The sequence below is a fragment of the Candidatus Limimorpha sp. genome, from assembly GCF_056203535.1.
The window spans coordinates 1-110455 of record NZ_JBADWU010000081.1 but is presented as its reverse complement, the minus strand read 5'-3'; the positions used below and the strand labels follow the sequence as shown (position 1 = coordinate 110455).

General features: G+C 47.2%; 56 protein-coding genes. 41 read left to right on the top strand and 15 right to left on the bottom strand.

All coding sequences use genetic code 11. The features are described 5' to 3' along the window. A partial coding sequence (locus AC06MN_RS09650; protein WP_475672162.1) for a PD-(D/E)XK nuclease family transposase occupies positions 1-375 on the bottom strand: 375 nt, incomplete at its 3' end. Between the two features lie 356 nt (positions 376-731). Between AC06MN_RS09650 and AC06MN_RS09645 the strand changes: the two genes are divergently transcribed. From AC06MN_RS09645 to AC06MN_RS09585, 13 genes are all read left to right on the top strand, one after another. Then, complete coding sequence (locus tag AC06MN_RS09645) at positions 732-1010, top strand: XRE family transcriptional regulator (protein WP_475672161.1); 279 nt, start codon at positions 732-734, stop codon at positions 1008-1010. Between the two features lie 54 nt (positions 1011-1064). Next, complete coding sequence (locus tag AC06MN_RS09640) at positions 1065-3920, top strand: hypothetical protein (RefSeq protein WP_475672160.1); 2856 nt, start codon at positions 1065-1067, stop codon at positions 3918-3920. A 140-nt stretch (positions 3921-4060) separates the two neighbouring features. Beyond that, a complete protein-coding gene (locus AC06MN_RS09635) occupies positions 4061-7132 on the top strand; it encodes a T9SS type A sorting domain-containing protein (protein WP_475672159.1) in 3072 nt (1023 codons plus the stop codon). Between the two features lie 74 nt (positions 7133-7206). Next, positions 7207-10725 carry a T9SS type A sorting domain-containing protein gene (locus tag AC06MN_RS09630; RefSeq protein ID WP_475672158.1) on the top strand — a complete coding sequence of 1173 codons (3519 nt, stop codon included), beginning with the start codon at positions 7207-7209 and terminating at the stop codon, positions 10723-10725. A gap of 35 nt (positions 10726-10760) precedes the next feature. Continuing rightward, on the top strand, positions 10761-11423 hold the full coding sequence (locus tag AC06MN_RS09625; RefSeq protein ID WP_475672157.1) for a hypothetical protein: 663 nt from the start codon (positions 10761-10763) through the stop codon (positions 11421-11423). Then, on the top strand, positions 11420-12232 hold the full coding sequence (locus AC06MN_RS09620; RefSeq protein ID WP_475672156.1) for a porin family protein: 813 nt from the start codon (positions 11420-11422) through the stop codon (positions 12230-12232). Before AC06MN_RS09625 ends, AC06MN_RS09620 begins: the two co-directional genes overlap by 4 nt. Positions 12233-12733: 501 nt before the next feature. Further along, entirely contained in the window at positions 12734-12901 is a 168-nt protein-coding gene (locus AC06MN_RS09615) for a hypothetical protein (protein ID WP_475672155.1), read from the top strand. Positions 12902-12993: 92 nt separating this feature from the next. After that, positions 12994-22947, top strand: coding sequence for a M6 family metalloprotease domain-containing protein (locus tag AC06MN_RS09610; RefSeq protein WP_475672154.1), 9954 nt, complete (start codon positions 12994-12996; stop codon positions 22945-22947). A gap of 55 nt (positions 22948-23002) precedes the next feature. Further along, positions 23003-28645 carry a CARDB domain-containing protein gene (locus AC06MN_RS09605; protein ID WP_475672153.1) on the top strand — a complete coding sequence of 1881 codons (5643 nt, stop codon included), beginning with the start codon at positions 23003-23005 and terminating at the stop codon, positions 28643-28645. A gap of 23 nt (positions 28646-28668) precedes the next feature. Further along, on the top strand, positions 28669-32724 hold the full coding sequence (locus AC06MN_RS09600; RefSeq protein ID WP_475672152.1) for an RHS repeat-associated core domain-containing protein: 4056 nt from the start codon (positions 28669-28671) through the stop codon (positions 32722-32724). Between the two features lie 2 nt (positions 32725-32726). After that, on the top strand, positions 32727-35129 hold the full coding sequence (locus tag AC06MN_RS09595) for an InlB B-repeat-containing protein (protein ID WP_475672151.1): 2403 nt from the start codon (positions 32727-32729) through the stop codon (positions 35127-35129). 16 nt (positions 35130-35145) lie between these two features. Beyond that, complete coding sequence (locus AC06MN_RS09590; RefSeq protein WP_475672150.1) at positions 35146-37029, top strand: T9SS type A sorting domain-containing protein; 1884 nt, start codon at positions 35146-35148, stop codon at positions 37027-37029. A gap of 82 nt (positions 37030-37111) precedes the next feature. After that, positions 37112-37582: a hypothetical protein gene (locus AC06MN_RS09585; RefSeq protein ID WP_475672149.1), complete on the top strand. Its 471-nt coding sequence runs from the start codon at positions 37112-37114 to the stop codon at positions 37580-37582. A gap of 1235 nt (positions 37583-38817) precedes the next feature. On the opposite strand, the gene AC06MN_RS09580 is transcribed toward AC06MN_RS09585, so the two are convergent. Both AC06MN_RS09580 and AC06MN_RS09575 read right to left on the bottom strand, forming a co-directional pair. After that, on the bottom strand, positions 38818-40350 hold the full coding sequence (locus tag AC06MN_RS09580; protein ID WP_475672148.1) for a lipopolysaccharide biosynthesis protein: 1533 nt from the start codon (positions 40348-40350) through the stop codon (positions 38818-38820). Positions 40351-40374: 24 nt separating this feature from the next. Then, a complete protein-coding gene (locus tag AC06MN_RS09575) occupies positions 40375-41682 on the bottom strand; it encodes a YihY/virulence factor BrkB family protein (RefSeq protein WP_475672147.1) in 1308 nt (435 codons plus the stop codon). A gap of 64 nt (positions 41683-41746) precedes the next feature. On the opposite strand from AC06MN_RS09575, the gene AC06MN_RS09570 reads away from it, so the two are divergent. The 21 genes from AC06MN_RS09570 (at position 41747) to AC06MN_RS09470 (ending at position 76557) form a co-directional block, all read left to right on the top strand. Then, positions 41747-42154 (top strand): SoxR reducing system RseC family protein, encoded by a 408-nt coding sequence (locus AC06MN_RS09570; RefSeq protein WP_475672146.1) that lies wholly within the window; start codon positions 41747-41749, stop codon positions 42152-42154. Positions 42155-42187: 33 nt separating this feature from the next. Then, on the top strand, positions 42188-43768 hold the full coding sequence (locus AC06MN_RS09565) for an AAA family ATPase (RefSeq protein WP_475672145.1): 1581 nt from the start codon (positions 42188-42190) through the stop codon (positions 43766-43768). Positions 43769-43984: 216 nt separating this feature from the next. Beyond that, entirely contained in the window at positions 43985-44872 is an 888-nt protein-coding gene (locus tag AC06MN_RS09560) for an RnfABCDGE type electron transport complex subunit B (protein WP_475672144.1), read from the top strand. Continuing rightward, positions 44869-46224 carry an electron transport complex subunit RsxC gene (rsxC, locus tag AC06MN_RS09555; RefSeq protein WP_475672143.1) on the top strand — a complete coding sequence of 452 codons (1356 nt, stop codon included), beginning with the start codon at positions 44869-44871 and terminating at the stop codon, positions 46222-46224. Before AC06MN_RS09560 ends, rsxC begins: the two co-directional genes overlap by 4 nt. A 78-nt stretch (positions 46225-46302) precedes the next feature. After that, the gene (locus AC06MN_RS09550) at positions 46303-46707 is read left to right on the top strand and encodes a four helix bundle protein (RefSeq protein ID WP_475672142.1); all 405 of its coding nucleotides are present in this window, start codon (positions 46303-46305) and stop codon (positions 46705-46707) included. A gap of 55 nt (positions 46708-46762) precedes the next feature. Next, entirely contained in the window at positions 46763-47746 is a 984-nt protein-coding gene (locus tag AC06MN_RS09545; protein WP_475672141.1) for an RnfABCDGE type electron transport complex subunit D, read from the top strand. Positions 47747-47749: 3 nt separating this feature from the next. Next, positions 47750-48421 carry an RnfABCDGE type electron transport complex subunit G gene (locus AC06MN_RS09540; protein WP_475672140.1) on the top strand — a complete coding sequence of 224 codons (672 nt, stop codon included), beginning with the start codon at positions 47750-47752 and terminating at the stop codon, positions 48419-48421. Beyond that, positions 48414-49004: an electron transport complex subunit RsxE gene (gene rsxE, locus AC06MN_RS09535; RefSeq protein WP_475672139.1), complete on the top strand. Its 591-nt coding sequence runs from the start codon at positions 48414-48416 to the stop codon at positions 49002-49004. Before AC06MN_RS09540 ends, rsxE begins: the two co-directional genes overlap by 8 nt. An 8-nt stretch (positions 49005-49012) precedes the next feature. After that, positions 49013-49612 (top strand): electron transport complex protein RnfA, encoded by a 600-nt coding sequence (locus AC06MN_RS09530; protein ID WP_475672138.1) that lies wholly within the window; start codon positions 49013-49015, stop codon positions 49610-49612. 156 nt (positions 49613-49768) lie between these two features. Then, on the top strand, positions 49769-52357 hold the full coding sequence (locus tag AC06MN_RS09525; RefSeq protein WP_475672137.1) for a T9SS type A sorting domain-containing protein: 2589 nt from the start codon (positions 49769-49771) through the stop codon (positions 52355-52357). Between the two features lie 240 nt (positions 52358-52597). Next, positions 52598-56098 (top strand): PKD domain-containing protein, encoded by a 3501-nt coding sequence (locus AC06MN_RS09520; protein ID WP_475672136.1) that lies wholly within the window; start codon positions 52598-52600, stop codon positions 56096-56098. A gap of 183 nt (positions 56099-56281) precedes the next feature. Continuing rightward, positions 56282-59356 carry a PKD domain-containing protein gene (locus AC06MN_RS09515; RefSeq protein WP_475672135.1) on the top strand — a complete coding sequence of 1025 codons (3075 nt, stop codon included), beginning with the start codon at positions 56282-56284 and terminating at the stop codon, positions 59354-59356. Positions 59357-59518: 162 nt separating this feature from the next. Further along, positions 59519-60454, top strand: a complete 936-nt coding sequence (locus AC06MN_RS09510; protein ID WP_475672134.1) for a hypothetical protein — start codon at positions 59519-59521, stop codon at positions 60452-60454. A gap of 11 nt (positions 60455-60465) precedes the next feature. After that, the gene (locus tag AC06MN_RS09505) at positions 60466-61368 is read left to right on the top strand and encodes an outer membrane beta-barrel protein (protein WP_475672133.1); all 903 of its coding nucleotides are present in this window, start codon (positions 60466-60468) and stop codon (positions 61366-61368) included. A gap of 159 nt (positions 61369-61527) precedes the next feature. Continuing rightward, positions 61528-66384 (top strand): C25 family cysteine peptidase, encoded by a 4857-nt coding sequence (locus tag AC06MN_RS09500; protein WP_475672132.1) that lies wholly within the window; start codon positions 61528-61530, stop codon positions 66382-66384. 156 nt (positions 66385-66540) lie between these two features. Continuing rightward, positions 66541-66735, top strand: coding sequence for a helix-turn-helix domain-containing protein (locus AC06MN_RS09495; RefSeq protein WP_475672131.1), 195 nt, complete (start codon positions 66541-66543; stop codon positions 66733-66735). After that, positions 66732-67052, top strand: coding sequence for a HipA N-terminal domain-containing protein (locus AC06MN_RS09490; protein WP_475672130.1), 321 nt, complete (start codon positions 66732-66734; stop codon positions 67050-67052). The genes AC06MN_RS09495 and AC06MN_RS09490 overlap by 4 nt, the downstream gene beginning before the upstream one ends. Further along, complete coding sequence (locus tag AC06MN_RS09485; RefSeq protein WP_475672129.1) at positions 67049-68026, top strand: type II toxin-antitoxin system HipA family toxin; 978 nt, start codon at positions 67049-67051, stop codon at positions 68024-68026. The genes AC06MN_RS09490 and AC06MN_RS09485 overlap by 4 nt, the downstream gene beginning before the upstream one ends. A gap of 95 nt (positions 68027-68121) precedes the next feature. Beyond that, positions 68122-71667, top strand: a complete 3546-nt coding sequence (locus AC06MN_RS09480; RefSeq protein ID WP_475672128.1) for a C25 family cysteine peptidase — start codon at positions 68122-68124, stop codon at positions 71665-71667. 192 nt (positions 71668-71859) lie between these two features. Then, positions 71860-75957 carry a T9SS type A sorting domain-containing protein gene (locus AC06MN_RS09475; protein ID WP_475672127.1) on the top strand — a complete coding sequence of 1366 codons (4098 nt, stop codon included), beginning with the start codon at positions 71860-71862 and terminating at the stop codon, positions 75955-75957. A gap of 357 nt (positions 75958-76314) precedes the next feature. Then, positions 76315-76557, top strand: a complete 243-nt coding sequence (locus AC06MN_RS09470; RefSeq protein WP_475672126.1) for a hypothetical protein — start codon at positions 76315-76317, stop codon at positions 76555-76557. Between the two features lie 281 nt (positions 76558-76838). On the opposite strand, the gene AC06MN_RS09465 is transcribed toward AC06MN_RS09470, so the two are convergent. The 9 genes from AC06MN_RS09465 to AC06MN_RS09425 all read right to left on the bottom strand — a co-directional run bounded on the left by AC06MN_RS09465 (position 76839) and on the right by AC06MN_RS09425 (position 87827). After that, the gene (locus AC06MN_RS09465) at positions 76839-78254 is read right to left on the bottom strand and encodes an HD domain-containing protein (protein ID WP_475672125.1); all 1416 of its coding nucleotides are present in this window, start codon (positions 78252-78254) and stop codon (positions 76839-76841) included. A 247-nt stretch (positions 78255-78501) separates the two neighbouring features. After that, positions 78502-79599, bottom strand: a complete 1098-nt coding sequence (locus AC06MN_RS09460) for a GTP pyrophosphokinase (RefSeq protein ID WP_475672124.1) — start codon at positions 79597-79599, stop codon at positions 78502-78504. After that, positions 79596-80429: a tyrosine-protein phosphatase gene (locus AC06MN_RS09455; protein WP_475672123.1), complete on the bottom strand. Its 834-nt coding sequence runs from the start codon at positions 80427-80429 to the stop codon at positions 79596-79598. Before AC06MN_RS09455 ends, AC06MN_RS09460 begins: the two co-directional genes overlap by 4 nt. After that, a complete protein-coding gene (locus AC06MN_RS09450; RefSeq protein WP_475672122.1) occupies positions 80417-82651 on the bottom strand; it encodes a cation:proton antiporter in 2235 nt (744 codons plus the stop codon). Before AC06MN_RS09450 ends, AC06MN_RS09455 begins: the two co-directional genes overlap by 13 nt. 29 nt (positions 82652-82680) lie before the next feature. Next, a complete protein-coding gene (locus AC06MN_RS09445; RefSeq protein WP_475672121.1) occupies positions 82681-84285 on the bottom strand; it encodes a potassium/proton antiporter in 1605 nt (534 codons plus the stop codon). A gap of 4 nt (positions 84286-84289) precedes the next feature. Next, positions 84290-86188 (bottom strand): SpoIIE family protein phosphatase, encoded by a 1899-nt coding sequence (locus tag AC06MN_RS09440; protein ID WP_475672120.1) that lies wholly within the window; start codon positions 86186-86188, stop codon positions 84290-84292. Between the two features lie 13 nt (positions 86189-86201). After that, the gene (locus AC06MN_RS09435; protein WP_475672119.1) at positions 86202-87110 is read right to left on the bottom strand and encodes a diacylglycerol/lipid kinase family protein; all 909 of its coding nucleotides are present in this window, start codon (positions 87108-87110) and stop codon (positions 86202-86204) included. 6 nt (positions 87111-87116) lie between these two features. Beyond that, positions 87117-87419 (bottom strand): STAS domain-containing protein, encoded by a 303-nt coding sequence (locus AC06MN_RS09430; RefSeq protein WP_475672118.1) that lies wholly within the window; start codon positions 87417-87419, stop codon positions 87117-87119. A gap of 9 nt (positions 87420-87428) precedes the next feature. Beyond that, entirely contained in the window at positions 87429-87827 is a 399-nt protein-coding gene (locus AC06MN_RS09425) for an ATP-binding protein (RefSeq protein ID WP_475672117.1), read from the bottom strand. A 995-nt stretch (positions 87828-88822) separates the two neighbouring features. Here AC06MN_RS09425 and AC06MN_RS09420 point away from each other — a divergent pair. Further along, positions 88823-90373, top strand: a complete 1551-nt coding sequence (locus AC06MN_RS09420; protein ID WP_475672116.1) for an ATP-binding protein — start codon at positions 88823-88825, stop codon at positions 90371-90373. 350 nt (positions 90374-90723) lie between these two features. Here AC06MN_RS09420 and AC06MN_RS09415 read toward each other — a convergent pair whose 3' ends face one another. Further along, complete coding sequence (locus tag AC06MN_RS09415; protein WP_475672115.1) at positions 90724-91089, bottom strand: hypothetical protein; 366 nt, start codon at positions 91087-91089, stop codon at positions 90724-90726. 10 nt (positions 91090-91099) lie between these two features. On the opposite strand from AC06MN_RS09415, the gene AC06MN_RS09410 reads away from it, so the two are divergent. Both AC06MN_RS09410 and AC06MN_RS09405 read left to right on the top strand, forming a co-directional pair. Next, positions 91100-92911, top strand: a complete 1812-nt coding sequence (locus AC06MN_RS09410; RefSeq protein WP_475672114.1) for an amidohydrolase — start codon at positions 91100-91102, stop codon at positions 92909-92911. A 69-nt stretch (positions 92912-92980) separates the two neighbouring features. Continuing rightward, on the top strand, positions 92981-97429 hold the full coding sequence (locus AC06MN_RS09405; RefSeq protein WP_475672113.1) for a leucine-rich repeat domain-containing protein: 4449 nt from the start codon (positions 92981-92983) through the stop codon (positions 97427-97429). A 106-nt stretch (positions 97430-97535) separates the two neighbouring features. Here AC06MN_RS09405 and AC06MN_RS09400 read toward each other — a convergent pair whose 3' ends face one another. Further along, positions 97536-98825 (bottom strand): ATP-binding protein, encoded by a 1290-nt coding sequence (locus tag AC06MN_RS09400; protein WP_475672112.1) that lies wholly within the window; start codon positions 98823-98825, stop codon positions 97536-97538. Between the two features lie 829 nt (positions 98826-99654). On the opposite strand from AC06MN_RS09400, the gene AC06MN_RS09395 reads away from it, so the two are divergent. The 4 genes from AC06MN_RS09395 to secA all read left to right on the top strand — a co-directional run bounded on the left by AC06MN_RS09395 (position 99655) and on the right by secA (position 109843). Next, positions 99655-104055: a leucine-rich repeat domain-containing protein gene (locus AC06MN_RS09395; protein ID WP_475672111.1), complete on the top strand. Its 4401-nt coding sequence runs from the start codon at positions 99655-99657 to the stop codon at positions 104053-104055. Positions 104056-104181: 126 nt separating this feature from the next. Then, positions 104182-105846, top strand: coding sequence for a T9SS type A sorting domain-containing protein (locus AC06MN_RS09390; RefSeq protein WP_475672110.1), 1665 nt, complete (start codon positions 104182-104184; stop codon positions 105844-105846). 180 nt (positions 105847-106026) lie between these two features. Further along, entirely contained in the window at positions 106027-106299 is a 273-nt protein-coding gene (locus AC06MN_RS09385; protein WP_475672109.1) for a hypothetical protein, read from the top strand. 241 nt (positions 106300-106540) lie between these two features. Next, positions 106541-109843, top strand: coding sequence for a preprotein translocase subunit SecA (gene secA, locus AC06MN_RS09380; RefSeq protein WP_475672108.1), 3303 nt, complete (start codon positions 106541-106543; stop codon positions 109841-109843). Here secA and AC06MN_RS09375 read toward each other — a convergent pair. Then, positions 109790-110176, bottom strand: a complete 387-nt coding sequence (locus AC06MN_RS09375) for a hypothetical protein (protein ID WP_475672107.1) — start codon at positions 110174-110176, stop codon at positions 109790-109792. The genes secA and AC06MN_RS09375 overlap by 54 nt on opposite strands. Positions 110177-110455: the final 279 nt, after the last annotated feature.

Sequence of the window (110455 nt, the reverse complement as noted above, 5' to 3'; positions counted from 1 at the left end):
GCCCTTGCCAAGGTCGAAATACAGGATGCTGATGGAGTACACTTTCTTCACTTGGTCGTACTTGTTTCCCTTGTGGATGTGCTCGGTGATGGCATTGGCGACTCCATAAAGGATACGCTCCAGATAATACACCTCGCGCGTTTGCTGTATCTCGACGAGGATGATTTCGCCCTTGCTGTTCCGTGCCTTGATGTCGACGCGGTTATACTTGTCGTCAGGATCGGACTGGTTGCTTTCGCTTTCCAATATCTCCACGATTTTCGTTTCGTCGTTGAGCAAAACCGTAATCAGCCCTTCAAGGATGCTGAAGTTTGCCTTGTCGCGGAGGATTTTCTTTGCCGCCCAATCGAAGCGGATGTACTTGTCGTATGCCATAGTTCTTGAATTTGGCTGCAAATATAACAATAATTGTGAAAATGGCAATAGACCGCATTTTCACCTAAGTAACAATAAAATAATAAGTTGAGACAATTCTAACACATATCAATATCGTTTTTATAAACACGAATTTCCAAGAATTATACATGAATCTCCATAAATTAAACTGATATATAGGCGATTGTAATTAGCGTTTAGCGAAGCAAAAAAAAGCTATTACCGTTACAGGTTGTTTTTTAATTCTCACTAAAAAACAAATAGGGTAAATTTTGCCACAAAAAAATTTCACCACAAGTGACTAATGTAAGCGGAAAAAAAGTCTAACCATAATAGAAAGACCTAATAATTGGCTTATGAAAGACATTAACATTGGAGAAGACATCCGTAAGGAACTGAAACGGCAGGGATGCAGCGTCGTCTGGTTTGCCGATGCCATTCACAGTGATCGCAGCAACACTTACAAAATGCTAAAAAAGCGAAGCATCGACTTAGCATTGCTCATGCAGATTTCCGAACTGCTACAGCACGATTTCCTGAAGGATTGTTCGGAAAAGTTGGAGATTTACAATCCTGACGTGGTAAATAATGCCACAAAAAAACAAGTGAAATATGCCATCTCAGATAATCGTTGATTTGATTGTAAAGTCTAATTTTGCAGTTTCTTTTTCATTCGAAATAATAATAAGATGAATAGACATAGGATACTACACCGTTTTTCCCTGCTATGGGCCTTGTGGCTTTGCACGGCTTCGGGCTGGACACAGTCGCCCTCAACGCTGGGCAGGGATTTTTGGGTCTCGTTTATGAACAGCTATGATGAAGGTTATGGGATAGAGACGAAACTGATTATAACCGGGTCAGATAATTGTTCGGGAACGGTGACAAACCCGAGGACAGGCTGGAGCACGAACTTCACGGTGACGGCCGGCAGCATCACAAGGGTGAACATACCTTTGGCCCAGGCCTACACGACAAGGTCGGGGGAGGCGGTGAACACAGGACTTCATGTGACCGCTACCGACACCATCTCGCTGTATGCTTCCAACTTCACCACCTGTTCGTTCGATGTCACCAACGTGTTGCCAACGACTGCCTTGCGCGACGAGTATGTCTTGCAGACCTACGAAGGTGCCCTCATCAACTGTGAGGCACTGATTGTGGCGACCCAGAATGGCACCACCGTTGACATTACTCCAAAATGCGCCACTGCTCACGGGCAACAGGCCAACCAGCAGTTCAGCGTGACTTTGGATGCGGGACAATGCTATCAGATTGCCTCGGTGAGAGGTGGCGACCTCTCCGGCTCGCAAGTGAAGGCCCGCAACGGACGCAAGATTGCTGTTTTCAGCGGCAATGTCTGCGAATACATTCCCGAAGGTTATTTGGCTTGCGACCACCTCGTGGAACAGGACTGGCCGGTGGCCTATTGGGGCAAGCAGTTCATCGTGACCACATCCAGTATGCGCAGCAAGGATATCGTAAGAGTAACGGCTTCGGCCAACAACTGCCAAGTGAAGAAAAACGGGACCACCTTGGCTACCATCAACGCTGGACAGACCTACCAGTTCGAGCTGAACTCCACGGAAGACGCCGTCTTCATAGAGACCACACAGCCGGCCTGCACCTATATTTATTTCACGGGGGCGGGTTATGGCGGTTCCAACGGCGACCCATCAATGGTGATAGTCAGTCCTGTCGAGCAGCAGATACACGAAACCACTTTCGGCACCTTCTCGTCAGGCACTTCGCGCTACCATTTCGTGAATGTGGTGACGCAGACCCAGCATGTGATTGGAATGCGTCTGGACGGTGCAGACATCTCCGACCAGTTTCAAGTGCTGACGGCCAAGCCCGAATACGCCTACGCCAAGATTCAGGTTTCGGACAATGCGCACCAGCTGAGTAACCGCAAGGGCGGTTTCGTGGCACATGTGTATGGCTTGGGTTTCTGTGAGAGTTATGCCTACTCGGTAGGCTCCAACGTGGCCGACCTCAATGCTGCTATCGAGGTGAACGACATACCCAACTACATGCTTCCAAATGGAACCTATGTCTGCAAGGACGACAACATAAAATTCAGCGTGACGGCCAACTACAACTATTCTTCCGTGAACTGGCATTTCGGCGACGGTGCCACGGCCAACGGCACCCCTGTCTATCACACCTACGGCGTTGCAGGCGACTGGTTAGCCTACGCCGTGCTCACTCGTTCGGGTAATGTCAAAGATACTTTACGCACCATGGTACATACTACCAGGTTTGATGAAATAGAGCTGAGAGACGACGTATGCGAGGGCAATGCCTACACTGGCAATGGCTTCTCAATAAGTGCACAACGCATTGCCGATAGTCTTGCCGCCTACCCTGGCCTGAACACTTTCCGCTTTGATACCATTATTGCAGGTTCTGGCAACTGCGAACAACGCAAGGTGCTTGACCTGACCGTACACGAGGCCTTGCAGCTCGATGCCATCAACGGCGACCTTACGCCCTGCACCCTTGAGCCTATTACCTATAGCCTTGCCCATGTGCAACAGGGAACGCAATACCATTGGGACGTGCCAAGCGGCGTGACGGTGATAGGAGGCGAGCAAAGTGCTTCGCTGGCAGTGAGCTTCACCACCACCACGCCAGTCACCTTGACCCTGCATGGCACCAACGACTGCGGCACCGGCACGCTGCCCATAACCGTGACACCCCAACCCACCTACCATTTCCTTTTCAGCGACAGCCTTTGCAGCGGCAACACCTACGATGCCTATGGCTTCCATTTGCCAAGACAGGACAGCTTGGGTCTGTTCACTTTCACCAACAGCTACACCACGGCTTCGGGCTGCGACAGCATTAGAGTGCTGCAGCTGCTTGTGACGGGCACGCCCACCCTCACCACGCAGGCCGAACCCACCGTGATTTGCGATGGCGGCTCCACCACCATACATGCCTTGGGTGATAATGCCTCTTTTACACAAGTTGGAGTGGCCATTGGCGACATTGTTTGCACCGACGGCAGCATTGTGAAGCGTACGGATTGGCCTTGTGGCAAGACCGCCAAAGGCGTCGTGTTCTATGTTGACGATACGGGACAGCATGGCTGGATGATACACCTAGAGATCCAAGCTACTGGTTCAAGATGGAGTACTGAATGTGTTGACATCCCTATGCTCCCTAATTTCAGTACTGACCGTGAGGCCATTAAGGACTTTGATGGGTTCGGTAACACTCAGGCGATACGCAATTTTGGCAATTCATCTACATATCCGGTAGCTTACGCTGTCGATTTTGTCAACGGATGGTATTTGCCGGCAATCGGGCAACTAAACGTCCTTTATGGAAATTTGGTTGAAGTAAATGCAGGGCTTGCTGCTGTAGGAGGCACACTTTTTGACATGAATACCATGTGGGTATATTATTCTTCATCGGAATGTAATGCTAATACTTATTGGGATTTTTTTGATAGTGGTATGGTAAATAATGGATATTATAAGACTAATAATCATACTAATCTTTCTCATTTTAAAGTTCGAAGTGTGTCCGATTTTTAAATTTAACAATTAGTTTGAAGTTATAAATGAGTAATTTCGAGCATATAGTTTATCAATGGAATGATGGTGATGAAAAAAGTTATAAAGAGGAGAGATGCAGTCGGTGCTTCCAAGAAGGGGATGAAAATAATAGTAAAACTATGAAAATAAAATATTTACTCATATTGTTTTTGATGGGATTTGTGGCAGATTCTGTTTTGGCACAGAACTATAAGATAGGCGATGTCATTACCAACGATGATGGTAGCCGTGGCGTAGTGTTTTATGTCAAACCCGATGGCAGTGGAGGATGGATGGTGGCGCTTACCGATGCTTCCACAAGCTGTCGTTGGGGAACTTCCGGCGATATTCCGACCCTTTCAAATTGGTATCCTTCTGGTCATGAAGACCCGATGATGCTAAACCAAATTGATGGTTATGGCAATACCCAAAAAATAAGGGCTTACCAGAATAACAATCCATCGTATGCCGCCGGCAAAGTGGATTTTGCACATGGATGGTATCTGCCTGCGATTGGGCAATTGCGTATACTTTATGCTAATCTTGGCTTGATTGAAGATGTCATAGAATCTGCTGGAGGCACTACTTTGGAAGGCGTAAATGGCTTTTATTGGAGCAGTACTGAAAATGATGCATCTCGCGCAAGTAACATTCGTTTTTGGGAAGGATTGAGTTATGAAATTACAAAGACAAGTAATTATATGGTTCGCGCCATTCACGATTTCGAAAATAGTCCACCCGTAGTGTACGACACCACGCTCTACTATTACTGGAACACGGGGGCAACCACACCATATATTAATGTGTCGCCTACGCAAACCACCACTTACACCGTAACCGCCGTCACGGAGTTCGGCTGTTCGGCCACGGCGGAACAAACCGTGTATGTCAACCCTTCGGGCACCGAGCATGTCTATGATACCGTGTGTGCCGGCTATGCCTACGAAGGCTATGGCTTTGCCCTTACGCCGCAACAGACCCAAACCCAAGGCGAAGCCACTTTCACGCGAGAGATAGGTAATGGCGAATGTGAGGCTACGCTCACCCTGCACCTTTATAAGAGAGGGTCTGTCACGGGACCAAGCATCAATGGCTCAACCTGCGAGAATGATGCGTTTTATTACAACGGCTATGCCTATTCCGTGGCGGGTACTTACCATCAGTACTACACTGCCGCTTCGGGCTGCGACAGCATCGTCACCATCAACTTGAGTGTGCTGCCGGTGAGTAGCCGAACCATTGAACGAGAGACCTGCAACAGCCTCATCTGGAATGGCGAAACCTACACCGAAAGCGGCACATACGAACAGACCTTGCAGAACCAGCACGGCTGCGACAGCGTGGTTACGATGTATCTTATCGTCAACCACGACATTACGCATATTATCAATGACACCACCTGTGGCACCTACACTTGGAACGGTCACGTCTATACCGAGTCGGGGCAATACACCGAGACTTTCGAGGCCTCAACCGGTTGCGACAGTATCGTCACGCTGAACCTTACCGTCAATGGCGTGTTGGAAAGCGAATGGGAACATCAAGCGTGCGAGGCGTTCACATGGAACGGCACGGAATACACCGCCACGGGCGACTACACCCAGACCTTCGAGAGCGTCCACGGCTGCGACAGCATCGTGACGCTACACCTGACCGTCAACGACATCTTCACCGACGAATGGGCGCAGGAGTCGTGCGGTTCCTACGTGTGGAACGGCACGGAATACACCGCCACGGGCGACTATGAGCAGACCTTCGAGAGCGTCCACGGCTGCGACAGCATCGTCACCCTGCACCTGACCGTCAACGACATCTTCACCGACGAATGGACGCAGGAGTCGTGCGGTTCCTACGTGTGGAACGGCACGGAATACACCGCCACGGGCGACTACACCCAGACCTTCGAGAGCGTCCACGGCTGCGACAGCATCGTCACCCTGCATCTGACCATCAACGACGTGCTGACGAGCGAATGGGAGCACCAGGCCTGCGACAGCTTCGAGTGGAACGGCACGGAATACACCGCCACAGGCGACTACGAGCAGACCTTCGAGAGCGTCCAGGGCTGCGACAGCATCGTCACCCTCCACCTGACCGTCAACGACGTGCTGACGAGCGAATGGGAGCACCAGGCCTGCGACAGCTTCGTGTGGAACGGCACGGAATACACCGCCACGGGCGACTATGAGCAGACCTTCGAGAGCGTCCAGGGCTGCGACAGCATAGTAACGCTGCACCTGACCATCAACGACGTGCTGACGAGCGAATGGGAGCACCAGGCCTGCGACAGCTTCGTTTGGAACGGCACGGAATACACCGCCACAGGCGACTACGAGCAGACCTTCGAGAGCGTCCACGGCTGCGACAGCATCGTCACCCTGCATCTGACCGTCAACGACGTGCTGACGAGCGAATGGGAGCACCAGGCCTGCGACAGCTTCGAGTGGAACGGCACGGAATACACCGCCACGGGCGACTATGAGCAGACCTTCGAGAGCGTCCAGGGCTGCGACAGCATCGTCACCCTACATTTTGAACTCGTCGATGCCTACGAGGTTTATATAGATACCGTGCATTGTGGTGCCTACTGGTTCGATGGGCATGAAATAGAGACATCGGGGTATTATGAAGGACAGTTTGTCTCGTCCGATGGTTGCGACAGTACGGTTTATCTTCAGCTTACGGTGGAGCGTTTCCCCGATACACCTATCATGGAAGGTCAGGAGAATGTGTTTGTGGCGACGGACTTGATGACGGGCATCTATCACTATGAAGCCGCCTCGGTGCCTGATGCCACGCATTACGAATGGTTGTTGACCGGCGCCGACTGGCTGATGGACACCATAGGCACAAGCTGTACATTGATGGTGATTTATCCTGGAACAGCTATCTTAACCCTTCGGGCATGGAACGAATGTGGCTATTCAGAGGTGCAGAAGACCATCAACGCAGGCTATTTCGATGTCAGCGAACAGGAAGCCATTCATGTGAATGTGTATCCGAATCCTACAAGATACAAGACGGTCGTTGAGTCGGAGGGCATCATGCGCATCAGGATGTACTCCATGAAAGGACAACTGTTGCAGGAAATCAACGGGAACGGTGACGATAGAGTGGAGGTGAACCTGCGAGATTTCGCACCGGCTCCCTATCTGCTTGAAGTGATGACACGCAATGGCGTGGCCAATGTGAAGGTGAATGTGGTGAGGTAAATTGAGAATTAAAACGGCGTTTAGGCAATACAATTTTTAACTATACACAATATGTATAAAAAAACAGATTTTTCATGGACAAGAGATTAATGATGACTACCTTGCTGTTTTTCATCGCAGCATTTGGATTCGCTCAAGGCAATGGCTACCGCAGCGTGGTAATCACGCCGCCAAATGCTGTCATCCAGCCGGGCGAGACAGTTACTTTGATGGCTTCTGGAGCAACTTTTTACGAATGGTCGCCGGCTGCTGGATTGAGTAATACGACGGGGCCTGTTACAGTAGCTTCGCCAAGTGTTACGACCACATACACATGTACGGGTTATGGCCAAGGTCCGGAACTCGTTGTGAATGGCGACTTTGAGCAAGGAAATACGGGTTTTTCTTCGTCATACCAATATAACACCAGTCTTAATAGAGAGGGAACCTACTATGTCGATTCGGATGCGCATAGCCATCATTTAAACTTCACAGGTCATGGACATGGCGATTCCGGCAATTTCATGATTATTAATGGTGCGACCGTACCAGGTACAAATGTGTGGACGGAAACGGTTTCTGTACAGCCAAATACAAATTATGCTTTTTCTACATACGTTTGCACGGTTTGTGCTCACGATGAAGCCATTCTGCAATTCAGCATCAATGACCAGCAGATTGGCGATGTCTTTACCGCCCCAAACAGTTTGAATACCTGGATACAGTTTTATCAAATATGGAATAGCGGTAACTCGACATCTGCAACCATTACCATCTTGAATCAGAATACGATAGGTGGCGGAAATGACTTCGGACTTGATGACATTTCTTTCTGTGAACTGAATAGTGAGAGCGAAGCATATTGTACAGTTTCGTTAGGAGGAATGGCCGCGAGTAACGACAATGTTTCAACATGTAGCGAAAATGCAGTCGTCGTCGATTTCCTTGATAATGACTATGTTTTGGAAAACTGCAACAATTTGTCGTGTAGCATCATACAGCAGCCTTCACATGGTTCGGCAACCTACGCAAACAGCGTCATGCTTTATACACCTGACAATGGTTATGCCGGTTCGGATTCGTTCCGATACCGCATTACTTGCAACGGTCAATCAGCTGAAGCTACGGTAAATGTCACTGTTACGCCTCGGCCTCAACGGACTATCAACCAACATGCCTGCGAATCGTTTACATGGGCAGGCTATACGGGGCAGACCTATACAAATGATGGTACTTGGCAATATGTAAAGCCGAATCCGTCTGGCTGCGACAGTTTGATTGTCTTGAATCTGACGGTTCATCATTCAACAGAAGAAACATTGCCGCCAGTCGCTGAGTGCGATGAGTTCACCTGGCATGATGTAACCTATACCACTTCAGGACTGTATGATTATTCTACCACTAATGAGTGGGGCTGTACACTGCTTCAGCATTTGCCGCTGACGATTCATCATAGCGATACGGTTGAAACGTCCGTATCTGCCTGTGAAGAATATACTTGGCATGGCGTGACATACAATACGAGTGGTGACAGAACCTATATGACGACCAATGAGCATGGCTGCAATCGCCTTGAAATCCTGCACCTGACCATAAGCGATGCGTTCCGGCAAGTGCAATACGTTACGGAGTGTGACCTGTATTATTGGCCTCGCACGGGACAGACCTATACTCAAAACACGATTGACTCCATCACGGTTCCTGGTGGAACGGGAATGTGCGATAGTGTTTTTGTCTTGAATCTGACCCTCCATTTTGCCGATGACTTATATCTTGATCCAGTGTCAGCTTGTGAGAGTTATGAGTGGTATGGGAATACTTTCCTTGAGTCAGGCACTTATTCGCATGAAACGCTTAATGAATGGGGATGTGTGCGTACAGAGTATCTGCCACTTACAATCCACGGAAGCGAAGACATCACTTTGCCCGCAGTTACGGAATGCGATGAATACGTTTGGCATGGTCAGGTATATAGCCAAAGTGGAACATACTATTTCGATACGATAAACCAGTTCGGTTGCAATCTCCGCTACATACTCCCTTTGACCATAAATCACAGCTCGCAGAACGAGTTCAATGTAACAGCTTGCGAATCGTATGAATGGTATGGCAATGTTTATATTGAGCCAGGCATCTATTATCATGTCTTGGAAAACACGCAAGGTTGCGACAGCTTGTTAATCATGAATCTTGAAATAGGCGATGCTTTCACAATGGAAGAAACCCAAGTCAGTTGTGGAGAATATGAATGGCACGGCCAGACCTACAATGCCGATGGCGATTATTCCTATGTGGTGGAAAATCCTGATGGCTGTGACAGTACTTTTGTACTGCATCTTACGGTAGCTCCGACTTATTTCAAAGAGATTGAACATGAGGACTGTCATCCTTTTTCCTGGGGGTATGATACTTATACGGAGAGCGGCGACTATGAGCAATCGTTTCAAAGCCAGATGGGCTGTGACAGTACGGTGCTGCTCCATCTGACCATTATGGAGGCTGTTCATTATGAATTTGACCAGCAGACTTGCTCTCCGTTTGTTTGGAATGGAATGACCTATTCTGAAGATGGAGATTATGAACAGACTTTTGTAGCATATAACGGTTGCGACAGCATCGTGACGATGCATTTGCATTTCAACGAAGCCATGACAAGCGAATTCGAATATCAATCCTGTCAGGCGTATGACTGGTATGAGAACCATTGCGATCAGAATGGCGACTATTCCCATGTCTTTGAATCGGTTCAAGGTTGCGACAGCATCGTCACCATGCATTTTCGGCTTGCAGAGCAATTTGAACATGAGTTTGATTCCATAGCTTGCGATCCTTTTGAGTGGCATCAACATACTTGCCTCGATGGCATGACTTATTCGGTGACTTTGGGCAGTTCACAAGGTTGCGATAGTGTTGTGACAATGCATACCCATATTTTAGAAACCATAACCGAAAATGCTTTCCGTACGGTTTGCGATTCTGTGGAATGGAATGGGGTAGTCTATTATGACGATTTCATTGGCTATGGCGACACGTTGTTTTCGCAGCAGGGTTGTGACAGCATTATCTACAAATATCATTATACGGTGAATAATGCGCAGAATGCATATCTGATAAAAGGTGAAAGCCAAGTATATGCGGCATCGGATTTAATTTCCGGATTATATCGTTACCATATCGATTCTTACGACATTTTGAGCTTCCATTCGTGGGAACTCTCGAACCCTGACTGGCATATTGTCGAAACATACGAAAACGGATGTCTCCTGTTTGTCGGTGCTCCGGGAACAGCCGAACTGACCGTATCATTCAATTCCTTGTCGTGTGGCGAGACAACCCGGACTCTGCGTATAAATGCAGGTTATTTCGGCGTAAATGAAAACCGCGTGGAAGTGAAAGTTTTTCCGAATCCTACAAATGGCCATCTGACCGTTGAGGCGGAAGGAATCGAGGAAATTAAGGTAGTGGGAATTTTAGGACAAATTCTTATGACCGAAAACTATGGCAAGGAAAACAGTGTGTCGCTTAACCTGTCGGAATTAAAGCCAGCTTTATATCTAATCGAAATCAGGACGGGAAAAGGAAAGGCCGTGAAACTGGTGTCAGTGGATAGATAAAGTGATTATTATTGCAAGAACAACCTTATAATTGTATGAAAAACAAGATAGTAAGTTTTATTTTGTCGGCAGTGTCCATTGCTTTCGTTTCGTGTACGAAGAATGATGCCACGACAATCGTTCCCATTGGAACGGAGTCTTATATCAATGACATTTTCAGTGTAATCCCCGACTCTACCCTACATGCTTTTGAGTCGGGTTTTGGAAGTGTGCCACAGGGCTATATTCCTGCCAATATCGATGGCAATTACACGATGGCACCGAAGCAACGAGTCGCTTCAAACGTGGCGGGATGGCCTCTGAATCCCATCGATCCTGAACCGAATGTGAGTCTTCGCTTTTCTGAACAGCATAACGGTGTGGTGCGTGTAGATTTGGCTGAGGCATCTGAGCAAACAACAGATACGGCATTTGTCATGGGAACTGATAATGCGTTTACGGTGTATTTTGTTGAAAACAAGAACTACGAAGTGCCATTCGCGGGGACTACTTTTCATGTCAGCATGAAGCGAGGTGTCATCCTTAAAGGGAATGTAGAAGCCGAAGGCATCCGCAACCTGTATTTTGCGGTTGTCATTATGGAGGTCAATGACGACTCAGACGGACTTATTCCGCAGTTTGAGCCAGGCTCGTATTTCATTTATAAGGACGGTGACGGCATGGCTTCGCGCCTTGACTCGGAAGGAGGTGGAAGATGAAAAGTTTTTTTGCAATCATAGTGATGGCTTTCGTACTGCCAGGCTATTGCTTTTCGCAGATTGGCAACCGAAATACGGAGAGCGTTGCGATAGGCGTAAAGGGAGGCGTAGCTCTGCCTGGCATGTCCTATTTCGATAAATACTTGTCAGAACTGGAACAGGATGCTTTCTTTGCTCCAGTTGGCGGCCTTTTCGTCAGTGTTCCGTTAGGTGATATTGTTTCCATTGCTCCGGAAATGATGTATGCGAACAGGGGGGTCAAGATGCACTACACGCATCTCTCAAATGCAACGGTTCACTATTCCATCGCATCGAAATATGTCGATTTACGCATTCCCGTACAAGCGCGGCTGCAGGTGTCCGAATTGTTCCAGCCATACGCCTTTGCAGGTGCAGAGGCTGGCTATCTGCTTGGCGGACAAATCCACATCAGCCGTTCCATCCCCATCGTTATGGATGAGACCATCGACATTGGCAAGGCAAACATGGCACCATATCATGCTGGTGCGTATGCGGGTTTAGGCATCAGAAGCGACATCAACTTTGGTTCACTTACCTTGAGTGTTCGGCTTGAAGCCAGCTACCATCATGGTTTTGTTGATTCGTATTCCGAAATGGAACATGCCGAGACCGCAGCACCAGTCAATATAAATGCCTACAATAGTACGGGAAAGCGAATGCCAAAAGGCTGGGAAATATGTCTTGGCTTAGGCATACCGCTTCACTTTGACAATTCGGATGATGCTTGTTCCACCTTTCCCGACAGATACCGTCCAAAGCATCGCAAAGGTGTACATTACGGGTTCTAAATGCTTCGACATCGTCACACCCTTGAAGAAGGGTATCAGCAGACTGATTTACAGCTCGTTGAGATTGTCGAAATGAGTGAATTAAAATGTAGTTTATTTCTGACTGCTTACTTAGTGAGATTTAAAAAACAACCAGTAACGATGACAGCTGCTTTTTTGCTTTGCCAAACACAAAATCGAAGATTACCTCACTGCGTATCGGTGAAATGCTTTGCATTCGACGTAGTCAATTATCGTAAATGAATCATAGATTATGAAAAAGTATAATTAGATGTATATCAATTGATTCACATTTATTTATGGATAATCTGGTGGCATGTAGAGATGCACGTCCGTGCGTCTCTACGTTCCATAAAATCCGGCCAAGACACCAATATGGCCAATTCATATTGCCTGAAAACCCTGCTGTGGTAAAAATTGCCACAAAAAAAATTTGCCTCAAGTGACTAATGTAAGCGGGAAAAAAGTCTAACCATAATAGAAAGACCTAATAATTGGCTTATGAAAGACATTAACATTGGAGAAGACATCCGTAAGGAACTGAAACGGCAGGGACTAATACAGTATAAAATGGGTGAATTAAGGGTGAAAAATGAAAAAATGGATTTTTTTTATTTTATTTCATTTTTTTTTCTTTCTTTGCACCGTTATATAATAACTTTTGATTGAAAGATTAAAATTTGCATGGAGTTTCTGCCTGAAAATGATGAAAATGAATAGATTATAAAGTCAAACAATATCAACATAATAATTAAAATGTCATGAAAAGATTTTTACTGTTAATCATTGCATGTTGCTGTTTTTTCAGTGTCCATGCAGCCTATCTGAAAGATGTCCCAAAGACATTGACCCAACCGGACGGCACAATATTGCATTGTTTCGCCTCTGGTGATGAATTCTTCAACTACCTGCATGATGCAGATGGTTACACCATCATGCAACATCCCCTGACAGGTTTTTACGTTTATGCCGACAAGCAAAACGGTCAATTGGTCGCCACTGATTTCGTGGCTGGCAGCGTTAATCCTGCAAGCAAGAACCTGCGGCCTCACAACCTCATTTCTCCACAGGAATGGCAGGCAAGAAGAAATGCCTGGCATGAGAACGACAGGCATGTTTCAAACCGTAGCAATCCCAATCACGGAACGCTGAACAATATTTCCATCTTTATCCGGTTCTCCGACGATGGAGAATTTGTCAACTCTTATTCTTCCATCGACAACATGTTCAATGACGTATCTGAGAATGGCATTTCTATGAGAAACTATTTCAGGTCGGCTTCGTATGGTTCCATAGAGATTCCCACCTATTTCTATCCCGGACATTCGGGCGAAACCATCATCTCTTACCAAGACAATCATCCGCGTAGTTATTTCCAGCCTTACAATGCCGTTACAAACACCAATGGCTATCAAACGGAAGACCAGAGGGCGGAGCGTGAATTCAGCCTGCTTGAGCGTGCGGTGAATTACATTAACGCCAACTATCCCATCCCTTCGAACCTGAATATTGACTACGACAACGACGGTTACGTCGACAATGTATGCTTCATCGTGCGTGGCGATGTCGGCGAGTGGAGCTCGCTGCTGTGGCCTCATAAATGGGCACTTCAAGACAGATATGTTTACATTAATGGAAAAAGAGTCTGGACTTTCAATTTCCAGCTTGCTGACGCATCGGGCTATTTCAACACCTCAACGATGTGTCACGAGATGAACCACTCCTTAAGTGCTCCCGACCTGTACCATTATAATTATGGCACCAATCTCTCTCCCGCTGGAATTTGGGATTTGATGGAAAACGACACCTGGCCTCCCCAGCATTGCGGTGCCTACATGAAGATGAAGTATGGCCACTGGATTGACGAAATCCCTGAAATCACAGAAGGCGGAGTCTATACCTTGAATCCCATCAGTTCGCCTACGCCAGACAATGTGGCCTACAAAATTGCGACAGAAGACCCATACCAGTTCTATGTGGTGGAATACAGAGACAACACTTCGCTGTTTGAGTCGGGGCTTCCGGGGTCAGGACTTCTCGTTTACCGCATCGATACCCGTTTTGAGGGGAATGCCGGTTATGATCCGAGCAGCGGCATATATGATGAAGTCTATATATTCAGGCCTGGAGGATCGACCACCCAGAATGGGAATCTTTCGACGGCATTCTTCAGTGCCAATGTGGGCAGAACGGAATTCAACGCAACCACAAGCGCTTATCCGTTTTTCACCAACGGAACGGTTGACAACAACTTTGGTATCTACAATATCACTCAAGCGGGAAACACCATTTCCTTCTCATACGGCAGTGTTGCCGATTGTGATCCTCCAACCAATCTGATGGCCTCTGTCGAAAACAATGATGTGGTTTTGTCGTGGACTGCGGCCGTTGGCGCCGTGTCGTATAATGTTTACAGAAACGGCAGTCTTATTGGCAACACGACTGAGACATCCTATTTAGATGGCAGCCCCGTGTTTGGGACACAGAATTATTATGTGAAAAGTATGGACAGCAATGGCTTCTTGTCATCCGCCTCAGAATCGGTCGAAGTAAACTACGAACCAGAAGGTACTGTCTTCATTGGTGATGGAGGCACTGCCACCAATGTATATCTGCCGAGTTATTCATACTATTGCTACACGCTTTCCCAGCAAATCTACACAGCGGAAGAAATAGGCACGCAAGGGAATATCCGAAGCATCTCTTTCTATAATGAAGGAGCCGAGAAGACCCGCATTTATGACATTTATCTCGTTGCGACCGACAAAACGGCCTTCCAAAATAATACAGACTGGATTCCCGTGACAGCATCGGATTTGGTGTTCAGCGGTGATGTGCTGATGGCCCAAGGGTGGAATACCATTACACTTGATGTCCCGTTTGGTTACATGGGAGATTCCAATTTGGCCCTTATCGTGGATGACAACACGGGAAGTTATACAGGTGCCCCCCACATGGCCTGCCGCGTTTTTGAAACCGATGAAGTGCAAGCCATGCGTGTTTACGATGACGACCCCAATTTCGACCCTTATAACCCTTCCGGCTACTCAGGAACTCTGTATTCGCAGAAGAATCAAATAGTGCTGATTGTTGACCGGGTTTCTTCAACTCCAGTTGTCATTCCCGAAACATTCCAACTGGGCTACCGCCCTAACGAGGCATGGGTGCGTCCTTTTACATTCCAAATCTACAATCCGGGTGGTTACTGCGTCATTAACAGCATAGCAACGGACAACGACTATTTCCAGCTTGAGGAAGTGGATTTTCCAATCGTTCTTGGCTATCATGCGAGCCGTGAACTCAATTTGACGACTGGCAACAGTGATGGCGAAACGGATGGACACCTTATTATTAATTATGGAGACAACGAGGTAATTCAAGTTGACCTGTCAGCCTTTGCTTACGACCCTGTTGAACCTGACGTTTGGGAAATGGCTCGTGTTGTCGATGATCCGACTGATTACAGAGACACTCCGACAACCGCCATGCTGAACAACGACTATTTTCTGCCTCCAACCGGTGTTTCGGAAGGTAACGATGCAGTCTACAAAGTCACATTCGACCATGATGTCCTGCTCAATGGTACTGTCACCAAGCCTAACACCGACGAACCAGCTGAAAACGGCAAGTTGGTTGTCTACAGAGATGGCTTTGAAGGCGTTGGTGGCCCAGACTTTGAAAACTACTATGGCTCGGCTATTATTGGCGAATCCTTGGAACTGACTGCCTATCCTGATGGCTCCAATACCACAGGTTATCTTCCGATGTACGGTTTCTATGCCGATGCCTACACCCGTTCACAGTATGTGATTCCGGCTGCCGAAATTACCGCTATGGCAGGACGCACAATTAACAGTTTGACTTACTATACCGCTTCGACACCTAATCAGTGGCAGTCGAATTTCCAAGTCTATCTGACAGAGGTGAATTTCACCACCATGAGCAGTTTCGTCGACCCTGCTGCGGCCACTACTGTCTACATCGGCCAGCTCACTGTCGCTGACGGCATGATGACTGTTACATTCACCACGCCTTACCAATACAATGGTGGCAATCTGCTCATTGGCATGGACTGTATCGAAAGTGGCAACAACTACTCAAGCTGCAACTTCCAGGCTGTTCCGATGACTGGCGCAGGCATGTACGCTTACACCTACGACGCTCCTACATTTACTTCAGGAAATACCGTGAGCTACATTCCAACAACCACATTCTATTGTGCCCCAAGCTATGATCCGGAACACCTTATCAGCGACATGACCATAGCTTCCGGAACTTACTATATTGCCGCTTCATCAACGGAAACCGAATGGGATGTAGTGCTCAATACCAGCGAATTGTCATGTCCGGAAGTTGCTTTCTTCCCAACCCCATCCGATTATGATACGGATGTGACACCTACAGCCGTTCAACTGAAGTGGAGATTGGGAGAAAGGACAACTGAATACCAACTCCTGTTAGGTACGGATTATGAGAATCTGAATGTTATTGTTGACTGGACCAGAGACCTCGCTGAAACCTATACCCTTACAGGCCTGCCAAATAACGCGAACTGTTTCTGGCAAATTGTTGAACGCAACGATGGCTGCTTCGAAGGTGTTGAAGGTCCTGTTTGGGGATTCACCACCCTGCTCAATGGCCCGCAGGATTTGTATGCTTGGGAATCTTATTTGTACGAAGGCGACGACCTGACATTGGAATGGACGCCGCTTGCCGATACCAACATCCTTTCCTATAACATCTATCAGGACAATGTGCCGGTTGGCAACACGACGGATTCTTATTATACGGTTAGCGGCCTTGCCTATAACATGGACGGCTACAATTTTCAGGTCGCTGCCGTTTATGCAGGAGGCGAATCCAATCCTTCCAACGGAGTTGGCGTGTGGGTTTCCGGTAACGGTGCCGTTGAAGGCCATGTGTATGAAGTTGACGGAATCACTGGAATAGCAAATGCCACAGTCACTTTCTCCGGTAGAGATGAGTTTGGCTATTCCAGAAGCATTTCTTTCACTACTGATGCCAATGGCTATTATGCAGGCACCCTTCTGGCTGGAAACTATTCTGCCAAAGCTACTTGTGGAGGGTACCAAGAATCGCGTTACAACAACGTTGTCAATATTGCATATAACGAGATAACAGCAGGCGTCGACATTGTAATGGATGAGGTTTTCTACCCTGTTTCTGAAGTCGTGGCAGAATACTATCCCGATGCCGCTGACCCGAACAGCCCCTATGTGAAAGTGTATTGGAGCATGAAGAGTAATTGGCTGTATTACGATGATGGCATATATCAATCTGGTATTGGCACAGGCGGTGGCCAGTTCTATTGGGGTGTCATGTTCCCTGCTGGCAGTTATTCTGGCCATAGTGTGACCAAGGTAAGCATGTATGATTGTGAGGGTCACACGGGCAACATCATGATTTACCAGGGCGGCACTACAGCTCCTGCCACTTTGCTTTATACCCAGGCCTATAGTTGCACGGGCATTGGCGACTTCGTTGAATGGACGATGAACTCCCCCGTTGCCATTGACCCTTCTCAATCGCTCTGGATTGTGATGCACAACGATAATGGAAATTATCCAGCTTCTGGTTGCGCCAGCACTGGCGACCCCAACAGCCGTTGGATTAGTCTCGACGGTGTCACATGGGAAGACGTTGCCGGCTATGACCTTGATTACACATGGATGCTTCGTGCCATTGTTTCAAATAGAAGAGGAGAAACCACAACGCTTACCCAGCCGGCTTCAGTCAATCACACTATGCCTGCAGGCAATGTCGCTCTTTCGTCTGATCCTAATGCCATATCACATGATGTGGGAACCCCGACTCAGATTATCAGAAACAACCGTTCCTTCAACCACTATCGCGTCTATCGCACCAATGCCTACAACAATGGACCTTACACCGAAGACAACACAGTGATTGTTGCCGACAATGTGGCTGACACCTTGTTAATTGATCTTGCATGGGCAGATGTTGAAGCGGGTGTCTACAAGTGGGGTGTGAGCCGTGTTTATGAAGGCAACCGTGGCGAACTCGTTGAATCACCTGTCACTTGGGCTAACGTCAATGTTCCTCAGGTCTATGACAGAGATGCTGCCAAGCTAGTTGCAGAACAGAATCATGCTGAAATTTCATGCAAGGAATATGTGAACGCAGAAGGAACAAGAGCTCCTTGGGATCTGATAGGTTCAATGAATGCTTACGAAGTCGCTCAATATGGTGTTGCTACCGATGGCAACAATATCTACACCTGCAACTGGGGCTATTCCAGTGCTACTTACAACTTCTGCAAGTACGACATGCAAGGCAACTTCATCGAAGGCTTCAACATCGCTGGCTGCGGCACCATTCGCGACCTCGACTATGATGGACAGTACTTCTATGGAGGTGATAATAGCTCAACGCTGTACTGCATGGACCTCGCCAACCATACTTTGGTGAGCACAATTTCTACTGGTTGTAGTGCTATCCGCCACTGCTCATACGACCCACAGAACGATGGCTTCTGGGTTGGTGGTTGGGACGACTTGATGCTCGTCAACCGTGGCGGTCAAGTTGTGACCACTGCTCCAGCTCCATCAAGTTGCGGCGGTACTGGTTACTACGAAGATGAAAACGGCAATGGTCACGTCTATCTCTGGTGCGAACCTCAGTCTGTCTATGACTACGACATCGCTGCCAACAGCATCAACTTCATCAACAACCTGACCAACGTTCCTGGCTGGGATGGCTCATCAACCGCAGGCGGCGCATTCGTTGGCGAATACAACGGCAAGATTGCCTTCTTCTGCAACATCCAGCAAAATCCTAACGTCATTGGTATCTACGAACTGAGAGAAGGTACAACAATCCAAGGACCACGCGAATCCCCAATTGTTTGGTCAAACTTCGTGGACAAGGACATGAACCTTGGCGAAGGTGCCGTTGACATCACTGTGTCGCTCAACAGCGGCGACAGCTCTGAAGGTGTTACAGTAAGTTTCACCAATCTTAATTCTGCCGAACAGCAATTGTATCCGATTGCTCCTGTCACTCTCGACGAAAGCGGTTACTATGCATGGGACAACTTCCGCAAGGGCGACTATACGCTTGAAATCGCCAATGGCGATACTTACGAACCAATCACCGAAACCGTCAGCATTTGGGATGCCACTTCCTTGAATTATGTGCTTTCAGAAATCAACTACGGCCTCAGCAATCTTTATGTCTCAAGAACGGGTTGGGCCATGTGGACAGACGAACAGCATGGCAATACGGTTCCATCGTTGGATGTGAGAGATGCTTTCTTCGTTGACTTTGAGGATAGCCGGATACCGGATGGTTGGACTACCATTGATGCTGATGGTGACGGTTACAACTGGAGACTTAACACCGAAATGAGCGGTCTCACAGGCGGTCACGACGGATCCATCAACTTCGTTTTTTCACAGAGCTACGATAATAACAACGGTGTTATCTATCCTGACAATTACTTTGTTTCACCACGATGCAAAATTGTTGATGGTTCTACCTTTAGTTTCTGGGCTTGTGCCCAGGATGCTTCGTATGGTGCCGAGCACTTCGGCGTTGCCATATCGACAACTGGCAACACCAGCGCAAGCGATTTCACCACCATTTTTGAACACACCATCACCTCAAAGGGCGGCCGTCAAGGTGGCGAACGCGACATGCACGCTCAAAGCACTTGGAGACAATACGCTGTTGATTTGAGTGCATACGCCGGCCAGCAGGTCTATATAGCTATCCGTCACTTCAACTGCTACGACCAATTCTATCTCGACGTTGACGACATTCAACTTACCAATGGCGCAAAAGCTAACCGTCACTTCGACAACTATCAAGTGGAACTCTCCGACAGCGAAGACAATGTCATCTACCAAGGTGCAGTTTCTGATTGTTTCATGCAATTGCCTGTTGACGATCTCATCGACGGCCAGACTTATCACCTGAAAGTGGCTTCGGTGTATTCTTCGGGCCTCAGCGAATGGAGCGAGACGGATTGGGCTTACCAGTCGTGCGACAATTTCGAGGCTGTTGCCAATCTGAATATGGAAATGAACGAAGATGCCAATGTGATTAGCTGGGAGTACCCGACTGTGGCAGAAAGATCGTTTGTGAAAGGTGATTATCCGGCTTATGGATGCATGGTTTATAATGATGGCATTGCTGAGTATCAGGATGGATGGTTTAGCTTCGACCTCGATACTCCGGGTGCTTACAATTACATTAATACCGTTCCTTATGTTTTTGGCGGCGATTATTGCCCGCTTGACGGAAATGTCCATGCCACATACGATAATAACTGGTATGTAATAAATCCGGAAACAGGAGAAATTGTGAATCAAGGTTCATTGAATATATACGACTTCTACGACTGTGCATGGGATTACTCCTCTGGTATGATGTATGGTGTATATGGCAGTGATTTGTATATGTGGAATGTGGAGGACAATACCATTGTTAATATTGGGTCGATGGGTAGAACCATGATGGCACTTGCTTGTGACCTTGACGGTCAGCTTTGGGGAATAAGTCAGAGTGAAGGTGCTTTGTACAAAATAGATAAAACTACAGGTGCTACAACATTTGTCGGTTCGACAGGACAGTATTGCTATTACCTCCAATCAGCTGGCTTTGACCATTACACTGGCAAGTTGTATTGGACTGGTTGTGGCGATTCTGGCTTCTTTGCCGAGGTGGATACCGAAACGGGACAGGCAACGGTACTCGCTAATAATACGGGTGAGGTGTGTTCGTTCTGTGTGCCGTTTGATGGAAGCGGCTATTTCTCGCCGGTCACTGGCGTTCTTGGTGCCCTGCTCTATCGCGACGGAGAGCTGTTAGGCTTTACAAGACAGACCAGTTATACCGATGCCATAGCTACAGGAAACCATGAATATGAACTCCGCGTAGTGTATGACGGTATGCGCCGTTGTCCGAATTATAATGCTTACTACGCCATGAGCTGTCCGCTGTCGGTTGGTGGAGCAAGCTATGAAGTGACCGTAACGGCCAATCCTGCCCAAGGTGGTTCTGTAACAGGTGCCGGTTCCTATGTCAACGGATTCCCATGTACAGTGGCTGCCACGGCAAACGAAGGCTACGCTTTCACCAATTGGAGCATGGATGGCGAGGAAATCGCGGGCACGCCGGAATATACTTTCCGCGTCAGAGACAATGTGAACATGGAAGCCAATTTCATTGGAATCACACCGCATTGGGAAGTGGTCGATAACCCGGAATACAATTCTCAGTCGCTGATTGGTGTCGTGAATGTCAATGGAATAGAGCTGACTGGAAACTATATGGAAGTCGCAGCCCTTTGTGGCGATGAATGCCGTGGCCGACAGATGCTCACCTATTATCCCGAACAGGACCGCTTTGTCGTGTGCATGACCATCTACGGACTTGAGGGCGACAACATCACATTTGACTTTTACGACCATGAACGTGGCGAAGAAACCGAGTTCGATTGCCTGTCTGCCTTGACTTTCAACTCAACTTCCGTAGTAGGCACGCTTGACGATCCATATATCATCAGGTTTGGAATCATTCAAACCACGGCCTTGCAAGCCGGCTGGAACTGGTATTCCACCATTGTGAAACAGGAAGGCAGCGAAGGTCTTGAAATGCTTGAGGCCAGTCTTGGAGCCGATGGCGTCATGATTAAGTCGCAAGACGATGGTTTCGATTACAATTACGGAAACCTGTGGATGGGCAACTTGAATTTCATTGCCAACGACCAGATGTACATGATTAATGCCAATGCACCCGTCGAAGCTGTGGTTTCGGGCATTAGCGCCAATGTTGACGACTATCCAATCACCATTTATTCAGGATGGTCTTGGATTGGTTATCCTCATGCCGTTGCCATGGACATCAATGAGGCCTTGGCGAATCTGAATGCCACCAACGGGGATGTCCTGAAAACCAAACACGCTTTCTCCACCTACATTGAAGGACAAGGCTGGTTCGGTACGCTGAATACGCTCGAACCTGCTATGGGCATGATGTACAATTCGAAGAGAGTCGGTACTACGACCTTCACCTATTCGGATGCTCTTTTCCGCGATGAACTTGTTCCAAATCTCACGGCAGAAAACAACCATTGGGTGTCTAACGATTTCAAATATCCCGACAATATGTCGGTGATGGCTGTGGTTGAACTGAATCAGATAGAGATTGCAGACGGCGATTATGAATTGGCAGTCTTCGCAAATGGCAGTTGCCTTGGAAGTTCTAAACTGATCTATGTGGAGCCGATAAACCGTTACATGGCATTCCTTACCATTACTGGTGAAGAGAATCAGGAAATGAACTTTGGACTGTATCATGCCGGAGCTGGCAAGGAATATCAGAGCGCTTCTGAAATGCTGACATTTGTTCCCAACGCCATTGTCGGCTGCATCGATGAGCCATATATTGTTCATTTCAATGGCTCGGCCGACCTCGTTGAAGGCTTTGCTTCTGCAAGGATTTATCCGAATCCTGTCGAAAGAGGTGCGCTGTTCAGCATTGACTTGTCAACCGACAAGGCTGAGAGCATCATGGTAGAAGTCATCAATGCCTTAGGTGAGACCGTTTCGGCTTTGCGTTCCAGCCAGACCCCGATTGTGGTAAAGGCTCCGAATGTTTCTGGTGTCTATACGGTCAGACTTGTCGTTGAAGGCAAGGGTGCATATAGCCAAAAACTTATTGTTAAGTAAGTGATTAAATAACAGGGACTGGCTTCAGGGCCAGTCCCATAATCAAAATTGCGATATGAAGAGATTTTTTACAATAACCTTATTGATAGCAATGGCTTTCAAGGTCTTTGCTTTTGGCTCTTCCGACGAAGGGATCCAGAAGCATTGGACATACGACAGCCATCAATTCCCCTACAACATGACCATGATAGGCTCCATTCAGATTGATGGGGAAGAACAGCAGTCAGAGTATTTGGAAATAGGAGCCTTCTGTGGCGGGGAATGTAGAGGCAGCGAGTTGCTGGCTTACTATCCTGCTGTGGAAAAGTACTTGGTGTTCCTTACCGTGTATGGTTCTAATGACGATGAGATTACCTTCAAGCTGTATGACCATCAGACCGAATCTGAGATGGTTTTGGAAAACCAACAGGCAGTGCCTTTTTCGGCCAATGCTTTCTTTGGCAATCCGAATGAGCCATATCTGTTTGGGTTTAATTCCGATGTGACTTGGCTGACCATTACGGCGAATGTCATGCCCGAAGGAAGCGGCTATGTCAATGGCTACGACAGTTTCTACGGCAATTACACTTATGGTTCCACTTGTACTCTGGAAGCCTCACCAGAATGGAATTACCAGTTCCTTTATTGGATGAAAGACGGCGTACAAGTCTCTGCCTCTGCCACATATAGCTTTACTGTGACGGAGAATGCCAATTACACGGCCTATTTCGGGTTGAGCAGCTCCATCGATCATCATTGGACATACAACTCCCATTTGTATGAACATTCCATGACCATGATTGGAATCGTCAAGATTGACGGTGAAGAACAGCGTTCGCCTTATTTGGAGCTTGGTGCTTTTTGCGGAAGTGAATGCAGGGGAAGCACCATAATGCAGTATATCCCGACATTGGACAGGTATCTGGCTTTCCTAACCGTGTTTGGCAATGATGAAAACACGATTAATTTCAAACTGTTCGACCATTACAACGGGTATGAGGTTGACAGGATGACTGCTCCGTTCTCCTTTGTCGCCGACGCCATCTGCGGCAATCCTGGAGAGCCATTCGTGTTTGACTTCACCTCTTATATTACCATTCAGGCCGACCCTAATTACGGATACGCCGGAACCGTCACGGGAGATGGCAATTATTTTGCGGGTGAGTGGTGTACGCTAAATGCCATTCCGAATTCGGGTTATGTGTTTCTGCATTGGATTGAAAACGATGAGATTATCTCAACAGATACTGAGTATTCGTTCTATGTGACGGAAAGCAGAATCTTGAGGGCGATTTTTTGCCAGGCATTGCCCGAATTGCATGTCACATCCATGTCACATTCAAATTTTGTGGCAGGTCAAACGGCAGAGGTGACCTGGACTGTGCGAAATGACGGTGTAGCTGGCACAGAATCTACCTCTTGGTACGATAGGGTATGGCTGTCAATTGATAATCATGTGAATCCCAATGAATCAGGAACCTATCTTTTGGGAACCTTCGACAATTTTGCAGCTCTTGGTGTTGATGAATCCTACACACAAACACAAACGGTGACTATTCCGGAAACCATCAACGGACCATACTACTTGTTCGTCATAACCGATGCATACGATGCTCAAACAATCTATTGGGAGAACGACCAGATGGTATTGCCTTATACCCCGCCACCTTTCATAGGCGCAAGGTCCTATGCCTACAATTATCTCTATGAAATGTCGGAGTTCTTGAACGGCAGCTTTTATCATGATAATTTTTTCATCGATGCAGTTGATGTTGCCATGCCGCCATTGCCCGATTTGCAGGTCACTTCCATCATTGCTCCCAATAGCTTTTATTCGGGAACCAATGTCAGTGTGACAGCAACCATATCGAATTTAGGCGAAGCACCTACAAGCGTAAACCATTGGACAGACGCTTTGTATGTTTCCGATTCAGCAGCCTTTGGCTCTAATAGCCGTTGTATAGCTACCGTGTCTCATTACGGATATCTGGCACATGGTGATTCTTATCAGCAAACTTTCGATGCTTACGTTCCATTGACCATGTACGGCAGTGCCTATTTTTATGTGCAAACAGACTATTATAATCAAGTTTACGAGCATGTAATGGATGATAATAATGTCAGCCGTTCTGATGAAGTGAACATCATCCTTACTCCGCCTGCTGATCTTGTCCCTTATTTGGACAGTTATTCTCAAAACGCGAGCACCGGAGCCAATTTTACAGTGTCCTATACGGTGGTGAACGAAGGTGCGGGCAATCCTGATAATTCTTATTGGTATGATTATGTATACCTCTCTAGCAATCCTGATGAAATTGGCGATGATGCTTTTTTGCTGACCAGCATTTATCATTATGGCGGTTTGCAGCCCAATGAGGAGTATTCAAGGTCATGGACAGGCCCATTACCAGCCAACATTTCAGAAGGTACTTATTATTTATATGTTTACACTGATGCCCCTGACAATGTGTTTGAATATCTCTATAATGACAACAATATTGTCAGAAGCATACCTATCACTTTGGGTATTCCCGATTTGCAGGTGATGCAACTTAATGTACCAGACACCCTCGTTGCATGCTATCCGATGAATATCAGTTATGTGGTGAAAAATGTTGGGAGTGGAATTATTGAGAATTGGAGTGTCACCGATGAAATTGGTTTGTCGACAGATTTGGCTATGACGAACCCAATCACGATTTCAGAGAGAGCGACATCATTGAATATCCAGCCTGACGAAACCGTCACTTTGACGGTCAATACGGCTTTGCCAAATGTTGAGGAAGGCACTTATCATCTTTTTGTTACAGCTGACGCGGACAACAGTTTGAGGGAACCTAATGAAGACAACAACACCTTGAGGAAATATCCCGTGTTTGTTGAGCACCAACCTTTGCCTGACCTGAAGCCGTTAAGTTTGATTTTGCCCTCAACAATCAATGCAGGCAATGAAGTCGACATTGAATTTGATGTCACCAACATCGGTGAACTGGATTTGTTGGATGTCAATTGCGATATTTCGCTTTATGCCACCAATGGTGTGGACTCCATCCTGTGCGCCGTTCAATCCCAGACGCTGCCTTTGGGTGGCCCTAACGTTTCGATTACGGTTGGCGATACGGTGCATTTCGTCAGAACCGTATCGGTGTCATCTTGGGTGACTTCGGAATACTACACCTTCCTTTTGGTTGTTGATCCTGAAAACAAGATCGTGGAACTTGACAAGACCAACAATGTAGTTTCAGAATTTGTTACAGTTATCAATTGCCCATTGCCTGACTTGACGATTTCTGGCATCAGTACGGACGGCAGCATCCAATCGGGAACAGCCAATGTCGTCAGCCTGACGGTTGCAAACATTGGTGAAGCTGATTTGGAAAACGAAACTCTTTCGTTTGCGGTGTTTGCCTATCAGGATGATGATACTATCGTTTGCCCTGTTCAATCCCAGCCTTTCAGTGGTGTCGATATTGCCCGGTATGATAGCCAAACTTTCATGGTTTCGGTATTTCTGCCACCAATGATTTCGGGTGACAACCCTAACATCAAGTTCACGGTCGATCCAGACGAAAACATCCACGAAACGAGTCATGCCAACAATACAACTACGTTCACTGGTACGGTCTTGAGTTATCCGTTTGACCTTCAAGTCATTTCAATGGAACTTCCTGACGAGATTCTGGCTGGCCGTGAATACACTGTCACTTGGACGGTGAGAAATGACGGGGACTGTCCATCAACTACCATCCCGATGTATGTGAACAACGAAGGACAGTATGTTGTGGTAAATGGAAACTATCTTCCGATACCTTGGAAAGATAAGATTCTTATTTCGGATGATGACCAAGTCAGCGATGACGATGTGCAGTTGGTCAGCCTCGACAGGATTGTGGTCCTGAATCCTGATGCAAGCTATACCGCCACCCAAACCTTTGTCGTGCCGTTTTCCGTTTCAGGCACAAAGCAGGTCCTTTGTGTGGCTGATGCCATGTCGAACACCTACGATAACAATAGGAACAACAACCTTCTTTCACAAACGGTCAATGTGAGCTATGGTTCACTGCCCGATTTGAGTATTGTAGCCCTCAATGTGGAAAACATTCTCGAATCAAGCGGTTCCTATTGGATTCATTATACCGTAACGAATGAAGGAAACGAGTCGACATTAGCAAATGCTTGGACGGACGCTTTCTATTTGAGCAACAATGCCACCGACATTAGTAACGCTTATCGTTTGGGTAGCAAAATCCATAATGGCATTTTGCCGGCGGGTGAATCATACACCGATTCCATTTATCTGACTATTCCTTCTTGGTTTACCGGAGAACAATATTTCTTGAGTTATGCTGATGCAACCAATCAAGTCTTTGAGGATGAAAACGAAAACAACAACATCCAAAGCATTCTGGTGTCGATAATCACCCCATTGCCTTGCGACCTGCTGATTTCTGACCTCGGTTCTCCGGCAGAGGCTCAGTCGGGCGAGGAAATCGTGGTTTCCTGGCAGTTGTCGAATTTAGGTTCTAATCCAGCCAAAGGCAATATCAAGGAAGCTGTTTATCTTTCCTCTGATGATGTCTGGAGCAGTGATGACATCATGTTAGGTTCGGAAGAACTCTACATCAACATCCAATCCAATGGTATCATGGACAGACAATTGTCAATGCCAATTCAGAGTGTGTCCGAAGGCGACTATTATGTCATCGTGAGAACTAACATTCAGCATTCGATGAATGAAGTTACCTATGAGAACAATACGGTTGTTTCGCTGACTCGAATGTCCATCACTTATCCTCTTTTGGAGATTGGCTCCAGTATTGACCAGACTTTGTCGAACAACCAATTCATCTACTACCGCATTGATGTGGGAGAAGAATACGAGAGCCAAACCCTTTCATGCCGGTTGACAAGCTCATCAAATCTGATTCTCAACAAACTGTACATTTCTTTCGAAGAAGTGCCAACTTTGGCTTCATTCGACTTTGGCGCATCAACACCATACGAGCAGGAACTTGAAATCCTCATTCCATCTCTGAATAGTGGCCGTTACTACCTGTTGGTCACTGGCACCGAAAGCAGCAATGCAACGCAGAGCATCAACATTGCCGCCTCCATTGTCAATTTCGAGATTCTGCATGTTGATACCGACCACGGCAGCAATGCGGGTTCCATCACCACTCAGATTGTCGGAGCCAAATTCGACAGCATCATGGATTTCCGTCTGGTTCTGGGTAACCAATACCTGCCGGCGGAAAAGGTGTTTTTCACCAATAGCACTGAATCATACGCCACCTTCAACCTGAAGGATATGCCGACAGGCGACTACGGTATGGCCGCCGAATTACCGGGAGGCATCATTACCATCAAGGACCAGGCGTTTGTCGTTGAGAACGGCTTGCCATCCGAATTGTCAGTGAATATCGTCGCTCCTTCAAGCGTACGCACAGGCAGCAAATTCACTGTTAATGTTGAGTATGGTAATCATGGAAGCACTGACTTGAATGTTTCGGGATTCGTGGTGGTGTGCAACTTCCCCATAGCCTTCCAGTCTGATAGTTTGTCGCTCAACCAGCACGAACTCACCTTTATGACGGACGAAGGCCAAGGCAATCCCGATGTGATACGCCCAGGTTATCTCAACACGAAGACCATCTTCGTCTATGCCAATGTTGAAGGTCTTATCACCATCTTTGTATATCCTATCAGAAGACAGTATTAATTCAGCATAAAACATCAATCACTATGAATAAGAAAATAATTTCATTGATTATTTTGTTAGGGTTGAGCATGGCGGCAGTCCAAGCGCAAAATACGATACGCCCCAAGATCGCTTGCCCCAATGGTATTTGGGTGAATAGCTACAATGGTGTTCTGTTCTACCAACGCCCCGACCTCTCCGTGCCCAATCGAGGCTTGGATTTGCGAGCTGTGTTTTACTATAGTAGTTCCAATAACAAGCAAAACTACGGCTACGGCAATGGCTGGAGCCTTGGCTATGAGATGCGCTACGTCAAAGACTCATTGGGCATCATCATCGAGCAGGGCGATGGCCGACAAGACCTCTACACCCGCTATGGCAACACCTTTGAAGCACCCGCTGGTGTGTTCAGTACCTTGTCATTCGAAGGTACATCTTATAAGCTCACCGAGAAGGACGGCACACAGTATTATTTCTCGGATGCCGCCTCAAAGCGGGTCACCCAAATCAAGAATCGTTACAACAACACACTTGATTTCACTTACAATAACGGCAATCTGACTTCCATCACCGACATCAATGGTCGCAGCATCAACTTCACATGGAGTAACGACACACTGTTGACCCAGATGAGCACTTCGTTTGACGACCGCGTGTGGACATACGCCTACGATGAGCATAAGAACCTCATCAGCGTCACTGACCCTATGGGTGCCACTTCACACTATGCCTACAACGATGCCAACCGCATCAAAACCTTCACCGATGCGGCTAATTACTCCACCCACGTGACTTACAATGCCGATGGCATGGCACATCGTATCAAGACCGCCTTGACCGACAAGTCCATCCGTTATGAACAGGCCAATCGTCAGACCATCATTATCGATTACATTCCTAATGGCAACAATCAATTTAGTACCTATAAATGGGATGATCGTGGTCGCGTGATAGAGAAAGTAGGCAACTGCTGTGGCTTTAGCACAAAATTGGAATACGATGATGACAATAATGTCATCCGTCGTGAAGATGCCAATGGACATGCCACGGTCTACACTTACGATATGAACGGTAATATGCTTTCAGCCACAGATGCTTTAGGTCATTCGGAATATTACACCTATGATGACTTTGGCAATACGGCTTCCTACACTGACAGAAATGGAAATTTGTATAGTTATATTTATGATGCAAATGGAAACCCTATCGAAGCACATTCTCCATTAAACACTGTGTCATATTATTCTTATAATGAATTTGGACAAATTGTAACGAAAACTGATGCCAACAACCATACTACTACTTATAATTACGATACTTATGGTAATCTGTCTTCAATCGTTGACCCATTAGGTAATGTAACCGAGTATACGAATAATGCATTGGGACTGGTTGTGACTGCAAAAACACCTAAATTGGGAATTTCCAGTTTTGTTTACGATGCAATGAATAATGTTGTGGAAATGAGCGATCCCATGGGAGGAGCTGTTTATTTCCAATACAATGTCAAAAATGAATTGGTTGGTGTTACAGATGCCTTGTCTAACCAAACTTCTATGGTATATAACGCATTGGGTTATATGATTCGAAAGACGAACCCGATGGAAAACTCCATTCAATATGCCTATGATGCGATGAATAATCCTATTGCTATTACCGATGAAATGAATCATACAACACAATATTTCTATGACGACCATAATTGGCTTGAAATGGAAATAAATGCTATGGGTGATACAACATCCTATATTTATGATAATATCGGTCAAATCATGTACATTGAATATCCAAATGGACGAATTATCAATTATCAGTATGATGCATCGGACAGACTGGTTTCTGTATCTGATCAGTTGGGATTGATTTCAGGTTTTGTCTATGATGCTAATGGCAATACCATTCAAATTACTGATGGTGAAAGCAATGTAACATCGTATGTTTATGATGCTTTGAATAGAGTGACGCAGATAACCGATGCTACGGGTCATTCAGAGTATTATTCGTACGATAACAATGGCAATGTTTTGACCTATACCAATCACAATGGAGAGACAAGAGAATTTACTTATAATGCTAATAATCAAGTAATTTTAGAACGTAATGCACTAAACTTCATTAATTCTTACACCTATGATGCCAATGGCAATCTTGCATCAGTCACAGATGCTTGTGGCAACACAACCTCATACCAATATGACGCTGATGACCGATTGACCTCCATTACCTATGCCAACGGTAAAACCCAACAGTTTGTTTATGATGCTAACGGCAATACAGTGACTTATACCGATGAAAGCGGTCATCAGATGGGTTATGTTTATGATGTTTTGGGGCGGTTGACACAAATAACCTATCCGAATAGCACTTCTGACAGTTTCAGTTATGATGCCGTTAGTAATATGTTGACCGCCAACAATGTCGATGCACAGGTTTCGTTTGCTTTCGACAATGCAGGAAAACTGCTTTCGGAAACTTTGAACGGTTTGACCACGAGTTATGCCTACGACATTCGCAACCGAAAAATGACGAAAACCTATCCAAGCGGAAGGACAATTACCGAAGAATACGACCTGCGCCAACGCATGACAGGCATCAAGGAAAACACCAACTATGTGGCGACTTTTGCCTATAATGACAACGATTATCTGACCCAAAGGGCCTACAGTAACGGTACGACCACCAATTTCGCCTACGATGTGCTGAACCGATTGGTGCAACTGACCGACAATCCGAATATTGTCCATGTGCAGATGACCTATGATGTCGTGGGCAATATGCTCTTGAAGAAGAATTTGCTTCACCCGACCAAGAGCGAAGCCTACACCTACGATGCCCTCGACCGCTTGGCAAGTTTCAAGCAGGGCCAGATAACTACAGGCGTAGAGATTCCTAATCCATTAAAACAGGTGCAGTATAACATAGATGCGCTGGGCAACCGCACTACCATGACCGTCAATGGCGTGACCACCAACTACACGGCGAACAACATGAATGCCTACACTGCCATTACGGGTGGCACCAACATGGCACCCCAGTATGACGACAACGGCAATATGACGAGTGATGGTACCCACACCTACCAGTTCAATTACAACAACCGCCTGATTAGTGTGGATAATGGCGCGACGGCTACCTACAAGTACGATGCCTTGAACCGCCGCATCCAAAAAGTGGTCGTTTCGACAGGCTCAACGACCAACTATTACTATTGCGGTGACCAAGCCATTGAGGAGCGCGATGCCACCAACACGGTGCAAGCTACCTACCTTTTTGGAATCGACATTGATGATGTGCTACAAATGCGTCGTGGTAGTAACATCTATTATTACCACAAAAACCATCTCGGTTCCGTGGTAGCCTTAACCAATGCTACCGGCAACCTCGTAGAACACTACGAATATGACCCCTACGGACAGCCCACCATTTATGATGCTTTCAACAACATGTTGAGTGAATCTGCTGTGGGCAACGCCATCCTGTTCACTGGCCGTGAGTACGATGCCGAAACAGGTTTGTATTATTATCGTGCTCGTTCCATACATTCTGGCTTGGGACGCTTTATGCAGCATGACCCATGGATGTATCATGATAGTTACAATTTATATCAATATGTTGCTGATAAACCTTTGAAATATACTGATCCATCTGGAAAAGGAAGAATCTGTAGAAAACCTCTTAATATTGATAAATGGAAATGGTTGTATCCTTCTACACATGATTATGAACATCCATTTGATGGTTTAAGTAATCCCAATAAAGACCATTTACAAATCTTCTATGATGATGATAATGGCACTATCGGTTTTGGAGGAAATAGACCATATGGCCCAGGTCATTGGATGCGAAATGAGAATATAAATAATTATGACTGTGATAATGATGCCCCAGATGTTAGTAATGATTGCATTCTTAAGAAAGCAGTTGGAATTGTGCAAGGATATTGGGATATGTATTATTCTTTTGATTCTCATAATTGCCAAAACTTTGTTGATTTTGTTGTTAGAGAATACAACAGACTATTAAAACAATTGGATTGTACTGGAGAATGTGGGTTAAGAACAAAAGAACAGTGTGATAATAAATGTAATAAAGATAAATAGTCATGAAAAGATTTAAAATAATATTGTGTGCAATAGTTTTATTGTTTTCAGCACAGATTTTTGGTCAAGCTGTTAATTGCAACCAAGGTCCTCAAGAACCTATTGTTCCCCCTCCAGGTGAGCCAGATCCCAACCCTGGTGGTTCTGGTGAGATTCATTCTAATGCTCCTGTAGATCCCAATGAAATCATCGGCACGGTGGGTTATGATGCCTTGGGCGACACCATGCAGTGGGTGGCCGCAACGGCTTCCTTGCCTTACACTATCTACTTTGAGAACGACCCAAACTTTGCCACGGCTGCGGCGCAGCGGGTGGAAGTGAGGCATAAGCTTCATGCTAAAGCCAGTAGGTCAACCTTCGTGGTGGGCACCTTCGGCTTCGGAAGCCATGTGTTCTCCGTCGAAGGTTCACCATCAAGCTACCAGACCCGCCTCGACCTAATCGAGGACATGGGCATCTATGTAGACGTGGTGGCAGGCTTGGATGTAGTCAGCAACGAAGCCTTCTGGATTTTACAGAGCATCGACCCGGCAACAGGGTTGGCTCCCATCAGCGTGGATATGGGCTTCCTGCCTGTGAACGACAGCACCCATTGCGGCGAAGGTTTCGTCAGTTTCACCATCAAGCCTAATGAGCGTCAGTGTGTCACTCGTGACACAATTACAGCCCAAGCCTCCATCGTCTTCGACATCAACGATGCCATCGCTACCAACAAGTGGGTAAACACTGTTGATGCCATGTCGCCTGTCACCCAGCTTACGGGAAGCGAGGTGGAAGCGTATGAGTTGCTGCTTCAATTCGCTGGCAGCGACGATTTCAACGGCTGCGGCATCAAGCAATACAAGCTGTATGTGTCCGACAACTACGGCGCATACCAATTGTATGGAACTTATTTGCCTGGCGATGAGGTGACTTACATGGCCGAGCCTAATCATTGCTATCGTTTCTTCTGTCTCGGTGAAGACAATGTGGGCAATGTTGAGGCCATGAAGGAAGAAGCTGAATACGAATACGGTAATTTCGACCTCATCGTCACAGTGGCTGCTTCGCCAGAAGAAGGCGGAACGGTAAGCGGCGGCGGTTATTATGTCTATGGTTCACAGGCGACAGTTACAGCTCAACCCAACACGGGGTTTACTTTTGAACGCTGGAGCTATAATGGAATTACACTTTCAACCAACCCGACCTATACTTTCACAGTGGAAGGCAGCCGCGAGCTGGTGGCGAGTTTCGTCTATTCAGGCGATGTCGTCCTCACCCAATCGGAATGCCTGAATGAGGGTTGGAACTGGTGGTCGAGTTACATCACCATGAACACTGAAGAAGATTTCGGCATGTTGAAGACCGCTTTGGGTTCCAATGCTTCTTTGATTAAGTCGAAAGCCGATGGTTTTGTGTCCTATATGGGTGACTGGTATGGCACACTTCTGGCCATCAACAACAAGGAAATGTATATGATAGACATGAATTCGGATCAAACGGTAGAAATCTCAGGTTTACCTGCTGACTTGGCATCGAATCCGATTACCATCTGGAACGGCTGGAACTGGATTGGCTTCCCGTCGGATGTGAGCGTTGACCTCAATTCCGCTTTGGCCAACATGACTCCAGAAGATTCGGATCTGATAAAGTCCCGTAATGCCTATGCCACCTACTACTCCTCAATGGGTAGCTGGTTTGGCACCCTTACCGAATTGACGCCTGGCATGGGCTACATGTACAAGTCGAACAACGAGGATCCGTTTGAGTTTGTCTATTCCACTTCTTCAAGAGATGGTCAGGAACCTCTTGAGATTCAGATGACCAACCATTGGGATGTGTCGGTAGGCGAATATTCCGATAATGCCACGCTTATCGGTGTGATTGCCATCAACGGAGAAGAACAGCGGAATGATAACGTGGTTGTGGGAGCATTTGTCGGCGACCGTTGCGTCGGAGAAACTAATGTCATGTATATAGAGCCACTCGACAGGTATTTCGTGTTCCTCACTTATTTTGGCAATGAAAACGATGCAATCACATTCAGACTTTATGATGGAGACAGTGGCATCGAAATCATCGGTGAGGAAACCACTCTCGTCTTCAATCCCAATTCCGTGATTGGTGCGATGGATGACCCTTATATCATCAATTTCGGAACTTTAGGCATGGATGAGTTTGCGAAGGAAATAAAACTGTTCCCGAATCCTGTAGAGGCAAACGGAAAGGTGAATGTCAGCCTCAAGGTTGATGGTGTCACCAGCATGAGGGTTGAAATCGTCAATACATTGGGCGTGGCTGTCTGTCAAGACACATATCACACCAATGCTGCCGACATCAAGGCGCCTCGAGTCCCTGGTATTTACATCGTAAAAATGACGGGAGATAATGGTCTTGTATATTACGGAAAACTTATTGTTGAATGAAAAATCTATTTTTGAAATGAAGAAATCTTTGTTATTTACCTTATTAGTCTTGATGTTTTCGTCTGCCTTTGCGCAGCAAACCATGCCAAACCTACGGGAATTGCAAGCCTTGCAGACAGTGAATGTTGGAAACTCAGACTATCACTGGCAGCCTGTCGACCCTGCAGGTTCGACAGGAATGAATGCCACTTTAATCGGTTATGTTGAGATAGATGGTGTGGAACAACGCTCCACACAACTTGAGATTGGTGTCTTTCAAGGTGATGTGTGCCGAGGAAGAGAGTTTCTCAGTGTTTACTTCCCTCCTCAGGATAGATATCTTTTGTTTTGTATTTTCTACGGCCTCAGTGGTGAGGTGGACACATTCAGAATCTACGATCACGAGACAGAAACGGAGTTAGATGTGTCGTGCTCGCAAACCATTACCTATACGGATAATGCCGACATCGGAGGTCTTTCAGATCCTTATCTCATCAGTTTTTTCACCAACCATCCCGACTTTGTTTTTCTCGGTTCCGAGACCGACCACAACTGGTCAACGCCAAGCAACTGGAGTACTGGTGCTGTGCCATCAGAAACCGACAATGTCATCATCGATGGCATTTGTGAAATGGATGCATCTGCAACGGTGACGGCACTTTCCGTAAATGATGGAAAATCCATCACTGTAATGACCAGTATGACTTTGACCGTTACTGGCACGCTCACCACAACTGATGCGTGTCAGCTGGTGGTTGAAGAAGGCGGACAGCTTGTCCACAGCAACGAAAATGTCTTGGCGACGCTCAGGAAGGGCATCGTCGGCTTCGAGGGAGAGAAAGACCACTATTATCTGGTGGCCAACCCGACGGCAAGCACCGCCGTCGCAAACCTGGCTTCCAATGCGTATGACCTGTTCACTTTCGACCCGACCCACGAACTGGAATGGGTCTTCCAGCAGGAACCAGCCATGACGCGGAACGTGGGCTACCTCTATGCAAACAGCGGAGACGTGACGCTCGAGTTTTCCGGCATCCTTTCGCCCTCAGGAGAGGAGACCATAGGCCTGACCTATTACGATGGCACAGGAAGCGGCCGCGACTATCCGGGTTCCAACCTCGTGGGCAACCCCTTCGCCTGCAACGCCTACATTGCCGGCAGCTTCTATAGGATGAACAACACTGAATTGATTGCCGCCACCGGCGAACCGATAGCCCCATGCGAAGGCATTTTTGTAGAGGCTACCGGAACGGGACAGGACTTGACTTTTACAACCGCAGCACCCAATGTGAATGCCGGCATTGAGATGACCCTCAGCCAAGGCCGTGGCACAGCCATCGACCGTGCCATCCTCGGCTTCGGCGACAGCGGCAATCTCCACAAGTTCATGATGGATCCCAACAACACCCAGATCTATTTCCCGCAAGATGGTGAAAGGTTCGCCGCCTATACCATGGAAAATGCCGTTGGCGAGATGCCGATTAACTTTAAAGCAGCACAAAACGGAACTTACACTATCACTGTCAATGTGGAAAATGCAAGCTATTTGCATCTCATCGACAACCTGACTGGCACGGATACCGACTTGCTGGCCATTTCATCGAAAGGCTTAGGAAGCTACACTTTCACTGCCTTGACAACGGATTATGCTTCGCGATTCAAACTGGTGTTCAGCATGACGGGCATCGGCGAGAATGTGGCGGATACCTCATTTGCGTATTTGAGCAATGGCAACTTGGTCGTGACAGATGCTGAATCAGGAAACACGCTGCAAATCATAGATGCACTCGGAAGAGTGGTGAAGAACGAAAAGTTAGGAGGAAACAGCACAATTGGCATTCAGGATTTGAGGGCAGGTGTGTATGTGCTTCGCCTCATCAACGGTGAAAAGATAATGATTCAGAAAATAGTAAAAGATTAATTGTAAACAGGGATAAGAGACCCCATACAGAAGGCTTGCCTATGTCCTCTTAGTGTCTCGCATCCCAAAATAGGATTTGAACATGAAGAAATTAGCATTGACAATAGCAATCGCTTTCATGGCATTTGCCGCAAACGCCCAAAGAGAGAGTGTGGGCTATGAATTTGAAAGTTATGACGATAACAACGTTTTTGAAAGTTATGGCGATCTCCATAGGGTTAGCAGTTACGGCGACTGCCATTATGTTGGATCGCATTATTATAACGATGATGAGAATGAAGACGTTTTCACCAAAATAGGCCTTGTCGGCAGCAGGTCAGCCAACTATGGTACAGATGACTACGGCTATAGTGGCTCAGGAAGAAGAAATGGTGGTGGACTTTTGGGCTTTGGCCCACAGCGAGAAGGACTTTTCAATGGAGGAGGAATCTTTTCGCCGAATATCCCAACCCATGGCACTCATGAAGACACTGATGCACCAATCGGTAATGGAGTTTTACTGCTCATCGGCTTTGGTGCGGCTTACGCCTTGAGCAAGAAAAGCAAAAAGTGAACTTATTGGTTTATTTTTATAAAAGTAAAAGCCTTGGCCGCAACGGTCAGGGCTTTTTTATGGCAATAATATACTTTTAGACCTAGAATGAAAGATTCAGGTTGAAAAAAGCCGAAAGACTGATTTGAATCGAGCAGTTGCGAGATTCAAAGGTGGATAGAAAAAGGTTTTAGTTTCACTGAAATCAACGATTGACCACGTCGAATGCAAAGCATTTCACCGATACGCAGTGAGGTAATATTGCTTGCCTCAGCATAGCTCATGCGTGCATGGCTCTGCGTTCAGCTTCGCAATATTTGTGGGTTTTGCATGTTTTGGTTATTAAGTGAGAATTAAAAAATAACCTATAACTATAATAGTTGTTTTTTCGCTTCGCTAAACGCAAAATCTCGTAAATGAATCATAAATTATGAAAAGTTATAATTATATGTATATCAGTTAATTCACATTAATTTATGGATGATTTGTGGCAATTTGCGTTCAACAGGAAATCAATGGCTAATGTTTAGATGTGTTACAACTTATTTTTAGCGCTACTAAAAAGGACAAATTATATGTTTTTGCCATGATTCCGGGCTGTCATCCCATGCTAAATGAGCAATAAAAAAGGCGATAGCTAGGCGAACAGTAGGCGAACGGTAGGCGAACAATAGGCGAACGGGTAATCCGCTTCGCATAATCCTTGACTTCGTCGAGGGTCTATGAGATTATCGTCCTGTATCCGGCAGGCTGGGACTTGCGTCAGCAAGGCCATATTAGCATGATTCGCCCGATTAACTACGTTGAATCTGCGATTTCGCGGTTCTTTCTCTACGTCCGGCAGGAAAGGGCACTACAATCCAATTTATAGCTGCGATTGTCTTTTTTTTTACCGCGAATTTTGCGAATTTAGCGAAATCGAAGATTACCTCACTTCGTGTCGGTGAAATCTTTTAGATTCGACGTAGTCAATATTCATTTCAACGTAGTTAATAGGAATCCGCTTCGCGAATTCATTGACTTCGTTGAAGATTCTCTGATTTCTGCCCCGCGTCCAATGTTTGGGTCTAAAATAGGTCTAAAAGTATATAGAAGCCCTTTTTTATGACATTCTTTCACATTCTACCTGTTAGCATCGCGGCTCTATGATTCGATACCAACTTTTTAGAACTGCTCAGAAAACAGGAGCATACGTTGCCACACGAGCGGCTACGGAAAATTCTGTAACTCCGATTCGAAACAAATCCTTTCTTTCACTATTTCCGTTTCCAAATCTTTTCAATCATTTCATTTATCGGTCGCGACACTTTCAAAAAATAAACTGAAGCTATTCCTATGACTATGATTAAAACAGTCTTGACGGCACCGTTCACGACTGGGCCGATTGCAATTTTGCCTATGGCCAAATTTCCGAAACAACCGATAAAAGAAGCCGAAACCTTGACTGTCCAAAAATTATCAAGAAGGAACAAAACGGCCATAATGAGAACCACCACAATATGTTTCTCCTCAATCGGGAAAGTGCCAATCTTCAGCCTGATGAGAATGAGCAAAAGTATGTAATGCACCAGATAGGCAATCAAGGTGGCGAATGCTGCTCCGTTCATGCCCCACACAGGAACGAGCCTCATGTTCAGATACCAAGCCAAGACTGTCAGCAAAATGGTGAAAAACAGCGAATAGTAATAGATTTTCGAATAACTGAGAACCGTTATCCCCACATTCAAGGTCGAATTTATCAGACGGCTGATGCAAAGGACGAGAACCACTAATTTTCCTGCACGATACACATCGCCATTCGGCATCAAATCATAAATCAGGTCAATGTTGATCCAAATTATCAGGAAAATGAAAGAGCCGACCAAAAATTGGTGCAAGGAAACACTTTTGCAGATGCTGTCGGCTTCGGCAATGTTGTTATCGGCCATAGCCTGCGAAATCTGCGGCTTCGCGATGGCTCCCAACGAGCGGTAAGGCATCTCAACCAAAGTGGCAATATAAATGGCGATAGCAAAAATCCCACCCATGGCAAGGCCTTCGTTTCCAGTGACAAAAAAGCGGTTCAGCAACGGCGTAATGTTGCCCGCCAAAGCCGATGTGACAAGGAAAGCCGTGTAAATCAAGAAATCGCGTTTCAGTTTTGGCGTAAGGTATTTCCTATCAATCTTGAATGAAACACGTTGCAAAGTAAACAGATAGACGATGTTGATAATGGTGGCAATGCCATACGAAGCGCAAAACGCGATGACCATTCCCTTCAACGAGATATAATGATAACCGTAAAGAATATAAATGAGGAGCGCCATCACCCTCAAACCCACTTCACGGATGAAACGCGGCACGACAACCCGCATCAGAAGATTGGAATTGGTCTCAAAGACAGAGATGTAAAGCATCAGAAACGCCAACGGAATCACATAATAAATGTAATCGATGAACAAGGCTGATTTCTTGGAGAAATAGGCGATGAGAGGTACACGGAAAGCATAAAACAAGGCAAGGAACAAAGCAAATCCAACCAAAGGCACAATCAGCGTCCAGCCGAAAAAACCATGATCTTTGGAATCTTCGTCCTTAAACAAAGGATAATAGCGCATGGCCGAAGTGCAGGTTCCCAATTGTGCCAAGCCCGACAACAAAATTGCCGACTGCATGAGCACATCCATCAAGCCGACTTCCTCGGTGGTGAGCAACCGGGTCTGCACGAAAAACGTCGTGATGATGCCAACCGCCACCCCAAGATAGGTAGCCAAAGTTCCTTTTATGCTCTGTCGTGCTACGATACCCATTTCGTTGAAGTTAGGAGTTAGGAATTAGGAGTTAGGAGTATTTGGGTGATTTTCAAAATCGGAAGGGGAAACTGCGTTAAGTTCCTGTTCAACAAAAGCATTGTATGTTTTGATAATCAGGTCGGCATCCTTCTTTTCCTCAGCCAGTCGGTCGATGAGTTTCTGTTTTTCCTCTATCATGTTCTGCAAGCTGGCGATTTTCCTATCACGGACTTCATTTTCCTGTATCCGGTTTTGAATATGACGCTTCAAGTCCTCAACGACAATCTGCTTCTTCCGGTCAGCATCTTCGCCGGTACTAAGCCTATCCGACTCGCGGCGAATGCCGGAATTCAAATCATTGCCAGCCAAAACAACGATGGCAATAATCCAAACCCAAAGCATCAGAATAATCAAAGTGCCGATAGAACCGTAAAGAGCATTGTAACGCGAAAAATTCTTGATATAGGCGTTGAAACCAAATGTGGCGACGATGAACAATGCCGTGGCCAAAATGGAACCCGGACTGAAAAGCACAAACTCGCGGAATTTCTTTTTGCCTGATGCCATAGACTTGCGTTCTTTCCGATAATGCTCTCCAAACTTCACATTGCCAAAATAATACAATGTTGCAACCGTGAAGCACAGAGCGGAAATTGTGATAAGCCATCGCAAAAAGTTGAACATAAGAATCACGAAGCCGCCTCTCAGGATTTCCTGCTCGACCAACATCTTCAAGCCTAAACCACCAACCGAGATAAGCACAATGGAAATCACAATCAAAGCTCCAAGAATGAGCAGCATGGCAATTGCAAACACACGCTGCAACAGCCAATCCTTCAAAGTGAGCTTCTTGGCGACAATGAAATCGGCATAAACATTACGGAAACCACGGAAAAAAGCCACCACCCCGCTTGAGCCAAACACCAAGCACAACACGATACTTACCGAAAGCAAACCGTCATGCGACTGATTCATGATACCATCAATGGTGTCGTTCACAAAGTCCAAAGTCCCTGATGGCAGGAATGAGTCCTGAATGAAATTCATCACCAAATCATCAAGATTAGGAATCGGAATATATGGTATCAGTGTGAAAAAGAACAAGATAAGCGGGAACAAGGCAAGGAAGAAATTGAAAGCCACGCCAGCAGCGCGGTCCAATGTACGTCCTTTGATGAAATTCTTGAAAAAGACGATAATCACATCCAAAAAAGGAAGTTTTGTGCCAGGGAAATGAACAATGCGAAGTATATTGTCATCCTTATAATACCATGAGCGCAATTTATCAGCCTTGGCTTTCACCCAGGCCAACGGCTTGTTTTTCTCCTCTTTTTTCGCTTCGTCTTGCATATTTCAAACTTTTGAGCGGCAAAAGTACGGATTTTAGTTTAAAAAACATATTTTTGCAGACATTATGAACAACGAGACCATCACACACGAAGGATTCGTCACAAAAATCAGTGATGACGAAATGGAAATCAGCATTTTGGCAAAGAGTGCATGTGCAGCTTGTCATGCCAAAAGCGCCTGCTCGATGAGCGACATGAAAGAGAAAATTCTCACCGTGCCGCGTCCGAAAAACCGCGATTTCCAACTGATGCAGCAAGTCAACGTCAGGATGAAAGTGAGCCAAGGCAACAAGGCCGCCATTCTCGGCTACCTGCTGCCTTTCATTCTGATGATGGCCGTGCTTTTCACACTCATCGGCTTCGGCGAAGGGCTGTCGGCACTATGCAGCATTGCCGCGCTCATACCTTATTATATTATACTCTACCTCCACCGCGACAAACTGAAAAAACAGTTTGAATACGAAATAGAATAATTCGCTTATCTTTGCACCATAAAAATTCAAGTCATGGGAATCTATCTAAATCCGAGCAACGAAACGCTTCGTCAAGACCGAAATTCCGAAATATTCATTGATAAATCAATGATTATCTCCGAGTTAAACCAACTTCTCTTTTCAAGAGAGAAATTCATTTGCGTCTCCCGTCCGCGCCGTTTTGGTAAAAGCATGGCGGGCAACATGATTGCGGCTTACTATTCGAAAGGCTGCGATTCAAGGGAATTGCTCAAAGACTTGAAAATTGCTAAGGATGCAAGTTTTGAAAAATATCTCAACAAGCTGAATGTAATCAAGTTAGACTTAAACGCCGAATACATGATGGCAAAAAGCAAGAGCCGTTTCATTGACATTATGAGCGAATCAGTCAAGGCGGAATTGTCGGAACAGTTTGGCATTCCGTTTTCGCCTGATGATTCTTTGGCCAGTTCATTGCTGAAAGTCTACGCCAAGACTGATGAAACTTTTGTCATCATCATCGACGAATACGATGTGCTTGTCCGCGAACAAGTTGCGAGTGACCTGTTTCAGGATTATTTAGGATTCCTCAATTCGTTGTTCAAGAACTCAACTTTAAGCCCTGCTATCGCACTGGCTTACCTTACCGGCATTCTGCCCATTGTGCGCGACAGAATCCAGTCGAAACTCAATTTGTTTGAAGAATATTCCATGACCGACGCCAGCACACTCGCTGAATTTGTAGGCTTTACCGCCGAAGAAACGAAAGGCCTTTGCGAGCAATACGGCATGGACTACGAAGAATGTAAACGCTGGTATGACGGCTACGACCTGAACGACGTGCATGAAATTTTCAGTCCGAAATCGGTGGTAAGCGCCATGCGGAAACGCAGCTTTGGCAGTTACTGGACACAGACCGGCTCCTACGAGGCACTGAAACTTTACATCCTGATGAATTTCGACGGCATTAAAGATGATGTCATCACTATGATTGGCGGCGGAAAAGTGCATGTCGAAGTGGATTCTTATCTGAACACGATGACTGATTTCAGAGGCAAGGATGATGTTTTTACCTATTTGATTCATTTGGGGTATTTGGCCTACGACAAGGAAACGCAACTTTGCTACATACCAAATGAAGAAATCCGCAAACAGTGGATCATTTCCATTCAGTACGAACAGGATTATCAGCCCGTCATAAAAATCGTAAATGACTCAAAGCAGCTGTTAGAAGCCACCATCAACAAGGATGAAGAAGCCGTAGCCGCCGCCTTGACCGAAGCCCACATCCGAGCCACCAATCCTTTGACTTACAACAACGAAGCATCTTTCCAAAGCGCCATTGGCCTTGCCTATTTCTACGCCAACCTGAAATATACGGTCATCAAGGAACTGCCAACAGGCAAAGGCTATGCCGATTTGGCTTTGATCCCTTACGTTCCGAACATTCCGGCAATGATTATCGAGTTGAAAAACAACAAGTCGGCCGATTCTGCCATCAATCAAATCAAGGAAAAGAAATACGATGATTTGCTGGAGCATTACCGTGGCGACCTGCTTTTCGTTGGCATCAATTACAATGAAAAGACCAAAGATCACCAATGCAAGATTGAAGAGCTTGAAATAAATGATTAAGCAAGGAAGCCATCTCTCTTAAACAAACAGAGAAACAGTATTCCCACATTAATCACACTATATCAGCCACATACATTTTCTCAAAGAAAAAAAACGAAAAAAAATCTTTGTCGAAAAACGAAGATTCCATATTTTTGTATGATTTTTTGCTTTCAAGCAAGCACATCAATCATTTTATACTAAATCAGAACATTAACCCTCAAAACTATTAAAAAAGTGAACAACATTCTCATCATTTCACTACTGGTATTAGGTATTTTAGGAGGCGTTTTGGCGGTAATCCTTTATTTCGTAGCCCAGAAATTCAAGGTGGAGGAAAACCCTCTCATCGATGAAGTGGCAGAGTGCCTTCCTGGCGCCAACTGCGGTGGCTGCGGATTTGCGGGATGCCGCGCATTGGCTGAAGCCTGCGTGAAATCAGCCGCCGAAAAAGGCAACATCGACGGATTGGCCTGCCCTGGCACCAACATGCAGACAGTTGCCGACATTCTCCATCTTTCCATTGCCGCTGCCGAACCGAAAATCGCCGTTGTCCGCTGCAACGGTTCATGCACGAACTCACCGGCTAAGGTTCACTACGAAGGTGCCGACATCTGCGCTTTCGCCAACACGTTGTATGCAGGCGAAGGTGGCTGCTCGAAAGGTTGCTTAGGCTTAGGCGACTGCACCAAGAAATGCCCATTCGATGCCCTGCACATCAACAAGGAAACGGGACTGCCCGAAGTTGACGAAAAGAAGTGCGTCGGCTGCGGCGCTTGCGCCAAGGCATGTCCTCGCGGCATCATCGAAGTGCGCCCACGTGGCAAGAACGACCGCCGCGTCTACGTCTGCTGCTCCAACACCGACAAAGGCGCTCTGGTCATCAAGAATTGCAACGTCGGCTGCATCGGCTGCCAAAAGTGCGTGAAGACCTGCCCATTCGAAGCCATCGAGATGCGCGGCAACCTCGCCTACATCGACCCAGCCAAGTGCAAGAGCTGCCGTAAGTGCGAAGAAGTTTGCCCGCGTGGCACCATCCATGCCGTCAACTTCCCGCCTCGCAAGCCAAAGGCTGAAGAACCTGTCAATCAAGAAGTAACCAACGAAAATAAAGCTAACGCATGAATCCTATAAAGACTTTTCCAAAAGGTGGCGTCCATCCGGAAGAAAACAAGCTTTCGTCTGACAAGCCTATACAGAATTTCCCGATGCCGAAGCATATCATTGTCCCGTTAGGGCAATGCTTAGGTGCGCCTGCCGACCCAATCGTCCAGAAAGGCGACCACGTCCTAACCGGACAGCTCATTGGCACGGCAAAGGGTTTCGTATCGGCCAACGTCCACTCCCCTGCCACCGGCACCGTCACAAAAATTGACGTCGTGATGGACCACACAGGCTATTACAAACCTGCCGTTTTCATTGATGTCGACGACCAAGAGCAATGGATCGAAGGTTACATCGACACCGATGAACTGCTCACCGAAATCAAGCTCGCGCCTAACGAAATCATCAACAAAATTAAGGAATGTGGCATCGTCGGTATGGGCGGCGCAACCTTCCCGACCCACGTCAAACTGATGATTCCTGAAGGCAAGAAAGCGGAATACATCATCATCAACGCTGCGGAATGTGAGCCTTACCTGACTTGCGACAACCGTCTGCTGCTTGAAAAGACCAAGGAATTTTTGATGGGTGTCAAGATTCTGATGACCGCCGTCAACGCACCGAAAGGCATTATCGGCATTGAATGCAACAAGATGAATGCCATCGAATTGCTCGACAAGACCATCAACGAGAACCGCGAACTCTACAAGAACATCGAGGTTCAGCCATTGAAGACCAAATATCCGCAAGGCGGCGAAAAGCAAATCATCAAGGCCATCACCGGCCGCGAAGTTCCTTCGGGCAAGTTGCCTATCGAGACGGGTTGCGTCGTGGTGAACGTGGCTTCCACCTTCGCCATCTACGAAGCCGTTCAGAAGAACAAACCGCTGATTGAACGTATCGTCACCGTGACGGGCAAATCGGTCAAGAATCCGGGCAACTACCGTGTGCGTTTCGGCACGCCAGCCAACCTGCTCATCGAAGCCGTTGGCGGACTTCCGGAAAACATCACCAACGTCATCAACGGCGGCCCTATGATGGGTAAAGCCGTGTCGGTCACCGATTTCCCATGCATCAAAGGCACATCCGGCATTCTGCTGATGACCACCAACGAAGCGCAAGACCGTCACCAGACCAACTGCATCCGTTGCGGTCGTTGTGCCATTGCCTGTCCGATGGGCTTGCAGCCTTTCCTGCTCAACAAGCTATCGAAGCTGAACATGTTCGACGAGACAGAAAGCAACCACATCATGGACTGCATCGAGTGCGGTTCCTGCGAGTTCACCTGCCCCGCCAACATTCCTTTGTTGGACTATATCCGTTACGGCAAAGCCAAGACTGGCGCCATCATCCGTTCACGCAATCAAAAGTAACGGAGAAATTTAAATATTTAATATTCAAAAATTTAAAAATTAAAAAATTCAAAATTTAACAATTTAAAATTCGAGATTATGGCTTCATACAAGAGATTTGAGGATTTACCGATTTGGCAAGAAGCCCGTTCTTTATGCAAGAAGATTTTTCGGGCAACAAAGAAAGAGGATTTTGCCAAAAACTTCAGGTTATGTTCTCAGATTCAAGCTGCTTCCGGCTCCATAATGGACAATATTGCAGAAGGATTTGAAAGAAACGGAAACGGAGAATTCAAACAATTCCTATACATTGCCAAAGGTTCTGCTGGAGAAACAAGAAGCCAAATTTACCGTGCTTTTGATTACGAGTATTTAGACGAAACCGAATTTGAAGCCCTGAAATTTCAATCGGAAGAAATTTCGAAATCCATCAGCAACTTCATCGTTTATCTCCAAACCACCGACATCAAAGGCACAAAATACAAAGACCCGTCAAATCCTTAAATCTTTAAATTTTAAATCTTTAAATCATTAAATCTCAAATCTTAAATCTAAGACCATGAGTACATACACAATATCAGGCTCTCCCCATGTTCATGGGAAAGACAATACAAGGAGGATTATGACTGATGTGCTCATTGCACTTCTGCCTGCACTCCTCGTCGCCATTTACTATTTCGGATGGTATGCCCTGCGCCTCACAATCGTTTCCGTAGGCACATGCGTATTAGCCGAATGGCTCATTCAGAAATTCCTCATCAAAGGCCCTGTCACCATCAACGACTGCTCAGCAGCCGTGACTGGCTTGCTGTTGGCCTTCAATGTGCCGGCCAACCTTCCCATCTGGATGGTGGTGGTTGGTGGAATCGTTGCCATTGGCGTTGCCAAGATGCCTTTTGGCGGTTTAGGCAAAAACCCGTTCAACCCAGCATTGGTTGGTCGTGTGTTCATGCTCGTTTCCTTCCCTGCTGCCATGACCACTTGGCCTCAGGCACAACCCATTTTCCAAAATGGTTTCTTCGCCGATGCCGTCACTGGTCCTACACCATTGGGCATACTCAAAGAAGAAGGTCTCACAAATAATCCCGAACTCTTGGACATGGTTCTCGGCAACCGCGGCGGTGCATTCGGTGAAGTCTGCGCCATCGCCCTGCTCATCGGTGCCATCTACTTGATTTGCCGCCGTGTCATCGAAATCTTCACTCCTCTGAGCATTTTGCTGACCGTTTTCATCTTTGCCGGCATCTGCCACCTCATCGACCCCACCACTTACATCGCACCTGTCTATCACCTCGTTTACGGTGGTCTGATTCTCGGCGCCTTCTACATGGCAACCGATATGGTGACTTCGCCAATGACCATTCGCGGCAAACTATTGTTCGGCTTCGGCATCGGTGCCATTACGGTCATCATCCGTCTGTGGGGTGCTTATCCGGAAGGCGTTTCCTTCGCCATCCTGATCATGAATGCCTTTACGCCGCTTATCAACAAGGCCTTCAAGCCCTATCGTTTTGGTGTTGTCAAACCTTCTAAAAAACAATAAGCCATGGCAAAAAGAGAATCCACACTTAAAAACATGCTCGTCAGCCTGTTAGTCATTACGGTTGTCACGGGCGGCATTCTTGGCTTCGTGTATTCAATCACCAAAGATGCCATCGCTGAAGTTGACCTGAAGAAAAACCAGGCCGCCATCGAAGAAGTTCTGAAGACTAATGTCGAAATTGCAACGACAGAAGTGACTGAAATCGACGGATTGACTTATAACTGCGCTTACGATGCACAAAACCAGCTGATTGGTGCAGCCATCAAGACTTTCTCGAATAATGGTTTCGGCGGCAAAGTCGAACTTATGGTCGGTGTGCTTGCCGATGGCACCATCAACAAGATTTCGGTGTTATCGCAAAGCGAAACCCCTGGTTTGGGTGCCAATATGACAACACCTAAATTCAAAGATCAATTCAACGGCAAAAATCCTAACGCATACAATCTCATGGTTAAGAAAGACGGTGGCGATGTCGATGCCATTACCGCTGCCACCATCAGTTCACGCGCTTTCACCGAAGCCGTCAAGCTTGCCTGCGATAGTTTTGAAGCCAACAAGGCACAATTTGTAAAACAGGTTTCCGAAACAGCCGATACTTCGGCAGACACAGTTTCAGAAATCACCGATAATGAAGAAACAACAGAAATCACGGAAGGAGGAACTGAAAATGAGTAACAATTTACAGACTTTCACCAAAGGTTTACTGAAGGAAAACCCGACCTTAGTTTTGTTATTAGGCTGCTGCCCGACTTTGGCAACCACCACGAGCGCCATCAACGGCATGTCGATGGGTTTGGCGACCACATTCGTGCTTGTCCTTTCGAACATCTTCATTTCCCTGCTGAAGAACTTCATTCCCGACAAGGTGCGTATTCCTTGCTTCATCGTGGTCATCGCATCCTTCGTGACTGTCGTTCAACTCGTCATGCAAGCCTACGTTCCAAGCATTTATGAGACATTAGGCCTTTTCATTCCATTGATTGTGGTGAACTGCATCGTGTTGGGCCGTGCTGAGGCTTTCGCTTCGAAGAACCCAGTCTGGCCTTCACTGCTCGATGGTCTCGGCATGGGTTTAGGTTTCACCTGCTCACTCACCGTTTTGGGCTGCATCAGGGAATTCTTAGGCAACGGTTCCATTTTCAACCTTGCCATTCTGCCTGAAACTGCCAAGATTCTGGTGTTCATCCTGCCTCCAGGCGCGTTCATCGTCTTAGGCTTCGTCATCGCTATTGTCAACAACTTGAAGAAATCCAAATAATTACGGCCATGAAATACCTCATCATCATACTTTCGACCATTTTGGTCAACAACGTCATCTTCTCGCAATTCTTAGGCATCTGTCCTTTCTTGGGCACTTCGAAGAAGACTTCAACCGCATTGGGTATGGGTGCAGCCGTCATCTTCGTGCTGACGCTCTCCACCTTAGTCACATGGCTTGTCAACCAGTACATTCTTCTCCCTTTAGGACTTGAATTTCTGCAAACCATAGCGTTCATCCTTATCATTGCCGCATTGGTGCAGATGGTTGAAATCATACTGAAGAAAATCAGTCCTTCACTTTATACGGCATTAGGCGTTTTCCTGCCTTTGATTACCACCAACTGCGCCGTGTTGGGCGTTTCGCTGACCGTAGTCACCAAAGAGTTCAACTATGGCGGCGTGGCTCACATGCTCAGTTTGGGCGAGTCCGTCGTTTATGCAGCAGGCATTGCCTGCGGTTTCGCACTGGCACTGATTATCTTTGCCGGCGTGCGCGAACACACTGAACTGATGGAAGTTCCGGAAAGCATGAAAGGCACCCCTATCGCCCTGATTACCGCTGGCATCCTTGCCCTGGCATTCATGGGATTTACGGGAATCGTATAAGTAGAGACGCGATTCATCGCGTCTAAAAATCGCGAAAGGCTGCTTCCTGAGGCAGCCTTTTTCCGTTTATGCAAAGAATTTCACCACAAAAACACCTTTTTTCTTTTTTTTCTGAAAATAATCGTATTTTTGCGGACGTAATATAATTATACATTTATGAAAAAGCACATTTTCATCGTATTATTCTTCTTAGCTGTTTTTGGTGCCAAGGCACAAACGCCTTACGAAAGCTACGCTAACGACGGCATTTCCCTCGATTTCAGCAAGATTGAAGACATTCGTTTCAGGATTTATCTCATGTACAACCTGCAACACGACGGGCAGTTCTCCATCGTTCAAGATGAGAACGATGGCATGTACCTCATCTTCCCAGCCGACAACGGCACAGACTTGTCGGATGCTTTTGATGCATATTATAATGCCAAGTTTACCGACTTCGCTCTGCTCAGCAAGACTGACATCGACGATCACATGACAGAATGGAAAAGCGGCATTGCCAGTGCCGACATGACTTCCATCCTGATGGACTGGTTCCTTCGCCAAAGCCGCGTCGACAATGAAACCTGCGCCAGCTCGCTGCCTTTTTGCACTCATGAAACAATCACATTTGAAGCTGCGAACACGAGTAGCACAGCTCATGAACCCGGCATGGACGATGGCTGCATAGGAAATTCTTACAACCCCTCATTCTACCACATGAAGATTCGCGTGGGTGGACAGTTCATCATCCACATGGAAGGTCGAGACCCAACTTATGGCACTGAAAGAGACATTGACTTCTGCATGTGGGGACCTTACACGGAAGATGAAGTGATGGATCACTCGGCATGTTCCAACCTATCGAGCGGCAAGATCATCGACTGTTGCTACTCGGCTCACTACACAGAAGATTGTTTTCTCGGTTACGAGGAAGGTGATCATCAACACAACACTGGACATGGAGACATCAACTACCATTTGCCTGAAGTTGACGAATATTACATTCTGATGATTACCAACTATTCGCAAGCCCCCTGTGTCATCAGTTTCTCCAAGACTCCTGACAGCGGCCCAGGTGAAACCGACTGCGGCATTCTGCCAGGCATCGTAACCAACGATGGCCCTTATTGCGACGGCGAAACCATCCAGCTTGACGTCAACGAACAGCCAAACGGCACCTACCAATGGACAGGACCTGATGGCTGGACTTCGACGCTGCCACACCCCATCCGCGAAAACGCCACTGTAGCCATGGCAGGCTCTTATTCATGCACCACCACCGTAGGCACAGAGACCACCACCGCCTCCACCGAAGTCATCGTCAGCGCCACGCCTGAACCGACGGCTTCAGCACAGTCGACATACGTCAACTACGGATCCACCACACAACTCAACGTCGACCCGGGTGTGCAAGGCACTTTCAGCTACCACTGGGAACCCGAAAACATGGTCTCCGACCCTGACATTCAGAATCCAACGACCGTTGTGCTAACCAGCACGCAACTATTCACCGTCACCGTCATCAACACTAACGGCGGCACCCATTGCACTGGCTTCGACGACATCACCATTGAAGTAGGCTCAGGCCTTACCGCCACCGCCTCTGCTGATGAATACATCCTCTGCGAAGGCGAATCAACCACCCTTCACGCCTACCCCACAAACGGCACAGGCAATTACACCTACAGCTGGGAGCCAGCCGAATTGGTCAACAACGCCAGCATACAAAACCCAGTGGCCTCACCAAACGTCGGCAACAACACATTCACCTGCCATGTAGGCGACGGCATGGCTACCCGCGATGTCGAAGTAATGATTTTGGTCAACCCCAACGCTGAGCCGACACACCTCTATCCTGCAATCTGCCCCGACGAAACCTATACTTTCTATGGAGAAACGTTCAATACCGAGACCTACAAGGAGCACATGGACCATACACAATTCGGCTGCGACAGCCTTGTCTGCCTCCATCTCACACTAAACCAAGCCTACGACAGCACAATCATAATTAACACCTGCGACGAATATTCGTGGCCTTCAATGGGTAAGCCTTTTACCGGTTACAACGAAGAGACCATTTCCGAGGATGGCACCTATCAAAGAATCTACGAAAGCATACACAGATGCGACAGCGTGGTCACGATAAACGCAACATTCGAATACACACCTCGTCCATCAGACACCATCATGTCGCCCGATCCAAGCATTGGCGAAGCCACACACGCCGTCATCATAGCCAGCGAATTCCAAATCAACACCTACGACTTCATCGTTAAGGAGCAAGGACACTCTATATGGAACGAGGTGACTTGGACTCTGAAAGACCAATACGGCAACGATGTTGACTGGACTTTAGACACCGAAGGCGATGGCCGACTTCTGCACCTCACCGTTTTCCGTTATGTTGAAGGCAGACTTTACCTTACTGCCACAGTGACAAACGACTGCGGAAGCAAATCAGTGACCCATTGGCTTGAATGCACTTTCTACGGCATAGAGGAAGGAAGCGAAAACCAAGCCAGCGTCGATGTCGTTCCAAACCCGAACAACGGACAAATGACCTTGAATTTCGAGCACCTCACCGGCAAAGTCAACGTCAAGGTTTACGACATGAAGGGCAACATGATCGACAACTTTGAGACCTACAATCAAGTCGGTCAAAGCAGCATGGAATACAACATGAAAGGCCATGCCAGCGGCATGTATTTCTTCGTATTCTCGGCTATGGAAGGCACCGTAACAAAGAAAGTCGTTGTGACACAATAAGCTCATTCCATAATCCTAACACGACACTTTGTCCGAATCAATTGAAAAAGGCTGCTCATACGGGCAGCCTTTTCTGTACAGAAACATCGGGAAATGAAAAAAAGTGAAAAAAACAGCATTTTTCATTAAAAGTTCAAAATTATTCCTATATTTGTCGGTTGAATTATTATGGATTGCTGTTTACTTTAGAAAACACAATTGAAAATCAATTAAATAAACGTTTATTAAATACTTTATCACATGAACAGGATTGCGAAACTTCTCTTAATCGGCGCCATGCTGCTGACATTGCCGATGCGGTATTTTGCACAGAATTCAAGGACAGTCTACAATCAGGAGACGATTGAATTTGACATTACAGACATTGACCTCTTCGATGAACGTGTCTTTTTCATCTACAACCTTGTCAATGACAGTCGTTTCGATGTCAAGGCAAGCGAAGAAAACGGCATTTTCCTCATCAATGCCAACGAAGCCTTTGAAGGCATGAATCTGGAAGACAGTTTCTTGGATTTCTGTCATCAGAACAATACAGCCTTCAGACAGATGGATAAGGCTGTTGCCGCTGATGTAGCCTGCGAATACAAGGCCTTCATCCCGTCAGAAATGTTTGCATCGCTGATGATGGACTATTACGTCAGGTCGAGGCAAAACAACACCTGCGCCAACGCCGATCCTTTCTGCACCGACCAGGATGCTTACCAGTTTCCCGCCGGTGTCAATGCTGGTTCAGGCGAATCAGGACCTGACTACGATTGCTTATACAGCACACCAAATCCAGCATGGTACTATATGCAAATCGACAATCCCGGCAACATCGACATTTACATGTATAGTACTCCTGGCGAAGACATCGACTTCTGCTGCTGGGGACCATTCACTGACCCTCACACACCATGTCCGAACGGCTTGACTTCCAACAAAGTTGTTTCCTGCTCCTATTCAGCTGCCGCTACCGAGCACTGTTTGATTCCTTCAACGGCCCAACACAACGACTACTTCATACTCGTCATCACCAACTACTCCAACGATCCTTGTAACATTACTTTTAGTAAAGTGGCAGGCACCGGCACTACCAACTGCGGCATTCTGCCTCCATTGGTTGACAACGGCGGTCCTTATTGCGTTGGCGAGACCATCAGTTTGACAGCTAATTCAGACGGACAAGCCGGAGCCTCCTTCAGTTGGACGGGACCAGGAGGATTCAGTTCAACCCAGCAGAACCCGACACGTCCGAACTGCACCATGGCCATGGCCGGAACTTATACATGCACCATTACCATTGGTTCACATACCAATAATGCAACGACTGAAGTCGTCGTCAATCCACAGCCGACGGCTAATTTCAATTTCACATCAGTCTGCAAAGGAAATCCGACCCAATTCACGAACACTTCCACCAACAACCCATCGGGTCAGCCGATGACATACCAATGGAACTTTGGCGACGGCGGCACCAGCACCGAGCAGAACCCTTCACACACCTACGCCCAAGCTGGCAACTACACCGTTCAGCTCACCGTCAGAAATCCTAACGGAACGTGTTCCAGCCAAAAGACACAGACCGTTCCGGTGTATGCTGCTCCACAGGCTTCAGCTTCGGCCAATCCAGCAGTGGTCATGTATGGCGGATCTTCACAGCTTTCGGCCAGTGCCGGTGTTGGCGGCCAGTTCAACTTCCAATGGGTTCCTGCCGACAAAGTGCTCAATCCAAACTCACAAAACACGATGACCGTTGGTTTGCAAGAGACCACGACATTCACCGTCACAATCACCAACCCACAAGGCGGTTGCAGCAGCTCGGCACAAGTCACCGTCAGCATAGAAGGCTCCGGCATGACAGCCATGGCCACTGCCGACGCATACGAACTTTGCGAAGGCGAATCAACGACCTTGCACGCCCAGCCATCGGGTGGCACAGGCAACTACACCTACACATGGTCGCCAGCCAACACACTTAACAACGCGAACATTCAGAATCCGGTCGCCAATCCTCCTGTCGGAACCACACAATATACCTGTCAGGTGAGCGACGGCTACACCACACAAAACGTTTCAGTCAACATCATCGTTCATCCAACCAGCGAATCACACCCGAACATCAGCATCTGCCCCGACGAAACCTACGATTTCTTCGGCCAAGACCTCAATGAACCCGGAGCCTACCAACACACCACCACCAACGTTTTTGGCTGCGACAGCACTGTTTTCCTGACCTTGCAACACTACGAGACATACGACGAAGACATCATCACCGAACACATCTGCTACGGTGAACACTACACTTTCTTTGGCCACGATTACTACAGCAACTGCTCACCATCCAGCACCTACGAAGTGCTTCAGACTGTTCACGGCTGCGACAGCATCATCAGACTTGACCTTACCGTTTATCCTGCCAACGACACGACCATTGTCGACCCGTCAATTTGCATTAACCAGAGTTACAATTTCCACGGCACATTGTATCACAACGACGGTGACATCGCATTTTTCGATACCATCGACAATCACGGATGCCTTAAAGTCGAAAAGCTTATCCTTAGCGTAGGCGAATACCAGATGCCTCCTGTTGAAGAAAAATACATCTGCTACGAATACGGAGGACAACCTGAGTATACTTGGGATAAAAACGGTCAGACCTACACCAGCGATGCTGAGGACGAAGTGATTCTCCCCGACCCGACAGGTGGCTGCGATTTCAAATACCGCCTGAAAGTACGTTTCCATGAAAACTACTATCAGGAAGATAATGTGACAAGTTGCGATGCCTACACTTGGCCTGTCAACGGTCTGACTTACACACAGACATGCACCGACACAAAGACCTTCCCGACAACCGCACCTAACTTCGACTGCGGCGTGGACACATACGTCCTGAACCTTACCATCACCGAACACGACGAAGAAATGGTCGATCTTAACGATGTTACGGCACCAGACTACGATGAAGCAAACTCTTGCGATAATTTCTTCTGGGATCCAAAGGGAAAGACATACGACCCTAACACTTACACCTATCAGGGTCAACCCTATCTTGGAGGAGAAACAGTTTCACAATCAGGAACGTACCAAAGAATTTACCAAAACAGCCAAGAATGCGACAGTATCGTGAGCCTGAAAGTTCAGTTTGAATACACACCAACTCCAAGCGATTCCATCATGTCGCCTGATGTAAACATTGGCGTTGCTACACACACCGTCATCACGGCCAGCGAGTTCCAAATCAACACTTACGACTTCACAATCCAAGAACAAGGACAATCCCATTGGAACAAGGTGGAATGGACACTGAAAGACCAATACGGCAACGATGTTGACTGGGACATGGAAACAGAAGGCAACGGTGAACTCATGCACCTTACCGTTTTCCGTTATGTTGAAGGCAGGATTTACCTTACGGCAACAGCCTCCAACCGTTGCGGAAGCGTAACGCGCACACATTGGATTGAATGCTCATTCTACGGTGTTGAAGAAGGAATCGAAAACCGCGTCTCCGTCGACATCATTCCAAACCCGAACAACGGACAGATGACCTTGAACTTCGAATACCTCACCGGAAACGTGAACATCAAGGTCTACGACATGAAAGGCAACTTGGTTGACAACTTCAACACCTACAACAGCTTCGGACCAAACACCCTTCAATACAGCATGAAGGACTTCTCCGACGGCATGTATTACTTTGTCATTTCCGGCAAGGAAGGCACAGTGACAAAGAAGGTCATCATCAATAAATAAACGCTGTCCGACTAAAAACAGCAAATCCTTTAAAAAGCAGCTTCGGCTGCTTTTTTTATTTCATTTTTTCGACAGAAAACGTATTTTGTTTATCTTAGCAGACCAAATACGTCCTTCACCATCAGATTATATCTGATTGTAAAACAAACATATATGAAAAACAAACCTAATTTTTCAATAAAAATGAATAAACAGGTCAAATTACTTTTGGTTGTCACGGCATTGATTTTCGTCAGTTTCAAAACGGCAAAAGCCCAAACCATATCCACACAAGGCAAGGAATTCTGGGTTTCGTTCATGGCAAACGGATACAAGTACCACCCAGATGCTCCGCACGGCAACTGGATTCTCACACAAGTCCTCATCAGCGCCAAACATGACTGTAGCGGCACTGTCAGCAACCCAAATACAGGATGGAATTACCAATTCAATGTTAGGGCCAACGACATAACCACCGTTGAAATTCCGGAAGAGGAAGCCTATCATGAAGCAACGGTTTATGAACGAATCGTGAACAAGGGCATTCTCATTCAGACTACCGATACCGTATCAGTTTACTGCACCAATATAGCACACGTTTCTTTCGATGCCTCATACGTCTTGCCAATTGAGGGATTGGCTGACAGCTATCTCATCCAAACCTACGACCAATCCACAAACACCTCTACAAGCGAATATGTGAACAGTCACCAGACGAGTGCCTTTGTCATCATTGCCACAGAAGACAATACGACTATCGACATCACACCCACAGTGCCGACATTGGGAGGCAGACCTGCCGGCGAAGAATTCAGCGTTACTTTGAACAAAGGCCAAGCCTACCAAGTCAGGTCAACTTTAAACGGAACCCAACGCGATTTGAGCGGCACCCTTGTCACTTCTCGCGATTGCAAAAAAATCGCCGTCTTCAACGGCAACACCGTCACTTGCATTCCAAGAACCAAGAACAGTTTCGATCACATTTTCGAGCAAGCCATGCCGATACGCGCTTGGGGTAAAAATTTCGTTGTCACACAATCGTTGGATCGCGATGAAGATTATGTTAAAATCACTTCCGCCGTTGACAACAATGCCATACTCAAAAACGGAGAAACGCTATGCACGCTTCAGTCAAACGAATCCTTCATTTTCCCTCTTTCTGAAAATGAAAAGTCCTGCTATCTGGAAGCATCAGGACCGAGTGCTGTGTTCCTATACAACACTTCTTGTGAAAGAGATTTCTGGGGAAACAGCACTAACGGAGACCCTTCGGTAGTATGGATTGCCCCCATAGAGCAGCGCATCAATGATGTCACTTTTTCGACTTTCGACGACCCGCACATCAACATTGCTCACCATTACGTCAACATCATCATCAACACAGAAGATATTAATAAAGTTTACCTTGATGGAAGTCTGATTTCACCATTGCTTTTCCGACAGGTGTCGGGAAACGAAGCATACAGCTATGCAAGAATTGAGATAGAAAATGCCGTACATCACCTTTCCTGCATCAATGGATTCAACGCCCACATATACGGCTTCGGTGCTGCCAAAGGCTATGCCTATTTAGTCGGTTCAAACGCCTCAGACCTTACATGCAACACCACCATCAACGGCATTGAGGTAAAACCCAACGAGACTTTCCACTACTGCGTTGATGAATCCGCAACCTTCTCGGCAGAAGTCAACTATCAGGAATACAGTTTGCAATGGGATTTCGGAGACGGCACAACAAGCACTCAAAACCCTGCCACCCATACTTACAGCAACAAGTCACTTTACAATGCCAAACTCATTGTCACCGTGCAGGGCGGCACTTGCGATGGCAGCGCCACCGAAACCATACCATTCTTAGTTGATGTAAGGCAGAACTACCTCCCGCCCATTTACGATGAACTCTGCTACGGCGATGGCTATTACGACCATGGCTTATCGGTTCATCAAATTCTGGAAGACACCATCTTAGGCACAGCACAGGCCAACCCGACGTTTTCGAACTGTCAGGACAGTCTGCTCATCTACCTCACCGTCAGGCAACCAGATCATGTCCATTTCGATGAAAGCACATGCTGGCGCGGCCATTCCGACACCTATACAGGACATGGTTTTGTCATTCAATACGACCACCCTGGAACCTTCAGCGACCACCATGAATTGCCAAACGTTTTCGGCTGCGACAGCGTTGCCACGATTACACTCACCGTCAGCGACAGAATAACCAAAACTCTCAATGAACATTGCTGCGAAAGCTCATATTATTGGGACGGCAGCACCTACAGCCAACCTGGAACCTACGAAAAACAATATGTCTCGACACAAGGCTGCGACAGCATCGTGACCCTCAACCTCACCTTCGGGCATCCGCAAACCTTTGCTTTCGACACCATTGTCTGCGGGACTTTCACTTGGAACGGCCAGGAATACCAAGACGAGCCCGGCTATCACGAATACATACAAAAATTCCAGACATTCGACGGATGCGACAGCACTGTAATTGCAAAAGTGAATTTATCAGATGTCGTTGATGGCCCCACGGAAGAAGCATCCGGCTGCAACACTCACCCTTGGAACGGTGAGGTCTATACGATTCCCGGCACATATTCAGCAAATCTGACCTCTCAGTTCGGCTGTGACTCAATCGCACATCTTGAACTTCACATGAACTACACACCTTCCGCATGGGGCAACCCTGGCGAAGAAATCTACGCCCACGACACGCTTGCAGCCCATCAGGTGATTACTGCCACTGAATTTCAAATCTTCACCTACACCTACAGCATTCAGGACAAAAACCCATACTGCCATTGGGACTCAGTCGTATGGAGCATACATTCCGAAGAAGGCGAAGCGGTGGACTGGGTTCTTGAACCTTTCGTCGACAAAGACAGCATTGTATGGTCGGCCGAACTTTCTGTCTTCAATTATGTTCCGGGCAGAATCATCATAAATGCCACAGCCTACAACGAATGCGAGAAGCAGGGCATCCTATTCCAAAACTGGTTGGTATGCTCATTCTTCGGAGTCGACGAAGCCGAATATGCAGCCGACATCCGTGTTGTCCCGAACCCAAACAACGGAGAAATGAACCTCCAGTTTTTCAATACCGACGGTAGCACAGAGGTCACGGTCTACGACATGTCGGGAACACTCATCGACAGATTCATGACCAATACCAACAATTACCGCTACACTATGAAACGGCAAACCGCTGGAATTTACCTTTTCGTGTTCAACTACAAGGGGAAAATCATCACCCGAAAAGTCTGCATCGGCTGATTATTACGCAATAAAAACGTTTCGAAAGCCGTTTTCAGCGCATCAAACAACTTTTTTGACAAAAATATCGGACAAACGAAGCCAATGAAAGAAATAAGTTTTTAAATTTGCCAAATTTTTATTTCAAACATAGTACGCAAAGCACCTAAATAACTCAACACTATGAAAAGAAGGTCTCTCAGCACGACGTTAATTTTGGTCTCAGCAGGTCTCTTCCTCACGGGCTTTTTCAGTTCTTGTCTCAAGGAAGAATTCCTGAAGAATGAGGATGGAGAATATGTGACTGATTCGCTCGGCCACAAAATTCCAAGTGACTCGACAATCATTTACATCACCCAGGAAATCCCTGACATCAACAAGTTCATGCCCGACATTTTGCTTCGGCACATGAACCAGATGGGCGCACTCCACTATGGCACCGAACCGCCAAAAATCGATGGTGAATTCATGGCCGATTACATGTTTGTAAAGAAGACCATTTTCATGCCCGAAAGCAATTACCAAAACATCGTGGAAGGAAGTCCGATTGGAAGCAGCTATGGCCTCACGTTCTATGACCAGATATGGTCGGTGATGAAGTGCGATTACTCCAGATTAATGCAACCGGCTCCAAACATGTATTTCTACGAATGCTCAACCGACGACTCAACATATCAAATCCTCCATTCAAACTTCGATAAGTTCAAAGAATATGATATGACGCCGGACTATTTCAAGGATGGTAATTTCAACACAGATGAGTTTAAGAACACTTACATCATTGGAAGCAAACCTTATTTCACCATGTTCTTCTACCAAGTGCTTAGAAACGAACTTCCTGTTTCCTTGCCATTTACTCCTAAAGACTTCCGCCCAGTCATCGCCAACATCATTTCCGGCAAATACAACGAAAGTGCCGACGGACTTGATAATATTACCGATTTCTATTGGGGAAGGCAATGCATAGGTTACATTAAGACAGGAGATGTTTTGAACCAAGCCATTGAGGAAGGCTTGCAGCCTTATTACGGCGATGCTTGGATTTGCAACAACCAAGGCCATCCTCTCACCCATCCCATCAACGAACCCGATGACAACGAATCCAACGACAACGAATAAAGAATCACTCCATGAAAAAATTATCATATATTGCACTCACAATCTGTTTAGTTCTCAGCACATTAGCTGCTAACGCACAGTTTAACAAGCCTTTGCAATCTGCCAGTCAAAGAAAAACATCAAATGTTGCCAAATACAATGTCGGCATCACCGGCGGTCTGAGTCTCACCCACTGGATTCATACAGGAGGTCTGAAAAACGATTTCGAGCAACCTGTCACAGATGGATTAGGACCTGTTTTCGGAATTTCCGTTGAAAGACTGCTAAACAACAGAATGTCAATCAGTTTGGAAGGATTCTATGCCATGAGAAAAACCAAACTCACCTACAATTCGATTAAGCAATTAGCCATAGCTTACGGATATTCAAGCGATTATCAGAAAAACTTCAGCATCGAATACAATCAAATTGAGATTCAGGTTCCAGTGACCTACTATCTTTCAAGCACTCAAAACGCCCGCATCAAGCCATACGTTTTCGTAGCTCCACGCATTTCAATTCCTTTAAGCGGAACAGAGAAGATGGAAAGTCAACTTCTTGATTCACTTGGCAATTTCCAACTCGATGCCGACGGGAATCCAAGTTCCATCTTGGTTCAAACCGACCTGAACAAATCGAACTTCAGACAATTCAATGTAGGTTTAGTTGGCGGTGTTGGCGTGCTTTTCACAATCAACACAAACAACTACTATTTCCTCGTCAAAGTTGACGCTTCATACAACTACAATCTGATAAACAGCTATACCAAAGACGAAAAGGATGCCAATGTTCCAAATGTATTGGGTGTAGGCTACATCGAGCCTTCCTTGCTTGGCAAACGTTTCATCACCGATGCCACCCTCAAAGCCACAATCCTTTTCCCTCTGAAGAAGCAACTCAAGGGTGCTTGCATGAGATGGGGAGAATATGATTGATTTAAAATTCAAAGATTTAAAGATTTAAAAATTCAAAGATTTAAAGATTTGACTGTAAACAAACTCATATAAGGAACAGAAAACAAATTGGCGGATGATGATAGCATTATCCGCCGTTTTCGATAATTGTAAATAACAACAAATCAAGCACATACAATCATGAAAAGGAGTTTTTTTAGCATTTTAGCCATCGCATTGCTCTCTCTCACGACGGGCTTTGCCACAGCGCAGACCTTCACTTATCCCATTAAGGGAGAAAAGGGATTCTCGCTCACCGAAAAGACCAGAGGAAACGTTGCCATCAGCTACAACCTCGGCGAATTTTCTTTCAACAACCTGAATTACAGAGGCGAAGATATGTCGGAAATAGCAATTTCCGCCATTACGCTTCCCAACAACGCAGGTTGCCCGAACCTCCCGACCGAAAGCCGTTACATCGCTATTCCTCAAGGCGCAAAAGCCAAATTGAGCGTGGTAAGTTTCGAAAAGGAAGTGATTAGGAACGTCAACATTGCTCCGGCGCTCAGGATTCAGGCCGAAACCGAAGAACCCGACATGAACTACATAAAGGATGAAAAAGTGTATGCCGTCAATGCCAACTATCCAGCCGACCCATTCGTGGTTTCAACAACAACTTCGTTGCGTGGCGTCGATGCCGTGGTGGTTTCCATCACTCCATTCCAATACAATCCTGTGACAAAAGAACTTACGGTTTATTCCAACGTAAAGTTAGACCTTCAGTTTGAAGGCGGCAACGGTGAATTTGGCGACAGCCGACTCCGTTCACCTTATTGGGACAACATTCTTGCCGCCGAGCTGATGAACTACGACCAGTTGCCCGTCATCGACTATTCGGCCCGTATGCAGCAATGGCTCCGCGATGATGCCGAAGGCGCCGAATACATCATTGTCACCCCTAACAACGACGAGTGGGCACCCTACGCCAACCAACTGAAGGAATTCCGCACCAAACAAGGCATCATCACCAAAGTCGTCCGTCTTGACGAAATGCCGGCCAACAGCACCAACGAAATGAAGGCTTGGTTCCACAATGCCTACAACACTTGGGAAATTGCCCCTGTTGCCGTCTGCCTCCTTGGTGACCACGGCACCAACATGAGCCAATACATTCCAGCCGAAACAGTGCCACATCCTTACGAAGGTTCCTGCATTACCGACAACCGCTATGCCGACCCAACAGGCGACAATCTGCCTGACATGGTTTTCTCCCGCCTGATTGCACAAAACGCATCCGAACTGCCGGTTTTCGTTGGCAAGCAAATCGAATATGAATACACCAACGTGAACATGGACCCCAACTTCTACACACGTCCAATCACCGCATTGGGCTGGCAAACGGAACGTTGGTTCCAACTCTGTTCTGAAGTGTTCGGCGGCTACATGCGCAGCAAGGGCTACGATACCAACCGCATTAACTGCATCTATGACGGCAATCCTGGCTCAATCTGGTCATCGGCTACCAACACCAGCGATGTCGTCAATTATTTTGGTCCTAATGGAACCGGCTACATTCCACAAGCTCCAAACGAACTTGGCGATTGGAACAACGGTTCACCAGGACAGGTCGTCACTGCCATCAACGAAGGCACTTTCTGGCTGCAACACCGCGACCACGGCTTGGAAGAAGGCTGGGGTGAACCTGCCATGCGCAACAACCACGTTGCACAATGCAACAATGTTGGCAAGCTGCCTTTCGTCATGTCAATCAACTGTTTGACCGGCAAATTCAACTATAGTTCCGACTGCTTCTGCGAGGCTTGGATGCGCCGCACCTACAATGGCGAAAATGCCGGTGCCGTCGGTGTGCTTTGCCCGACCGAAGTCTCCTATTCCTTCGTGAACGATGCCTTCGTTTGGGGCGTTTACGACCTTTTCGACAGCGATTTCATGCCAACATACGGTCCATACGCTGCAAAATCCGATAATTGGATGCCAGCTTTCGGCAATGTCGCCGGAAAACATTTCCTGTACCAAACCTCATGGCCTTACAACGATTACGACAAGGACATTACCTACACAATGTTCACCGCCCACTGCGATGCTTTCCTGCGCATCTACACGCAAGTCCCACAAGAAATGGAAATCATCCATCCTGAAGTTGTACTTGCCGGTTTAAGTGAAGTCACCGTTACAGCCCCTAACGGCTGCACAGTCAGTCTGGTCAAGGAAAATGCAGAAGGCGAATGGGAAATCCTCGCCGTGGCAGAAGGCACTGGCGACCCGATGAACATTGAATTTCCGGCCCAAGTTCCTCCTACCCAGATTCATATTGTGGCAACAGGTCAAAACTACCTGCGCTACGAAGCCGTGATGGACGTCATTCCTGCCGACGGCCCATATATCGTTTTCGACAGCAAGGTCATCAACGATGAAAACGGCAACGGCCAACTCGATTTCGGCGAAACCATCAGTCTTGATATGACACTGAAGAATGTCGGTTCCGAAAACATGGACGCTTTCACAGCCACCATCAACACCGAATCGTTAGACATCACGTTAATTAATACTACTGCCGAATACAACAGCCTGGCACCTAACGAAACCCAGACACTTGAAAACGCTTTCACAATGAAAGTCAGCGAAGATGTTCCTGACAACACAAACAACATTTTCACAGTTACCGTTGTGAATGGCGAAAACAGCTATGTCAGCACTTTCAGCATGAAAGCTTTTGCTCCCGTGTTCAAAATCAACAACATGAGTATCACCGAAATTGAAGGCAACGGCAACGGACGCCTCGATGCCGGCGAAACCGCTCAACTCAATTTCACCTTTGAAAACAAGGGACATGCTGATGCAGCATTAACCACAGCCACGCTCAACATGCTGTCGCCATACATCACTTTTGAAGAAAACGAAATCGAATTTGAAACAGTTGCCCCTGAAGAAACGCTGACTGCCACTTACAACATTTCTGTCAGCGAAGAAACGCCAATGGGTTACAGTTGCCCGCTCGTTTTCAATGTGATTTCGGGCAATTACAGCGATTCCAAAGACTTTAACGTCAAAGTCGGTCTCATCATCGAAGACTTTGAAACTGGCGAATTTAGCGAAGACTGGACCAACGACACGCAAAAGCCATGGCGTTTCGTCAACGAAGATCCTTACGAAGGCGAATACTGCGTGCGCTCGGGAAGCATCTCCAACAATGGCAACACCCAATTGATCCTCACACACGAAGCCGGAAGCGATGATGTAATATCATTCTACTACAAGGTTTCATCAGAACAAAATTACGACAAGATGCATTTCTACATCGACAATCAGGAAAAAGGCACATGGTCGGGCAACGTTGGCTGGACTTTGGCAAGTTATCCTGTCAGTGCCGGCACACATACCTACAAGTGGACTTATACCAAAGACACAAGCGTCAGCAACGGCAGCGACTGCTGTTGGATCGACTATATCTCGTTGCCTTCGCCAAAGGTCATGGCTGGCACCGCAGGTCCTGATGTCAGCACCTGCGAAGGCAGCGATGCCCAAATCATCGGCTACGCCATTTATCACGACAACCTGACATGGACAACTGCCGGCGATGGCACATTCAACGATGCCACCATCGCAACACCGCTTTATACACCTGGTCCGCAAGACCTTGAGGCTAGAAGCGTAGTGCTTACCGTCACAATCACAGGCCAAGGCGAAACCATCACCGACGACATGACAGTGACTATCACTGAAAATGTGGAAATCTCGGATGCACTCGCCGACTATTCCTATTGCGCCGTCAGCGAACCGCAAGAAATTAGCGTTGAAGTCAGTGGCGACTACACATCCTTCACTTGGAGCACTTCAGGTGACGGAACATTTGAAAACGAATCCGAACTCTCGACGACTTATACACCAGGTCCTCAAGATATTGAAAACGGCACAACTTTAACCGCTATTGCAATATCAGAAGGCTGCGGTCCAGTGGCTTACAACTATCCGTTTGAGATGAACCCAATGCCAGAAATGACTTTAAGCAGCGAGTCGATAGAAATCTGCGAAGGCGAAAACGCCATCATGAACTTCACCATGACAGGTTCTGCCGGAACATGGGGCACACAGCCTGAATTCACCTTCGGAATGAACGGCACAACGAATAATGCCCATTCCGGCGCCAACACACTTGACTTAGGTGTACTTGAAACAGGGACACATGAATTCAACATCGGCTGGGCTTCAAACATTTCCTGCACCACCGATTACGAAGCCGGCGAACGCACTTTCACCGTAAACGTTAATGCCTTGCCAACGCTTCAAGTTGCCGACAACGAACTGAGCATTTGCGAAGGTGAAACCGCATCGTTCGGCATGACTCTGACTGGCACCGCACCATTCAGCATCAGTGCTGAAGGCATAGACGATTTCACTGCCGATGCCAACCAATTCACGCTCAATCTGAATCCTGAAGACGACATTAACGCTACTATCACAAAAGTCACCGATGCCAACGGCTGTGAAGCAACATTAGACATCGCCCTGACCGTCAATGTGATTGGCGAAACGCCACTCACCCTTGTCGGCGACCTGAATCCTGACGCTTACTACACACCAACATCGACCTACACACTCGAAGAAGATGTTCCAGCCATTTGGAACATGAATCCAGCCGATGCGGGCTCAATGGTTCCTGCCAACGATGGCAAGAGCGTCGACATCACCTGGGCGCAAGGCTTCAAGGGCAATGTCGTCCTGACGGCCACGCCAAACATCGGTTGCGAAGTGGAAGGCACCTCATTCAGCATCGAAGTGAAAAACTCAACCGATGTTGCAGAAAACGCCATCGGTGCCGCCATCTTCCCGAACCCGACCAATGGCAACGTCACAATCAAGGCCGAAGCCATGCAACGCATCATCATTGCAAACACGCTTGGCCAGATTGTCTACGATGCTGAATTTGAAGGCGACGAAACACAACTGAACCTCTCGCAGTTCGGCACCGGCCTGTTCACCATCCGCATCATCACGGCCAACGGCATTGGCACGCAGCAAGTTACGGTGGTGAGATAAACTGAGATATATAAAAAACAGGAAATAAGCAGATGATTGTATGGTCATCTGCTTATTTTGTCTTTAAAAAGGCAAAATATTTCCCCTTTTCATTCCAAATCAATAATATTTCCTTATTTTTGCCGAAAATATGCAATATATTGCCCAATGAATTGTATGAATTTCATAAAAGAACGCCGCGAGGTCTTGAAAATCACGCAAGCCGAACTGGCAGAGTTTTCAGGCACAAGCCTGAGATTTATCAGAAGCATGGAACAAGGCAAAGCCAATCCATCAATTAAAACACTGAGCAACATTGCCGACATTCTCGGCTGTGAAATCATTGTAAAAGTGAAAGGAGTGGAAGAATGAGACAAGCCGAAATTTACCTCAACGACATAATGGCTGGGAAACTGGCAGAAACCGATGACGGGAAGTACATTTTTGAATACGACAGCATTTACTGCTCCAATCCAAAAAATCCTTCCATCAGCCTCACTTTGCCCAAAAGTCAACGGCGTTATGAATCATACACCCTATTCCCTTTCTTCGCCAACATGCTTTCGGAAGGCAGCAACAAGGCCTTGCAATGCCGAACCATGAAAATAGACGAAAACGATGAATTTGGCTTACTGTTGGCTACGGCCTACGCCGACACGATTGGAGCCGTAACTGTAAAAAGAATATGAGAACGATAAATGTTTGCCCTGGAACCTTAGCCACAGGTTACGACTCCTATAGCCCAATATGCCTAAAACATCTCTTTGACGGCAAGAAAGTAAATCCTTTTATGGATTTTAATCATGAAGTAAACGAAAACTTTATCAGTTCAGTCAACAGAATTTCCGTTTCAGGTGTACAGGAAAAGATTTCCGCCACCATTAGCAAAGGCAAAATCATCATTACACCAGAAGGAAGCCACGGAAGCCATATCATCAAGCCTGCTCCCGATTACCGTCATTTGAATTTCAGGCAACATATTCCTGCAAATGAGCATCTTACCATGCAGATTGCACGACAAGTGTTTGGCATCACGACAGCAGAAAATGCAATGGTCTTTTTCAAGGATGGAGAAGCCGCCTATATCACAAAACGTTTCGATTATGATGTCAAAGGAAACAAAATCCAGCAGGAAGATTTCTGTTCGCTTATGCAGATGCCTGTAGACAACAAATATTCAGGCAGTTACGAAGACCTTGCAAACACTTTGAAACATTATGTCTCATCATGGCAAATCGAACTGCCTAAGTTTTTCGCTTTAGTCGTATTCAACTATCTTTTTGCCAATGGCGATGCTCATCTCAAAAACTTCTCGCTGATGAAAACCATTGATGGCGATTATGTGTTGACACCGGCTTACGACTTACTGAACACATCAATCCACGTCAACGATTCGGATTTTGCCTTGAAAGACGGCTTGATGCCAAGGAATGAACACTCAGAGACTTATCGCAACACAGGACACCCTTGTTCGGAAGACTTCATAAGGTTCGGCCAAAAAACCGGAGTTGCCCAAAGCAAAATTTCAAAGACCATAAAGTTATTTTCCACTTATCAACCGCTGGTAGCAGAATTTACAAATCGCTCATTTTTAGACGATAAGACAAAACGAATGTATATTCGCAGTTATCAGGAAAGGTTAAGCCGATTCAATCGGAATTGATTGTCATCAATAAAACACATAAAAAAACAAGTTGTAACATATAAGTTTTTATTTTTGCAAAACATATATCAATCATCAAATAAACAATCCACGAGATGAAACACAGCACACTGATTATCACAGCCATAATTTTTGCCGTATTTTCAATAGCATCGGCAACGGCACAAACATTCAGCTACCCCACCAAAGGTGGCAAAGGCTTTTCATTGGGCGAAAAGACCAGAGGCAACATTGAAATCAATTACAATGTCGGCAGTTTTTCGTTCAATCATTTGAATTACAAAGGCGAAGACTTGACCGAAATTGAACTGGAAGGCATTTTCCTGCCTAACAATGCCGGTTGTCCGAACTTACCTGTCGAGAGCCGTTTCGTTGCCATTCCGCAAGGCGCAAAAGCCACGCTGAATGTCGTCAGCTACGAAAAAGAGACCATCCGAAACGTGAATATCGCTCCGGCAAGAGCAATTCAGGCCGAAAACGACGAACCCAACATGGATTTCACGAAAGACCAGAAGATTTACACCACCAATGCCAATTTCCCGGAAAACCCATTCGTGATTTCGGAAAACACATCTTTGCGTGGCGTCGATGCCGTAGTCGTTTCCATCTCTCCATTTCAGTACAATCCTGTAACAAAAGAACTTACGGTTTACTCAAATGTAAAATTAGACCTTCATTTTGAAGGCGGCAATGGAGAATTTGGCGACAGCCGCCTACGTTCACCTTGTTGGGACAACATTCTCGCCTCGCAACTGATGAACTACGACCAATTACCCGTCATCGATTATTCCGTCCGCATGGAGCAATGGCTTCGCGATGGTGCGGAAGGCGCTGAATATCTCATCGTTACCCCGAATAACAGCGCTTGGACTCCGTTTGCCAATCAACTCAAGGAATTGCGCACCAAGCAAGGCATCATTACCGAGGTCTACCGTTTGGACGAAATGGGCGTCAGTTCCATCGCGCAACTTGAAACTTGGCTCCACAACGCTTACAACACATGGGAGATTGCCCCCGTGGCCGTTTGTTTCATGGCCGACCACAACACCGACATGACGCAAGGTATTCCTGCACAAACCGTCAGCCACCCCGAACAAAACACCTGCATTTCCGACAATCCCTACGCCGATGTCAATGGCGATTTGTTGCCTGATATGGCCTTTTCGCGTTTGGTTGCAGCCAATGCCGACGAACTGCCCGTATTAGTCGGCAAACAGATTGAATATGAGACGAATCCCTGCATGGATGAAAGTTTCTACCACAATCCCGTAACGGCTTTGGGCTGGCAAACTGCACGCTGGTTCCAGCTCTGTTCGGAAGTCATAGGCGGCTATTTCCGCAAAAACGGCAAGGAGACCATCCGTATCAACGCCATTTATCAAGGTTTGCCGAATGACCAATGGTCGACAGCTGAAAACACCGCCGATGTCGTCAACTATTTCGGCCCGAACGGGACAGGATACATTCCTGCCAGTCCCGCCGAATTGGGCGGCTGGACCGATGGCGAGCCCGAGCAAATAGCAGCAGCCATCAACACGGGTGCCTTCATCGTGCAGCACCGCGACCACGGCACCGAAGAAGGTTGGGGCGAGCCTGCTTTCCGCATTCCCTACATCGATGGATTGACCAACGTGGGCAAATTACCTTTCGTATTCTCCATCAATTGCCTCACGGGAAGATTCAATCACGAATCGCGCTGTTTCGCCGAGGCCTTCATGCGCCACACTTACGACGGAGAGCCTGCTGGAGCCGTCGGTGTTCTTTGCCCCACCCAAGTGTCCTACTCCTACGTGAACGACTGTTTCGTTTGGGGTGCTTTCGACCTCTTCGATCCTAATTTCATGCCAACCTACGGTCCATACGCCAACTACAGTGGCAACTGGTTCCCTGCCTTCGGCAGCGTGGCCGGCAAACATTTCCTCTACCAAAGTTCCTGGCCTTCATTACCTTACTATAAGGAAGTCACTTACCAAATGTTCACCGCACATTGCGACGCTTTCCTGCGCCTTTATAACGAAGTGCCACAGGAAATGGCCGTCACCTATCCGCAAGTGATTTTCAACAACACAAGCAGCATCGACGTCACAGCACCAGCCGAATGTTTCGTCAGCGTGACCAAGGAAAACGCCAATGGAGAATGGGAAATTCTCGCCGTTGGGCAAAGTAATGGAAACGCCTTGCACCTTAACATAGCACCGCAAGCGGTATCAACCGAATTGCATTTGGTCTGCACCGGACAGAATTACCTCCGTTTTGAAGAACCTATCAAAGTAGTGACGGCTGGCGGACCTTACATCGTTTACGAAGCAAAAAACCTTCATGATGCCAACGGCAACGGTCAACTCGATTTCGATGAAACTGCTACTTTCGACATCACGTTGAAAAACATCGGCAACGAGACCATAAACGCTTTCAATGCCAACCTGACAAGCGATTCACCTTTTATTAATATTACCAACGGCACAGCACAATTCGGCAGCATCGCACCCAACCAGACCTTGACAGTCAGCAATGCCTTCACCGTGAAAACCGCCAACAATGTTCCCGACAAGACGGAAAATGTTTTTCTCATCAACGTGGCAAACGGCAGCAACACCTACACGACCAAGTTCCACGAAAAAGCCTACGCCCCCATCTTCAATATCGGCGGCATGACCATCACAGAACTACAAGGCAACGGCAATGGCCGTTTGGATGCCGGCGAAACCGCGCGACTAACTTTCACCTTCCTCAACGAAGGCCATTCCAATGCAGCACAAACCATCGCCGAACTCAATTCACCTAACAGCCACGTCACCGTCACCACCAACCCGAACTTCTTTGAATCAGTCGGCGTGAACGAAAGCGAAACCGTGGTTTTCGACATCAGTATCAGCGCCAACACGCCCGACTGCTTCCTGTGTCCTGTCACGCTCAAGGTGAACTCAGGCAGCTATCAGGCGGAAAAGGAATTCATTCTGCGTATCGCCCTTATTATCGAAGATTTTGAAAGCGGCACTTTAAGCGAAGTCTGGACCAACGACGCAACTTTTCCATGGACAATCTGCACCGATAATCCATTCGAAGGCAACTACTGCATGAAATCGGCTGCCATCCCAGGCCAACGCCACACCGATTTGATTCTCAACCACGAAGCCGTTGTCGACGACAGCATTTCCTTCTATTACAAGACTTCGAGCGAAGAAGACTGCGATCAGTTGCATTTTTATATTGACGATGAAGAAAATGGCACTTGGTCGGGCATTAAAGACTGGCGACGCGCCTCTTTTCCTGTATTGGCCGGTACTCACACTTACAAATGGTCGTATGCCAAGGATATGATTCAATCGTCTGGCGAAGACTGTGTTTGGATTGATTTCATCACTTTGCCATTTTTGGAAGACATAGCCGAAATTTCGGAAACTTACGATGAAATTGATGCCAAAGTCTATCCAAATCCAAGTACGGGATTTATCACCGTTAAGGCTAACGATCTGAGACACATTGCCATAATTAACGCCATCGGGCAAGTCGTATATGATTCTAATGCAGCAGGCAACGAAACAGAACTTGACTTGTCGCAATTCGGTTCTGGCCTTTACCTGATTCGCATCGCCACAAGCAAAGGCATCAGCACAAAGCGGTTGAGCATCGTCAGATAAAGCAACATTCACATTGTCACCAACATTAAGGGAACAGTTTTAAAGCTGTTCCCTTTTTGTTTGGCACAAACCATCACTGACGGAATTGGCATGATTGCATTGAACATAATTCCGTCCAGAATGTTACTGATATAAACATTGTGAACAGTCGCAATGAAAACCGAATCAAAAAACCATTAAATCAAAATTATGATGTTCAAGAATCTAAGATTTTCAGCCATCCTTCTTGCGATGGCATGGCTTGGAGGCATTGACGCGCTTCAGGCACAAATCACGACATGGGATCAACTTTACAACGCCTTTCAAATTGGCGGCAATATTACGCTGACCCAAAACATCACCTATTCAGGGACAAAAGGCGCAATCGTTGTTCCATCAGGGAAAAACGTAACCCTTGACTTGAATGGTTACACCATTGACCGTCATTTAGATGCCGGAAGCACCGTGCTAAAAGGCAACGTTTTCCGAATCTCAAGTAACGCCACATTGACAATCAGAGACAGCAGCAAGAATGCAGAAAATCCTTTCGGGAAAGGCATTATCACCGGTGGAAATGCCGGCGAAACACCTGACAAATACGGCGGTGCCATTTACTGCGAAGGAAACCTGTATGTCTACGGCGGAACCATCAAAGGAAACCGTTCGAAGGACTCTGGCGGTGCTGTCTACCTCAAGTCAGGGAACATGATGGTTTCCGGCGCGGCTTTTACGGACAACAGCACTCCCATGCACGGAGGGGCAATCTTTGTATACAATGGAGCTTCATTGAACATCAGCAATGTTGGCGGAGATGATACGAAGACGCTTTTCCTTTCGAATATTGCCGGAGCTTGTGGCGGCGGCATTTGTAACGAAGGTGCGATGACGATCACTGGCGGAGAGTTCAATTCAAACATAGGTCAATGGGGCGGCGGCATTTATAATTCCAAAAACCTGAATGTCAGCGGCGGACACTTTCATGGGAACCGTTCATCAGCTATCCAGAATCAGGATTTCACTCTTTTCGACCTGACGGGCAACCCGCTTTTTGAGGGAAACAGTTCAGATTACGGAGCTGCAATACAATTCCAGTCATGGAGTTCGGGACATGCAAATGAATGCTACATAAAAGGCGGAACTTACAGGAACAACCAGGCAATTGGCGGCGGTGCCCTGACGGTGAGATGCAATCCCGGCTTCATCAACCTGAAAATCTCAGGAGGTCTGTTTGAGGAAAACGAAGCCGTTTTTGGAGGCGTAATCGACATTACCGGCGGCGGAGAGGTAACAGTCACCGGCGGTTCTTTCCTGAACAACAAAGCCATGGGAAGCGATAACAACAATGCCGAAGGCGGCGTATTCAAAAACAACGGAAAACTGACAATCTCCGATGGCGTCTTTGAAAACAACACAGCGGATTTCGGTTCGTGCGTTTTTCAGAACGGCATGATGAATCTCTCCGGCAATCCTGTCTTTGGCACAAATGATGACGTGTACCTGCGCACCGACAAGGTCATCACCAAATTCGGCGACATCGCCAATACGGTGCTGGTTCCCGTGGCAGTTCAGGACGAAGTCATTTACCGCGACATTCTTGTCACCTCGACGAATCACCCCGTCGAATCAGCCGACCTTGCCCGAATCGACATGCGCTTGGTGAATGCAAATTCGCCGGTCCTTCATGCCGAATTCACAGCCTCCGATGCCATGACAGGCACTCCTGTCATCGAACTGTTCGCTATCCTTTGGACGGATTATGTGACAAAGTTTGCCGATGTTCCTGAAAACACTTATTTGACCGATGGCGACGGCAATATCACGTTGAAATCCAAGGAAGCCTTGGCTTGGCTCATTTCCGTAGTCAACGGGCTGAACGGACAGACCGCCAACACCATGAGCGGCAAGACCGTCACGCTTACTGAAAATATCGACATGGCAGAACACATTTGGGTAGCCATCGGTTCGGGTGGCAATCCGTTCAAAGGCATTTTCACCTCAAACGGCAGCACCATCAAGGGACTTGTCACGACGGCTGATTACGGCATCCCTGGCCTTTTCGGAAAGGTTGATGGCGGCACAATCAAGAATGCCTTTGTCGAAGGTTGCGAATTGATGGCAGCCGAAGATGGCTACTACGGCATCATAGCCGACACCATTACAAGTAATGCCACCGTTCACAGCTGCGAAGTCCTGGGGACAATCGAGGCTACAAACGGAAACACGCACATTGGAAGCGTGGTTGGTTTCGCTGAAACGGGCACCGAAATCCATTCCGTCATTTCATACGCTACGCTGAAAGGTTTCGATATGGGCGGCATTGTGAACAAACTTGATGGTTCTCTGAGCAACAGCTACGCCAAAGCGACATTCGTTAAGAAAGGATCGGAAGACGGAAAAGGCCTTGCCTATTCGGGCGGCGACATTGCCAACTGCTACTATGTGCAGGATGGAAGTTATAAGTATAAGAATGGTGAAACTGAAACCGATTTTCTGATGCCTCCACATCATCCATATCAGTATGGAGAAACAGGCTGCACGGTGAGCAGCAACAGAATGGTCGATATAATGAATGATTGGGGCAACACCAACGGTGCAATCAAGTACGCATTTTGGTCACAGCCACTCACCATTGGCATCAACGGCGACAGTCCAATACTGAAGTTCAAGGACTTCAACACAATGTCGAGCAAAAATGCCTCATCACCTTATCTTTACTACGGTGATTTGGACAACCAGATAAACGCCAACGAGTACACGACAATGTTCTTTTACGGTAAAAAAACCAATTCCACAACAAGCTACAGCGGCAACGGACTCTATATTGACCAAGACGCAGCTATCATCAACACTGGCGACATAAAGGCACACACAAACCGTCTAATACAGAATCCGACCCAAAGTTGGCATCTCTATGCCTCACCATTGGCCGATGGCAAAATCGGGTTCAACTATGGCACTGACGAGCAAGTTGCATACAACAACGAGCAAAATCCATGCAACGTCAATTTGATGGATAATGGCATTTTTCCATCAGACACACCTATAACCTCACTTGATCTTTACTGTTTCTACGAACCCGAATACCATTGGATTAACCTGAAGCGCAACAAGAACAGCCACTGGCACATGAACGCCACAGACATACAAATCAAATACATCGGAAACGACAATCAGCCCAATGAAAACAGCCCTGAGACCAACAACAGCATACTGATACCAGCCAAAGGCTATCTTGTGTCTATCGATAAGCCAAGCTATCTACGGTCGGAAGGCTCTTTGTCGAGAGGCGACATTAGCATTCCTGTCACGGCAAAAGCCGGCTATCTTAACAATATTCAGAGCATTCCTGTCAGCGAAGGAACGGAATTGAAAGGCTACAACCTGCTTGGCAACCCCTACCAAAGCTACCTGAGCTTCGCCAGATTCGCTGCCGAACAAAGCAACGCTATTTTATTCGGAAGCGCGACACCAAGTTTTGTTGTCTACGATGTCAACCAAGGCGGCTATGTGCCTGGCTCCAGCATCCAGTCGTCAAAAGGCTCATTGGCCGCATCAGACGAAATCAACATGCACCAGGGATTTTTCATCGTCGCCTCCAACGAGGGAGCAGCCACCTTCACCAATGCCATGCGCACGGTCACAGCTGCTAACGAAAACATACATTTCCGCGACGAACAGCCAACCTATCCGCTAATCAACCTGAAAGCCACAGATTCCGACGGCGAAAGCGACATTGCCGTGGTTGAATTCGGGAGGCCACAGACAGAAGCCGCAGCCAAGATGAAAAACATCGGTGCCAACGGCAAAGTGTATTTCCGCCATGCCGACAATGACTACGCGCTGCTCTATCTCAGCGAGGCGGTTGACCAATTGCCAGTCTGGTTCGATGCCATTGAAGGCGGCACCTACACCCTGACTTGGAGCACCGCCAACGCCGAATTCAATTATCTCCATCTTATCGACAACATGACGGGTGCCGACATCGACATGCTTACAAGCGGACACTACACTTTCATCGCAAACACCAGCGACTACAAGTCTCGCTTCAAGATGATGTTCTGCTTCACGAGTGTTGAGGAAAATTCGGGCACTGAACCTGTCGAAATGTTCGCCTTCCTGCACGACAACACACTCACAATCAACGGCAAGGGAATGCTTGAAGTCATTGACTTGAATGGGCGCATCATCGCCAGCAAAAAACTTACCGACGCTCATAGCACCATAAGCCTACCCCATGCAGCCATTGGCGTGTATGTGCTGAAACTCACCGACGAAAGCAATGTGAAGATCCAGAAAATAATAATTGAATGACAGTTAAGATAAAGTATAAGCAAGTGGTCAAAATTAAACTGCAATAAGAATTGGTTATCGATTTTCAGTTATCAGTTTTCAGTTGTCGGTTTTCAGTTTTCAGTTGTCGGTTATCAGTTATCAGTTTTCAGTTATCAGTTTTCAGTTATCAGTTAGTAAATTGTCCAAATGTCTAAGAGTCTAAATGTCAAATAGTCTAAATGTCCAATTGTCTAAGAGTCTAAATGTCCGAATCACCTTCAGAATGTAAACTAATTTTACACAACTACTTGCAAGAAGAAAGAAGAAAAAAACAATGAGGCAAAATCTTCCTCAAGAATCAAAACCAAGTTTTCACCATAATAAAACCAACAAAACATGAAAAAGAGAATTTTGATAATGGCAACCGCCTTGACGCTCACAATCTCGGCTTCGGCACAAGTGTTCATACTTGAAAACGATGAAGAATCGCGCGAAGAAGAGGAATTAATAGGCTTCAACATCGACAATCCAGATTTTGGCGAAGGCACCGATTTCTACGCTCCCATCGGTAGCGGTGCGTTGTTGCTCGCCGTTATGGGTGGAGCCTACTATCTGCTGAACAAGCGAAAAGAGAAATAAGATGTTAAGTAAGTGGTCAGAAATAAACTACATTTTAAAACCACTCATTTCGACAGGCTCAATGAGCAGTAAATCAGCTTGCTGAGCCTCGCTCCCTGAGCTAAGGTTGTTGAGCTTGCCGAAACATCGAAAGGGGCGAAGCATTGCGCCTTTTATGTAAACTAAAGGACAAGCTCTGAACGGCAATATTAGATGAGCCAAAACCTAATAATCCGCCATAATTATCTCAATACGATAGTTATGGCGGATTATTTGAAGAAAAGAATTCAACTAACGACAAATCAACTTAGCAAAGTGTCTTCCACCAATTTACGCATAAACGGAAACATGGGTCCCCTATTGCCTAAGAAAACCATCATCAGGCAGGCAAACGGGAGAACCTTTGCATCGATTTCGGCCAAACCTTCAGGCGTATCGGCACCGAAATACTCACGGACAAAGATGCGCCACACTTCCTGCATTTCCTTATTATGGACATGATAGAGTTTGAAAGTCAAGTCGTCATCGTCGCAATGGCAAGTGAAATACACCATGCCTAAATCGAAAAGCGGGAAACCGTAGCGGAAATCGGCCAAATCAATCCAGTAGTTTTCAATGCCATTGGTGATGATGTTGCCGATATGCAAATCGCCGTGCAAACAAGTCGTTGCATCAGGCACGGAATCGATGAAAGCATTGATTTTGGCTTTCTGGGCATCATCATAATTCCTCGATTCCTTTACAGATTGCCTAAACACATCTTTTGCCGAAGGGAACAAATCGGTGCGGCAAGGCGTTTCGTGCAATTTCTTCGTCAAATGGGCAAACCTGACGGCATATTCCTCTAACTTTTCCGGTTCGATGGAGATGGCGCGTGCAAACGATTTCTTGGGATTGATACGTTCAAATTCAACACCAATACGGACACCATCAGTCACCAAACGATAAGCCTTGGGCACCCGCAAACCCATTTCTTCCAAGACAACCGAAACTTGCAACTCGCGTGCCGGAAGATTCAACGGAATGAAATCAGAATAGAGCTTCACCATCGACTTGCCGTCCTTATGATTGTAAGTCAACGATGTAAAGCCATCGCCACTCTGCTCATAATCATCCATATTCAGGATGTCAGGCTTCTGCTTTCCAAAAACAACATCTATCAAATATACAAATTCCTGATAGGCGAAAGTGTCGGACAAATCCTTCAAGGCATCGGCGAGACCCCTGTAATGCCATTCATGGTCAGCACGGCCATTCGGAGCATGGAAACGCTGCCAGAGTTCATCGCCTATCGAATGATAATCCTGGAAGATTGTCCTCATGTTCGAGAGTTTGTCGCCCATTGCAACCATTTTTGCATCCATCGAAGCATGAGCAAGATGATTGATGGCCGCCTCTTTCCTGCTGTGCCACGAGGCGACTTTATCCAAACCAGGTGTGCGTTCTTCACTTTCGTCAGAGACCAAGTCCGCCACCCTGTCGCCAAACTCGGCACGAATCTGTTCAATGGTGACATCAGTATCTTCCACTGTATCGTGCAAGGCTGCCGCTGCGAGCAATTCCTGATCGGATGTCATCGAAGCAACGACACTTACAACTTCCAATGGATGAACAATATATGGAAAGCCTTTCCCCCGTCGTTCGGTGTTGGCATGAGCCTTCACAGCAAATTCAATCGCTTTATCAAGCAGCTTTGAATCAAGATATTTATTTGACATGATAGCAAGTGTTTTTTTCTAAGTAATTATTCAAGTTTTCGGTTATCAGTTATCGGTTATCGGTTTTCAGTTTTAGGTTATCAGTTATGAAATAGTTCAAAATTGTTCAAAAGTTCAAAAACGTTACTTTAGACAGACGCAATAAATCGCGTATCCACTTTTTCACTTTTCACCTTTCCACTTTCACCTTTCCACTTTAAAACTTTCCCCTTTTCACCTTTCCACTTTAAAACTTTCCACTTTCACCTCATATTATCTTAATCCGTTGCACTTGTTCCATTGAACGTTTGGCATGACTTGCATTATAGCTGTTCGAGCCATAAATTTTTTCATAGAAACGTTGCAATTCGTTTTCTCCGCCACCTTGTTTCACAATATAGACGACACAAAGGTTTTGCAAAGCCATCGACAAGGTCACGATATCCAAGTCGGTGCCGGCAAACTGGTGAAGAGCCAGTTGGTAAGCCGACTCGAAACATTCCTTCTTCATTCTTTCCACATCGCCCAAAGTTTTCAAATCCAACGAGACGAGTGCTTCGAGAAAACGCATCAGATTGTCCCGCTCAATTTCAGCCTGATTGACACCGGCAATGGCATTAATCAACTTATCGAATGGATTCAGGGTAAGGTAGCTGCGGAAAGTGTCGCCATTCAGAGGAATTTCATCGAAATTGCCGCTTGCCACCATCCTATTCATTTTACGACGATATTCGGTGATATTTGTCCTGAGTAAACTAAACTGTTCGTCGGCCAATTCAAGCAATCCAGCCAGGCGGCTCAGACTACGCAAATACTCTTTCGGAATCTCAATGCCCGACTTGTAGCCTGTGTCGTGATCCATCGTCGCCCAAACATGCTGCAATGCCGTACGCATTTGAATCTCAAAACGATATTCATTGATTTGAGGGCAATTCTCATCATAATACAAAGATTGCGGGATGCGACAGATGTAATGCAATGACATATAGCCGAAGCGATCCGATTCGAACTTTTTTCGCTTATCAACCGAACATTCCCAATCGATATCAAAAAGCTTTTCGACCAAGGCCGCAACCTTATCGACTTCCTCTTTGTAAAAAGTAATGACACGCGCCCCCACAATGTCGGTCAAATCAGAAAGGCTTTTGTATTTGTAGCCTTTCAATTCGAGTTTGCCCGCCAGACTTTTTTCGGCCTTCACGCGGCTCTCAATGGCATTCACATAAATACCCTTGCTGCGAATAAACTTCGCAAGTTGCCCATGGATAATTTCTTCCATTTTCTGAAAAGCAGGCAAATCATCGCGGTATTCGTCCAGAATCATCTGGCAATGCATATCCAATCCGTAGTATTCCTTTTCACTCATTTGTATTCCAAGTATCTGTTTTTCAACACCTGTCTATCCTCATCGGTCAGACAAAGCTGTTGGGTTAAATAATCATCAAGCGATCCGTAGGTGGCATCAATCAGATGAAGTGCATCAACGAAATATTCCGTATTGACACCGATAAAAGTTTGGACAACCTTATCCTCCTCCACGCCGCCACCATTAGCATGGATACGTTCTTTCAGGGCTTTTATTTCGTCCTGATAAAACCAATTCGACATATTAAAATCATCAAGAATAAGTTCCTCGTCGGCACCAAGGGCAGCCAACAAGAATGCAGCTCCCAAGCCCGTGCGGTCTTTTCCTTGGGAGCAATGCCAATAAACAGCACCGTCCGGGGTATTGATAATGGACTGAAGGAAAGCCGCATACTGAAGCTGGGTGTATTCATTGACGACCATATCCGTATAGATGTGACGTGCAATATCCTGGACTTTTGGCGATGATGCGTGAGTCACAAGATAGAGAGGCAGATTCCGATAAGCCTCGGCAGGCAAAGTGGAAGTGCCGAGTTTCTCCAACTGCGGGTCAATGGTCGGCAACCAAGTCGATTTCACACCTAACATTTCAGGATCTGGCGTATGCTTCACTTCGCCATCGGTACGAAAATCGAACACATGACTCACATGAAACTCATCGCGAAGCCGCTTCAAATCAGACTCAGTCGCCTGGCAAAGAAGGCCGCCACGCAACAGTTTTCCATGACGGACGACACCTCCGTCAGGCATAACGTAGCCGCCCAATTCGCGGGCATTCGGAACGCTTTCAAGACCTATCGAATTAGGAGCAAGCATATTCACGCATACCATTCACATGACTGTTTCTCGCCCGCAATCCAAATTCTGTCGCCTACATTGAGCACATCGTCAGGTTTAGGATTCGTGACGAATTCGTTGCCGCGCAAGATGCTGACTATCATGCAGCCGGCGGCACGCATCCCGTTTTCACGCAGTGATTTGCCGACAAGCACCGATTTTTCGTCCAAATCGACAACTTTCACGACAAATTCCTGAGGAACGAAATCCGCTTCCGAATTCGTGTTGTCGTTGATAATCTTGCGGAATTCATCAATCTGTTTCGTGCTGCCGACGGCAAGCAATATGTCGTGCGGATAAATCCTTTCGTCGCCACGCGGCACACGGATACAACGCTTGCCGCGCATAAGTTCGATAATGTTCACATCAGAAACATGACGGAAAGGCATTTCACGCAAGGTCTTGCCAATGTGCATGAAAGCAGGAGAAATCTCAACGCTTTCGATATGGACATCATAACTTGCCAATTTATCCTGAACTGATGTGGTGATTGGCTTGGCGGCACGCTCACGCTTTTCCTTTTCATTCAGGTTAGCCGTAAAGGTATCTTCGATAAACGACAGTTTCTCGATGCGACGTTGTGCAATGTAATAGACAGCAATAGAAAACACAACGAGCAACAAAATGGCCCAATATTGCAAGTTAAGGAACATGAAAAACGGAATTGCACCGGCAAAAGCAGCTACGACGATACGGAAAGACTGCAACGACAAAACGCCCCACTTGTTCTGGGATTTTTCCATAATCAGCAGTTTAGCCGATTCGTTGGCAGCCGTTCCATTTGTAACCAAAGCAATCAGGAAAGGCGACATGACAACCACCGTGATGATGGCAGCAATCCAGCCACGCAAAGTGCCGCTCCATGACGGGAAGGCACCTTCGAGCCAGCCAACCAAATAATATTTCGACAACAGCACCACGCCTGCCAGCAACACACCGAACACCAACAGACGGGTAAAGAACTGCTTGAGCAGCTTTTTCCATTCGTTTTGGGCTGCCGCAGAATCCTTCTTATTGGCATCGGCCGATGGCTCGAGACGCTCAATCAATTTCTTCGGCAGTTTGCTACATACCCAGTCACTCACAGGGTCAGCGGCCTTAATCATATAAGGTGTAGTGAACGTGGTAATCACCGAAACGGCAATGATGACCGGATAAATGAAATCGCGCATCACGCCCAAAGAGCAGCCCAAACCGGCAATGATAAAAGCGAACTCACCCAACTGGGCAAGACTGAAACCGACATGCAATGAGTTTTTCACCCCTTGACCCGTCAAGAGAGCACCGAAAGACGAGAAAAACAGAATGCCTATCATGGCGGCAACCGTAATGACCAGAATGACTAACCAATATTCGCCGATGACAGCCGGATCAACCATCATGCCGACCGACACGAAAAACACGGCGCCAAACAAATCCTTGATGCTGCCAATGAGATGCTCAATGCGTTCGCCTTCAATGGTCTCGGCAAGAATGGAGCCCATCACGAAAGCACCCAAAGCCGACGAAAAACCAACACCTTCGGCAACGACAACCATCACGAAACAAAGGCCAATGGCACTGATGAGCAAAATTTCATCGCTCAGGAAACGGTGCGCCCATTTCAAAAGAAGCGGAATGAGGTAAATACCCACCAAGAACCACAACACGATGAAGAATCCCAGTTTTGCCAAAGCAAGCATCATTTCGCCTCCGGCGAACCGGTTGCTGACCGCCAATGTAGAAAGCAACACCATGAGCAACACGGCAATCAAATCCTCGAAGACCAAGGAGCCGAAAAGCAAGGTGGAATGAGGACGGCTCTTCAAGCCCATGTCATCGTAAGCCTTGATGATGATTGTGGTCGACGACATCGAAAGAAGGCCGCCTAAGAAAATGCTTTCCATTGTTGTCCAGCCGATTATGTCGCCAAGCAGAATGCCGACAGCAAACATGCCGATACATTTCACACCAGCCGTAACCAAGGCACTGCTACCCACCTTTATCAGTTTCTTAAAACTGAATTCAAGTCCGAGGGCAAAGAGCAAAAAGATAATGCCGATTTCCGACCATTGCTCTACACTTTCCATCCCGATTGGGAAAAGGCCTAAATGAGGGCCAACGATAAAGCCCGCCACAATGTAGCCCAAAATCAAAGGCTGCTTCAATGCCTTTGAAATCACGGTGAAAACACCAGCCGCCATCATGATGATGGCCAAATCCATCACTAAATCCATCTTATTTTATTCTATTTTTATTCTTCAAATCAAATACTATTATTAATGAACAACACATCGTTGGCCCGAAGCACCGTTGCCCCATGAGGAATCAGCGTTTCTTCGCCACGCCGAACCAAAAGCACCTGCGCCTTTTCGACGGGATAATGACGCAATTCCTGCCCGACATATTCGCTTCCAACCGGAATGGTTTCCTGCTTCACTATACATTCGCTCACACTCTTCGCAGCCTTAGTGCAGATGATTATGCGATCGCCTTCCAAAATCAACGTATGTCCGTTCGGAACGACTTTCTTTCCATCTTCACGGCGTATCATGCAAAAAAGCACTTCCTTCGGAATGTCCAAATCCATTATTTGCTTTGAAATCCAATGATGACCCGACGGAATAACAAATTCAGAAAATTGCAAGTCTGTTTCATCCTTAAAGTCGGTGAACGTCATCATGACATTTGAATCTTTGTCAATCAGTCCCAGTTTCTCAGCGGCAAAAGGAATCAAGGAACCCTGCAAACCGATGGAAAGCAATACGATGCAGAAAACGATATTGAAAATATCTAGTTGCAACACACCGGCACCCGAAATGGCGACAATGGCAAACACAATGGAAGCCGCACCACGCAAACCGCATAGCGAAAGCAAAGCAATCTGTCGGAAACCATATTTCCTGCCAAAAGGCAAGAGCAAGACGGCCAAAGTGACAGGTCTGACAAGTATCAGCAAGGCCAGAAATATCACCACTGCCGGCAAAATTGACCTGCCTAAATCGGCCGGATGTGCCAACAAACCGAGCATGAAGAAAATCAAGACCTGCATCAAACCCGTAAAGCCGTCGAAATAATGCACCATTTCCTTCTTGTCATGGAGTTCATGATTGCCAATGATGATACCGACGATATAGACGCTCAAATAGCCATTGCCACCAAGCAGCGAAGGCAAGGCGTAGGCAAAGACGGCAACCCCCATCAGGAAAAGCGAGTCGAAGCCCGAAGTGGCGAAACAGATTCTATTAAGAATGTGAACCGCAACTTTTGCAATCAGGAAACCTAACAATGCGCCAATTCCAAGCTGTGCAAAAAGCATCCACACCACACGCCCCGCCGTGATGCCTCCGTTCACTACCGAGAGCATGATAATGGTCATCATGTAGGAGCATGGGTCGTTGGAGCCGCTTTCCATCTCCAGCAACGGAGCCAAACCATTCTTGAGGCCTAGCTTGCGCGAACGCAAAATGGAAAACACCGAGGCAGCATCAGTGGAAGATACGACGGAACCAATAAGCAACGACTCAACCCAATCCCATTGAAATGCATAATGGCAGAAGACACCAGTAAGGAGTGCCGTAAAAATGACTCCCACGGTGGCCAGCAGCACCGATTCGGTGACAACAGGCTTGGCCGAATCCCAACGGGTTCCGAAACCACCGTAAAACATGATGAAAATCAAGGCTGCCGTGCTGATTTTTTCAGCCATGCCGAAATTCAGGATTTCAAGTTTCAGCAAACCGTGGTTACCAAGCACAAGGCCAAACAAAATGAAAGCCAACAAGACTGGCATTCCCACCTTGAACGAAGCATTGTTCAGGAATACGCAAATCAAAATGATCAAGGCAACGAATAACAGAAATGTGTTCATGGCTCTATTTCAACTTAATCGACATTATGGTGATATCATCATTCTGATCGTTCCCTGCGGTAAACTTCTGCACGTCGTCAAGCAAATTCCTACATGCGAGTTCCTCACCCTCAATGTTATCACTCGATTTCGCCCAAGCCAAAAGACGGTCGTTGCCATATTGCGACTTATCGAAACGCTCGGCTTCCGAAACGCCATCCGTATAAAGCAAAAGCCTTGTCCCTTTTTCCAAATCCACTTCCTGCATCTCGAACTTGAAGCCAGGCCACACGCCAAGGGCGATATTCGGTTTTTGAGGCAGGAAATATGGTTCAGCTCCATTTGTCGGAATCACCACAAGCGGATTATGGCCTCCGTTGCAATAAGAAAGATGTCCCGTCTCAAGGTCGAGGCAGCCCATGAAAAGCGTCACAAACATGCCCGACTCGTTGCCATCGGAAATCGTATTGTTGATTTTGCCCAACACTTCATCAAGTTCTTGTCCAAGCCCCAATATGAAGTTGGAAAGTATTCGGGTTATTGACATGAACATAGCAGCGGGAACGCCCTTGCCCGACACATCACCGATGGTGAAATAGAGTTTGTTGTCACGAACCACGAAATCGTACAGGTCGCCACCCACTTCCCTTGCAGGTTGCAGCAAGGCAAACAAATCGAAATCGGAACGTTGCGGGAAATTGTGCGGCACCATGTTTTGCTGGATGCTGCGTGCAATGTTCAATTCACTCTCAAACCGCTCATTCGAGGCCGTCGTCAATCTCAATTCCGAGATGTAGTCATTCAATGTAAACTGCATGTAGGCAAACGAATCGTGCAAGCGCCGCATTTCATCGTTGGTATCGACATCGGCCAGCTGGGCATGGAAATTGCCCTTAGCCATGTTCATGGCCGAAACGGTAAGTTCGGTGATAGGCTGCGTGATGCGCTTGACAGTACGGTGACAGAGAATGAACATAGCCAGCAGACCGAACAGACACACCAAAACCAAAATTGAATCCATCAAATGAACTTTTTCCAGCACATCACGGTACTGGCACACGATGGCCGCCGTCCAGCCGTTATCCAAGGGACCGAACACTGCAAAAGATTTTATTCCTTCATTATTGACGAATTGCATCACACCGCTGTGGCCAGACATCATTTCATCTGCAATTTTCTGAATCTGCCTATTGTTGGCTCTTTTTGCCGTAGAGTAAATCGTTTCATTAACTAAACCGTTTTGGGAAGATTGGTTGACATAACTGCCGTTACGACTAATGACAGATAAGTAAGAATGTTCGTAAGGTTTGATGGAACTGATCTTTTTCTCAATCCATTCCAAGGAGATGTCAGCAGTAACGACCGCATACACAACGCCCTGCTTGTTGAGCAAAGGATAACTATAAGTCGACATGACACAATTGCCGCCGCCTTCATCGAAATACGGGTCACTCCAATAAGGCTTTCTGGTCTCGTACGGGATACGGAACCAATCCATCGCAAAATAGTCGTATGAATCGCAGCCTATCTGTTTAGTTTCCAATACGCCGTTCACATCCGACGAATAGACTTCAAAGTAATACATCGTGCTATCGAAAGCAAACGGAACGAATGCCACCGCCGACCCGACAATGTCGAGATCCTTCACCACGCCACTGGTCAACACATGCAAAGTCTCTTCGTCACACTGATGGTTTTTTAAGTACCAAGCCGCATTGTTCACCTTTTCCTCAATCGGGACAAGTTTTTTCTCAATATCATTGATGGAAGCATTAAGGATGTTCTGTGCCGAGCGTTTCGCTTCCTGAGTGATCAGTTGGTGCGAATAGAATGCCACGATGCCAAGGGAAATGAGAAACAAGACAGAAACGGCCAGCATGATATGCAGGCTCAATCGCGTGGAAAATGATCTTCTCTTCATCATCTTTCAATGGGTATTAATTTGGCAAAACCAATTTTACAGCCTTTGGCAAAATATCGAAACTGAACTTGGTGCCTGGAAGCATTTCTCCATCGATGCACAATTCCATCATCTTTGGCGAATACACTTCAACATGCTTGACCTGCCGATAGATAATCTTATTCTTGAAGCTCTTGCTTTCCAAATGTGTACCTTTTTTATAAATAGGTATCAACCGCAAAAAGCCGAGCAAAGTCAGAGGCTTAATGAAACAAACATCCATCAGGCCATCGTCCATAACGGAAAGCGGTGCGCAACGGAAACCACCGCCTATATATTGCCCATTGCAAACCGCGCACAACAACATGAAGCAACGGCCCAGCTTTTCGCCATCAGCCACGACCTTTATCCTGTTGAAACGGGCAGTGAGAATGGCACGAACTATTCCCCATTCATACGGATCCTTTCTACCTGCCTCCAGATATTCATTGGCGGCAGAACCAGCCACAGAATCGAAGCCGAAATCACACACATTCAGCGAATAGCTGTCGTTGATTTTGATGATGTCGACTTCCTTGACGCTTCCTTTCAGCAACGCCTTGACGTCGGTGAAATCCTTGCCGGGAAAACATTTCACAAAATCGTTCCCTGTTTCACCCAACTTAATGATGGCCATGCAGTTGTTGCCGAACCCAACGATTCCTGAAGCCACCTCACCAATGGTACGGTCGCCGCCGCAGGCAACGAAACAAACCCTTTCGTTAGGGTGCAAATCGCTATAGATGCGCACTACACGGGTACCATCGCCGATGCCTTTTGTCACATACACATCGACGATGTCGCCATTTTCCTCAAAATATGGCCTCGCCGCCTCAATGTTTTTCTTAAGCAGTTCAGTGTTTGAGGTTATTTCTTTTCTTCCGTTGATGATGAAATAGTATTTCATCACAAATCAGATTATGGTTATGATGTTCGAGAAGCCTGTGATGTCGAAAATCTCTTTCACCTGAGGCTTCATGTTTTTCATGATCATCTTGCCTTGACGGGCATTAACGTTTTTCTGAAGCATAAGGAACAATCGCAGACCTTGGGAAGAAGTATACTCCATGTCGGTGCAGTCAAATTCAATGTCGGGTTTATCCATTTTCATCAGAGGCGCAATGTCTTGCTGGAAACGCTCCGCATTGGTTGTGTCGAGTCTGCCATTCAAAACCACCATGGTCTTGTCAGCTTCTTGTGTAATAATAACGTCCATTTTATTTGATTAATTGATGTTTTTCTTCATTGTTAGTTTGTTTCTTCCATTTTCATAGGCATACGCCATTTCGTCCATCAGCTGTTTGCACAGGAAAATGCCCAAGCCGCCTATAGGACGGTCTTCCGCTGAAAGGGTAATGTCAGGATCATCCTTGTCGAGGGGATTGAACGGTTTCCCTGAATCCTCCAAAGTTATAAACAGTTCATTTCCTTTGATATAAGTTCCTACTTCCACAAAGCCGTTACCGCCTTCGTAGGCATAGTCGACGACATTTTCAACAGCTTCCTCAATGCACAAACGCAGTTTGAAACGAAGCTCATCATTCAGCGGCATATCATCGGAAGCCATCAGAGCCTCAATGATTTGCGCTGTTTTTCCAGCTATTGGTTCAAATCTCACTTTCATACTGATAGATTTTTTTGCAAAAATATATAATTTAGGCGAATGCTTTGCATAAAGCGAGAGATTTAGTGAGAATTTTAAAAAAAACGGCAAAACCTTGGCCAAAACACGCTTATGCAATGACCTCAAACCCCTTCAACCTGTCGGAGGTGTATGACGGAGACTTCAACCCCCTTCAACCTGTCGGAGGTGTTGCATCAAGACCAATTTTCGTTGCCCGATAAACTTTGGGCATCTATACATTTAGACCCAAACATTAGACGCAGAATGAAAATCCCGTAGACTCTCGACAAAGTCAAGGAATCCGCTTCGCGTATTCCCCATTAACTACGTTGAAATGGATATTGACTACGTCGAATCTAAAAGATTTCACCGACACGAAGTGAGGTAATCTTCGATTTCGCCAAATTCGTAATATTCGCGGTCGAAAAAACATCGTGGTTACAAATTGGATTGCAGTGTTCTTTCCTGCCTGCCGGACGTAGAGAAAGGACCGCGAATTGGGCGAATTAGGCTAATTATGCGAATTTGGACTTGCTGACGCAAGCCTTTGCCTGACGGACGCTGATAAGTAAGTGGTCGGAAATAAACCACATTTTAATTCTCTCATTTCGACAGGCTCAATGAGCGGATAATCAGCTTGCAGAGCTTCGCTCCCTGAGCTTGTCGAAGGGCAAAGCATTGCATCGTTTATGTAAACTAAATATGCTCATCTTCTTACAGAAAAATCAGTCATTATAAACTATAGCCAACTAATTTTGCTCACCTACTTACTATTTGACCCAGCATGATGAATGTAAGTTGGAAAAAGCCAAAAGGCAGGTAAGAATCGAGCGGTCGCGGGATTCGGAGGCGGATAGAGAATGGTTTTGTAGGTTTAGAATGTTTTGGTAAAAAGGACAAATTGTATATTATTGCCAAGATTTGTGCTGGATTTGTTTCCAAAAGACAAATAATTTCTACTTTTGCACATCAGAATAGCAAAAACAGTTACGATTATGGGACAGAAACTGCCTATCGGAATACAGAGCTTTGAGAAACTCAGAACGGAGGGCTATTGCTATGTCGACAAGACAGCATACATCTATAAAATGGCGACAGAAGGGTGTTATTATTTCCTTTCGCGCCCGCGCAGGTTCGGCAAGAGCCTGCTGCTCAACACCTTTGAGTCGTATTTCTTGGGGAAAAAAGAACTTTTCGAAGGTCTCGCCATCGCGAAACTGGAACACGACTGGACGGAACACCCCGTGCTGCACCTGGATTTGAACACCCAGAAATATGACTCGCTGGAAGCACTCTGCACACTCCTTGATGAAGAGGTTACAAAATGGGAGCGCATCTACGGCAAGGATGAATCGGAATCCGCTATAGGACGCAGATTTCAAGGCGTCATCCGCCGCGCCTACGAAAAGACTGGCCGTCCTGTGGTGATATTGGTCGACGAGTACGACAAGCCGATGCTTCAGGCCATCAGCAAGCCGGAACTTCAGGAGGCCTACCGCGCCACGCTGAAAGGCTTCTACGGAGCCTTGAAGTCGATGGACGGCTGCATCCGCTTCGCCTTCCTCACCGGCGTGACCAAATTCGGCAAGGTGAGCGTCTTCAGCGACCTGAACAACATGAACGACATTTCAATGGATGCTGCATTCCATGACATTTGCGGCATCTCGGAGCAAGAGCTTCGTGCGAATTTCGGAGTAGAAGTGGCCGAACTCGCCGAAAAGCTAGAAAAGTCGGTAGACGAAACATACGCTGCACTTCGCGAGAACTACGACGGCTACCATTTCTGCGAAGAGAAACTGCCAGGAGTTTATAACCCGTTCAGTTTAATCAACGCCTTTTACAAGGGAAATATAGGCGCCTACTGGTTCGAGACCGGCACGCCGACCTACCTTGTTGAGTTGCTGAAGCAGCACCAATACAACCTCTCAGGCATTGAGAAAGAGGAAGTGGTGGGTGATGTGCTGAACAGCGTTGACATCGCCTCAACCAATCCCTTGCCAGTGATTTACCAGAGCGGCTACCTGACCATTAAAGGCTATGATGAGGAATTCGGCTTGTACAAATTGGGCTTCCCGAACAAGGAAGTGCGTCAGGGTTTCGTGCGTTTCCTCATTCCGAGCTACACCAACGTGGATGCCGTCGGCTCAGGCTTCGAAATCAGCCGTTTCGTGCGCTCCTTGCGCGAAGGCGACATCGAGGGCTTCATGGAAAGATTACAATCATTTTTGAGCGCCTGCCCCTACGAATTGGAGCCTCAGCAGGAGCGGCATTTCCAGAGCGTGATGTTCATCCTCACCGCCTTGTGCGGCTACTACGTCGAGATTGAGGAACACACCAACAAGGGCCGCATGGACATGACCATCAAGACAAAGGACTACATCTATATCTTTGAGTTCAAGTTTAACAAGTCAGCCGAAGAGGCCTTGACGCAGATTGATGAGAAGGGTTACGCCGAACCGTTCAAAAGTGATGGACGAAGCACCGTGAAGGTGGGCGTGAACTTCAGCACGGCTTGCAGGAATATCGACAGGTGGGTTGTGGCGTGAAGCTGTCTTGAACCGCAGATTTCGCTGATTACGCTGATTTTCAATAAACTACAGATTTTACAGATTATACAGAAATGGCTGTAGTTTAATAAAAGACTGATTTTTTATTGATTTCGTTGATACCGTGTTTTCACCATCTTTTTAAAGATTGTCCTGACTGAAGTGTTGAAAGCCCATTCGGGGTGGGTGCGGCTGGTCGGGCAGGACGGCGGGGCAGCGTCCGCCAAAAGGCTGACTAAGGACTTGATTTTCATATATCTGCGTTTATGACATGATGTTTGAAAATCAAGTTCTTAGGCAGACTGTGCGTTGGGCCGATTGTCCTGCTCTTGACTTTTTGCTTCTTTTAACTACGTTGAATCTTGCTGCGCTGCGATTTGTGGCAAGACAAAAGAAGATAAGAAGTAAATCAACGGCGTTATTTGTGTCGTTTGTATAAATGCTTGTAAGTGCGGCGTTTGTGTCGTTTCCTGCATAATAGAAAAGTCAGTCATATATTTTACTACAGCCACAGAAATTATAAATGCGCCTTGCGCATAAATGATACAGATGGGCTGACGATAAATTGATAAAAAGATACGCGCGATACGCGGAGACAAATCGAGTTTTATCGTACTTTTGCAGCACAATTTGAGACGCGAGGGTCTCGCACCGCCAAAGCCGGAATATGGGTTCTGCCGGTTCTGGCGATGAAATGAAATAGACAGAGCCTGCATTCAGTTAATAATGAGAAAATTATTTTTAGTATGGATGGCTGTTGCAGCCATTGCCCTCACGGGGTGCAAAAAAAACAACGACCCCCAGGAGTGGGACAACATCATCGTTTACGGGAAAATCTATACCGCCGAAACAGATCCGGACAAGGCCCCTACTGACAGTGGCTACTACAAGATGGCAAAAGCCATGGTGATTAAGGACGGCAGATTTGAATATGTTGGTAGCGAAGCCGGTGCCAACGCTTTCAAAACAGACAACAGCCGTATCATAGACTGCAACAACCAAGGTATCATCATCCCAGGCATCACCGATGGTCATGCCCACTATTTGTTGAAATTCATCAACGAGCAGATGATGGATAACACCATCCAATTCACCGACCAGCAGAATTATGATCAAGTTATCGCCCAAGTGCGCGATTTTGTGGAAAATGCCAAGAAAAACGGCAGGCATTTAGAATATGTTTATGGCGAGGGATACAGCGTTGCCATGATGAAAAAAGACGGAAAAGACCGACGCCACCGAAATGACTTAGATGCCATCACTACCGAGATACCCATTTACCTTACCGGTTTCGACCACCACAGCACGCTCGTAAACACCCGTGCGATGATCAATGCCGGCATCGTGAACGAAAATGACAGCATCATCCGTGACCATATCGCCGGCGGATTCATGTATCGAGACGACAACGGCAATTTGAACGGCGTGTTTTCCGAACGCGCCATATCCCTGCTTCAAGGCCCAGGTCTGAACAACAAAATGCACCCTACATCTGCACAAATCTCGCAGGGTATCGGCAATATGCAGAGATACCTGCTGTCGGCAGGCATCACCAATATCATCGAGGGATGGACCAACAACTATAACGCAGACGATGAGTCCCTGTTCCAGGCATTGACCGCAATGGACGCCAGCGATGATTTGCACCTGAACGTCTCGCTTACGTATGAGATTGAGCCGTGGTTCAACAACAACAAACCTTTCTACCACGTGAAAAATGCGGCATCTGTCCAACGAAAATACCAGTCGAAACATGTGCATCCCGACTACCTCAAACTCTTCATGGACGGATGCGTGGAGATGGGTACAGGTTTCCTGCTGGGCAATTATTCCTCCAGCACGACAGACAGCGTCTTCTCTGGTCATGGCACTGCCCTGTGGACAGAAGATGACATGAGGACACTGGTGCTTTTGGCGAATGCCGAAGGGCTTTCTGTCCATACACACGCGATGGGAGACGGAGCCGTACACCGCTGCGTAGTGGCATACAGCGAGGAAGGAAATGATGAACTGCGCAACAGCATCTGCCATCTCCGCAATGTCTCTCCTAATGATTATCCGTTGATTAAACGCCACAACATCGCTGTCAGCTCCAATATGAACTGGCATTGTTTCACCGCAGCAGAAGAGAGTTACTTTGGAAATATACTCCCTTATCCATACGATAAAGAGGCGTATCCCATGCAGTCTTTCTTTGAGCATGGCATCCTGGTGAGCCAGTGCACAGATACTCCTGCTGATAATGGCATCAATTACCCCTTCTATTGCATGATGGTTGCCGTTACCGGCGCATACGAAGCGAGTTCGTATGCCTGGCAGCCAACGGAACTTATCAACCGCTGCCAGTTCCTGCAAGCCGCGACATATAATGGCGCATGGCAACTGCATTTGGAGAAAGAACGTGGCAGTATCAAGGAGAAAAAGTATGCTGACTTTGTCATTTTGGACCAAGACATCCTGACGTGTGATGCGCAAATGCTTCGCGACACCAAAGTGCTCAAAACCTTCTTCGAAGGCAAAGAAGTGTATTCAAAATAAAAATGTATCCTTGCCGCCCGAAATTTGCAATTTATCATCATTTGTAATAAACTTTTAAACGAAATACTCATGAAAAGAAACATTCTAAGACTCTTGCTTTCAGCAGCATTTGTGATGTGCTGCACGTTTTCGGCTTTGGCAGACCTCGGCACACCGCCGAACAACGAAATCTGGTACACGACCGACAACAACAGCAAACTTACCGCCGGCAAATATGATGTCGGCAAGCCTTTGTGTGGTACAACGATAAGCGAACACGGTGAAAGTGACGGCCATTACTACATCAAGTTCAATGCCAATATTGAGTATATCGGCGAAAACGACTTCGATAACGAAGACCATATTACCGAAGTCTCATTGCCGAACACAATCACCAGCATCAGTGACAAGGCATTCAACGACTGCGACGGACTGGTTACGTTCCACATGCCAAATTCCGTGATAAACTTAGGCTATTGCGCATTCTACCATTGCAACAAGCTGAAGAATCTGACCCTCGGCAGCGGACTGAAATATATAGGGAGCTATGGTGAAACGTATGGCGTCTTCGAGGAGTGCGACGGTCTGGAAGTCATCGCCATCCCTGCCTCGGTGACACTCTTGGGCCGAAACGCATTCTACGACTGCGACAGCCTGAAGTTCGTCGCCATAGGCAGCGGGGTGACAAGCATTACCGAACAGGCCTTCTACAACTGCAACGAACTGATGTCGGTGGCCATCGACGGCAACGTGGTAAGTATCGGAAAAGATGCTTTCAACGACTGCGAGAAGTTGGAATCGGTGTCGTTCTTCGGCAACACGCCTCCTTCTTCATTCGGCGACGAATGCTTCTATGATTGCAGCCCGAGCCTGAAATACCATGTGTTGGAGGAGAACTACGAGAAATACAACTCCAACAGCTACCTAAGCGGGAACGTGGTGGCAGGGCCTCCGTACAACGAAATATGGTATTCGACCAACAACGGAGGAACGGCTGGATACAATTTCATTACCGCACCCCCCCCACCGCTTAACGCCTATATGGGCAGCCACGGCGTGCAGTTCTTCAACGGCAATCCACCTGAATTGAACAGCGATCATTATTGTTTCGAGTATTGTACCAACCTTGTGTCCGCTGTGTTGCCTTCGTCCATCACTGATATTGGTAAATTTGCTTTCTTTGGCTGTACCAGCCTGGTGTCCGTGTCCATCCCAAGTACGGTGACAAGTATTGGAATAGGAGTTTTCTACAAATGCTGGAGTCTTCAAGATATTAAACTTCCTGCCGGATTGAATTCCATCGGCAAGGAAGCATTTGAAGATTGCGGTTTAAAGTCAATAACGATTCCAAGTGGGGTGGGAATTCCAGAAAATCTATTCAATAATTGTCCTAACCTCCGATCCGTGACTATATTAGGCACCATCCAAGACATAGGCCATCATGCATTTTTTTTGTGTTCTAACCTTTCCGAAATATTCTATTTGGGAGAGGGGACTCCTAATTTGGGTGGAGATTGTTTCAATCGATGTCCAGCCACGATTTATGTGAAGGATGTGGCGGGTCACGGCAACTGGGACGACCGTCCGGTGCGTTCGTGGCGCTCGGGCCGGGGCGACGGCTCGGCGGCAAGCCCATTGGAGATCGGGAACTACCAGCAACTCTACGGCTTCTCGCTTGAGGTTGAATATATGAATGGCGCGAACCTGTGCGCCAAACTGACGGCAGACATCACGGGCAGCACCAATGTACTGAACGAGGACGGGACACCGAAGGGCGTGTTCAAGCAGTGGCTGCCGATAGGCAGTTGGGGCAGTGTCCCCAATACTTACAACGGATACACTGGCGAGTTCGACGGCGGCGGCCACACCGTCAGCGGGCTTTACTTCAATGACGGGACCAAGGCGCCGGCCGGGCTTTTCGGCATGGCCGACGGAGCTTACATCCACGATGTAGGCGTCAAGGACAGCTATTTCCGTGGCAAGAGCCATGTGGCCGGCATCTGCGGCGACTTGGCATCCGGACGGATGGAGAACTGCTGGAACGCGGCGACAGTTCAGGCGGTAAACGGCACCGCCGGCGGCATGGCCGGCTCATGCTGGCATTCTGCGTATATGTCCAGTTGCCACAATGTAGGCAAGGTGGCGGAAGGTGCATTCTGCGGCGGTGTATGCGGCTCGGTGGCGAAGAATACAGCAGGTGTCACCTATTCGGTCAGCAACTGCTTTTCGCTTGAAGGCAAATGCAGCGTGGCGTACAACCTCTACGAGGGTGGTGTGGGTATCCATAATGTCTCGATAAAGAACGCCGCAGCCTTTGCGAGCGGCGAGGTGTGCTGGATGCTGAACGGTTCCCAGCCGTCGGACAAATGGCGGCAGCAGCTGGGTGTTGACGGCTATCCGACCCTGTCGGGAGATTATTTCGTGTATTACAGTGCAGGGACGAATAAATACTATAACTATGATGATAATATTTCCGGCTCCGGCACGGCGGATGACCCGTACAGGATAGGCAACTGGTTTGAACTGCTGATGTTCGCCGACATTGTCAACACTCAAAACACGTCAGCCTGCGGTATCCTGACGGCGGACATCACGATGAACACGGACGTGCTTGACAGCGACGGCAACCCCAGCGACGGCTCGTTTGAGCCTTGGACTCCGATAGGCGGAGAGGGATATGGCTACAGAGGCGAGTTCAACGGCGACGGTCACACCATCAGCGGGCTTTACTTCGGCGACTATACGAAAGACAGAGTCGGTCTTTTCGGTAAGACTGGTGATAATGCCTACATCCATGACCTCGGCATCAAGGACAGCTATTTCTACGGCAACAGCTGGGTGGCCGGTATCTGTGGCGACTTTGCCAGTGGACGGATAGAGAATTGCTGGAACGCGGCAACGGTTTTTTGTGTCATGGGTTGTGCCGGTGGCATAGCGGCATCTTGTTGGACAGGTGCTTCCATGACAGGGTGCTATAACATCGGCAAGGTGCGGATGGTACATGGTGACGACAGTCAGTGTGGCGGCATCTGCGGCACTGTGGCAAGGAACGGCAATGTTGAATATTCTGTCAGCAATTGCGTATCGCTCGAAGGCAAATGCGACGTGGCGTACAACCTCTACGAGGGTGCTGTGGGTATCCATAATGTCTCAATAAAGAATGCCACAGCCTTCGCGAGCGGCGAGGTGTGCTGGATACTGAATGGCAACAAGTACGGCGGACACTGGCGCCAGCAGTTGGGAACGGATGACTACCCGACATTAAGTGGTACCTATTTTGTAAACTATACGAGCGAAAGGCAGTATTACAACAACGAGCCTTTGCAGGAAATCTGGTACACCAGCACGGACGGCAAGATTGTCACGCCATACAACTCTAATTCTTTCGGAGCGGGCGTTACATGCAATACATACGGAAACGGTCAGGGTGTCATCACATTCGACAGGGCTGTTACAAGCATTGGGTTATCTGCATTCCGAAACTGTTCTTCCCTGAAGTCAATAGAAATTCCAGACAATGTCACCAGTATTGGAGAACATGCATTTCGCAAATGTTCTTCCTTACAGTCGGTAACCATTCCAAGCGGTGTTACCAGTATTGGAGATTTTGCATTCCAAGAGTGTGGTTCATTGCAATTAATCAACATCCCATCAAGTGTGACAAGCATTGGGCAATATGCGTTCCGAAACTGTTCTATCCTAAAATCAATAGAAATTCCAGGCGGTGTGACGAATATTGGAAGTTTTGCATTAGCAGATTGCGTTAATATGGAGTCGATTACATTCAAATCCCTGCCTTCGGTTTCCTCCTCTAATGCTTTTTACAACTGCAACAGCCTCTCTTCAAAAATCCTCGACCTCACCGACAGCGACAAGCCATACATCGGCACTTCGTTGGAGAACTATCCGGCGGGTGGTTTCACCGAGGCTCACTACCACGGCACGCTTGAACCCGGCGAATGGGGAACGATAACCCTGCCTTTCGTGCCTTCGAGCCACTCGGGAATCGTGTTCTTCGCCATCGACAACGTGGATGCGGCAAACGGCACGCTCACCCTTTCGATAGTTGAGAACATCGAGGCGGGCAAGCCTTACCTGTTCAGGAACCAGACAGATGCCGCCAGCTTCACGCTTACGGCAACGCCTGTGGCCCCGGCAACAAACGTCCCCGTCACCATCACCGCATCCGAGCAGACCGTCGGCGACTTCGCGCTGATAGGCACTTTCCAAGCCAAGGAGCTTACGGAAAACGGTTTGTATGAACAGCAAGGCGGCGAGTTTGTCCACACCAACAGCCTCAGCATTGACCCGTTCCGCGCCTACCTCAAGGACAACGGCAGCTCGGGTGTGACGCGCATCGTGATTGATGGCGGCACTTTGGTGAAAATCACCAATCAGGACGACAGCACCATCACCCTCAGCGGACTGAAGAAAGTGGAGTTCATCAAGGAGAACAATGTGCCAGCCGTGCGCGTGACCTTTGCTGATGACAGCACAGAGACGTATCATGACCTTAAGAAGGTTGACTTCGGGAAATAACGTGGAGCAAGGGAGTACCCTGTAAAAACACCAAGGTTCCGCAGGATGCCGAAACCATCGGTCACCTGCGGAACCTTGATGTTTGAATCTCTGGATCTTTGAATCCCTATGGCTTTAGGCAGCCGATGGGGACGACAAGCACGCCATCCTCGCGCGTGTATGCGTACTGTCCGCCGGTAAGCACGATTAGCAGGTCAGGTTCACGCAACTGTGTCTGACGGTTGTTTCGGTTGAATTGCTGGACTAAACTTTTCAATTCGTTCAGGTGATGAGCACCTTCTTCTATGTCATTGCTGCCTAACTTGCACTCTATCAATGCGTATCGTCCATCTGCAATATGCAGCACGAAATCAGCCTCCAAGTCGTATCGGTCATGGTAGTAGTTCAGTTCCGTTTCTAACGGTGCGGAGTACACTTTCAGATCTCTTGCGCACAGGCATTCGAATATGAACCCGAAAGTCTTCATGTCCTTTATCAGAGTGGATGGTGACAATCCGAGAGCGGCGACTGCGATGGAAGGATCCGCCAGTTCGCGTTTCAGTCCGCTTCGGATGGCTGTCTTAGACCGGATGGCGGGATTCCAGGCTTCTACATCCTGGATGACGAAAAGACGCTGCAGTGCTTGCTGGTAATCGTCAAAAGTCTTGACCTGCAGGTTTTCGGCCGACGCATTCACGTCGGCGACGATACTTGACTTCTTGGCCAATGTTGAAATGTTGCGTGCATACGAGCGCAGTATGGCTCTTGCCAACGCCGGATTGCGGTTCACTCCATCGACATTCTGAATATCCGCCTCGCAGACGGTGGTGAAATAATTCCTTGCCACGAGCAATTTGGCCTGGTCGGTCTTGCGTGAGAGTGAAGCCGGCCAACCGCCACGGCAGGCCGCAAAAACAAGCTGCTCAATGGTCAATTCCGATTGGATGCCGTCGATGTCCATTTGAGGATTGTCAAACAAGGCCTGAAGGGAAATCGCACCATTCGACTCCTGCGATTCCCACAGACTCATCGGCAGCATTTTCAACCGAGCTATGCGTCCGTTGCCGCTATGCTGGATTTGCTTCTTATCAACGGCATTGGAGCCTGTCAGAATAAACTGTGCGACTTCATTGCGAATGTCAACTTCGTCGCGGATGGCATCCCAAAGACGAGGAGCCACTTGCCATTCGTCGATCAAACGGGGTGTGGCACCTTGCAGTAAAATGGACGGTTTCACCTGTATCGTTTTCAAGGTCGCTTCCAATGTGTCGCCGTTCTGCATCTTCAGCACGCTTTGTGCGTGTTGTGTTGCAGTCGTGGTTTTGCCGCACCATTTCGGCCCTTCAATCAGGACAGCTCCGAACGCATCCAAATAGTCGGATAATTGCACGTCAAATACTCGGTTTAAGTATGCCATAATCAATTGCTTTAGAAATTCGCCGCAAAATTACAAAAAAAAGGATATACGCAAATCACTTCCTGTTTTTGTGGCAAATCACTTCCTGTTTTTGTGATAGAGGAAAACAATGTGCCGGCCGTGCGCATGACCTTTGCTGACGACAGCAACGAGACGTATCTTAACCCCAAGAAGGTTGACTTCGGGAAATAGCGGGGGAATTAAGAAATTTTGGAACCGCAGATTACGCTGATTACATTGATTCTCAACAAACTACAGATTTAACAGATTATACAGAATTATTAATGCGCAAGCGCATCAATTTCACTGATTGGCTGACGCGAGATGTTTTTAGAAACAAATCTTTCATAAATCTATCATAAATCCTTGCTTCCGTGCTGGAGAATGATGGCGGCAAGCCGCCGTAGGCTCATCGCCCAAAAATCCTTCCACCCAGTAGCTGGCATCGTCTTGACGATGACAGTTGTCGACAACCGATTAGGTGGAGACAATGATAAAAAAAGATTTGTGTAATGATTTGTGTTAGATTTGTTTCCCATTAAAAATTTACTCTAAAATTTACTCCGAATTTACTTTCTACCGCCTTGGCGGAACATGTTTTCTTGAACCGCAGATTGCGCTGATTACATTGATTCTCAACAAACTACAGATTTTACAGATTATACAGAAATTATAAATGCGCCTTGCGCATAAATGATACAGATGGGCTGACGATAAATTGATAAAAAGATACGCGCGATACGTGGAGAAAAACCGAATTTATCGTACCTTTGCCGCCCGAAATTTGCAATTTATCATCATCTGTAAAAAACTTATAAACAAAATACTCATGAATAGAAACATTCTAAGACTCTTGCTTTCGGCAGCATTTGTGATGTGCTGCACGTTTTCGGCTTTGGCAGACCTCGCCACACCACCGAACAACGAAATCTGGTACACAACCGACAATGGCAAAAAGCTTACCGCCGGCAAATATGATGTCGGCAAGCCTTTGTGCGGTAAGATAATAAGAGAGCATGGGGAAAAAAACGGCCATTACTACATCAAGTTCGATGCCATTATTGAGTATATCGGCGAAAGCGACTTCAATAGCGAAGACCATATTACCGAAGTCTCATTGCCGAATACAATCACCAGCATCAGAGACAAGGCATTCAACGACTGCGACGGACTGGTTACGTTCCACATGCCAAATTCCGTGATAAACTTAGGCTATTGCGCATTCTATCATTGCGACAAGCTGAAGAATCTGACCCTCGGCAGCGGACTGAGATATATAGGGAGCTATGGTGAAATGTATGGCGTCTTCGAAGAGTGCGATGCTTTGGAAGCCGTCGCCATTCCTGCTTCGGTAACACTCTTGGGCCGAAACGCATTCTACGACTGCAACAGCCTGAAGTTCGTCGCCATAGGCAGCGGAGTGCCAAGCATTACCGAACAGGCATTCTACCACTGCGCTGAACTGAAGTCGGTAGTCATCGATAACGAGGCCGGCTTGACGATAGGCGAAAAGGCCTTCAAGAATTGCAAAAAGCTAGAATCGGTGTCGTTCCTCGGCAACACGCCGCCCACATCTTTTGGAAGCGATTGTTTCTATAACTGCCCAGTTAAATACCACGTGTTGGAGGAAAACTACGAGAAATACAACGGCATCCCTCTCAGTTACCTGCACGGGAATGTGGTGGCAGGGCCTCCGTACAACGAAATCTGGTACACCACCAACAACGGAGGAACGGCGGAAAAATCAAGGATCCCAGAAGATCGTCCTAAGCTGAACGCCTACATGGTCAGCCACGGCGTGCAGTTCTTCGACGGCAATCCACCTGAATTTAGCTACGATTATAATTGTTTCTATGGTTGCTCCAACCTTGTTTCCGTTGTGCTGCCTCAGTCCATCACTGATATTGGCAAATCTGCTTTCTATGAATGTTCCAGCCTTGTGTCCGTATCCATCCCAAGTACGGTGAATATCATTGCATCTTATGCTTTCGCTGATTGCGGTAGCCTTAAGGACATCAAGATTCCTGACGGATTGAATTCTGTCGGGGAATATGCATTTAACAATTGTCAGAGTTTACAGTCAATAACGATTCCAAGTAGGGTAAATACAATTCCACAAGATGCTTTCTCCTTTTGTGACAACCTTCGTTCCGTAACGTTTTTGGGCACCATTACAAGAATAGACGAAGCAGCATTTACTAAATGTATCAATCTTTCCGAAATATTCTATTTGGGTGATGGTACACCCGATTGCGGCTTCATGTACATTGACCATCAGCCGTTTAAAGACTGTCCAGCTACTATTTATGTGAAGGATGTGGCGGGGCACGGCAACTGGGACGACCGCCCGGTGCGCTCGTGGCGTTCGGGCCGGGGCGACGGCTCGGCGGCAAGCCCATTGGAGATCGGGAACTACCCGCAGCTCTACGGCTTCTCGCTTGAGGTTGAATATATGAATGGCGCGAACCTGTGCGCCAAACTGACGAATGACATCACGGGCAGCACCAATGTACTGAACGAGGACGGAACACCCAAGGGCGTGTTCAAGCAGTGGCTGCCGATAGGCAGTTGGGACAACAACTACAACTCGAGTTACAAGGGCGAGTTCGACGGCGGCGGTCACACCGTCAGCGGACTTTACTTCAATGACGGAAGCAGGTCGCCGGTCGGGCTTTTCGGCATGGCCAACGGAGCTTACATCCACGATGTAGGCGTCAAGGACAGCTATTTCCGTGGCAAGAGCCATGTAGCCGGCATCTGCGGCGACTTGGCATCCGGACGGATAGAGAACTGCTGGAACGCGGCGACAGTTCAGTCGGTTAACGGCACCGCCGGCGGCATGGCCGGCTCATGCTGGCATTCTGCATCCATGTCCGACTGCCACAACACAGGCAAGGTGGCAGAAGGTGCATTCTGCGGCGGTGTATGCGGCTCAGTGGCAAAGAATACCAATGTCCCCTATTCGGTAAGCAACTGCTTTTCGCTTGAAGGCAAATGCAACGTGCCGTACAACCTCTACGAGGGTGGTGTGGGTATCCATAATGTCTCGATAAAGAATGCCGCAGCCTTTGCGAGCGGCGAGGTGTGCTATATGCTGAACGATTACCAGACATCGGACAAATGGCGGCAGCAGCTGGGAGTTGACGGCTATCCGACCCTGTCGGGAGAATATTTAGTGTATTATAATGCGACATCGCAATCCTACTATAACTATGACGGGGATATTTCCGGCTCAGGCACGGCGGCAGACCCATACAGGATAGGCAACAAGTTTGAACTGCAAATGTTTTCCGACATTGTCAACGGGGGAAACCTAACAGCCTGCGCCGTGCTGACGGCAGACATCACGATGAACACCGGCGTTTTAGACAGCAACGGCGACCTAAACAGCGGCACGTTTGAGGACTGGACTCCGATAGGTAGATGGGGCAGTGAGGCGTACACCTACAACGGTTACAGTGGCGAGTTCAACGGCAACGGTCATACCATCAGCGGACTTTTCTTCAATGATGAAAACAGATCGGCGGTCGGGCTTTTCGGTATGACAAACAATTCCGGAAATGTAACTGCCTACATCCACGACCTCGGCATAAAGGACAGCTATTTCCGGGGCAAGAGCCACGTGGGCGGCATCTGCGGTGACTTTGCAAACGGACGGATTGAGAACTGCTGGAACGCGGCGACCGTTCAATCGGCAGAAGGCACCGCCGGCGGCATAGTTGGTTCATGCTGGCATTATGCATCCATGTCCGGCTGCTACAACACAGGCAAGGTGGCGGAAGGCTCTGCATGCGGCGGCATCTGCGGCTCTGTGGCGAAGAATACAGCTGTCACCTATTCGGTCAGCAACTGCGTCTCGCTTGAAGGCAAATGCAGCGTGGCGTACAATATCTACGACTATGCAAATATCAGTAATGTCCATATAAAGAACGCCGAAGCCTTTGCAGACGGCGAGGCGTGCTGGATACTGAACGGCAACAAGTACGGCGGACACTGGCGTCAGCAGTTGGGAACGGATGCCTACCCGACATTCAGCGGCATCTATTTTGTAAACTATACAAGCGAAAGGCAGTATTACAACAACGAGACTTCGCAGGAAATCTGGTACACCAGCACGGACGGCAAAATCGTCACTCCATACATGTCTAATGCTTTCGGAGCTGGCATTAATTACAACACATACGAGGGCGGTCAGGGCATCATCACATTCGACAGGGCTGTGACGAGCATTGGATATAAAGCATTCCAAGCCTGTTCTACCCTGAAGTCAATGGAAATTCCAAACAGCGTGACTAACATTCATGAATTTGCATTCTACGAATGTAACTTATTGCAGTCAATCAACATCCCGTCAGGTGTGACGAGCATTGGCCAATATGCATTCTCCGAATGTAACTTATCGCAGTCAATCAACATCCCGTCAGGTGTGACGAGCATTGGCCAACATGCATTCAGCTATTGCAATTCCTTGACAACTGTAACATTTAATTCTTTGCCTATAGTGAGCACTGAAGCCTTTTGGCCATGTGATAATTTGTATAATAGAATCCTCGACCTCACCGACAGCGACAAGCTGTACATTGGCAATAAGATGAATGATTATCATCCTTTCACCGAGGCACATTACCACGGCACGCTTGAACCCGGCGAATGGGGAACGATCACTCTTCCTTTCGTGCCTTCGAGCCACTCGGGAATCGTATTCTTCGCCATCGACAACGTGGATGCGGCAAACGGCACGCTCACCCTTTCGATAGTTGAAAACATCGTGGCTGGCAAGCCTTATTTGTTCAGGAACCAGACAGATGCCGCCAGCTTCACGCTTACGGCAATGCCTGTGGCTCCGTCAACAAACGTTCCCGTCACCATCACGGTATCAGACCAGACCGTCGGCGACTTCGCGCTGAAAGGCACTTTCCAAGCCAAGGAGCTTACGGAGGACGGTTTGTTTGAGCAACAGGACGGCGAGTTTGTCAAAGTCGGCAGCCTCAACATCGACCCGTTCCACGCCTACCTGAAAGACAACGGCAGCTCAGCCCTGACGCGCATCGTGATTGACGGCGGCACTTTGGTAAAAATCACCAATCAGGACGACAGCACCATCACCCTCAGCGGACTGAAGAAAGTGGAGTTCATCAAGGAGAACGGAACACCAGCCGTGCGCGTGACACGCGCCGACAACAGCAACGAGACGTATCTTAACCCCAAAAAGGTTGACTTCGGGAAATAACGGGGGATTGGGGGAATAAAGAAATAAAATGCCGCGCATAAAACACACAAAAAAAATGTGATTCGTATCAAAAATAATTGTAATTTTACACCCCGATTAAAAAAGGATTTATCACTAAATAAGAAAATGAAAAAGACATTAGCAATCATCATCGCAGCTTTAGGTTGCGCCACAGCTAACGCACAGGAAATCAATGCTGTTGTCACACGGCAAGGCACTACCAACAAGAACTGCTATCAGCTTAGCAACCTGCCAAGCGTTGTTTTTGGCGAAGGCAACACCATCACCGTCAATGAAGGTGAAACTGCAATAGAACAATACACACTTTCCGGAAGCAACACGCTCACCGTTCTTTTCGGCTCGGCCATCAACAATGAAGTAAACGCCGAAAGCCTTGAGGTTGCCTATCCTATCTACATCTTAGACAACGGCAAACTCTCCGTTTCGGAAACAATGAGCAATGCCAACGCCAATAACCTCGTCATCGAAGACGGCGGGCAACTCATCCACAATAGCGATGGCGTGATGGCTACCTTCGAGAAGAATGTCCTTACCTATTCCTCTACCGAGGCAACAGACGGCTGGAATCTGATTGCTTCACCTTTCAATGGCGACCTGTCAATTGCGGATCATACCGTATTAGGCGAAAATCACGACTTGTACCTTTACAACGAACCTTCCCATTACTGGTACAACAGCAAGGCCACGGGAGAGGGCAGTTTCAACAGCTTGCAAAACGGCAAAGGTTACCTCTATTCACAAGCTGGAACGGATGGAAATGTTATCAAGATGGATGGCCAACTCCTGCCAAGCACTACTGATAAAAGCATCGAGTTGCAATACACCCCGAAGCTTCTTGACGATGTTACTCCCAACACATTGAAAGGCTTCAATCTCGTCGGCAATCCTTACGCCTGCGACGCTTATCTTTCCTTATATGCCCAATATCAAGAAGAAGAACAATCAATTACTCAACCGACTTTCCTTACACTGAATGAAGTGGGCAGTGATTTTTTAATCACTACGGGAAGCTGTGTTACAGTGAAAGCCGGCGAAGGCATCTTTGTTTCGATTCCTGACGACTTTGAGTCTCTTGAACATGAATATGATTATTTCGCTCGTTTCTCAAAGAATCAGCCGCAAAATGCTGCACCAAGCCAAGCACTCGACATCACCGTCAGCGAGACTGAACGTGGCGCAAGCGTCATCAACAACGCCATCGTATGCTTCGGCGAAGGCTTCAACACCGAGAAGTTCATGCTGAATCCTGAAAATACCAAGATCTTCATCCCTCAGAATGGCAAGGAATATGCCGCCGTTTCGACAAGCTCAACGAGCGGTGAAATCCCCGTCAGCTTCAAGGCAGCAAAAGACGGCAGCTATACCATCACCGTCAACACCGAAAACGTGGAAGCCGAATACATGCACCTTATTGATAACCTCACGGGTGCCGATGTCGACCTGCTTGCCGCCTCCGCTTCGACAGGCTCAGCGAGCTACAGCTTTGAAGCCAAGGCAAACGACTACGCTTCACGCTTCAAACTTGTGTTCGGCGTGACCGGTGTTGACGAAAACGCTTCGACAAGTTCAGCGAACTTCGCCTACATCAGCAACGGCGAAATCGTCATCAGCAACGAAGGCCGCGCCACCCTGCAAGTCATCGACGTGATGGGACGCATCATCAGCAGCGAAGAAATCAACGGCGAATGCCGCATCAGCACCAACGGCATGACCGCTGGCGTGTACATCCTTAACCTCAACGGCAAGACGCAAAAGATTGTGGTGAAATAATTAAATGACAGTAACGGGATGGGCTTCGCCCAGAAATCATTCAAAAATTGGATTCAAAATCAATCAAAAATAAAAAAGAGATTTTCAATAGATTTTTTAAAGAGATTTTTGACGGATTTCTCGCTTCGCAGAAGCGATTCCGAAAAGGAAAAGAAATAGTAGAATAAAAAAGATACAGAAATGAAGAAATTAGTATTGACAATAGCAATCGTTCTCGGCATGACATTCGCTGCCTCAGCACAGTATTTCGGCGACAACGGTCAGCCCCAAGGCGGCGGACTGTTTGGCCGTGGCGAGACCCGCGACGGCGGCAACGACGGCGGCGTGAGCACTCCACTTTTGCCCGGACACGGCCTGAACACCAACCAGGATGCCGCACCTCTTGGCAGCGGCGCCCTGCTTCTCATCGGCTTTGGCGCAGCATACGCCATGAGCAAGAGAAACAAGAAGTAAATTTATTGATTTAATTGTATTAAGAGAAAAGCCTTGGCCGTTATGGTCAGGGCTTTTTCAATATGAATTAGCAAAACATTTCTGCCTTTTTGTCTGTTATTTTGTCAGTTCAAGGAAAAAAACTATCTTTGCACGGAATTTGCGCTGTCAAAAAGCCATTGGACTATAAATATATAAATGTCATATAATTGATTTTTGAATCTTTAAATCTTAAATCTTTGAATCTTAAATCACTGAATACATGGGATTTTTAAAAAAGCTATTCGGCGACAAGGCCACCCGCGACAACAAGGCATTGGAGCCAATCCTTCAGAAAACACTCAAGGCTTACGAAGAAATCGTAAAACTCGATATTGACGCACTGCGCCACAAGACTGTCGAATTTAAGGAATACATCAAGCAGAAGACCGCTTCCGTCGTTGAGGAAATCAACGGACTCAAGGCTAAGGCCGAGTCCAACTACGACATGGAACCCGATGAAAAAGAGAAGATTTATTCCCAAATCGACAAGTTGGAGAAAAAGGAACTTGAACTCATCGAGGAAGCCCTCAACGAGATTCAGCCACAGGCATTCTCAGTGGTGAAGGCCGCCGCCAAATATTTCTGCGAACACGAAACCGTTGAAGTGACCGCCACCGACCTCGACCGCGACCTGGCCGCCAAATACGAGCACGTCACCATCGAAGGCGACAAGGCTTATTTCAAGAACAGCTGGACCGCCGGCGGCAACACCGTCACATGGGATATGGTCCACTACAACGTGCAACTTATCGGCGGTATCGTGCTGCACCAAGGCAAGATTGCCGAAATGGCAACCGGTGAAGGCAAGACCCTCGTGGCCACCCTGCCCGTCTACCTTAACGCATTGGCCGGCAAAGGCGTACACGTCGTCACCGTCAACGATTACCTTGCCAAGCGTGACTCGGAATGGATGGGGGCCATGTATGAGTTTTTAGGTCTCACCGTCGACTGCATCGACAAGCACCAGCCTAACTCGGCAGCCCGCCGCAGAGCTTATCTGGCCGACATCACCTACGGCACCAACAACGAATTCGGTTTCGACTACCTGCGTGACAACATGACAGGCGACCCGAACGAACTCGTGCAGCGCAAGCACCACTATGCCATCGTCGACGAGGTCGACTCCGTGCTGATTGACGATGCCCGTACCCCGCTTATCATTTCAGGTCCTACCCCACGCGGCGACCAGCAGGAATTCGACCAACTGAAGCCCGACGTCGTCAGCCTTTACGAAGAACAGAAACGCTTCGTGACCATTATCCTGGCCGAAGCCAAAAAGATACTCACCAATCCGGCAGCCACCGAAGAGGAAAAGCGCCACGGCGCCGACCAGTTGTTCCGCGCCTATCGCGGTCTGCCTAAAAACAACGCCCTCATCAAGTTCCTCAGCGAAGAGGGTATGCGTAGTCTGTTGCAGAAGACCGAAGGTTTCTACATGCAGAATCACAACGAGAACATGCACATCATTGATGATGAATTGTATTTCGTCATCGATGAAAAACTCAATACCGTCGACCTCACCGATAAAGGCATCGACAAACTGACCGCCGCCTACAAGACACCTGATTTCTTCATCCTGCCTGATGTGGGTGCCGAAATCGCCGAAATGGAAAAGGAAAACCTCACCAACGACGAAAAGGTGTTGCGCAAGGCCGAACTGATGCGCAACTTCTCCGAAAAATCGGAGCGTCTGCACACCGTGCGTCAGTTGCTGAAAGCCTACACCTTATTTGAAAAGGATGTTGATTACGTCATCATCGACAACAAGGTGAAAATCGTCGACGAACAGACGGGCCGTATCATGGAAGGCCGCCGCTGGTCGGATGGTCTGCATCAGGCCGTCGAAGCCAAGGAAAACGTGGAAGTGGAAGCCGCCACGCAGACCTACGCCACCATCACCTTGCAGAACTATTTCCGCATGTACCACAAGCTGGCAGGCATGACTGGTACCGCTGAAACCGAAGCAGGCGAATTCTGGGACATCTACAAACTGGATGTGGTAGTCATCCCGACCAACCGCCCCATCGCCCGTCTCGATGAGGAAGACATGATTTACAAGACGAAGCGTGAGAAATACAACGCCGTCATCAACGAAATCGAACGTCTGGTTGGCGAAGGCCGTCCTGTATTGGTAGGTACGACCTCCGTCGAAATCTCCGAATTGCTCAGCAAACTTCTGACCCGCAGAGGCATACAGCATAATGTATTGAATGCAAAACTGCACTTCAAGGAAGCACAAATCGTCAAGGACGCCGGTCAAGCTGGCGTCGTCACCATTGCCACCAACATGGCTGGCCGTGGTACCGATATCAAGTTGGGACCTGGTGTGAAAGAAGCCGGCGGTCTGGCCATCATCGGCACAGAGCGTCACGAATCACGCCGCGTCGACCGTCAGTTGCGTGGCCGTTCAGGCCGTCAAGGCGACCCGGGCAGCTCACAGTTCTTCGTCTCCTTGGAAGACAACCTGATGCGTATGTTCGGCTCGGAACGTATTGCCGGCATCATGGACAGAATGGGTTTGCAGGAAGGTGAAGTCATCCAGCACCCGATGATTACCAAGCAGATTGAGAAAGCACAGAAGAAAGTGGAAGAAAACCACTTCGGCGTGCGTAAGCATTTGCTGGAATACGACGACGTGATGAATTCGCAGCGCGAAGTGATTTACAGCAAGCGTCACCACGCCTTGTTCGGCGAGCGTCTCTCCATCGACATCAACAACATGATGTACGATTTCGGCGAGAAACTCATCGATGAATATCAAGGTGTCAAGGATTACGATGGACTCCAGATGGCTTTGCTTTCGAGCATGGGCATCGAGGCACCATTCAGCCGCGACGAATTTGATAAGAGCAAGCCGGAAGTGCTTTCCGAAAAGCTCTTCGATGCTGCCCTTGCGCAATACCGCGAGAAGTCACGCATCATTGGCGAGAAGACGATGCCGGTCATTCAGAACGTGTATGAACGTCAAAACCGTTTTGAAAACATCGCCATCCCGATTACCGACGGCAAGCACGGCATGAATGTCATCGTCAACCTGAAACGCGCCGTCGAAAACGGAGCACGCGAAGTATCGCTCTGCATCGAAAAGAGCATCACCTTAGGCCTCATCGACAATGCCTGGAAGGAACACCTCCGCGACCTCGACGACCTGAAGGAATCGGTGCAAAACGCCACCTACGAACAGAAAGACCCATTGGTCATCTATAAACTCGAATCGTTCAACCTCTTCAAGGCAATGATTGAGAAAATTAACGAAGACGTCATTTCCTTCCTCATGCTGGCCGACATCCCGATGCAGGAACCTGACACCGTGCGCGAACACCGTGCCCAGGGCATCGACCGCTCGAAGATCAAGGAACAGCGCAACGACCTGCTCACCCAGTCGCACAGCGACACGCAGGAAAAGCAGGTGACACAGCCAATCCGCGTTGAAAAGAAGGTTGGCCGCAACGACCCGTGTCCATGTGGTTCAGGCAAGAAATACAAGAACTGCCACGGCCGCTTGGAAGGCGGAATTGAATAAGAGAAGTTTTTCATGGTTTTTTATTTTTATTTTGTTTTTCTGCCCGATGCAAGTCGGGCAGTTTTTTTTGGCAATAACATACAATTTGACCTTTTTATAACCAAAACATTCAAAACCTTTCTCCACCCGCCTTTGAATCTCGCAACCGCTCGATTCATACCAGCCTTTCGGCTTTTTTCCAACTAACATCTTTCGTCCTGGGTCAAAAAGTATATTATTGCTTATTTTTTTATTCTCACATAATTGACGTTTAATTGACGATAATTGTCTTCCAACAATATACTGTTCTTGCTTTTCTTTTTTTCCAAGACAATTTACGTCAATTTTGGTCAATTACGCAATGTCGTTTTTTATAAACACAAATTTCCACAAATTAAAACATGAATTTCCATAAATTAAACTGATATATAGGTGATTATAATTTGCGTTCAGCGAAGCGAAAAAGCAGCTATTATCGTTTTTAATTCTCACTTAAGGGCTGTTCTATAAATTAACTTACTAATAATTAGTTATTTAGTTTGATATTTCAGCAGGAAATCGTACCTTTGCAGTAGAAATCATACGGAATCATGCAGAAAACTACTACATACCGCAAGCCGATGGGCGAGAACC

Bases quoted from the DNA above. Each gene is read 5' to 3' on its own strand.
- AC06MN_RS09645 (WP_475672161.1), top strand. From the start codon at position 732: ATGAAAGACATTAACATTGGAGAAGACATCCGTAAGGAACTGAAACGG.
- AC06MN_RS09640 (WP_475672160.1), top strand. From the start codon at position 1,065: ATGAATAGACATAGGATACTACACCGTTTTTCCCTGCTATGGGCCTTG.
- AC06MN_RS09635 (WP_475672159.1), top strand. From the start codon at position 4,061: ATGAAAATAAAATATTTACTCATATTGTTTTTGATGGGATTTGTGGCA.
- AC06MN_RS09630 (WP_475672158.1), top strand. From the start codon at position 7,207: ATGGACAAGAGATTAATGATGACTACCTTGCTGTTTTTCATCGCAGCA.
- AC06MN_RS09625 (WP_475672157.1), top strand. From the start codon at position 10,761: ATGAAAAACAAGATAGTAAGTTTTATTTTGTCGGCAGTGTCCATTGCT.
- AC06MN_RS09620 (WP_475672156.1), top strand. From the start codon at position 11,420: ATGAAAAGTTTTTTTGCAATCATAGTGATGGCTTTCGTACTGCCAGGC.
- AC06MN_RS09615 (WP_475672155.1), top strand. From the start codon at position 12,734: ATGAAAGACATTAACATTGGAGAAGACATCCGTAAGGAACTGAAACGG.
- AC06MN_RS09610 (WP_475672154.1), top strand. From the start codon at position 12,994: ATGAAAAGATTTTTACTGTTAATCATTGCATGTTGCTGTTTTTTCAGT.
- AC06MN_RS09605 (WP_475672153.1), top strand. From the start codon at position 23,003: ATGAAGAGATTTTTTACAATAACCTTATTGATAGCAATGGCTTTCAAG.
- AC06MN_RS09600 (WP_475672152.1), top strand. From the start codon at position 28,669: ATGAATAAGAAAATAATTTCATTGATTATTTTGTTAGGGTTGAGCATG.
- AC06MN_RS09595 (WP_475672151.1), top strand. From the start codon at position 32,727: ATGAAAAGATTTAAAATAATATTGTGTGCAATAGTTTTATTGTTTTCA.
- AC06MN_RS09590 (WP_475672150.1), top strand. From the start codon at position 35,146: ATGAAGAAATCTTTGTTATTTACCTTATTAGTCTTGATGTTTTCGTCT.
- AC06MN_RS09585 (WP_475672149.1), top strand. From the start codon at position 37,112: ATGAAGAAATTAGCATTGACAATAGCAATCGCTTTCATGGCATTTGCC.
- AC06MN_RS09580 (WP_475672148.1), bottom strand. From the start codon at position 40,350: ATGGGTATCGTAGCACGACAGAGCATAAAAGGAACTTTGGCTACCTAT.
- AC06MN_RS09575 (WP_475672147.1), bottom strand. From the start codon at position 41,682: ATGCAAGACGAAGCGAAAAAAGAGGAGAAAAACAAGCCGTTGGCCTGG.
- AC06MN_RS09570 (WP_475672146.1), top strand. From the start codon at position 41,747: ATGAACAACGAGACCATCACACACGAAGGATTCGTCACAAAAATCAGT.
- AC06MN_RS09565 (WP_475672145.1), top strand. From the start codon at position 42,188: ATGGGAATCTATCTAAATCCGAGCAACGAAACGCTTCGTCAAGACCGA.
- rsxC (WP_475672143.1), top strand. From the start codon at position 44,869: ATGAATCCTATAAAGACTTTTCCAAAAGGTGGCGTCCATCCGGAAGAA.
- AC06MN_RS09550 (WP_475672142.1), top strand. From the start codon at position 46,303: ATGGCTTCATACAAGAGATTTGAGGATTTACCGATTTGGCAAGAAGCC.
- AC06MN_RS09545 (WP_475672141.1), top strand. From the start codon at position 46,763: ATGAGTACATACACAATATCAGGCTCTCCCCATGTTCATGGGAAAGAC.
- AC06MN_RS09540 (WP_475672140.1), top strand. From the start codon at position 47,750: ATGGCAAAAAGAGAATCCACACTTAAAAACATGCTCGTCAGCCTGTTA.
- rsxE (WP_475672139.1), top strand. From the start codon at position 48,414: ATGAGTAACAATTTACAGACTTTCACCAAAGGTTTACTGAAGGAAAAC.
- AC06MN_RS09530 (WP_475672138.1), top strand. From the start codon at position 49,013: ATGAAATACCTCATCATCATACTTTCGACCATTTTGGTCAACAACGTC.
- AC06MN_RS09525 (WP_475672137.1), top strand. From the start codon at position 49,769: ATGAAAAAGCACATTTTCATCGTATTATTCTTCTTAGCTGTTTTTGGT.
- AC06MN_RS09520 (WP_475672136.1), top strand. From the start codon at position 52,598: ATGAACAGGATTGCGAAACTTCTCTTAATCGGCGCCATGCTGCTGACA.
- AC06MN_RS09515 (WP_475672135.1), top strand. From the start codon at position 56,282: ATGAATAAACAGGTCAAATTACTTTTGGTTGTCACGGCATTGATTTTC.
- AC06MN_RS09510 (WP_475672134.1), top strand. From the start codon at position 59,519: ATGAAAAGAAGGTCTCTCAGCACGACGTTAATTTTGGTCTCAGCAGGT.
- AC06MN_RS09505 (WP_475672133.1), top strand. From the start codon at position 60,466: ATGAAAAAATTATCATATATTGCACTCACAATCTGTTTAGTTCTCAGC.
- AC06MN_RS09500 (WP_475672132.1), top strand. From the start codon at position 61,528: ATGAAAAGGAGTTTTTTTAGCATTTTAGCCATCGCATTGCTCTCTCTC.
- AC06MN_RS09495 (WP_475672131.1), top strand. From the start codon at position 66,541: ATGAATTTCATAAAAGAACGCCGCGAGGTCTTGAAAATCACGCAAGCC.
- AC06MN_RS09490 (WP_475672130.1), top strand. From the start codon at position 66,732: ATGAGACAAGCCGAAATTTACCTCAACGACATAATGGCTGGGAAACTG.
- AC06MN_RS09485 (WP_475672129.1), top strand. From the start codon at position 67,049: ATGAGAACGATAAATGTTTGCCCTGGAACCTTAGCCACAGGTTACGAC.
- AC06MN_RS09480 (WP_475672128.1), top strand. From the start codon at position 68,122: ATGAAACACAGCACACTGATTATCACAGCCATAATTTTTGCCGTATTT.
- AC06MN_RS09475 (WP_475672127.1), top strand. From the start codon at position 71,860: ATGTTCAAGAATCTAAGATTTTCAGCCATCCTTCTTGCGATGGCATGG.
- AC06MN_RS09470 (WP_475672126.1), top strand. From the start codon at position 76,315: ATGAAAAAGAGAATTTTGATAATGGCAACCGCCTTGACGCTCACAATC.
- AC06MN_RS09465 (WP_475672125.1), bottom strand. From the start codon at position 78,254: ATGTCAAATAAATATCTTGATTCAAAGCTGCTTGATAAAGCGATTGAA.
- AC06MN_RS09460 (WP_475672124.1), bottom strand. From the start codon at position 79,599: ATGAGTGAAAAGGAATACTACGGATTGGATATGCATTGCCAGATGATT.
- AC06MN_RS09455 (WP_475672123.1), bottom strand. From the start codon at position 80,429: ATGGTATGCGTGAATATGCTTGCTCCTAATTCGATAGGTCTTGAAAGC.
- AC06MN_RS09450 (WP_475672122.1), bottom strand. From the start codon at position 82,651: ATGGATTTAGTGATGGATTTGGCCATCATCATGATGGCGGCTGGTGTT.
- AC06MN_RS09445 (WP_475672121.1), bottom strand. From the start codon at position 84,285: ATGAACACATTTCTGTTATTCGTTGCCTTGATCATTTTGATTTGCGTA.
- AC06MN_RS09440 (WP_475672120.1), bottom strand. From the start codon at position 86,188: ATGATGAAGAGAAGATCATTTTCCACGCGATTGAGCCTGCATATCATG.
- AC06MN_RS09435 (WP_475672119.1), bottom strand. From the start codon at position 87,110: ATGAAATACTATTTCATCATCAACGGAAGAAAAGAAATAACCTCAAAC.
- AC06MN_RS09430 (WP_475672118.1), bottom strand. From the start codon at position 87,419: ATGGACGTTATTATTACACAAGAAGCTGACAAGACCATGGTGGTTTTG.
- AC06MN_RS09425 (WP_475672117.1), bottom strand. From the start codon at position 87,827: ATGAAAGTGAGATTTGAACCAATAGCTGGAAAAACAGCGCAAATCATT.
- AC06MN_RS09420 (WP_475672116.1), top strand. From the start codon at position 88,823: ATGGGACAGAAACTGCCTATCGGAATACAGAGCTTTGAGAAACTCAGA.
- AC06MN_RS09415 (WP_475672115.1), bottom strand. From the start codon at position 91,089: ATGCAGGCTCTGTCTATTTCATTTCATCGCCAGAACCGGCAGAACCCA.
- AC06MN_RS09410 (WP_475672114.1), top strand. From the start codon at position 91,100: ATGAGAAAATTATTTTTAGTATGGATGGCTGTTGCAGCCATTGCCCTC.
- AC06MN_RS09405 (WP_475672113.1), top strand. From the start codon at position 92,981: ATGAAAAGAAACATTCTAAGACTCTTGCTTTCAGCAGCATTTGTGATG.
- AC06MN_RS09400 (WP_475672112.1), bottom strand. From the start codon at position 98,825: ATGGCATACTTAAACCGAGTATTTGACGTGCAATTATCCGACTATTTG.
- AC06MN_RS09395 (WP_475672111.1), top strand. From the start codon at position 99,655: ATGAATAGAAACATTCTAAGACTCTTGCTTTCGGCAGCATTTGTGATG.
- AC06MN_RS09390 (WP_475672110.1), top strand. From the start codon at position 104,182: ATGAAAAAGACATTAGCAATCATCATCGCAGCTTTAGGTTGCGCCACA.
- AC06MN_RS09385 (WP_475672109.1), top strand. From the start codon at position 106,027: ATGAAGAAATTAGTATTGACAATAGCAATCGTTCTCGGCATGACATTC.
- secA (WP_475672108.1), top strand. From the start codon at position 106,541: ATGGGATTTTTAAAAAAGCTATTCGGCGACAAGGCCACCCGCGACAAC.